Source organism: Arthrobacter sp. YAF17 (genome assembly GCF_052113365.1).
Classification (GTDB): domain Bacteria; phylum Actinomycetota; class Actinomycetes; order Actinomycetales; family Micrococcaceae; genus Arthrobacter.
In genome coordinates this window covers 1-112,078 of sequence record NZ_JBFRDB010000007.1, presented here as the reverse complement: position 1 = coordinate 112,078, position 112,078 = coordinate 1, and the positions used below count along the sequence as shown (strand labels likewise).

At 67.3% G+C, this 112,078-nt stretch carries 106 protein-coding genes and 1 pseudogene (1 of these 107 cut by a window edge); 66 read left to right on the top strand and 41 right to left on the bottom strand.

Annotated features, from left to right (window positions below):
* Nucleotides 1-677, top strand: partial view of a glycosyltransferase gene (locus tag AB4Y67_RS08005; RefSeq protein WP_441405248.1) — the final stretch only. Its footprint begins 1,216 nt before the window's first position; only the last 677 of its 1,893 coding nucleotides appear in the window; its start codon lies off the left edge, out of view; it ends in the stop codon at nucleotides 675-677.
* Nucleotides 678-713: 36 nt separating this feature from the next.
* Here AB4Y67_RS08005 and AB4Y67_RS08000 read toward each other — a convergent pair whose 3' ends face one another.
* Nucleotides 714-1,622 carry an ACT domain-containing protein gene (locus AB4Y67_RS08000; protein ID WP_441405247.1) on the bottom strand — a complete coding sequence of 303 codons (909 nt, stop codon included), beginning with the start codon at nucleotides 1,620-1,622 and terminating at the stop codon, nucleotides 714-716.
* Between the two features lie 63 nt (nucleotides 1,623-1,685).
* The gene (mscL, locus tag AB4Y67_RS07995; protein ID WP_441405246.1) at nucleotides 1,686-2,174 is read right to left on the bottom strand and encodes a large conductance mechanosensitive channel protein MscL; all 489 of its coding nucleotides are present in this window, start codon (nucleotides 2,172-2,174) and stop codon (nucleotides 1,686-1,688) included.
* A 218-nt stretch (nucleotides 2,175-2,392) separates the two neighbouring features.
* On the opposite strand from mscL, the gene AB4Y67_RS07990 reads away from it, so the two are divergent.
* Nucleotides 2,393-3,457, top strand: a complete 1,065-nt coding sequence (locus tag AB4Y67_RS07990; RefSeq protein WP_441405245.1) for an FUSC family protein — start codon at nucleotides 2,393-2,395, stop codon at nucleotides 3,455-3,457.
* Here AB4Y67_RS07990 and AB4Y67_RS07985 read toward each other — a convergent pair.
* From AB4Y67_RS07985 to AB4Y67_RS07975, 3 genes are all read right to left on the bottom strand, one after another.
* Nucleotides 3,454-5,226, bottom strand: a complete 1,773-nt coding sequence (locus AB4Y67_RS07985) for an ABC transporter permease (protein ID WP_441405283.1) — start codon at nucleotides 5,224-5,226, stop codon at nucleotides 3,454-3,456. The two genes, AB4Y67_RS07990 and AB4Y67_RS07985, sit on opposite strands and share 4 nt — an antisense overlap.
* A gap of 38 nt (nucleotides 5,227-5,264) precedes the next feature.
* Nucleotides 5,265-6,332, bottom strand: coding sequence for an ABC transporter ATP-binding protein (locus tag AB4Y67_RS07980; protein ID WP_441405244.1), 1,068 nt, complete (start codon nucleotides 6,330-6,332; stop codon nucleotides 5,265-5,267).
* A 93-nt stretch (nucleotides 6,333-6,425) separates the two neighbouring features.
* Nucleotides 6,426-7,508 (bottom strand): extracellular solute-binding protein, encoded by a 1,083-nt coding sequence (locus tag AB4Y67_RS07975; RefSeq protein ID WP_441405282.1) that lies wholly within the window; start codon nucleotides 7,506-7,508, stop codon nucleotides 6,426-6,428.
* Between the two features lie 276 nt (nucleotides 7,509-7,784).
* Here AB4Y67_RS07975 and AB4Y67_RS07970 point away from each other — a divergent pair, with 276 nt between their 5' ends.
* A complete protein-coding gene (locus AB4Y67_RS07970) occupies nucleotides 7,785-8,177 on the top strand; it encodes a nuclear transport factor 2 family protein (RefSeq protein ID WP_441405243.1) in 393 nt (130 codons plus the stop codon).
* A 55-nt stretch (nucleotides 8,178-8,232) separates the two neighbouring features.
* On the opposite strand, the gene AB4Y67_RS07965 is transcribed toward AB4Y67_RS07970, so the two are convergent.
* The 4 genes from AB4Y67_RS07965 to purB form a co-directional block, all read right to left on the bottom strand.
* On the bottom strand, nucleotides 8,233-8,667 hold the full coding sequence (locus tag AB4Y67_RS07965) for an acyl-CoA thioesterase (RefSeq protein ID WP_441405242.1): 435 nt from the start codon (nucleotides 8,665-8,667) through the stop codon (nucleotides 8,233-8,235).
* 116 nt (nucleotides 8,668-8,783) lie between these two features.
* Nucleotides 8,784-9,287 carry a GNAT family N-acetyltransferase gene (locus AB4Y67_RS07960; RefSeq protein WP_441405241.1) on the bottom strand — a complete coding sequence of 168 codons (504 nt, stop codon included), beginning with the start codon at nucleotides 9,285-9,287 and terminating at the stop codon, nucleotides 8,784-8,786.
* 94 nt (nucleotides 9,288-9,381) lie between these two features.
* On the bottom strand, nucleotides 9,382-10,062 hold the full coding sequence (locus AB4Y67_RS07955; protein ID WP_441405240.1) for a histidine phosphatase family protein: 681 nt from the start codon (nucleotides 10,060-10,062) through the stop codon (nucleotides 9,382-9,384).
* A complete protein-coding gene (gene purB, locus AB4Y67_RS07950; RefSeq protein ID WP_441405239.1) occupies nucleotides 10,059-11,501 on the bottom strand; it encodes an adenylosuccinate lyase in 1,443 nt (480 codons plus the stop codon). The genes AB4Y67_RS07955 and purB overlap by 4 nt, the downstream gene beginning before the upstream one ends.
* Nucleotides 11,502-11,663: 162 nt before the next feature.
* Here purB and AB4Y67_RS07945 point away from each other — a divergent pair, with 162 nt between their 5' ends.
* Nucleotides 11,664-12,047 (top strand): hypothetical protein, encoded by a 384-nt coding sequence (locus AB4Y67_RS07945; protein ID WP_441405238.1) that lies wholly within the window; start codon nucleotides 11,664-11,666, stop codon nucleotides 12,045-12,047.
* 62 nt (nucleotides 12,048-12,109) lie between these two features.
* Nucleotides 12,110-13,477 (top strand): hypothetical protein, encoded by a 1,368-nt coding sequence (locus AB4Y67_RS07940; RefSeq protein ID WP_441405281.1) that lies wholly within the window; start codon nucleotides 12,110-12,112, stop codon nucleotides 13,475-13,477.
* A 40-nt stretch (nucleotides 13,478-13,517) separates the two neighbouring features.
* Here AB4Y67_RS07940 and AB4Y67_RS07935 read toward each other — a convergent pair whose 3' ends face one another.
* Nucleotides 13,518-13,904, bottom strand: a complete 387-nt coding sequence (locus AB4Y67_RS07935) for a phage holin family protein (protein WP_441405237.1) — start codon at nucleotides 13,902-13,904, stop codon at nucleotides 13,518-13,520.
* 97 nt (nucleotides 13,905-14,001) lie between these two features.
* Between AB4Y67_RS07935 and AB4Y67_RS07930 the strand changes: the two genes are divergently transcribed.
* The 12 genes from AB4Y67_RS07930 to AB4Y67_RS07875 all read left to right on the top strand — a co-directional run bounded on the left by AB4Y67_RS07930 (nucleotide 14,002) and on the right by AB4Y67_RS07875 (nucleotide 27,599).
* Entirely contained in the window at nucleotides 14,002-15,120 is a 1,119-nt protein-coding gene (locus AB4Y67_RS07930) for a histidinol-phosphate transaminase (RefSeq protein WP_441405236.1), read from the top strand.
* A 147-nt stretch (nucleotides 15,121-15,267) separates the two neighbouring features.
* Nucleotides 15,268-16,515 carry a pyruvate dehydrogenase (acetyl-transferring) E1 component subunit alpha gene (gene pdhA, locus AB4Y67_RS07925; RefSeq protein WP_441405235.1) on the top strand — a complete coding sequence of 416 codons (1,248 nt, stop codon included), beginning with the start codon at nucleotides 15,268-15,270 and terminating at the stop codon, nucleotides 16,513-16,515.
* A complete protein-coding gene (locus AB4Y67_RS07920) occupies nucleotides 16,515-17,495 on the top strand; it encodes an alpha-ketoacid dehydrogenase subunit beta (protein ID WP_441405234.1) in 981 nt (326 codons plus the stop codon). Before pdhA ends, AB4Y67_RS07920 begins: the two co-directional genes overlap by 1 nt.
* 56 nt (nucleotides 17,496-17,551) lie before the next feature.
* The gene (locus tag AB4Y67_RS07915) at nucleotides 17,552-19,078 is read left to right on the top strand and encodes a dihydrolipoamide acetyltransferase family protein (RefSeq protein ID WP_441405233.1); all 1,527 of its coding nucleotides are present in this window, start codon (nucleotides 17,552-17,554) and stop codon (nucleotides 19,076-19,078) included.
* A gap of 280 nt (nucleotides 19,079-19,358) precedes the next feature.
* Entirely contained in the window at nucleotides 19,359-20,264 is a 906-nt protein-coding gene (locus AB4Y67_RS07910) for a LysR substrate-binding domain-containing protein (RefSeq protein WP_441405232.1), read from the top strand.
* Nucleotides 20,254-21,354: a mandelate racemase/muconate lactonizing enzyme family protein gene (locus AB4Y67_RS07905; protein WP_441405231.1), complete on the top strand. Its 1,101-nt coding sequence runs from the start codon at nucleotides 20,254-20,256 to the stop codon at nucleotides 21,352-21,354. Before AB4Y67_RS07910 ends, AB4Y67_RS07905 begins: the two co-directional genes overlap by 11 nt.
* Nucleotides 21,355-21,408: 54 nt before the next feature.
* A complete protein-coding gene (gene catC / locus AB4Y67_RS07900; protein WP_056429033.1) occupies nucleotides 21,409-21,687 on the top strand; it encodes a muconolactone Delta-isomerase in 279 nt (92 codons plus the stop codon).
* 173 nt (nucleotides 21,688-21,860) lie between these two features.
* On the top strand, nucleotides 21,861-22,709 hold the full coding sequence (gene catA / locus AB4Y67_RS07895; RefSeq protein ID WP_441405230.1) for a catechol 1,2-dioxygenase: 849 nt from the start codon (nucleotides 21,861-21,863) through the stop codon (nucleotides 22,707-22,709).
* Nucleotides 22,710-22,870: 161 nt separating this feature from the next.
* Nucleotides 22,871-24,235, top strand: a complete 1,365-nt coding sequence (locus tag AB4Y67_RS07890; RefSeq protein WP_441405229.1) for an MFS transporter — start codon at nucleotides 22,871-22,873, stop codon at nucleotides 24,233-24,235.
* 110 nt (nucleotides 24,236-24,345) lie between these two features.
* Nucleotides 24,346-25,119 carry a 1,6-dihydroxycyclohexa-2,4-diene-1-carboxylate dehydrogenase gene (locus AB4Y67_RS07885; RefSeq protein WP_441405228.1) on the top strand — a complete coding sequence of 258 codons (774 nt, stop codon included), beginning with the start codon at nucleotides 24,346-24,348 and terminating at the stop codon, nucleotides 25,117-25,119.
* Nucleotides 25,120-25,158: 39 nt separating this feature from the next.
* Nucleotides 25,159-25,743, top strand: a complete 585-nt coding sequence (locus tag AB4Y67_RS07880; protein WP_441405227.1) for a flavin reductase family protein — start codon at nucleotides 25,159-25,161, stop codon at nucleotides 25,741-25,743.
* Between the two features lie 257 nt (nucleotides 25,744-26,000).
* The gene (locus AB4Y67_RS07875) at nucleotides 26,001-27,599 is read left to right on the top strand and encodes an AMP-binding protein (protein WP_441405226.1); all 1,599 of its coding nucleotides are present in this window, start codon (nucleotides 26,001-26,003) and stop codon (nucleotides 27,597-27,599) included.
* Between the two features lie 42 nt (nucleotides 27,600-27,641).
* Here AB4Y67_RS07875 and AB4Y67_RS07870 read toward each other — a convergent pair whose 3' ends face one another.
* The 3 genes from AB4Y67_RS07870 to AB4Y67_RS07860 form a co-directional block, all read right to left on the bottom strand.
* The gene (locus AB4Y67_RS07870) at nucleotides 27,642-28,073 is read right to left on the bottom strand and encodes a universal stress protein (protein WP_441405225.1); all 432 of its coding nucleotides are present in this window, start codon (nucleotides 28,071-28,073) and stop codon (nucleotides 27,642-27,644) included.
* A 51-nt stretch (nucleotides 28,074-28,124) separates the two neighbouring features.
* Nucleotides 28,125-29,417: an aminotransferase-like domain-containing protein gene (locus tag AB4Y67_RS07865; RefSeq protein WP_441405224.1), complete on the bottom strand. Its 1,293-nt coding sequence runs from the start codon at nucleotides 29,415-29,417 to the stop codon at nucleotides 28,125-28,127.
* A 134-nt stretch (nucleotides 29,418-29,551) separates the two neighbouring features.
* On the bottom strand, nucleotides 29,552-30,115 hold the full coding sequence (locus AB4Y67_RS07860; protein WP_441405223.1) for an NAD(P)H-dependent oxidoreductase: 564 nt from the start codon (nucleotides 30,113-30,115) through the stop codon (nucleotides 29,552-29,554).
* 125 nt (nucleotides 30,116-30,240) lie between these two features.
* Between AB4Y67_RS07860 and AB4Y67_RS07855 the strand changes: the two genes are divergently transcribed.
* The 6 genes from AB4Y67_RS07855 (at nucleotide 30,241) to AB4Y67_RS07830 (ending at nucleotide 38,359) form a co-directional block, all read left to right on the top strand.
* On the top strand, nucleotides 30,241-30,837 hold the full coding sequence (locus tag AB4Y67_RS07855; protein ID WP_441405222.1) for a TetR/AcrR family transcriptional regulator: 597 nt from the start codon (nucleotides 30,241-30,243) through the stop codon (nucleotides 30,835-30,837).
* Nucleotides 30,838-31,198: 361 nt separating this feature from the next.
* The gene (locus AB4Y67_RS07850; RefSeq protein WP_441405221.1) at nucleotides 31,199-32,185 is read left to right on the top strand and encodes an ABC transporter permease; all 987 of its coding nucleotides are present in this window, start codon (nucleotides 31,199-31,201) and stop codon (nucleotides 32,183-32,185) included.
* Nucleotides 32,186-32,187: 2 nt separating this feature from the next.
* A complete protein-coding gene (locus tag AB4Y67_RS07845; RefSeq protein ID WP_441405220.1) occupies nucleotides 32,188-33,174 on the top strand; it encodes an ABC transporter permease in 987 nt (328 codons plus the stop codon).
* Nucleotides 33,171-35,423 (top strand): dipeptide ABC transporter ATP-binding protein, encoded by a 2,253-nt coding sequence (locus AB4Y67_RS07840; RefSeq protein WP_441405219.1) that lies wholly within the window; start codon nucleotides 33,171-33,173, stop codon nucleotides 35,421-35,423. Before AB4Y67_RS07845 ends, AB4Y67_RS07840 begins: the two co-directional genes overlap by 4 nt.
* Nucleotides 35,424-35,477: 54 nt before the next feature.
* The gene (locus AB4Y67_RS07835; protein ID WP_441405218.1) at nucleotides 35,478-37,190 is read left to right on the top strand and encodes an ABC transporter family substrate-binding protein; all 1,713 of its coding nucleotides are present in this window, start codon (nucleotides 35,478-35,480) and stop codon (nucleotides 37,188-37,190) included.
* A gap of 116 nt (nucleotides 37,191-37,306) precedes the next feature.
* A complete protein-coding gene (locus AB4Y67_RS07830) occupies nucleotides 37,307-38,359 on the top strand; it encodes a Gfo/Idh/MocA family protein (RefSeq protein WP_441405217.1) in 1,053 nt (350 codons plus the stop codon).
* A gap of 81 nt (nucleotides 38,360-38,440) precedes the next feature.
* Here AB4Y67_RS07830 and ald read toward each other — a convergent pair whose 3' ends face one another.
* Nucleotides 38,441-39,559, bottom strand: a complete 1,119-nt coding sequence (gene ald / locus AB4Y67_RS07825; RefSeq protein ID WP_441405216.1) for an alanine dehydrogenase — start codon at nucleotides 39,557-39,559, stop codon at nucleotides 38,441-38,443.
* 255 nt (nucleotides 39,560-39,814) lie between these two features.
* Here ald and AB4Y67_RS07820 point away from each other — a divergent pair, with 255 nt between their 5' ends.
* Nucleotides 39,815-41,035, top strand: coding sequence for a PucR family transcriptional regulator (locus AB4Y67_RS07820; protein ID WP_441405215.1), 1,221 nt, complete (start codon nucleotides 39,815-39,817; stop codon nucleotides 41,033-41,035).
* Between the two features lie 41 nt (nucleotides 41,036-41,076).
* Here AB4Y67_RS07820 and AB4Y67_RS07815 read toward each other — a convergent pair whose 3' ends face one another.
* From AB4Y67_RS07815 to ptsP, 3 genes are all read right to left on the bottom strand, one after another.
* On the bottom strand, nucleotides 41,077-41,367 hold the full coding sequence (locus AB4Y67_RS07815) for a hypothetical protein (protein WP_441405214.1): 291 nt from the start codon (nucleotides 41,365-41,367) through the stop codon (nucleotides 41,077-41,079).
* A gap of 134 nt (nucleotides 41,368-41,501) precedes the next feature.
* The gene (locus AB4Y67_RS07810; RefSeq protein ID WP_441405213.1) at nucleotides 41,502-41,864 is read right to left on the bottom strand and encodes a helix-turn-helix domain-containing protein; all 363 of its coding nucleotides are present in this window, start codon (nucleotides 41,862-41,864) and stop codon (nucleotides 41,502-41,504) included.
* A gap of 41 nt (nucleotides 41,865-41,905) precedes the next feature.
* Complete coding sequence (ptsP, locus tag AB4Y67_RS07805; protein WP_441405212.1) at nucleotides 41,906-43,591, bottom strand: phosphoenolpyruvate--protein phosphotransferase; 1,686 nt, start codon at nucleotides 43,589-43,591, stop codon at nucleotides 41,906-41,908.
* Between the two features lie 201 nt (nucleotides 43,592-43,792).
* Between ptsP and AB4Y67_RS07800 the strand changes: the two genes are divergently transcribed.
* The 5 genes from AB4Y67_RS07800 (at nucleotide 43,793) to AB4Y67_RS07780 (ending at nucleotide 49,659) form a co-directional block, all read left to right on the top strand.
* Entirely contained in the window at nucleotides 43,793-44,521 is a 729-nt protein-coding gene (locus tag AB4Y67_RS07800; protein WP_441405211.1) for a TetR/AcrR family transcriptional regulator, read from the top strand.
* A gap of 58 nt (nucleotides 44,522-44,579) precedes the next feature.
* Nucleotides 44,580-46,577 (top strand): PTS mannitol transporter subunit IICBA, encoded by a 1,998-nt coding sequence (locus AB4Y67_RS07795; protein WP_441405210.1) that lies wholly within the window; start codon nucleotides 44,580-44,582, stop codon nucleotides 46,575-46,577.
* Nucleotides 46,577-47,725, top strand: a complete 1,149-nt coding sequence (locus AB4Y67_RS07790) for a mannitol-1-phosphate 5-dehydrogenase (protein WP_441405209.1) — start codon at nucleotides 46,577-46,579, stop codon at nucleotides 47,723-47,725. The genes AB4Y67_RS07795 and AB4Y67_RS07790 overlap by 1 nt, the downstream gene beginning before the upstream one ends.
* A 183-nt stretch (nucleotides 47,726-47,908) precedes the next feature.
* On the top strand, nucleotides 47,909-48,394 hold the full coding sequence (locus AB4Y67_RS07785; RefSeq protein WP_441405208.1) for a MarR family winged helix-turn-helix transcriptional regulator: 486 nt from the start codon (nucleotides 47,909-47,911) through the stop codon (nucleotides 48,392-48,394).
* Between the two features lie 38 nt (nucleotides 48,395-48,432).
* Entirely contained in the window at nucleotides 48,433-49,659 is a 1,227-nt protein-coding gene (locus AB4Y67_RS07780) for an MFS transporter (RefSeq protein WP_441405207.1), read from the top strand.
* Nucleotides 49,660-49,773: 114 nt separating this feature from the next.
* Here the strand turns inward: AB4Y67_RS07780 and AB4Y67_RS07775 are convergent, their stop codons facing one another.
* Nucleotides 49,774-51,249 (bottom strand): sugar porter family MFS transporter, encoded by a 1,476-nt coding sequence (locus AB4Y67_RS07775; protein WP_441405206.1) that lies wholly within the window; start codon nucleotides 51,247-51,249, stop codon nucleotides 49,774-49,776.
* A 290-nt stretch (nucleotides 51,250-51,539) separates the two neighbouring features.
* Nucleotides 51,540-52,016 (bottom strand): ribonuclease E activity regulator RraA, encoded by a 477-nt coding sequence (gene rraA, locus AB4Y67_RS07770; protein ID WP_441405205.1) that lies wholly within the window; start codon nucleotides 52,014-52,016, stop codon nucleotides 51,540-51,542.
* Between the two features lie 112 nt (nucleotides 52,017-52,128).
* Between rraA and AB4Y67_RS07765 the strand changes: the two genes are divergently transcribed.
* From AB4Y67_RS07765 to AB4Y67_RS07740, 6 genes are all read left to right on the top strand, one after another.
* Nucleotides 52,129-53,445 (top strand): MFS transporter, encoded by a 1,317-nt coding sequence (locus AB4Y67_RS07765; protein WP_441405204.1) that lies wholly within the window; start codon nucleotides 52,129-52,131, stop codon nucleotides 53,443-53,445.
* Nucleotides 53,446-53,637: 192 nt separating this feature from the next.
* Nucleotides 53,638-54,273: a TetR/AcrR family transcriptional regulator gene (locus AB4Y67_RS07760; RefSeq protein WP_441405203.1), complete on the top strand. Its 636-nt coding sequence runs from the start codon at nucleotides 53,638-53,640 to the stop codon at nucleotides 54,271-54,273.
* A gap of 302 nt (nucleotides 54,274-54,575) precedes the next feature.
* Nucleotides 54,576-55,787, top strand: a complete 1,212-nt coding sequence (locus AB4Y67_RS07755) for an NAD(P)-dependent malic enzyme (protein WP_441405202.1) — start codon at nucleotides 54,576-54,578, stop codon at nucleotides 55,785-55,787.
* A gap of 129 nt (nucleotides 55,788-55,916) precedes the next feature.
* The gene (locus tag AB4Y67_RS07750) at nucleotides 55,917-56,417 is read left to right on the top strand and encodes a DUF456 domain-containing protein (RefSeq protein WP_441405201.1); all 501 of its coding nucleotides are present in this window, start codon (nucleotides 55,917-55,919) and stop codon (nucleotides 56,415-56,417) included.
* Nucleotides 56,418-56,455: 38 nt separating this feature from the next.
* A complete protein-coding gene (locus tag AB4Y67_RS07745; RefSeq protein WP_441405200.1) occupies nucleotides 56,456-57,433 on the top strand; it encodes a hypothetical protein in 978 nt (325 codons plus the stop codon).
* 74 nt (nucleotides 57,434-57,507) lie between these two features.
* Nucleotides 57,508-57,864 carry a nuclear transport factor 2 family protein gene (locus AB4Y67_RS07740; protein WP_441405199.1) on the top strand — a complete coding sequence of 119 codons (357 nt, stop codon included), beginning with the start codon at nucleotides 57,508-57,510 and terminating at the stop codon, nucleotides 57,862-57,864.
* A gap of 31 nt (nucleotides 57,865-57,895) precedes the next feature.
* Here the strand turns inward: AB4Y67_RS07740 and AB4Y67_RS07735 are convergent, their stop codons facing one another.
* Nucleotides 57,896-58,546 carry a LysE family translocator gene (locus AB4Y67_RS07735; protein ID WP_441405198.1) on the bottom strand — a complete coding sequence of 217 codons (651 nt, stop codon included), beginning with the start codon at nucleotides 58,544-58,546 and terminating at the stop codon, nucleotides 57,896-57,898.
* 104 nt (nucleotides 58,547-58,650) lie between these two features.
* Between AB4Y67_RS07735 and AB4Y67_RS07730 the strand changes: the two genes are divergently transcribed.
* Entirely contained in the window at nucleotides 58,651-59,106 is a 456-nt protein-coding gene (locus tag AB4Y67_RS07730; RefSeq protein WP_224047918.1) for an Lrp/AsnC family transcriptional regulator, read from the top strand.
* A 19-nt stretch (nucleotides 59,107-59,125) separates the two neighbouring features.
* Here the strand turns inward: AB4Y67_RS07730 and AB4Y67_RS07725 are convergent, their stop codons facing one another.
* Nucleotides 59,126-59,584: an Lrp/AsnC family transcriptional regulator gene (locus AB4Y67_RS07725; protein WP_441405197.1), complete on the bottom strand. Its 459-nt coding sequence runs from the start codon at nucleotides 59,582-59,584 to the stop codon at nucleotides 59,126-59,128.
* A gap of 404 nt (nucleotides 59,585-59,988) precedes the next feature.
* On the opposite strand from AB4Y67_RS07725, the gene gluQRS reads away from it, so the two are divergent.
* Complete coding sequence (gluQRS, locus tag AB4Y67_RS07720) at nucleotides 59,989-60,885, top strand: tRNA glutamyl-Q(34) synthetase GluQRS (RefSeq protein WP_441405196.1); 897 nt, start codon at nucleotides 59,989-59,991, stop codon at nucleotides 60,883-60,885.
* A 9-nt stretch (nucleotides 60,886-60,894) separates the two neighbouring features.
* On the top strand, nucleotides 60,895-61,545 hold the full coding sequence (locus AB4Y67_RS07715) for an HD domain-containing protein (RefSeq protein WP_441405195.1): 651 nt from the start codon (nucleotides 60,895-60,897) through the stop codon (nucleotides 61,543-61,545).
* Here the strand turns inward: AB4Y67_RS07715 and AB4Y67_RS07710 are convergent.
* The 4 genes from AB4Y67_RS07710 to AB4Y67_RS07695 form a co-directional block, all read right to left on the bottom strand.
* Nucleotides 61,523-62,782, bottom strand: a complete 1,260-nt coding sequence (locus AB4Y67_RS07710) for a low temperature requirement protein A (RefSeq protein WP_441405194.1) — start codon at nucleotides 62,780-62,782, stop codon at nucleotides 61,523-61,525. The two genes, AB4Y67_RS07715 and AB4Y67_RS07710, sit on opposite strands and share 23 nt — an antisense overlap.
* A gap of 52 nt (nucleotides 62,783-62,834) precedes the next feature.
* Nucleotides 62,835-64,151 (bottom strand): ATP-binding protein, encoded by a 1,317-nt coding sequence (locus tag AB4Y67_RS07705; RefSeq protein ID WP_441405193.1) that lies wholly within the window; start codon nucleotides 64,149-64,151, stop codon nucleotides 62,835-62,837.
* A 198-nt stretch (nucleotides 64,152-64,349) separates the two neighbouring features.
* Nucleotides 64,350-64,961: a DUF305 domain-containing protein gene (locus AB4Y67_RS07700; protein WP_441405192.1), complete on the bottom strand. Its 612-nt coding sequence runs from the start codon at nucleotides 64,959-64,961 to the stop codon at nucleotides 64,350-64,352.
* Nucleotides 64,962-65,082: 121 nt separating this feature from the next.
* Nucleotides 65,083-65,646, bottom strand: a complete 564-nt coding sequence (locus AB4Y67_RS07695; protein ID WP_441405191.1) for a hypothetical protein — start codon at nucleotides 65,644-65,646, stop codon at nucleotides 65,083-65,085.
* 155 nt (nucleotides 65,647-65,801) lie between these two features.
* On the opposite strand from AB4Y67_RS07695, the gene AB4Y67_RS07690 reads away from it, so the two are divergent.
* Together AB4Y67_RS07690 and AB4Y67_RS07685 are read left to right on the top strand one after the other, a co-directional pair.
* Complete coding sequence (locus AB4Y67_RS07690) at nucleotides 65,802-66,137, top strand: ArsR/SmtB family transcription factor (RefSeq protein ID WP_441405190.1); 336 nt, start codon at nucleotides 65,802-65,804, stop codon at nucleotides 66,135-66,137.
* Nucleotides 66,134-67,252, top strand: coding sequence for a cation diffusion facilitator family transporter (locus tag AB4Y67_RS07685; RefSeq protein ID WP_441405189.1), 1,119 nt, complete (start codon nucleotides 66,134-66,136; stop codon nucleotides 67,250-67,252). The genes AB4Y67_RS07690 and AB4Y67_RS07685 overlap by 4 nt, the downstream gene beginning before the upstream one ends.
* Here AB4Y67_RS07685 and AB4Y67_RS07680 read toward each other — a convergent pair.
* Together AB4Y67_RS07680 and AB4Y67_RS07675 are read right to left on the bottom strand one after the other, a co-directional pair.
* On the bottom strand, nucleotides 67,249-68,205 hold the full coding sequence (locus AB4Y67_RS07680) for an L-lactate dehydrogenase (protein ID WP_441405188.1): 957 nt from the start codon (nucleotides 68,203-68,205) through the stop codon (nucleotides 67,249-67,251). The genes AB4Y67_RS07685 and AB4Y67_RS07680 overlap by 4 nt on opposite strands.
* Before the next feature lie 194 nt (nucleotides 68,206-68,399).
* On the bottom strand, nucleotides 68,400-69,017 hold the full coding sequence (locus AB4Y67_RS07675; RefSeq protein WP_441405187.1) for a uracil-DNA glycosylase: 618 nt from the start codon (nucleotides 69,015-69,017) through the stop codon (nucleotides 68,400-68,402).
* A 207-nt stretch (nucleotides 69,018-69,224) separates the two neighbouring features.
* Between AB4Y67_RS07675 and AB4Y67_RS07670 the strand changes: the two genes are divergently transcribed.
* The 4 genes from AB4Y67_RS07670 to AB4Y67_RS07655 all read left to right on the top strand — a co-directional run bounded on the left by AB4Y67_RS07670 (nucleotide 69,225) and on the right by AB4Y67_RS07655 (nucleotide 73,783).
* Complete coding sequence (locus AB4Y67_RS07670; RefSeq protein ID WP_441405186.1) at nucleotides 69,225-69,614, top strand: GntR family transcriptional regulator; 390 nt, start codon at nucleotides 69,225-69,227, stop codon at nucleotides 69,612-69,614.
* Complete coding sequence (locus AB4Y67_RS07665) at nucleotides 69,611-70,561, top strand: ABC transporter ATP-binding protein (RefSeq protein WP_441405185.1); 951 nt, start codon at nucleotides 69,611-69,613, stop codon at nucleotides 70,559-70,561. The genes AB4Y67_RS07670 and AB4Y67_RS07665 overlap by 4 nt, the downstream gene beginning before the upstream one ends.
* Nucleotides 70,558-71,247 (top strand): hypothetical protein, encoded by a 690-nt coding sequence (locus AB4Y67_RS07660; protein WP_441405184.1) that lies wholly within the window; start codon nucleotides 70,558-70,560, stop codon nucleotides 71,245-71,247. Before AB4Y67_RS07665 ends, AB4Y67_RS07660 begins: the two co-directional genes overlap by 4 nt.
* Before the next feature lie 388 nt (nucleotides 71,248-71,635).
* Entirely contained in the window at nucleotides 71,636-73,783 is a 2,148-nt protein-coding gene (locus AB4Y67_RS07655) for a glycoside hydrolase family 3 C-terminal domain-containing protein (RefSeq protein WP_441405183.1), read from the top strand.
* A 34-nt stretch (nucleotides 73,784-73,817) separates the two neighbouring features.
* On the opposite strand, the gene AB4Y67_RS07650 is transcribed toward AB4Y67_RS07655, so the two are convergent.
* Entirely contained in the window at nucleotides 73,818-75,332 is a 1,515-nt protein-coding gene (locus AB4Y67_RS07650; RefSeq protein ID WP_441405182.1) for a DUF222 domain-containing protein, read from the bottom strand.
* A gap of 98 nt (nucleotides 75,333-75,430) precedes the next feature.
* On the opposite strand from AB4Y67_RS07650, the gene AB4Y67_RS07645 reads away from it, so the two are divergent.
* Nucleotides 75,431-75,940 carry a hypothetical protein gene (locus tag AB4Y67_RS07645; protein WP_441405181.1) on the top strand — a complete coding sequence of 170 codons (510 nt, stop codon included), beginning with the start codon at nucleotides 75,431-75,433 and terminating at the stop codon, nucleotides 75,938-75,940.
* Here the strand turns inward: AB4Y67_RS07645 and AB4Y67_RS07640 are convergent.
* The gene (locus tag AB4Y67_RS07640) at nucleotides 75,937-77,451 is read right to left on the bottom strand and encodes an amidohydrolase family protein (protein ID WP_441405180.1); all 1,515 of its coding nucleotides are present in this window, start codon (nucleotides 77,449-77,451) and stop codon (nucleotides 75,937-75,939) included. The genes AB4Y67_RS07645 and AB4Y67_RS07640 overlap by 4 nt on opposite strands.
* A 357-nt stretch (nucleotides 77,452-77,808) precedes the next feature.
* Here AB4Y67_RS07640 and AB4Y67_RS07635 point away from each other — a divergent pair, with 357 nt between their 5' ends.
* The 5 genes from AB4Y67_RS07635 to AB4Y67_RS07615 all read left to right on the top strand — a co-directional run bounded on the left by AB4Y67_RS07635 (nucleotide 77,809) and on the right by AB4Y67_RS07615 (nucleotide 82,445).
* Complete coding sequence (locus AB4Y67_RS07635; RefSeq protein ID WP_441405179.1) at nucleotides 77,809-78,180, top strand: hypothetical protein; 372 nt, start codon at nucleotides 77,809-77,811, stop codon at nucleotides 78,178-78,180.
* Nucleotides 78,177-79,232: a zinc-dependent alcohol dehydrogenase family protein gene (locus tag AB4Y67_RS07630; RefSeq protein WP_441405178.1), complete on the top strand. Its 1,056-nt coding sequence runs from the start codon at nucleotides 78,177-78,179 to the stop codon at nucleotides 79,230-79,232. Before AB4Y67_RS07635 ends, AB4Y67_RS07630 begins: the two co-directional genes overlap by 4 nt.
* The gene (locus AB4Y67_RS07625; protein WP_441405177.1) at nucleotides 79,229-79,675 is read left to right on the top strand and encodes a flavodoxin family protein; all 447 of its coding nucleotides are present in this window, start codon (nucleotides 79,229-79,231) and stop codon (nucleotides 79,673-79,675) included. Before AB4Y67_RS07630 ends, AB4Y67_RS07625 begins: the two co-directional genes overlap by 4 nt.
* Nucleotides 79,676-79,731: 56 nt before the next feature.
* Nucleotides 79,732-81,552: a DUF4389 domain-containing protein gene (locus tag AB4Y67_RS07620; protein ID WP_441405176.1), complete on the top strand. Its 1,821-nt coding sequence runs from the start codon at nucleotides 79,732-79,734 to the stop codon at nucleotides 81,550-81,552.
* A 113-nt stretch (nucleotides 81,553-81,665) separates the two neighbouring features.
* Complete coding sequence (locus AB4Y67_RS07615) at nucleotides 81,666-82,445, top strand: SDR family NAD(P)-dependent oxidoreductase (protein ID WP_441405175.1); 780 nt, start codon at nucleotides 81,666-81,668, stop codon at nucleotides 82,443-82,445.
* A gap of 26 nt (nucleotides 82,446-82,471) precedes the next feature.
* On the opposite strand, the gene AB4Y67_RS07610 is transcribed toward AB4Y67_RS07615, so the two are convergent.
* The 4 genes from AB4Y67_RS07610 to AB4Y67_RS07595 form a co-directional block, all read right to left on the bottom strand.
* On the bottom strand, nucleotides 82,472-83,590 hold the full coding sequence (locus AB4Y67_RS07610) for a sulfite oxidase (RefSeq protein WP_441405280.1): 1,119 nt from the start codon (nucleotides 83,588-83,590) through the stop codon (nucleotides 82,472-82,474).
* Nucleotides 83,591-83,729: 139 nt separating this feature from the next.
* Nucleotides 83,730-84,584 carry an SDR family oxidoreductase gene (locus tag AB4Y67_RS07605; protein WP_441405174.1) on the bottom strand — a complete coding sequence of 285 codons (855 nt, stop codon included), beginning with the start codon at nucleotides 84,582-84,584 and terminating at the stop codon, nucleotides 83,730-83,732.
* Nucleotides 84,585-85,589 (bottom strand): aldo/keto reductase family protein, encoded by a 1,005-nt coding sequence (locus AB4Y67_RS07600; protein WP_441405173.1) that lies wholly within the window; start codon nucleotides 85,587-85,589, stop codon nucleotides 84,585-84,587. It abuts the gene before it with no gap.
* A gap of 40 nt (nucleotides 85,590-85,629) precedes the next feature.
* Nucleotides 85,630-86,328 (bottom strand): hypothetical protein, encoded by a 699-nt coding sequence (locus AB4Y67_RS07595; RefSeq protein WP_441405172.1) that lies wholly within the window; start codon nucleotides 86,326-86,328, stop codon nucleotides 85,630-85,632.
* Between the two features lie 279 nt (nucleotides 86,329-86,607).
* Here AB4Y67_RS07595 and AB4Y67_RS07590 point away from each other — a divergent pair, with 279 nt between their 5' ends.
* Nucleotides 86,608-86,988: a YchJ family protein gene (locus AB4Y67_RS07590; RefSeq protein WP_441405279.1), complete on the top strand. Its 381-nt coding sequence runs from the start codon at nucleotides 86,608-86,610 to the stop codon at nucleotides 86,986-86,988.
* Here AB4Y67_RS07590 and AB4Y67_RS07585 read toward each other — a convergent pair.
* The 4 genes from AB4Y67_RS07585 to AB4Y67_RS07570 all read right to left on the bottom strand — a co-directional run bounded on the left by AB4Y67_RS07585 (nucleotide 86,985) and on the right by AB4Y67_RS07570 (nucleotide 91,048).
* Nucleotides 86,985-87,866, bottom strand: a complete 882-nt coding sequence (locus tag AB4Y67_RS07585) for a TIGR04086 family membrane protein (protein WP_441405171.1) — start codon at nucleotides 87,864-87,866, stop codon at nucleotides 86,985-86,987. The genes AB4Y67_RS07590 and AB4Y67_RS07585 overlap by 4 nt on opposite strands.
* Nucleotides 87,867-88,033: 167 nt before the next feature.
* Complete coding sequence (locus tag AB4Y67_RS07580) at nucleotides 88,034-90,046, bottom strand: acyl-CoA dehydrogenase family protein (protein WP_441405170.1); 2,013 nt, start codon at nucleotides 90,044-90,046, stop codon at nucleotides 88,034-88,036.
* Between the two features lie 64 nt (nucleotides 90,047-90,110).
* Nucleotides 90,111-90,449 (bottom strand): hypothetical protein, encoded by a 339-nt coding sequence (locus AB4Y67_RS07575; protein ID WP_441405169.1) that lies wholly within the window; start codon nucleotides 90,447-90,449, stop codon nucleotides 90,111-90,113.
* Between the two features lie 188 nt (nucleotides 90,450-90,637).
* Nucleotides 90,638-91,048 (bottom strand): PepSY domain-containing protein, encoded by a 411-nt coding sequence (locus AB4Y67_RS07570; protein WP_441405168.1) that lies wholly within the window; start codon nucleotides 91,046-91,048, stop codon nucleotides 90,638-90,640.
* A gap of 153 nt (nucleotides 91,049-91,201) precedes the next feature.
* On the opposite strand from AB4Y67_RS07570, the gene AB4Y67_RS07565 reads away from it, so the two are divergent.
* From AB4Y67_RS07565 to AB4Y67_RS07525, 9 genes and pseudogenes are all read left to right on the top strand, one after another.
* Nucleotides 91,202-92,650, top strand: coding sequence for a DUF3375 family protein (locus AB4Y67_RS07565; RefSeq protein WP_441405167.1), 1,449 nt, complete (start codon nucleotides 91,202-91,204; stop codon nucleotides 92,648-92,650).
* A 2-nt stretch (nucleotides 92,651-92,652) separates the two neighbouring features.
* A pseudogene (locus AB4Y67_RS07560) lies at nucleotides 92,653-93,483 on the top strand (DUF4194 domain-containing protein); the annotation flags it as partial.
* Nucleotides 93,484-93,713: 230 nt separating this feature from the next.
* Nucleotides 93,714-97,193 (top strand): ATP-binding protein, encoded by a 3,480-nt coding sequence (locus AB4Y67_RS07555; RefSeq protein ID WP_441405166.1) that lies wholly within the window; start codon nucleotides 93,714-93,716, stop codon nucleotides 97,191-97,193.
* A gap of 226 nt (nucleotides 97,194-97,419) precedes the next feature.
* Complete coding sequence (locus AB4Y67_RS07550; protein ID WP_441405165.1) at nucleotides 97,420-98,511, top strand: iron-siderophore ABC transporter substrate-binding protein; 1,092 nt, start codon at nucleotides 97,420-97,422, stop codon at nucleotides 98,509-98,511.
* Between the two features lie 10 nt (nucleotides 98,512-98,521).
* The gene (locus tag AB4Y67_RS07545) at nucleotides 98,522-99,595 is read left to right on the top strand and encodes a FecCD family ABC transporter permease (protein ID WP_441405164.1); all 1,074 of its coding nucleotides are present in this window, start codon (nucleotides 98,522-98,524) and stop codon (nucleotides 99,593-99,595) included.
* Entirely contained in the window at nucleotides 99,592-100,698 is a 1,107-nt protein-coding gene (locus tag AB4Y67_RS07540) for a FecCD family ABC transporter permease (RefSeq protein ID WP_441405163.1), read from the top strand. Before AB4Y67_RS07545 ends, AB4Y67_RS07540 begins: the two co-directional genes overlap by 4 nt.
* 1 nt (nucleotide 100,699) lies before the next feature.
* Complete coding sequence (locus AB4Y67_RS07535) at nucleotides 100,700-101,536, top strand: ABC transporter ATP-binding protein (protein ID WP_441405162.1); 837 nt, start codon at nucleotides 100,700-100,702, stop codon at nucleotides 101,534-101,536.
* On the top strand, nucleotides 101,533-102,612 hold the full coding sequence (locus tag AB4Y67_RS07530; RefSeq protein WP_441405161.1) for a siderophore-interacting protein: 1,080 nt from the start codon (nucleotides 101,533-101,535) through the stop codon (nucleotides 102,610-102,612). Before AB4Y67_RS07535 ends, AB4Y67_RS07530 begins: the two co-directional genes overlap by 4 nt.
* 402 nt (nucleotides 102,613-103,014) lie before the next feature.
* Nucleotides 103,015-103,851 (top strand): SGNH/GDSL hydrolase family protein, encoded by an 837-nt coding sequence (locus tag AB4Y67_RS07525; RefSeq protein WP_441405160.1) that lies wholly within the window; start codon nucleotides 103,015-103,017, stop codon nucleotides 103,849-103,851.
* Nucleotides 103,852-103,880: 29 nt separating this feature from the next.
* Here AB4Y67_RS07525 and AB4Y67_RS07520 read toward each other — a convergent pair whose 3' ends face one another.
* Entirely contained in the window at nucleotides 103,881-104,168 is a 288-nt protein-coding gene (locus AB4Y67_RS07520) for a YciI family protein (protein WP_441405159.1), read from the bottom strand.
* 102 nt (nucleotides 104,169-104,270) lie between these two features.
* Here AB4Y67_RS07520 and AB4Y67_RS07515 point away from each other — a divergent pair, with 102 nt between their 5' ends.
* From AB4Y67_RS07515 to AB4Y67_RS07505, 3 genes are read left to right on the top strand one after another with little or no spacing between them, the layout of a single operon-like run.
* Complete coding sequence (locus AB4Y67_RS07515) at nucleotides 104,271-104,759, top strand: MarR family winged helix-turn-helix transcriptional regulator (RefSeq protein ID WP_441405158.1); 489 nt, start codon at nucleotides 104,271-104,273, stop codon at nucleotides 104,757-104,759.
* A 49-nt stretch (nucleotides 104,760-104,808) separates the two neighbouring features.
* Nucleotides 104,809-106,626 (top strand): glutaminase A, encoded by a 1,818-nt coding sequence (gene glsA / locus AB4Y67_RS07510; RefSeq protein WP_441405157.1) that lies wholly within the window; start codon nucleotides 104,809-104,811, stop codon nucleotides 106,624-106,626.
* A gap of 53 nt (nucleotides 106,627-106,679) precedes the next feature.
* On the top strand, nucleotides 106,680-107,441 hold the full coding sequence (locus AB4Y67_RS07505; RefSeq protein WP_441405156.1) for an SGNH/GDSL hydrolase family protein: 762 nt from the start codon (nucleotides 106,680-106,682) through the stop codon (nucleotides 107,439-107,441).
* Here AB4Y67_RS07505 and AB4Y67_RS07500 read toward each other — a convergent pair.
* The 3 genes from AB4Y67_RS07500 to AB4Y67_RS07490 form a co-directional block, all read right to left on the bottom strand.
* Complete coding sequence (locus AB4Y67_RS07500) at nucleotides 107,438-108,196, bottom strand: FAD:protein FMN transferase (protein ID WP_441405278.1); 759 nt, start codon at nucleotides 108,194-108,196, stop codon at nucleotides 107,438-107,440. The two genes, AB4Y67_RS07505 and AB4Y67_RS07500, sit on opposite strands and share 4 nt — an antisense overlap.
* Nucleotides 108,197-108,269: 73 nt before the next feature.
* The gene (locus AB4Y67_RS07495; protein ID WP_441405155.1) at nucleotides 108,270-108,794 is read right to left on the bottom strand and encodes an FMN-binding protein; all 525 of its coding nucleotides are present in this window, start codon (nucleotides 108,792-108,794) and stop codon (nucleotides 108,270-108,272) included.
* Nucleotides 108,791-110,230, bottom strand: coding sequence for a ferredoxin reductase family protein (locus tag AB4Y67_RS07490; protein WP_441405154.1), 1,440 nt, complete (start codon nucleotides 110,228-110,230; stop codon nucleotides 108,791-108,793). The genes AB4Y67_RS07495 and AB4Y67_RS07490 overlap by 4 nt, the downstream gene beginning before the upstream one ends.
* A 480-nt stretch (nucleotides 110,231-110,710) precedes the next feature.
* Here AB4Y67_RS07490 and rpmB point away from each other — a divergent pair, with 480 nt between their 5' ends.
* From rpmB to rpsN, 3 genes are read left to right on the top strand one after another with little or no spacing between them, the layout of a single operon-like run.
* Entirely contained in the window at nucleotides 110,711-110,947 is a 237-nt protein-coding gene (gene rpmB / locus AB4Y67_RS07485; protein ID WP_011693744.1) for a 50S ribosomal protein L28, read from the top strand.
* The gene (rpmG, locus tag AB4Y67_RS07480) at nucleotides 110,947-111,114 is read left to right on the top strand and encodes a 50S ribosomal protein L33 (RefSeq protein WP_011693743.1); all 168 of its coding nucleotides are present in this window, start codon (nucleotides 110,947-110,949) and stop codon (nucleotides 111,112-111,114) included. The genes rpmB and rpmG overlap by 1 nt, the downstream gene beginning before the upstream one ends.
* A 4-nt stretch (nucleotides 111,115-111,118) precedes the next feature.
* On the top strand, nucleotides 111,119-111,424 hold the full coding sequence (rpsN, locus tag AB4Y67_RS07475) for a 30S ribosomal protein S14 (protein WP_026266887.1): 306 nt from the start codon (nucleotides 111,119-111,121) through the stop codon (nucleotides 111,422-111,424).
* Nucleotides 111,425-112,078 lie beyond the last annotated feature (654 nt).

The window sequence follows — 112,078 nt, the reverse complement described above, 5'->3', positions numbered from 1 at the left end:
CCGTGCTGGAACTGGAGCAGTCGTCCAAGGCTTCCGCCCTCAACGCGGGGGACGCCGCCGCCTCACAGTGGCCGCGGCTCTACCTCGACGCGGATGTGCAGATCAGTCCGGATGCGGTGCGCGCGGTCTTTGCCGCCCTCAGCTCCGGCCCGGTACTGGCCGCGCGACCTGCGGCCCGCTTCGACCTGCAGGACGCCCACCCGCTGATCCGCTCCTACTACCGGACCAAACTCCGCCTTCCGTCCGCCCGCGCCGGTCTCTGGGGCGCCGGCGTCTACGGCCTCTCCCGGGAGGGGCGGCAGCGCTTCCGGCAGTTCCCCGGCCTGACGGGGGATGACCTGTTCGTGGACCGGCTCTTCGAACCCGCGGAAAAGGCCGTACTGGACGTCGAACCTGTGGTCGTCCGCCCGCCCCGGACGCCCAAGGACCAGGTGGCCGTGCTGCGCCGCGTTTACCGCGGCAACGCCGAGCAGAACGGCGGGCACGGCGGAGGGCACAGCACGGCCGGCCACACACTGGCAGAGGTAGCCCGCTCAATCCGCAGTCCGCTGTCCGCTGCCCATGCCCTGGTGTACGTGGCATTTGCCGTTGCCGGCCGCCGGGGCAGCCGGCGCCCGGGGGAATGGGAACGCGACACCAGCACCCGGCAGCCGGCCGAGGGCGGCAATCAGCCCTGACCCCCGGACGCTGAAAGCCGTGGGACGGCGCCGCCGTCACCGCCCGGAAACGGGGCGGTGCGCGAGGATTTCGGCGAGCTCAGCCAGCCGGTGGGCCCGGGCAGATTCCGCCGGAGTAAATGGCTCGCCGGGGCGGCTGAAGGTGATCGGGCCGTGCCAGGCAGTCGGGATCCTCAGCACACTCCCGTCCGTTGGCAGCGCCGTGCCCGCCTTCCCCGCTCCGGTCCGCGGAGCCGCTTTGGCTACATGTGCCGTGTCCGTATCCGGCACAGTTTCGATCCGTGCGTGCAGCAGCTCAGCCACGGCAAGTGGCAGTTCCTCGGGGTTGGCCGCGATCCTGGCCGCGAGGCTCAGCGCCCCGGTCTGCCCGTCGGCCATGGCCAGCGCCGTGGTGGGCCAGACATGCGGGTCGCTTCCGCCGCCGTCGCGTAGCGCTTTGAGCAGTTCCGCCTCGCGCAGGCCGCCGGGCGCGGACAGCACGAACTCGTCCAGCACGCCGCCGTGGACCGGGTGGACGTGGATGCTCAGGATGTTGGTGTCCAGCCGCGCCAGCGCCTGAGTGAGCTTCTGCAGCGAACCGGGCCGGTCCTTCAGCACGGTGCGGGCCCGCCACAGGGCAGGTGCGTCGCCGAGCCGGCTGCGGTGCCGCAACGCGGGGGCGTGCAGCCAGGTCCGCAGCATTCGCGTCGCGGATGGTTCCGCCACCCAGATGACCAGGATGGTGGCGGTCAGCGTCAGGACGAGGACCTTGGCCACGTAGGGCAGATGCGTTCCCACCACCGCCGCGTGGACCAGGAGCTCGACGGGCAACATCACGGCGACGTTGGCCAGGGTGAGCCGGGTCTTGGTGGGTTCGGGCATCTGGCCGCAGACTTCGCAGCTCAGCTCGGAGGCGGCCGGGGCCGGTGTTTTGCCTTGTCTTCTGCCACGGGCTGAGGGCTTCATGGGTCCCATGATGTCCGCCCGCTGTTACGGACCTATTGCCGGGCCGTGAAGATTTCGTTCTGCCTAGCGGCTGCGCTCACCGGCGGCCTCGACAGCGCGGTCGCCCACCCGCTCCGGGGCGGTGTGGTCGCCCGTCCGGGCGTGCTCCGGGCCGGCGATCTGGGTCAGCAAGTCCCGGATCTCGGCCAGCAGGGCTGTGTCGGCCGGAAGCGGCTCCTCTTCCGGCTCCGCGGTGGCGAGGCGCTTCTTAACCATATGGTTGATCCGGTTCATCGGCGCCACGAAGATGAAGTAGACGACGCCGGCCGTGATCAGGAATGTGACGAACGCGGTAATGACCGCACCGAAGTTGACGAACGTCTTGTCATTGCCCGGCCAGATCCAAAAGCCCAGGCCCTTGGTCTCGACGCCGCCGGCCGCTGCGATGATGGGGTTCACGATGTTCGAGGTAAAAGCGCTGACCAGGGCGGTGAATGCGGTGCCGACCACGACGGCGATGGACAGTTCGATCACGTTGCCGCGCAGGATAAAGTCCTTGAATCCTTTGAGCATGGGGTCCTCCGTGTGCCTTGATGTAACTCTGTGTGCCGTGACCCCGGCGCCGGGATCAACCGCTAGACGCTATCACCTCTCGGGTCCGGTCTCCCGTCGGGTCCGATTCCAATGAATGGATGACCAGGCCCGCTCCGCGCCCTTCCGGGCGTAAAATCAGGCGTGGATGCCAGCGCCGCCGCCGTACTACCCGACCGCGAGAAAGGCGCCTCCCACCCGTGAAGATGCTCTCCGAGATGTTCACCATGGCTCCCGGCAACAAGGACCACCAGGTGGCCATCCGCTGCGCCGTCGGTGTCTTTGTCCCGCTGATCACGCTGGTGTTCCTGGACCGGCTGGACCTGGCCATCTACGCTTCTTTCGGCGCCTTCGCCGGCATCTACGGCCGCAACGAACCGCACGCCAAGCGGTTCCTCCTTCAGTTCCGCGCCGGGACGCTTATGCTGGTGGTCATTCTGCTGGCCGCCCTCACCGCCCGCGCCGGGGTGGCCCTGGGCCTGTCCGCCGCGGACACCGTGTGGCTCCAGGTCGCCGCCACCACCCTGGTGGCAGGAGGCTGCTCCCTGATCGTCGCGTGGTGGCGGCTCCGGCCCGCGGGATCGCTGTTCCACATCTTTGCCTTCGCCGCGATAGCCTCCATCCCCAACCAGCCCCCGCTCTGGCAGGCCATGCTGGTGGCGGTGCTGACCGTCGCCTTCTCCCTGCTGGTCGGCCTGTCCTCCCGCATGCTCCGGAGCCGCCGGACACCGTGGATCCTGCCTGCCACCGCACCACTCACAACGGGCGAAAAGCGGACGGCCCTGCTCGAAAGCATCGGCTACCTCGTGGCGGCCGGCCTCGCCGGAACCCTGGCGACGCTGCTGGGGAAACAGTTGGGCTTTGGCCATAACTACTGGGCGATGGTGGCCGCCGTCGTCCCTCTCGTCGGCCACAGCACCCGGCACCGGGTGAGCCGCGGGCTGCAAAGAATTGTGGGCACGGCGATCGGGCTGGTGCTGCTCGCGGGAATCCTGCTCCTGCAGCCCGCGCCCTGGCAGACCGTGCTGGTGATCGCCGCCTGCCAGTTCGGGGCAGAGATGTTCATCGCCCGCCAGTACGTCCTGGCCCAGATCTTCGTGACGCCGCTGGCACTGATTTCCACCCTGCTGGTGGTTCCGTCCGCGCCGGGCATCCTGCTGCGGGACCGGATCTTCGACACCGTCATCGGTGCCGCCGTCGGCATCGCCGTCGTGCTCGCTCCGGCGGTGTGGCGGCGGCTGCGCACCGCGGCCCGGGCGGGCTAGGGGACGCGCACGGACTCGGCCGGCGCGGCTTCGACCAGGGCCGGCGTCGTTCCTTCCTTCCCGTCCGCACCGGCCTTCGCCGCTCTGGCGGACTTCCGGCCCGCACGGCCGTAGACCAGGTACATCGTCACACCGGTGATGACCATCAGCAGCACTGTGTAGACGAACGTGTTCGAGACGCCGTCCACGCCCTCGGCGCCGTCCGTGTTGGCCTTGATCACCAGTCCCAGGGGCTGGAACAGCGGGTGGGCCAGGAAGATGGCGGTGTCGTAGTCATCCAGCATGCTGTTGAAGTTCAGTGCCGTGATCGCGGCCGCGGCCGGCAGGACAATCGGCAGCAGGATCCGGCGGAACACGTACAGCGTCTTGGCGCCCATGATGCTGGCAGCTTCCTCGAGCGAGGAGTTGACCGAGGCGAAGGAGGCCTTGAGCATCCGCAGCGTGAACGGGATCTTGACGGTCACGAAGGCGATCAGCAGGATCACCGTGGTCCCGGTCAGGACGGCGCCGCCCACCAGCGGGTTCGGATGGTCATAGCTGAGGATCAGGCCCAGGGCGAGGAGTGCGGACGGGAGGATCCACGGGATGTGGAGAAGGTACTCGAACACCGACGTCACCCAGTTCCGGTACTTCTGCAGGAGCCGGGCAACGAAGAGCAGGCCGCCGACGGCGATCAGTGCGGCCAGCGCGCTGTAGACGATGCTGATGATGAACGGCCGCAGGCCCGAGGGCTGGGTGAGAACCCGGATGTAGTTGTCGAAGGTCAGGCTCCCCGGCAACAGCTGGCCGGTCTGGATCGCGGCGCCGTCGGCGAAGGAATACAGCACAATCAGGACAACGGGCAGCGTGTAGACGGCGAACAGCAGGTACGCGAGGACATGGACGACGGCGTTGGCCGCCGGGTTGCGGATCTGCTGCTTCTGCAGTCCGGAGGAGACTTTTGAAACCGAGAAGTAGGTTCCGCCCTTTTCCATCCGGGTCATGAACGCCAGCATCAGCATGGTGGCCACGCCGAGGATCACGGCGAGCAGGGCGGCGAGGTCCCTCGACGTCGGGCTGTTGCTGAAGGTGAGGATCATGGGCGTGATGGTCTGGAAATCCCGGCCGCCGAGGACCTGTGGTGCACTGAGGGCTCCCAGACCGGTCAGGAACGAGAGGATGGTGACGGCGAAGAGCGTCGGCTTGAGCATCGGCAGGACGATCCGCCGGAGAATGGTCCACGTGGAGGCTCCCATATTCCGTGCCGCTTCGATGGTCTGGTAATCCACGCCCTTCAGCGCGTTGGTGACGAACAGCATGTGGTTCGTCGTGGTGGCGAACGTCATGACGGCCAGGACGGCAAAGAAACCGGAAAACCACCCGGGATCCATGCCGGGGAACAATCCCAGCAGGAAGCCGGTCACGATGCCCTTGTCCCCGTAGATGAATTTGTAGCCCGCCGCAAGCACAATGCCGCCGTAGATGAAGGTGGTGGCGTAGCCGAGGAACAGGATCCTCGAACCGCGGATCTTGAAGTACTGGGTGACCAGCACAATGAAGATCCCCACCACGTTCACAGTGATGGATAAGGCGACCGCCAGCAGGAAACTGTTGCCCAGTGATTTCATTGCCCGCTGGGAGGAGAAGAGCTTTTCGGCGGCGCGCCCGGAGAAGGTCCCGTCCGGGAAGAATGTCTGGATCAGCACATTCGCGTTGGGCCAGACGAGGAAAGCCGCGATGAACCAGGTCAGCACCACCCCGACGATCAGGACTGCGGGGGAGCGGAGCATGCTCCTGGCGCCGGGGCCGTTCGTGCCGCCCGCTGTGCTCACAGGCTGGTCACTTCCTGCAGCTGGCTCCGGAGGGCGGCCCCTGTGCCCGGGTGGTATTGGAGGACGTGGGCGGGCTGGACGTAAACCGCGGCGGTGCTGCCGGTGGCGGGGTGGGTCCCGCCGTCTTCCTTGACCAGCAGCCGGATATCGGCGCCGTGGCAACGAACGACGTACCGGCTGTGCAGGCCGTGGTAAGTCTTCGAGACCACGGTTCCCTGCACCGGGACAGCTGTGCCGTTGCCGACGGCGGGGTCGAGTGATGCCTTTTCCACGCGCAGGTAGGAGTTGGCCGCGGGATCGAGGGCGTGAGTTGATTGCCGGTTCAGCTCCGCGACGAACTCGGGGGTGAGCCGGGAGCTGTCCCCGATGAAATTGCAGACGAATTCGGTGGCCGATTCATCGTAGATGCTCTGTGGAGTGCCTATTTGCTCCACTACCCCCTTGTTGAAAACGGCCACCCGGTCGCTCATGGCAAGAGCCTCGTCCTGGTCATGGGTGACGTAGACCGTGGTGATGCCGAATTCGCTCTGGAGGTCCTTGAGCTGCTGCCGGAGCTGGTGGCGCAGTTTGGCGTCCAGATTGGAGAGCGGCTCGTCGAGCAACAGGATCTTGGGCTGCAGCACAAGCGCCCGGGCGACGGCGACGCGCTGCTGCTGCCCGCCGGACAGCTCGGCCACGTTCTTGCGCAGCTGTTCTTCGGACAGGTCGACCCGCCGGGCGATATCGCGGACGAGACGGTCGCTCTCGGCCGGCTTCTCCTTGCGGACGCGGAGACCGAACGCGATGTTCTCCCACACGCTCATGCTGGGGAACAGCGCATAGTTCTGGAACACCATGCCGACCTGGCGCTTGTCGCTCGGCAGCCGGGTGACCGCCTTCCCGTCGACGAATACCTCGCCGGCGGACGGCTCGATGAACCCCGCCAGCGTTCGCAGGGCGGTTGTCTTTCCGCAGCCTGAGGGTCCCAGCAGCGTGAAGAATTCCCCCGGCTCCACCTGGAGATCAAGGTTGGGAATGGCGGTGAAGTCGCCGAAGGTGACTTTGATGTTCTCGAAACGGATCATGGCAGCCTGTCTTGTGCTGAGCGGCGAAGCGGAGTTGTCAATGAAGAGAGGCGCGGGGGGCGGCCGGCTGGCCTGCCGCCCCCCCGCCCGAGGTCAGCTCATGTATTCCAGTTCGATCTTTTCAACCCACTTGCCCATGTTTTCCTGCACGAAGTTCCAGTCGATGTCCTGCTGCTTGAGCGTGTTGAAGAACTCGACGACCTCCGGCTTGGCCTGCGCGACCGCTGCCTTGTTGACCGGCATCGAGTTGAACTGCTGCGCAAATTCGCCCTGGGTCTTGGCGCTGCCGAACCAGTCGATGAACTTGAGGGCCTCGTCCTGCTTGTCCGTCCCCTTGACCAGGGCCACCTGCTCGATGGCCAGCGGTACGCCGACGGACGGCATGACGGTCTCGACGTTGACCTTGAACGTCTTTTCGCGTTCGGTGATGATCGATGACGGCATCTGGCCCATGTCCGTCTCTCCCGAGGAGATGCGGGCGAAGAGGTCGGTCTTGGCGACTGCCGGGGTGCCGTTCTTGAAGTAGCCTTCGATCTGCTTCCAGCCCTCGTCCGAGACGCCCAGATCGCCGCCGTCGTCCTTGTATCGGGTCAGAATGCTGGCGAAGACCAGCTGTGCGGTGGCGGTGCCCACGCCGGTGACGCGCTCGTAGCGGGACTTGAACTTGTCCTGGGCCCACAGGTCGGTCCAGTCCTTGGGGGCCTCGTCCTTGCTGAACTTTTCGGAGTTGTAGCCGAGGAGGATGGCCTGCTGCACCAGCGGCCAGTAAGCCTTGCTGTCCGACTTGTCGCCCTTGGCGGTGTCGACGTCCCCGGACCACGACGGCGTGTACGGCGCGATCGCGCCGGCGGCCTTGATCTGCTCGAAGTACATGTTGTTCAATCCGAAGGCTACGTCCGCGATCGGGTTGTTCTTCTCGGCAATCAGTTTGTTGGTGGCGTCCGCGCCGCCGGCGCCGACGACTTCGATCTTGAAGCCGGCTTCCGCCGCCTTCTTCGTCAGCCACTCGCCCCGGCCTTCACCGTTGGAGTTGGTGTAGACGATCAGCGTCTCGCCGGACGGCGGTCCCGAGGGGGCGACGGCGGCCGGCCCGGTAGGGGCTCCGGACGGGGCGGGGGCCGCGGCGCCCGCTCCACAACCGGAAAGAAGGGCGACGGCGACGGCGCCGGCAACCATGGTTTTCAATCTGCGCACGAGTGAGACTCATTTCTGAACGGGGCCAGATGGCATTTGTCCGGCCAGCCTATAGCGGACGCCACCCAAATCGAGGGGTTATGACTATCAAATCGATAAAATAGCTGTCCTTGCCTGTCGAGTCTGGTGTGTCCGGGTAAACGTTGTGCGCCCCGGGTCCAAACACGCTGTGAACATCCGGGCCATCGACAGGCCCACGAGCCGGGAATAGCCTTAAGCCGTCCAAAAAATCCGACGAGGAAGACGGAGGTGCCCGAAATGGGAACCGCAGAGAATGCAGAACTGGTCCGGCGGGGGTACGAGGCCTTTAACGCGGGGGATATGGCGACCCTCAGCGAGCTGTTCGCGGAGGACGCAGTGTGGCACGTGGCCGGAAGCGGCGTGCTGTCGGGGACGAAAACGGGCCGTGACGCCATCTTGGCGTACTTCGGCGAACTGGGAGCGCGCACCCAGGGCAACTTCCGGGCCAATGTCGAGGAAATCGTCGCCGGGGAAAACCACACGGTCGCGATCCAGCAGACCCAGGCCGAGAACAACGGCAAAACCCTCGACATGGGAACCGTCATCACGTTCGTGGTCCGCGACGGGAAGATCGCCGAGGGCCGGGAGTTCTTCGAAGACTCGGCGAAGGCTGACGATTTCTGGGTCTAATCCCGCGGGCCGCATTCAGGGCACCGGAGCGGTATCGGAGCGCCCGGCTTCCTGCCTAGTCCTCTTCGAGCGTCTCGGTGAGGTGGTGCGTCGGGATCCGGTCCCGGTCATAGGTGATCTCGGTGTACCCGTGCGGCGTGGGCTTGCCGTGCGGGTCGAGGTTCACAAAGACAATCTCCTCGATGGTGAGGATGCTTTGGCGCGTGATCATGTTCCGGACCTCGGCGCGCATGGTCAGTGACGTCCGCCCGAAGCGGGTGGCGGTCAGCCCCATCTCGATCAGATCGCCCTGGACTGCCGAGCTCACGAAGTTGATTTCGGAAATGTACTTTGTGACGGCCCGGCCGTTGCCGAGCTGCAGGATCGCGTAGATCGCGGCTTCCTCGTCGATCCACTTCAGGAGGCTTCCGCCGAACAGGGTGCCGTTCGCGTTGAGGTCTTCGGGCCGCACCCACTTGCGGGTGCGGAAGGTGATGTCGGCCGGTTCCATAGTGCGAGGTTAGCCGACGGCGGCCCGGCGGGCCCTGTGTGACGGGACCCTGCGGTACCTGGCGGCGGCTGTCCCACAGACTATGGGGCGCTGCCGCCGTCGAACGCTGACGCCGCTCAGGCCATGGCGGTGTGCGCTGCACTGTGCGAGTCGATGGCCTTCGCGTAGCAGTAGGAGTGCTCCACCCCGATGTACGGCCCGAAGTTTGGCACCGTGACAAAGCCCGAGTTCTCGTAGAACTGCCGCCCGTCGGTCTGCACCGAGCCGGCCTCCGCGGTGATGGACGTGATGCCGAGCGAGTGGGCGTGCGCCTCCAGGGCCGCGAGGATGGAGCTGGCCACGCCCGAGCCGCGGGTGTACGGGAGCACATAAAGCCGTTTGATCTCGGCCGTGTGCTTGTCCAAGATGCGCAGGCCGCCGCAGCCCACGGGCTGCCCGGACGCCTTGTCGTGGGCGACGAGGAACACTGCCGTGTCAGCCTCCGACGGCGGCGGGCCGGGTTCGTGGTCGTTCGTGCCAAAGCGGGCATCGAGTTCGGCCTGCTGGGCGGCGCGGAGGTCCGCGCCCACCGGGTTGGCCCAGGTGACCTGCCGGATGTTGAGCCGCGGATTCGTCTGCATGGCTGCCTCGCTTTGCCGAAGGGTTATGCAGATTAAGGCTAGGCAGCGCCGGTTTCGGCCGTGTTTCCTGCGCGTTAGGATTCGGAGAATTCGGCTACAGCGTGCGGCCGGTGGGGTCCTCCGCCGTCGGATCCACCAGCGCCAGGCCGCCCACCGGGCTGTCGTCCCAGTGGATGAGCCGCCAGCCGGCGTCGGGATCCCCTTCCAGCGCGACAATCCCGGTATTGGCGAGGACATGGCGGGCGGCGAAGCCCGCCTCCATGTCGCGGACCCGAAGGCCCGCCCAGACGCGGATCGCGGCGCCGTGGCTGACCACGGCCACCGTTCCGCCGGACGCCGCGCCTGTGCCGGGCGCTGCTGCGGCGGCGATCCGGGCGATCGAGGCATCGTAGCGTTCGAAGAACTCGTGCCCGCTGGGACCGCCGGGCATCCTGCGGTCCAGTTCCCCGTCCGCCCACCCGAACACCGTTCCCAGGTAGCGCAGGTGCGATGCCTTGTCGGTGAGCTTCTCCAGGGACCCGGCTTCGATTTCGTGCAGACCATCCAGCACCTCGATCTCCAGGCCCCGGACGCTCGAGAGCGGCGCGGCCGTGATCTGCGTGCGGATCAGCGTGGAGGCATAAAGGGAGTCGATCTGCTCATTCGCCAGCGACCGCGCCAGGGCGGCGGCCTGCCGCTCGCCGAGCTCGGTCAGCCCGGGCCCCGGGTGGGCGGTGTCCAGCTGGCCCAGGACGTTTCCGGGCGTCTGGCCGTGGCGGATGAGCAGGAGCCTCATGCGAGGTGGTCCACCAGCTTGTCCGCGATGCCGGTGTATTTGCCGGGGGTGAGCGCCAGCAGCCGGGCTTCGGCGTCCGCGGACAGGCCCAGGCTCTGGACAAACTCCTGCATCCTGGCGGCGTCAACGCGCTGCCCGCGGGTCAGGTCCTTGAGCCGCTCGTACGGGTTTTCCATGCCTTCGACGCCGGCGATGGCCTCCGCGCGCATGACCATCTGGATGGCCTCGCCCAGGACTTCCCAGTTGGTGTCGAGGTCCGCGGCCAGCACGTCCTCCGCGACCTTGAGCCGGTCCAGTCCCTTGGCGACGTTGGAGATGGCGAGCAGCGAGTGGCCGAACGCGACGCCGATGTTGCGCTGCGAGGAGGAGTCGGTGAGGTCGCGCTGCCAGCGGGAGGTGACCAGGGTGGAGCCCAGGACGTCCAGCAGGCCGGAGGAGATCTCCAGGTTGGCCTCGGCGTTTTCGAAGCGGATCGGGTTCACCTTGTGCGGCATGGTGGAGGAGCCGGTGGCGCCCGCGACCGGGATCTGCACGAAGTAGCCGATCGAGATGTAGCTCCAGATGTCGGTGCAGACGTTGTGCAGGATCCGGTTGAACCGCGCGACGTCGGCGTACAGTTCCGCCTGCCAGTCGTGGCTTTCGATCTGCGTGGTCAGCGGGTTCCAGCTCAGGCCCAGGCCTTCAACGAAGCCCTGGGCGACCTGCTCCCAGTCGGCGCCGGGGACGGAAGCCACATGCGCGGCGTAGGTGCCGGTGGCGCCGTTGATCTTGCCGAGGTATTCGGTGCGGGCGATGCGGTCCAGCTGGCGGGTCAGGCGGTGCGCGATGACGGCCAGTTCCTTGCCGAGCGTGGTGGGGGTGGCCGGCTGGCCGTGTGTGCGGGAGAGCATCGGCACGGCCCGGTTGGCTTCCGCCATCGCGCTGATCTGCGCGACGAGCTTGCGGGCGGCGGGGAGCCAGACATCCTCCACGGCGCCCTTGATGCCCAGGGCGTAGGAGAGGTTGTTGATGTCCTCGGATGTGCAGCCGAAGTGCACCAATGCGGTCAGGTGTTCGATGCCGATGCCGGGCAGGCGGCGGCCGATGTAGTACTCGACGGCTTTGACGTCGTGCACGGTGACGGCTTCGATGTCGGCCAGTTCGGCGACCGAGCCGGCGTCGAACTCGGTGACGATGGCGCGGAGTTTGTCCTGCTGCTCCGCGGTCAGCGGTCCGGCGCCGGGCAGCACATTGTTGCCGGTGAGGTGGATGAGCCATTCGACCTCGACGGCGACCCGGTCGCGGTTGAGGGCGGCCTCCGAGAGGTAGTCGACCAGCGGCGCGACGGCGGACTGGTACCGGCCGTCCAGCGGGCCGAGCGCGATCTGTTCTGCGGACGCGGCGAGGGCCAGGCGTCCGGACGGCGTACGGGTGTCAGCTGTGGCGGCAGTTTCAGGCATGTCCCGATTCTTTCACGAAGTCCCGCCGGGCCTTAAGTGCGCTGATCCATGTGACTTCGGGACGGGTTTGTACCCCGTTCCCCGAGCGGTGCCCTGCCGGGTTGTCCACATGGGGAAGCGGGGTACTTCAGCCTGCGCGGCAGGGGCCCTAGCGTCGGTGGTATGACCACCGGAGTAGCCAGTATCAGCGCCGCCGCAAGAAGCTCGACCGGCAGCACCGGCACGGGCAGTGGCGGAACGGCCGGTGGCGGAACGGCCGGGGCCGTATTGGCATCCGACGCCGCGGCGTGCGCATCGCGGAGCTACGAGGTCCAGCAGTTGGCTGCCCGGGTGGCCGCCTGTGCGGACAACGCCGACGCCGTGTTGGCCCGGCTGGCCAGCGTGGAAATGGGGAACTGGCAGTCCCCGGCGGGCCGGGCTTACCGGACTGCCCTGTCCCTGCAAGCCGCATCCCTGCGCCGCAGCCGGACGGCCCTGCAGGAGGCTGTCACCCTGGTCCTTCGGCATGCCCAGAACGTGGTGCAGTCCCCGGGCCGGCCGGGCTGATGGCGGAAGCCACGCCGGCGGGCTCCGGTGCTGCGCCCGTTCCAGTCCCGGCCGTGGACGGGATGTTGCGGATCCGGGGCGGAGTGGGCGGACTCAGTTTTCAGTTCGAGGAATTGCTCGCCGGGGCATCCGCACTGGACGGGATCGTGCGGGAGCTGGCGGCCGTGGACGAGGAGGCGGAAGCCGTGCGCCGCGCCCTGTTTGCGTACCAGTACGACTCGTACACCAGCGGCAGCACTGCGATTATCGCCGTCGGGGAGGCGGCCCGGGACGTCCGTCGCGTCCGGATGGAACTCGAGGGCCTGGTCAGCGCAGTCCGGGCGAGTCACCGGGAGTACGAGTTCGCGGAAGCGCGGAACGCGTTGGTTCTGCGGATCGGCCGGACCGGCCCGGCGTACGGGCCGCTGTGGGGGCTGTTCGGCCTGCCTCCGGTGACGCTGCGCGACACCGTCGAGGACGAGGTAGGGATGGCGCCGGCAAGGCTGGCGCTGTTGCTCGGGCTGCCTCCCGGCCAGACCGCGGCAGGAGGGCCCGACGGCGGCGTGAGGGGCGCGGTCCGCGGGCTGGCGGACGCTCCGGGCCTGGAGTTCCTGCGCCCGCGGCCGGTCCGGATCATCGGCAAGGAAACCTGGAGCGAGGAGGTCGACGTCTCAACGGCCGGGCTGCTGCTGCGCGCCGAAGCCGTCGGCCGGGACAGCGGGGATATCGAGGTCCTGGGGCTGGGGGAGCCCGGCAGCCGCGCCTGGGTGGTGGTTATCCCGGGAACGCAGTTGGACGGATTGCCGCAGGGCACCAACCCCTTCGACGCCGGCGGCATCGCAGAGGGCCTCGGCTACGACTCGGCCGAGACCGCCGCGGCCGTCCGCCGGGCGCTGGCGGAAGCCGGCGCCGAGGCGGGGGACCAGGTGGCCGCCGTCGGATACAGCCAGGGCGGCATCCATGCCATGAACCTGGGCCGGGACAAGGCGTTCCTGGCCGACTACAACCTGAAGTTCGTGCTGACCGCGGGGTCCCCGGTGGGCGGAATCGAGCCGGCGGGCGGCATCGGCAGCCTGCACCTGGAGCATGAAGCGGACTGGGTGCCCGGGGCGGACGGACTGCCCAACCCGGACACAAAGGACCGCGTGACTGTCACTTTGACCGGTCCGATCCCCGGACCGGAATGGCTGGGGCCGGGCCTGGGTCCCGGCCACGCCATGGGACGGTACGCAGACGGCGCCCGGGACGTCGTGGCAAGCCGGGATCCATCCCTGGCGGCGTCGACCGCCGCGCTAGCTGCCGTGGTCGGGGCTGGCGGCACGGCTACCGTGACGCGGTTTTCCCTGCGGCGTGAAGCGATGCCGCCGGGGCGGGGAGGGCCCGAAGCACCGGGCCCACGGCGGAGTCCGGGCGGGACACCCGCGGACCGCACGCAGAAGTCTGTGGGGTAGCCCGGGTGGGTATCGTCCCTGTGCCTGGCGTTCGACGGGCCTAGCGATCGACCGCGGGAAGAAAGCTCGCCACGAGAGACACGGCGCTGATAATGAGGGCCGCCAACACCGCGGTCCAGAAGAAACTGTCAATCGTGAAATGCACGGTGGTGTAGCTGCTGATCCAGGACGTCAGGTACAGCATGCCGGCGTTGATGACCACCGTGAAGAGGCCCAGGGTGAGGATGGTGATCGGCAGCGACAACAGGCTGACGATGGGTTTGACGAAGGCATTGACGAGGCCGAAGATCAGGCCGATGAACAAGTAGCCCAGGATGATGCTCATGGTGCCATTGCCCGCAGTGGTTATATCCAGGCCGGTGAGGATCCAGCACGCGATTGCCAGGGCCAGCCCGTTGATGATGACGCGAACGATGAATGAGCGCATGGGGCAATGCTGTCATATCCCCACCGGCAGCGGCAGGGACCATGTCCCCCTATTCCGGCCGACTACGGCGGGGCGGTCCCGAAGTAGGCTGGTTGGCATGACTTCATCAGAGAACACGGCCGGGGGCATCCGGCCCCGCCCGGTGGTAGACCTTCTTCCCCGCTACGCGGCCGGCAAGCCGCCCGTCCCCGTCGAGGGCCTGGCCAGCTACAAGCTTTCCTCCAACGAAAACCCGCTCCCCCCGATCCCTGCAGTGCAGCAGGCCATCGCGGCGCAGACCGACTTCAACCGCTACCCGGATCCGCTGAGCAGCAGGCTGCGCGGAAAGCTGGCCGAGTTCCTGGACGTCCCCGCCGAGGACATCGTCACCGGCGCCGGAAGCCTCGGGGCACTCAACCAGCTGTTGACCACCTTTGCCGGGCAGAACGACGACGGCAAGCCCGACGAGGTCATCTACGCGTGGCGCTCCTTCGAGGCATACCCGATCTGCGTCGGGCTGGCGGGCGCCGAGAGTGTCCGGATCCCGCTGACCGGCGACGGCCGCCACGACCTCGACGCCATGGCCGAAGCCGTGACCGCGCGCACCCGGATGATCCTGCTGTGCACCCCCAACAACCCCACCGGTCCGATCCTCACCACCGAGGAAACGGAGGGCTTCATCCAGCGGGTCCCCTCCGACGTCGTGGTGGTCATCGACGAGGCGTACCAGGAGTTCGTCCGCGACGAGCACGCCGTCGACGGCATCGAAATGTACCGGAAGTACCCCAACGTTGTTGTCCTGCGGACCTTCTCGAAGGCCCACGGCCTTGCCGGGCTGCGGGTCGGCTACAGCGTTTCCCAGCCCGACCTCACGCAGCACCTGCGCGTCGCAGCCACGCCCTTCGCCGTTTCCCAGATCGCCGAGACCGCGGCCGTGACGTCGCTGGAGCACTTCGGCGAGGTTGTAGAAAGGGTACAAAGCCTCGTGGACGAACGGGACCGTGTCACCGCCGGGCTGCGGGACCTGGGCTGGTTCGTGCCCGAGGCCCAGGGCAACTTCGTGTGGCTCAACCTCGGCGCCGACAGCGCGGAATTCGCCGCCCTTGCAGGGGAGCGGGCCCTGTCCGTGCGCGCCTTCGCCAACGAGGGGGTACGGGTCAGCATCGGCGAAACCGAAGCCAACACCCGCTTCCTGGAACTCTGTGCGATCTATACAAAAGCGCCGCGGCGTTCCTAGCGCTTAACATGACGGCCGCGGCCGCCTCGCTGCGGCTAAAGTAGGGACGAGTAAGCCAAAATATATGCCGGACCGGGAATGTATAACCGGTCCGGCATATATCCCAGCGATTGCGGCGCATTCGGATGCGGCAAGCAAGGAGACGGTATGGGCGCCACACATCTGCCCTCTACCGAGTTCGACGGAACCGACATAGAGGACCAGCGCGAGGCGGAAGCCGAAGCCCGCATGGGCGATCCCGCCGAGCCGATGGTGCAGCTCCTTGCTCCCGACGGCACGCTCGGCTCCGATCCCGTTTTCTCGGAATACGCCGAGCGGCTCGACCCGGCGAAACTGCGCGGTTTCTACGCCGACATGGCGAAAATCCGCCGCTTCGACGTGGAGGCAACCGCCCTGCAGCGGCAGGGCCAGCTGGCCTTGTGGGTCCCGCTCACCGGGCAGGAAGCCGCCCAGATCGGCTCCGGCCGTGCCAGCCAGCCGCAGGACTATATCTTTCCGACCTACCGCGAGCACGGCGTCGCGCTGACCCGCAACGTGGACCTGGCCGAGCTGCTGCGCCAGTTCCGCGGAGTCTCCAACGGCGGCTGGAACCCCAAGGACACCAACTTCCACCTCTACACCTTGGTCCTCGCCGCCCAGACCCCGCATGCCGTCGGGTACGCCATGGGCATCCAGCGCGACCAGAAGTTCGCCGCGTCCGCCGCAGTTGCCGACGGAACAGCCGGCCGGACGGCGGAGCCCAAGGCTGCCGTGATGGTCTACTTCGGCGACGGGGCCAGCTCCGAAGGCGACGTCCATGAGTCCATGGTGTTCGCCTCCTCCTACAAGGCCCCCGTGGTGTTCTTCTGCCAGAACAACCACTGGGCGATCTCCGTCCCCAGTTCCGTGCAGACGCGCATCCCGCTCGCCAACCGCGCCAAGGGATACGGTTTCCCCGGAATCCGGGTGGACGGCAACGACGTGATCGCCGTCCACGCCGTCACCGAGTGGGCGCTGGAACGTGCCCGCCAGGGCGAGGGACCCGTGCTGATCGAGGCCTTCACCTACCGCGTCGGCGCGCACACCACGGCCGACGATCCCACCAAGTACCGGGAATCCGCCGAGGAAGGCCGCTGGCGGGCCAAGGATCCGCTGGAGCGCCTCGAGAAGTACCTCCGCGCCGAAGGTCTCGCCGACGACGCCTTCTTCGAACAGGTCAGGGCCGACGGCGACGAACTCGCCGCCTATGTCCGCAAGACCACCCACGATCTGGAGACTCCGGACATCCGGACGGCCTTCGCCAACACCTACGTTGAGGCCCACCCGCTCGTTGCCGAGGAGCTGGCCTGGTTCGAGGAGTACAGCGCAGGATTCGCCGACGAGACGGAACCTGCCGACACGGAGGCGGCCAACTGATGACCACCATGACCATTGCCAAGGCCATCAACGAAGGCCTGCGCGCAACCCTGACCAACAACCCCCGTGCCCTGCTGATGGGCGAGGACATCGGACCCCTGGGCGGTGTCTACCGGGTCACCGACGGCCTCATCGCCGAGTTCGGCGCCGACCGCGTCGTCGATACCCCGCTGGCGGAGTCCGGCATCATCGGCACCGCGATCGGACTGTCCCTGCGCGGCTACCTCCCCGTCTGCGAGATCCAGTTCGACGGCTTCGTGTTCCCGGGCTTCAACCAGATCACCACCCAACTGGCCAAAATGCACTCCCGCAGCAACGGCAACCTGACCGTGCCGGTGGTCATCCGGATCCCGTACGGCGGCGGAATCGGCTCGATCGAACACCACTCGGAGTCCCCGGAAGCGCTGTTCGCGCACACCGCCGGCCTGCGCATCATCACCCCGTCCAACCCGCACGACGCCTACTGGATGATCCAGCAGGCCGTCGACTGCCAGGACCCCGTGATCGTCTTCGAGCCGAAGCGCCGCTACTGGCTGAAGGGCGAGGTGGACACGGAAGCCCCCGGACACTCCGCGGACCCGTTCAAGGCGCACGTGCTCCGCGAAGGCACCGACGCCACTGTGGTGGTCTACGGCCCGCTGGTACCGGTGGCCCTGGCCGCGGCCAACGCCGCTGCCGAGGACGGCCACAGCGTCGAGGTGATCGACCTGCGTTCCATCTCGCCGATCGACTTCGACACCGTCACCGAATCCGTCAAAAAGACCGGCCGGCTGATTGTGGCCCACGAGGCCCCGACCTTCGGAGGAATCGGCGGCGAAATCGCTGCCCGGATCAGCGAGCGTGCCTTCCACTCACTCGAGGCGCCCGTCATCCGCGTCGGCGGCTTCCACATGCCCTACCCGGTGGCGAAGGTGGAGGAAGACTACCTCCCGGACATCGACCGCCTCCTTGAGGCACTGGACCGTGCTTTTTCCTACTGACCGGCCCTTTCCTGCTGACGCCCCCGTACTGAGACGCCTCCCAAATCAAGGACACCATGACTCTCCATAAGTTCAACCTCCCCGACGTGGGCGAGGGGCTGACCGAGGCCGAAATCGTCTCCTGGAAGGTCAAGGCGGGCGACACTGTGGCCGTCAATGACGTCATCTGTGAGATCGAGACTGCCAAGTCCCTCGTCGAACTGCCGTCCCCGTTTGCCGGAACCGTCACGGAACTGCTGGTCAAGGAGGGCGTGACAGTCGACGTCGGAACCCCCATCATCAGCGTGAGCGACGCAGCGCCCTCCGGCGCCACCCCCGCCGCCCCCGCCGCCCCGGCTGCCGCCGTCGAGCCCGCTACTGCGCCGGTTGAGGCACCCATGTACGGGAAGCTGGAAGCGGACACGCCCGACGCCGGGGAATCCGCCGGGCGCCCGGCCGGCGGTCCGCTGGTCGGTTCGGGCCCCAAGGCCGACGCTGTCAAGCGCCGCCGTCGGGTCGCCGCCCCGGCGGCGAAGCCTGCGGCCGGGACCGGCCCGGTCGCCGCTCCCGTCCCGCCGGCCGAGCCGGTGGAGGCGCACGACATCCGGATCAGCCCGGAATCCGTCGCCCACGCGGAGCGCCCGGCAGCCGCGGAGAGCATCGACCTGCGCCCCACCCTCGGCGGCGCCATCAGCGGCCTCGTCAGCAGGGTCCTGGCCAAGCCGCCCGTGCGGAAGATCGCCCGCGACCTCGGCATCGACCTGTCGGACGTCATCCCCACCGGCGCCCGCGGCGAAGTGACCCGCGAGGACCTGGTCAGCTACCAGGCCCAGCGCGACGCGGAGGTGGACAAGGCGGACAGCTTCTGGGGCAAGACCGGACGGCCGCAGGAACAGCGGATCGAACGGATCCCGGTCAAGGGCGTCCGCAAAGCCACCGCGAGGGCCATGGTCGAGTCGGCCTTCGCCGCCCCGCACGTGAGCATCTTCGTCGACGTCGACGCCAGCCGGACCATGGAGTTCGTCAAGCGGCTCAAGGCCTCCCGCGATTTCGAAGGCATCAAGGTTTCGCCGCTGCTGATCCTCGCCAAGGCGGTGATTTGGGCCGCGGCCCGCAACCCCAGCGTCAACGCGACCTGGGTGGACGACCCGGACGGCGCCGACTCCGCCGAGATCCATGTCAAGCACTACATGAACCTCGGGATCGCTGCGGCAACGCCCCGCGGCCTGATGGTCCCGAACATCAAGAACGCCCAGGATCTCTCGCTCAAGGAGCTGGCGCTGGCCTTGAACGACCTCGCCACCACCGCCAGGGCAGGCAAGACCCAGCCCGCCCAGATGCAGGGCGGCACCCTGACCGTCACCAACATCGGCGCCCTCGGGATCGATACCGGCACGCCGATCATCAACCCGGGCGAGGTCGCCATCGTGGCCTTCGGCACCATCAAGCAGAAGCCCTGGGTCCTCGACGGCGAAGTGATTCCGCGCTGGATCACCACCCTCGGCGGCTCCTTCGACCACCGCGTGGTGGACGGCGACCTCTCGGCACGGTTCATGGCCGACGTCGCGTCGATCCTGGAAGAGCCAGCGCTGCTCCTGGACTGATCCGCGGGCCCGGGCTGGCTGCTCGGCCCTCGGCCCGTCGGCAACGCTCCTGCCCAGTTACCTCGGCCCTGCCCACCCGGCGCCCGCGCATTTCCGCGGCGCGCCGGGGCTGGAACGCTTACCCGCGGCCGGTAACCGGGCAGGAACGTCGCGAGGTCCGCTAATTTGATATGCAAAACGTCCCAATAGCTTCCAAATAGATATTTCCCCTTACTAATAGGTCCTCCTAAGCTGATCTGAGCACGGCATTTCGCCTGCTCCGAGCTGCCCGGGAGCTTCAATGGAGACGCGCCACCTCAAGTACTTCATTGCCGTGGCCGAGGAACGCCATTTCGGCCGCGCGGCCCAGCGGCTGCACATGGCCCAGCCGCCGCTGTCCCAGCAGATCAGGCAGCTCGAGGAACAGCTCGGCACGCCCCTGCTGCTGCGCACCACCCGCAAGGTTGACCTCACGCCTGCCGGGCAGGTCCTCCTGGACAGGGGGCGGCTGCTGCTCCAGGAACTCGAGTCTCTCGAGGAGGACGTCAAGCAGGTCGGCGCCGGCGCCACCGGCGTCATCCGCGTCGGCTTCACCGGGACCGCCACCTACCGGCTCATGCCCAGCATCGTCCAGGCCGCCCGCCGCGCCCTTCCTGGCCTCCGCATCACCGTTCAAGGCGAGATGCTGACACCACAAATGGAGTCCGCGCTGGAGGAGGGCCGGATCGACGTCGCTGTCCTCCGGCCGCCGGTCCGTTCCGGAGATGTCGCGCTCAAACTGCTGGAACAAGATCAGCTTGTTGCCGCCCTCCCGGCCGATTCACCGCTGGCTGACACTGGGATCCTCGAGCTGGCCGACCTCGCCGGCCAGGACTTCATCGGCTATCCAAGCTACTCCGCCGTCAGCAGCATCGTGGTGGACGCCTGCCGCAAGGCCGGGTTCCAGCCCCGGCTTGTCCAGGAAGCGAGGGAGACCTCGACCCTCCTCTCGCTCGTTGCCGCCGGGATGGGGATCGCCCTGGTGCCAATGACGTCCAGGATGTTCTCCTTCCAGGGCGTGGTGTTCCGCCCGCTGCGCAATCCGCCGCCGGTCGACCTCGCGGTCGCGTGGAACCGCAACACCGAAACGCCCCTCCTGCGCAGTTTCCTGCAACTTTTCGACTCCCTGCCCACAGCCGCGCCAAAGGAACCCAGCCGTGAAAATTGAACGTATTGAGGCCATCCCGTACTCGATTCCCTACGCGCGCCCGCTGAAGTTCGCCAGCGGTGAGGTGACCTCCGCGGACCACGTGCTGGTCCGGATCTACACGGATACCGGCATCTGTGGTGTCGCCGACACCCCGCCGCGGCCCTACACGTACGGCGAAACCCAGGACTCGATCGTCTCGGTGGTGACCAAGGTCTTTGCCCCGCAGCTCGTCGGGCTTGATCCACTGGACCGCTCAAAGGTCCAGCAGCTGCTCCGCCGCACGGTCAATAACCCCACGGCCAAGGGCGCCCTGGACATCGCGCTCTGGGATGTTATCGGAATCTCCTTGGGCACGCCGGTGCACAAACTGCTGGGCGGCTTCACGGACAGCATGCGGGTCTCCCACATGCTTGGCTTCAAGCCCGCCGCCGATCTCCTCGAAGAAGCGCTCCGCTTCCGCGAAACGTACGGCATCAACACGTTCAAGCTGAAGACCGGGCGGCGGCCGCTCTCCCTCGACGTGGAGGCCTGCCATGTCCTGCGGGAGGGGCTCGGAACGGACACAGAGATTTACCTCGATGCCAACCGCGGCTGGACGGCGAATGAGGCCGTGGAGGTCCTCCGCCGGACCGAGGGCCTTGGCCTGTCCATGCTGGAGGAACCGTGCGACGCCGGAGAGGCCCTGGGCCGCCGCCGGCTGGTGCAGAACTCGAGCATCCCGATTGTGGGCGACGAAAGTGTTCCCACCCTGGGCGACGTCTCCCGGGAGCTGCTTTCAGGTGGCAGCAACGCGATCTGCATCAAGACCGCGCGCAGCGGTTTCACCGAAGCCCAGCAGATCCTCGGCCTCTGTGAGGGGCTCGGTGTGGACGTCACCATGGGCAACCAGATCGACACCCAGGTCGGCAGCCTCGCCACGGTCACCTTTGGCGCGGCATTCGAGGCCACCTCCCGGCGTGCAGGGGAACTCTCCAACTACCTGGACATGACCGACGACCTCCTCGCCGAACCGCTGAAGATCGCCGACGGCGCCATCCGGGTCCGTGAGGTCCCCGGCGTCGGCGCGGCCATCGACGCCGACAAACTGCGAAAGTACCGCCAGGACTAAGCCGTTCTGCCCGTATCCTTTCCTCCGATTTTCCGACACCGCAAGGAGAACCACATGCTGTACCTGGTCCGCATGGACGTCAACATTCCGCTGGACATGCCCAAGGAGCGCGCAGACGCCATCAAGGCGGAGGAACGGGAGTACTCCCAGCAGCTTCAGCGCGACGGACGCTGGGCTCATTTGTGGCGGGTCGTGGGCGAGTACTCCAATTACTCGGTGTTCGACGTCGCGGACAACGACGAGTTGCACACCCTGCTCTCCGGACTGCCGCTCTTCCCGTTCATGGACATCAAGGTGACGCCGCTCGCCAAGCACCCGTCCGCCGTCGAATAGGCCCCGCCGGATTCATATCCAAAAGCTTTCAATGAGAGCGAAATAGGTATTTCCCCCCGATCAATTCCGGGCCTACCGTGGAATCAACACCGGATGTGATCCACCGCACGACGCGCAGTCCGTCGCCCATCGACAAGCGTTTTTACCATCGTTCTTTTGACAAGGGAGTCACCATGACCACGGAAACCGAAGCCACAGCAGCCTCCTCGGGCGCGGGGGCAACTGCCCGCTTCCGGGAGAACAAGAAGATCGCCGCCAGCGCCGGCCAGGAGCGGGTCAGCATCCTCGCCGGCCGGGTCATCAAGGCAATCAACGACACCGTCCTGGACGAGAAAGTCACCTACGACGAGTACAACGCCTTCAAAGCCTGGCTCATCCAGGTCGGCGAGGACGGCGAGTGGCCGCTGTTCCTGGACGTCTGGGTGGAACACTCCGTCGAGGAAGTAGCCAACTCCAGCCGCCACGGCTCCAAGGGCAGCATCGAAGGGCCCTACTACATCCCGGACGCCCCCTCGCTCAACACCCCGGCCACCCTGCCCATGCGCGACGACGAACCCGGCACTCCGCTGCTTTTCCAGGGCCAGGTCACGAACGTCGACGGCGAGCCGCTCGCCGGGGCCCTGATCGAGCTGTGGCACGCGGATGACCTCGGCTTCTACTCCCAGTTCGCCCCCGGACTGCCCGAATGGAACCTCCGCGGTTCCATCACCGCCGACGCCCAGGGCAACTTCCAGATCAACACCATGCAGCCCGCGCCGTACCAGATCCCCACCGACGGGGCGTGCGGGGCCCTCATCGCGGCCGCCGGCTGGCACGCATGGCGGCCCGCCCACCTGCACCTGAAGGTCTCCGCCCCCGAGCACCAGCTCATCACCACCCAGCTCTACTTCGAAGGCGACGAACACGTGGCCGACGATATCGCCTCGGCCGTGAAGCCTGAACTCGTCCTCGCGCCCACTGAGCGGGCGGACGGCAAGGGTCGCGAAGTCACTTACAACTTCGTTCTCGACCCCCAGGACTAAGCCCCTTTCCCGATCCCGGGGCCGGAATCTTCCTGCCCTGGGGTCGACCCAGATTCATTCCCAACACCCGCCGCGATGCCCCCTGCCCAAAATGCAGTTGCCGCAGCCGCACGGATCCCGGATCAGTCGGGCCAGAACATTTACACGAAAGTGAGTTACCGGTGACTAAACTCGCCTATAACGTCCAGGACGTTATCGACAACACGCCCATGGGATTCAAACGATGGTCCATCGTCGTCCTCTGTTTCGTGATCGCATTGCTGGACGGATTCGACACGCAGTCCATCGCATTCATCGGTCCGGCGATCGCCGAAGACTTTGGCTTGAAGGCCACTGACATGACCTGGGTGATCACCGCCAGCACTGTTGGCATGTGCGTGGGCGCCATGTCCCTTGGCACGTTCGGGGATCGAATCGGTCGCAAGAAAACCATCCTGCTCGCCCTTGCACTTTTTGGCGTGTTCTCCCTTGCTGGCGCCTTCGCTCAATCGCTGGAGCAGATTGTCATTCTGCGCTTCCTCATTGGCCTCGGCATGGGCGGCGCCACGCCTGCCCTGCTGGCTTTGACGGCAGAGTACAGCCCCAAATCGCGACGCGGCACGTTCATGACATTGGTGCTGCTGGGCCTGCCTGGCGGCGCGCTGCTCGGCGGGCTTGTGGCAGCGGCCTGGCTCCCCGTCTTGGGCTGGCGCGGAATATTCCTGGTCGGAGGCGTGCTGCCCCTGATCATGGTCCTGATCTGCATGAGGATGCTCTCCGAGTCGCCGGTCTTCCTGGCAGCCAAGGGCACGCCCGCAGCCGACGCAGAGGCGCGCCAGATCATGGCGGCGGTCTCCGGCGGCCCGGTCAGCCCGGACGCCGTACTGACGACAAATGACAAAGCCGAGGAGCGCAGTTCCGTTGCAGCACTCTTCTCAGCCAAGTACCGGATGGTTACCATCGCAGTCTTTGCCACCTACCTGCTCAACTGGATCGCGTGGTTCCTGCTGCTGCTTTGGATGCCCACCGCACTCAAGATGTTGGGGCTGGCAGGCTCCCAGGCCGCCATGGGGACCGTGACCGTCAACGGCGCGTTCATCCTCTTTGCTATCCCGCTGTCCATCATCCTGCCCAAGGTAAACCCCCGGAACCTGCTGCTGGTCATGTTTGGCGCGGGAATCCTCATCGCGATTGGACTTGGATTGGCCGGCTCCAACTTTGCGCTGGTGTTCGTGTTGATCGGGCTGGCCGGCTTCGGCATTGGCGGCCAGCAGTTGGCCCTGAATTACCTGATCGCCAACGCCTACCCCACTCAACTTCGTGCCACGGCTACCGGCTGGGGAATCGGCATTGGCCGTCTTGGTTCCATCGTGGGCTCAGCCCTCGGCGGGGTCATCCTTACGGGACTGGGCGTCTCCGGATACTTCATGGCTCTCGCTGTTCCGCTGGTCCTCGCCGGGCTGGCCACTCTCCTGGTGCGAAGCCAGGCTGTCCAGGCCGAGCCTGCACCGACGGCGACGCCACTGGAACGTGAAGCCGTCAGCTAGCGCGGGCAGGAGACCGACGGGAAGTGCCCGCCGCAGCGGTAGCGGGGTATGCGCGGCGGGCACCTGCCAGCCATGAATTGGCAGCAACTGACAAGCAAGGACACACAGCAATGCGTTTTACCAACAAGGTTGTAGTAGTTACAGGTGCCGCCCAAGGGATCGGCGCAGTCGTCGCCCGGAAGATTGCCGCCGAGGGCGGCAGTGTGGTGCTGGCGGACCGGTCTGAGCTGGTCACGGAGGTGTGTGCCGAGCTGATTGCCGGTGGTGCTCCCGCCCGGTATTTCCTTTGCAATCTGGAAACTTATGCGGGCGCCGCGGACCTGATGGCCTTTGCGCTGGCGGAGTTTGGACGGATCGACATCCTGATTAACAATGTTGGCGGCACGATCTGGGCCAAGCCCTTCGAGCACTATCAGGAAGACGAAATCGAGGCCGAAGTGCGGCGCTCCCTTTTCCCCACATTGTGGTGCTGCCGTGCCGTGCTGCCGCACATGGTCGAGCGGACGGCCGGGGTCATCGTGAACGTCTCCTCGATAGCCACGCGCAGCATCAACCGCGTGCCGTACGCGGCGGCAAAGGGCGGGGTTAACGCGCTGACCGCGTCACTGGCCTTCGAAGCCGCTTCGCACGGAATCCGCGTAGTGGCGACGGCGCCCGGCGGCACAGCGGCCCCGCCGCGCAAGGTGCCCCGCAATCCCAACGCGCAGTCGGACCGGGAAGCGATTTGGTATCGGCAGATCGTCGACCAGACCACCGAAAGCACCCTGTTCAAGCGGTACGGCACCCTTGACGAGCAAGCCGCCCCGATCTTGTTTATGGCCTCTGACGACGCCAGTTACATCACTGGTGTTGTCCTGCCGGTGGGCGGAGGGGACCTCGGATAACTCCGCCCGGTCCGAAGAAACAGCAGGAAGGAGATATCGATGACGCAGGACGTCATGGGAAGCATCGAAAAGCGGGAATTGCGCCAGGTATTCGGCACGTTCGCTACAGGTGTCACCGTAGTCACCACCCGGACGGACGACGGCGTTCCGCACGGCGCCACGGTCAACGCCTTCGCGGCGGTTTCCCTCGACCCGCCGCTTGCCCAGGTCACGCTGACCCGGGCCTCGCGCGCCGCAGGGTATCTGGAGGGTGCCCCGTTCGCCATCAACATCCTCTCCCTCGAACAAGTCGATGCGGCCCGGCACTTTGCCGGCAAAGTCGTCGACGCGGAACCGGAATGGACTCTGGACGGCAACGTACCGGTGCTGGCCGGGAATGCCGCCACGCTTGAGTGCCGGCCCTGGAACATCTACGACGGCGGCGACCACATCATCGTTGTCGGTGAGGTCATTGCCATGGAGATCACCCAGCGGGAACCGCTCGTGTTCTTCGGCGGTGAGCTCCGCACGATGGGACGCCCCGTCGGGGGAGCCCGGTGGCATCACACCGAAGATGACTCCGAATCGGGCTGGTTCGCGGGATCCAACTCCTTCACGCCGCTGCATGCCCCAAAGTCCCCCTAGCCTGCCGGGTCGTGCAGGGTTGTCATAGCCCGGCCGCGACGCTCGTGCCCGGTTACCTCGGCCCTGCCCGCTTGGCGCCCGCGCAATTCCGCGGTGCGACCAGGCTGACACGCCTGCCCGCGGCCACCGGGCGCGGAGACCCGCGTCAACGGCCGGTCCTGTCCACGGCGGCACTGTCCTGTCCACGCAGGCGCGGCGGCACTAGAGTGGCACCAGCCCCCGCCAGCCCGGCGGACGCGGATCAAAGGAGATGTTGCGTGTTTTCCAGCCCGTTCCCCGATGTGGAAATTCCCGATGTCAGCCTCTACGACTACCTCTTTGGCGGCCTGGAGGAGGCGGACCTGGACCGGATCGCCGTCGTCGACGGCACGAGTGGTGCGGAGACCAGCTACCGGACGCTGGTGGGGCAGATCGACGCCGTCGCCGGAGCCGTGGCGGCCCAGGGGCTGGGTGTCCACGGCGTCGCGGCGATGCTTTGCCCCAATATCCCGGCCTTTGCTGTGGTTTTCCACGGGCTCCTGCGCGCCGGCGCGACGGTCACCACCGTCAACTCCCTGTACACGGCGGACGAGATCGCCCTCCAGCTCGCCGACGCCGGCGCGGAGTGGTTGTTCACCGTCTCGGCCCTGCTCCCCGCAGCCCAGGAAGCCGCCGCCCGGGCCGGGATCCCGGCCGGCAGGCTCGTCGTCCTCGACGGCGCCGCCGGCCACCCGTCGCTGCGGGACCTGCTGACCTCCGGTGCGCCGGTACCGGACGTCAGCTTCGACCCCTCCACCCACGTGGCCGTGCTGCCGTACTCCTCCGGGACCACCGGCCGGCCCAAAGGCGTGATGCTCAGCCACCGGAACCTTGTGGCGAACGCGGAGCAGTCCCGCGGGCTGCTCAAAGTCACCCCGGAGGACCGCCTGCTGGCACTGCTGCCGTTCTTCCACATCTACGGGCTGACCGTGCTGCTGAACCTCGCCCTGCGCCAGCGTGCCTGCCTGGTCACGATGCCGAAGTTCGAGCTGGCCGAGTTCCTGCGGATCATCCAGGACCAGAAGTGCAGCTACCTGTTCATCGCACCGCCGGTGGCCGTGGCCCTGGCCAAGCACCCGATGGTGGCCGAGTACGACCTCAGCTCCGTGCACACCACGCTGTCCGGGGCGGCGCCGCTCGACGGCGAACTGGGCGGCAGGCTGGCCGAACGCCTGGGCTGCCGCGTCCTGCAGGGTTACGGCATGACGGAGATGAGCCCGGTGTCCCACCTGATTCCGGTGGACGCCGCGGACCTGCCCGTCAGCTCGGTCGGCTACACCGTTCCCAACATGGACTGCCGGCTGCTGGATCCCGCCACCGGGGACGAGATTGAGGTCCCGGCGGAGGGCACCAGCGCGCCCGGCCACCTGCTCTGCCGGGGACCCAACGTGATGCTCGGCTACCTCAACCGGCCCGGGGAAACGGCGGACACCCTCGACGCCGACGGCTTCCTGCACACCGGGGACATCGCCACCGTGAGCGCCGGCGGCGTGGTTACGATCGTCGACCGGCTCAAGGAACTGATCAAGTACAAGGGCTACCAGATCGCTCCGGCGGAGCTGGAGGCGCTGCTGCTGACACACCCCGGCATCGCGGATGCCGCGGTGATCGGAACGCCCGACGCCGACGGCCAGGAAGTGCCGATGGCGTTCGTGGTGCTCCAGCCCGCGGACGGCGGCGAGCCGCTCGACGAGGCCGCGGTGATGGACTACGTGGCTGCCAAGGTGGCGCCCTTCAAGAAGATCCGCCGGTTGGAGTTCATCGACGCCGTGCCGAAGTCCGCTTCCGGCAAGATCCTGCGCCGGATGCTAAAGACCGCAGGGGCGGCAGCCGGGTAGGCACGGAACCGCCCCTAGGCACCGCCGGGCCGCCGGCGCTGCCTAGCTGGACGAGTCGGTCTTGGCGATGTAAACGTCGCAGGGTGCGTTGTGGGCGACGGAGTTGGCAACGCTTCCCAGCACGCGGCCCAGTCCCTGCATCCGCCGGTTGCCGACCACGATCAGCTGGGCACCGGAGCGGGCGGCTTCGTCGATCAGGGCCTCGGCGGGTTTGCCGCGGGCGGCCGCGTACGTGACATGGAGCGCCGGGGTACGGAGGCTGTCGGCGACGCTTCGGGCGACCTTCTCCGCGTCACCGGCGTCGGAGACGATCCACTTGTCGCTGCCGCTGCCGTAGACCTCGGTCCGGTCGCTGTCGAAGGCGCTGACCACGTGAAGAGTGGCCCCCAGCGAAGCGGCCAGGTCACGGGCGGTGTGCGCGGCCTTCAGGGCAGTCTCGCTGCCATCAACACCGACAACAACAATTCCGGTCATGAATTACTCCTTGAGGTCAACGAACGGCTGGCCATACACCAATAACTCAGGCTACAGGGCGGCGATGGCTTCCCGCAGGACCGGTGCCAGCCGGCGGACTCCCTCGCGGATGGACTCCGGCGGGACGGCGCTGAACGCCAGCCGGATCTTGTTGGAGGGGTCGTCGGAATGCGTGAATGCCGCGCCCGGAATGAAGACCACCCCGGCGTCGATTGCCTTCGTCAGCAGCGGGTAGGTGTCCACGCCCTCGGGCAGGGTGACCCAGACGAAGAAGCCCCCTTTCGGCCGGGTCCAGCTCAGGCCCTCCGGCATGTACTCGTCGAGGGCGGCCAGCATCGCATCGCAGCGTTCCTTGTACAGCCCCCGGTACGTCTCGATCTGGCCGCGCCAGTCGTAGTCGCGGAGGTAGGCGGAGACCAGCATCTGGTTGAGGGTGGGCGGGCAGAGGGTGACCGCCTCCGAAGCCAGGTAGTAGCGGCGCTGGAGGTGTGCCGGGACGAGGGCCCAGCCGATCCGCAGGCCCGGCGCGAAGATCTTTGAGAAGGACCCCATGTAGATCACGTCGTCCGGATTGTCCGCCCGCAGCGGGGTGAGGGGCTTGCCGTCGAACCGGAGCAGTCCGTAGGGGTTGTCCTCCAGAACCAAGATATTCGCATTGCGGCATATATCCACGACCTGCTGCCGCCGCTCCGCCGACAGGGTGATGCCGGAGGGGTTGTTGAAGCTCGGGATCGTATACAGGAATTTGATGCTCCTGCCGGCCGTCTGCAGTGCGGCGATCTTGGCCTCGAGGAGGTCCGGGACAATGCCGTCCTCGTCCATCGGCACGGTGGCGACCTCCACCTGATAGGCCTCAAAGGTGTTGAGGGCACCGACGTACGTGGGATCCTCGACCAGCACCACGTCGCCGGGGTTACAGAAGACCTTGGTCGCAACATCCTGGGCGGACTGTGAACCCGCGGTGATCACCACGTTTTCCGGTTTGGCGTCCAGGATCCCTTCGGCGGCCATGACTTCGCAGATCTGGGTCCGGAGCTCCTCGGTGCCCTGCCCGCCGCCGTATTGCAGGGCGGTCATGCCCTGTTCGGCGACGATCTTCGCGGCGGTCTGGCCGAGCCGTTCCAGCGGCAGGGACTGGAGGTACGGGCTTCCGCCGGCCAGCGACACGAGGCCTGGGCGCATCGAGATGTCGAAGACATCGCGGACTGCCGACTGCTTGATGTTTGCTGCGCGCTCCGAGAACAGGTTCTCGTGGCGGTGGGCGGACGTAGCCGCACGTTCGATAGCGTCAATTGCCTCGGCCGGAAGTACTTCTACGGCGGCATCAAGTGTTTCGTGGGTCACATCTCCCAGAATACAACCCTTGTTGCTGCGGGGGAAACTTTTGTTTCCCAGCAGCTTTTTTCGCTGCGGAAACGGACAGCCGCTACGTGGAACCACGTAGCGGCTGTCTGAAATCGGCGCGAGATCGCCGGGAACTAGGCTGCGGAAGCCGTGCGGGATTCTTCCAGCGCGACGAAGACGCCCTTGATCTGCTCCACGACCTCGACGTCGTCCTTCGGGTGAACCTCGGCGAAGCGGACCATGGAACCGGGGACGGCCAGCTTGACGTCCTCAAGGACCTGGGCGCCGGCGATGCCGACGGCCTTGCGGGCCTCATCCTGGGCCCAAACGCCGCCGAACTGGCCGAAGGCGGTGCCAACGACGGCGGTCGGCTTGCCGTTGAGGGCGCCTGCGCCGAAGGGGCGTGACAGCCAGTCGATGGCGTTCTTTAGCGAGGCCGGGACCGTGCCGTTGTGCTCCGGCGTGACCAGGAGCAGGGTGTCGGCGTCGTTCGCGGCGGCGCGCAGGGCGGCTGCGGCGGCCGGGACCTGGCCCTCGACGTCGATGTCCTCGTTGTAGAACGGGATGTTGCCGAGGCTGTCGTGGATGAGCACCTCGACCTGCTCCGGCGCGTTCAGCTGGATGGCTTCGGCGAGCTTCTGGTTGGTGGAGCCGGCGCGCAGGCTGCCGACCAGGGTGAGTACGGTGTTCTTGGACATGTGAACTCCTGGGTGTCGCGCCGCGGATGGTCCTGCGGCTGGCTGGACATGGAGGCCATTGCCGGCCTTCACAGATCAAAACGGACTGCGGTCCGGTTCTATTCCCCGGGACTAGAATGTGCGGTGTGAGCCTCATCCCAATCCGACCGGGCCTGGAGCCTGAGCGCCGCGACGCCGCACGGAACCGCGAGCTGCTGCTGCTGGCTGCCCGCGAGCTCATCGAGGAATGCGGCGCGGACGGGCTGACCATGGGCACGCTGGCGCAGCGGGCCGGCGTGGGCAAGGGGACGGTGTTCCGGCGGTTCGGCAGCCGGGCGGGGCTCATGATGACCCTGTTGAGCGACGCCGAGGCCCAGTTCCAGGGACGTTTTATGTTCGGCCCGCCGCCGCTCGGCCCCGGCGCCCCGCCGCTGGAGAGGCTCATCGCGTTTGGCGAGGAGCGCATGGCCTGGGTGCTCGAATACGGCGAGCTGGCCAGGGCCGCGGACGTGTCGGCCTACAACCGGTTCGACGTGCCGGCGGCCGTGCTCTGGCACCGGCACCTGGAGATGCTGCTGCGGGAGGCTGGTGTCACAACGGACCCCTGGCTGATGGCCACCTCATTGAGTGCGGTCCTGGAGCCGGAGCGGATCCTGCATGCCGTCCGCGTCCACCACATCGACCCGCAGCGCCTCGTCGCGTCCTGGGGCGAGCTCGTCTCGCGCGTAGTGCGCGGCGCCTAGGCCGATCCGGCCGCCGGTGGCGCCCCACCTAATCCATTCCCCGGAATTATTCATAACGATCTGATACCTGACTCGCGGAATGCCGGGGAGTGCGGCATTCGGCGGCGGTGTCCATGTGATAGTTTCCTCTGGAATGTGACCTGCAACATAGTCCACAAGGACTCGCCGAAAGGCCTGCAGGCGGCCAGATACCCGCTGGCCCAGATCCCGGATCGGCGGCGGTAATCCCCTGCCGGATGGGGACTACGGAAGGATCAAGTAGTGAATCTTGTCAAGAATCCTGCGTGCGTCGAGGCTGCTTCAGCCGGTCCGGCCGCGGCAGGCACCGCACAGGCAACGGCGATCCAGAACTAGTCATCCCATGCTCCGATACCTCGCCAAGCGCGCCATCACGTACGTCTTCATGATCTTCCTGACCACCACAGCCGGGTACTTCCTGGCTGTGAACACGCTGCAGCCCGCGCTGCTGGAGCAGGAGCGGATCCCGCGGCCCACCCCCGAGCAGGTGGCCAACTCCTTCCGGCTCAAGGGCCTCGATCCCGAGCTCAGCCCGTGGGAACGCTACGTCGATTGGCTCACGGCAATCGTCACCCGCTGGGACTGGGGACGCAGCCCCAACGGCGCGTTCATCAACGCCGAATTCGGCGACCGGGTCTGGATCTCCACCCGGCTGTTCATTGCATCCATCATCCTGACCCTGATCATCGGCATCGCCCTGGGCGTCTACACGGCGGCGCGGCAGTACAAGGCCTCGGACCGGGTCATCACCTCCTACAGCTACCTCGTGTACATTGTGCCCGCACCGATCGCCTACTTCCTGGTGCAGCTCGGTGCCATCAACATCAACGAGACGGTCGGCGAACGTATCTTCTTTGTCACCGGGATCTCCACACCGGGGCTCGACGGCGACGGCTGGGCGCAATTCATCGACATGCTGGCGCACTACGCGGTGCCGACCTTCGCCATCACGATCGTGGGCTGGGGGGCCTACCAGATCGCCCAGCGCCAATACCTCCTGGACAACGTCAACGCCGACTTCGTCCGGACCGCGCGCGCCAAGGGGCTGACCCGCAACCAGGCCATCAGCCGCCACGCCCTGCGCGTTTCCTTCATCCCCGTGGCGCAGAGCATCGCCTTCACCATCCCGGCCATCTTTGCCGGCGGCTTCTTCGCCGAGAAGATCTTCGCCTGGCACGGTGTCGGGTCCTGGAGCATCGACGCGATCGCCCTGCAGGACGTCAACGCCGCGACGGCGACCCTCGCCTACGGCTCCGTGATCTTCGCGATCGGCGCGATCCTCGCTGACTTCGCCACCACCCTGGTCGACCCGAGAGTGCGGGTGCAGTAACCATGACAAACCTCAACACCATCGACCCGGCCGCCGTCGCCGGCGAGGCCAAGATCGAGAACAACGACGTCGTCATCGCGAAGTCCTCGATCATCCTCCGCCGCTTCCTGCGCAACAAGACAGCCGTCGTCGGCCTGGTCGTCTTCCTGGCGCTGACCCTGTTCTCCTTCGTGGGCGGCTTCTTCACCAGCTGGGACAAGGAGACGATCGACCCGTTCAACATCGGCATGCCGCCATCGGCCGAGCACCTGCTGGGCACCTCCCAGGCCGGAATCGACCTCTACGCCCTCACGGTCGAAGGCACCCGGATCTCGATCCTGATCGGCCTCGTCGTCGGCCTCGTCTCGGTCCTGATCGCCGCCGTCTACGGCTGCACCATGGCCTACTTCGGCGGGAAGGTGGACAAGGTCATGTTGTTCGTCCTCGAAGCCCTGATCATGATGCCGGCCCTGCTGGTGGTCGCCGTGGCCACGAGCGGCGGCGGCGACGGCCTGCAAAAGAGCCTGCCCAGCTGGCTGCTGCTGATCATCGTCCTGCTCGTCTTCAGCTGGATGGGCACCGCCCGCCTCATCCGCTCGCTCTCGATGTCCCTGATGTCGCGCGACTTCGTCAAGGCGGCCCAGTACATGGGCATCCCGCCGAGGCGCATCGTCTGGCGGCACCTCGTCCCGAACATCGGCTCGCTTCTGGTCCTCGACATCACCCGCGGCATCACCGGCGCGATCCTGGCCGAGGTGGCGTTCTCCTTCATCGGCATCGGCATCAAGGTCCCGGATGTCAGCCTGGGTGTGCTGATCGGCCAGGCCACCTCCCAGGTGTCCACCTTCCCGTGGATGTTCTGGGTCCCGCTGACCGTCATGTTCCTGCTGACCGGTTCGCTCGCCATGATGAACGACGGCCTGCGGGACGCATTCGACCCGAGCTCCAGCTCCGTCGGCAGCGCCAAGAAGAAGGGCCGGCCCGGCAAGACACAGAGGAGTGCCGCATGAGCCACGAAATGACCGCCAGCCCCGCACCTTCCGGGCTGTCCGCCGCCGATCTCTCCACCGCTGAGCGCCTGCACGTCGCCGGGCTCCACGCCCCCACCGACGCCGTGCTCTCCGTCCGGGACCTGAACGTCCGCTTCAACACGGAGAACGGCGTGGTGCACGCTGTCCGCGGCATCGACTTCGACCTCCGCGCCGGCAAGACGCTGGGCATCGTCGGGGAGTCTGGGTCCGGCAAATCCGTCACCTCCCTGGCCATCCTTGGCCTCCTCCCCCCGACGGCCGAGATCACCGGAGCGGTCCGGCTCCAGGGCAAGGAACTCCTGGGCCTCAGCGACAAGGCCATGTGCCAGCACCGCGGCAACGACATCGCCATGGTCTTCCAGGATCCGCTGTCCTCCCTGACCCCGGTCTACACGGTGGGCACCCAGATCATCGAGGCGCTCACCGTCCACAACCCCACGATGAGCAAGCAGGCCAAGGAGGCGCGCGCCGCCGAACTGCTCGGCATGGTGGGCATCCCCAGCCCGAAAGACCGGCTCAAGGCCTTCCCGCACGAGTTCTCCGGCGGCATGCGCCAGCGTGTCATGATCGCCATCGCGATCGCCAACAACCCGCGCGTGCTGATCGCCGATGAACCGACGACGGCGCTCGACGTCACCATCCAGGCGCAGGTCCTCGAGGTGCTGCACACCGCGCAGGAGGAGACCGGCGCCGCCGTCGTGGTGATCACCCACGACCTGGGCGTGGTGGCCGGCATGGCCGACGACATCATGGTGATGTACGCCGGCAAGCCGGTGGAGACCGGCAGCGTCGACGACATCTACTACAACCCGCGGATGCCCTACACGATGGGTCTGCTCGGTGCTGTGCCTCGGGTCGACGTGGCAGAGAAGTCCTCGCTGGTGCCGATCGAGGGCATCCCGCCGAACCTCATCCACACCCCCACGGGTTGCTCCTTCGCGCCGCGCTGCCCGCTGGTCAGCGACGCCTGCCTCCAGGGCGAACCGGAGCTGTGGCCCGTCGCCGGGGACAACCTCGACGGCGGCCTGCCGCACCGGGCCGCCTGCATCAAGACCGACTCCCTCGGCCTGGAAGTGGACGTCCGCGAAATCTTCAAGGCCCCGGCGGTGCCGGTGTCGCGCTTTGACGCGATCCCCCGCGCGGAACGCCGGACCGTGCTGGAGCTCCGGGACGTGAAGAAGCACTTCCCGCTGCTGAAGGGTGCCCTGATCAAGCGCCGGATCGGCACCGTCAAGGCGGTGGACGGGCTGAGCTTCGACATCCGCGAGGGCGAGTGCTTCTCGATCGTCGGCGAGTCAGGCTGCGGCAAGACCACCACCCTGCTGGAAATCATGGAGTTCCACAAGGACCAGGACGGCGAGGTGGTCATCGGCGGCCTTAGCAACAAGGAAGCCTCGGACGCCAGGACCAAGAGCGCCATGCGCAAGGAACTCCAGATGGTGTTCCAGGACCCCACCGGCGCCCTCGATCCGCGCTTCACCGTCTTTGAGGTGCTGTCCGAGCCGCTCGAGAACGCGGGCATGGCCAAGCCCCAGATCCGGAAGCGGATCATGGAACTGATGGAGCTCGTGGGCCTCCAGCCGGACCACGTGAACCGCTWCCCCMACSAGTTCTCSGGCGGCCAGCGCCAGCGCATCGGCATGGCCCGCGCCCTCGCCGTGAACCCCAAACTCGTGGTCCTCGACGAGCCTGTGTCCGCCCTGGACGTGTCCGTCCAGGCCGGCGTGATCAACCTCCTGGACCAGCTCCGCGCGGAACTCGGGCTGAGCTACCTGATGGTGGCCCACGACCTGTCCGTGGTGCGGCACATCTCCAACCGGGTGGCCGTGATGTACCTGGGCAAGATCGTGGAGATCGGGGACGTGGACAGCGTCTTCGACAACCCGCGCCACCCGTACACACGGGCCCTGCTCTCCGCGATTCCCGTCCCGGACCCTGTCCTGGAACGCACCCGCGAACGCATCATCCTGCAGGGCGACCTGCCCTCGCCGCTCGAGGCGCCCAAGGGCTGCAACTTCGCAACCCGCTGCCCCGTCTTCGCGGCCTTGCCGCCGGCCCGGCAGGAGAAATGCCTGACCCAGGAGCCGTTGCTGGAAACAGCGGCGTCCACCACACAGGCCCCCGGCCGCCGGGCCGCACCGGCGGCCCCCACAGACCAGCAATTCGCCTGTTTCTACCCGGACGGCGAACTGGACGCGGACATGCTCGTTGTCCACGAAACCACCTGACCTACCAGTCACACGCAGCACAACTCGCACCAAAAATGGAATGAAGGGGAACTCATGAAGAATCTGACCAAGATCGGCGGCGTTACCGCCGTCGTGGCAGCGCTTGCGCTCACCGCTTGTGGCGGTGGCGGCGGCGCCGCAACAGGTCCCGACGCCGGCAAGGGCCAGGACGCAGGAAGCGACCTGGCCAAGCTCGTCAGCATCAACGCCAAGGACGCCAAGGACCTGCAGCCGGGCGGCACCGTCACCCTGCCGCTGGGCAACATCGGTCCGGACTTCAACGGCTTCTCCAACAACGGCAACAGCGCGGACAACACCGCCCTGCACCGCCCGATCGACCAGGCCGGCACCTGGGGCTGCTGGAACTTCGATTTCGACGGCACCGCCACGCCGAACAAGGATTTCTGCGAAGACGTCAAGAGCGAGGTCAAGGACGGCAAGCAGACCATCACCATCAAGGTGAACGAGAAGGCCACCTACAACGACGGCACGCCGATCGACGTCAAGGCCTTCGAGAACACCTGGAACATGCTCAAGGGTGAAAACAAGGACATCGACATCGTCAGCTCCGGCGCGTACGAGTTCGTTGACTCCGTCAAGGCCGGTTCCAGCGCCAAGGAAGTCGTTGTCACCACCACCCAGCCGGTCTACCCGCTGGACGCCCTCTTCACCGGCCTGATCCACCCGGCCGTGAACACCCCGGCGATCTTCAACGAAGGCTTCACCGGGGACATGCACCCGGAATGGATGGCCGGCCCGTTCAAGCTGGACCAGTACGACAGCGCCGCCAAGACGGTCACGCTCGCCCAGAACGACAAGTGGTGGGGCAACAAGCCGGTCCTGGAAAAGGTGGTCTTCCGCCAGCTTGAGAGCAGCGCCGCAATCGCCGCTTTCAAGAACGGCGAAATCGATGGCGTTTCCGCAAACACCATCACCCCGTACAAGCAGCTCGACGGCACCAAGAACTCCGAAATCCGCCGCGGCCAGCGCCTCTTCGCAGGCGGCCTGAACCTCAACGCGCAGAAAGCGCCGATGACCGACGTCGCGATCCGCAAGGCGATCTTCACCGCCGTCGACCGCGAAGCGCTGCGCAAGGTCCGCTTCAACGGCCTGAACTGGGAAGAAACCAGCTCCGGATCGATGATGCTGCTGCCGTTCTCCGAGTACTACCAGGACAACTACCCGGTCAAGGAAACCGGCGCCGAGGCCGCCAAGAAGGTCCTCACCGACGCCGGCTACACGGCCAACGCCGCAGGCGTCATGGAGAAGGACGGCGTCCCCGCCGCCTTCAAGATCAGCAACTTCGGTGACGATCCCACCACCCTGGCCTTCGCGCAGACCCTGCAGAACCAGCTCAAGGCCGGCGGCATGGATGTCGGCATCGACCAGCGGGCTTCCGCCGACTTCGGCAAGGTCCTGGGCAGCCGCGACTTCTTCATGAGCGTCTCCGGCTACACCGTGGGCGCCGACGCGACCGACGCCGTCAAGCAGTTCTACGATTCCAAGACGAACGAGAACGAACTGGGCGACGCCGAACTGGACGCCGAAATCAAGAAGCTCTCCACCATTGCCGACAATGCCGAGCGCAACAAGGCAGCCATGGAAGTTGAAAAGAAGCACATGGAGAAGTACTTCTCCATGGGTGTCGTCATGAACGGTCCGCAGATCTCCTTCGTGCGCACCGGCCTGGCCAACTACGGCCCGTCCCTGTTCAAGAGCCTGTCCCAGGTTCCGGACTGGACCACCATCGGCTGGGAAAAGAAGTAACACCCAGAAGTAGGAACAGCTGAAAAAGCAAGGCCGGCACCCGTGGCTTCCAGGGGTGCCGGCCTTCGCCGCTTAACACGCCGCGTGACTAGGCGCGCGGGAGTAGCGTGGGAGCCATGACAAATGACTCCCGGCCCATCCGAGCTGCCGTGGCCGGCTTCGGCCTATCAGGCAGCGTCTTCCACGCGCCTCTCCTCGCGGCCAACCCCGCGTACTCGCTCGACGTGATCTCTACTTCCGACGCCGGCCGGCAGTCCGCCGCATCCGACCGGTATCCCGGCGCCCGGATCGTGGACACCCCTGCGGGCATCCTTGAGCTCGCCGGCGAACTGGACCTGCTGGTCCTGGGAACCCCGCCCGCCACGCACTACCCGCTCGCGAAGGCAGCGCTGGAAGCCGGACTCGACGTCGTCGTCGACAAGCCTTTTACGGTGCGCAGCGCGGAAGGCGAGGAACTCATCCGGCTCGCAGAGCAGCTGGGCCGCGTGCTCACGGTCTTCCAAAACCGGCGCTGGGACGGCGATTACCTGACCGTCCGCGGGCTGCTGGACAGCGGTGCACTCGGAACCGTCGCCCGGTTCGAATCCCGCTTCGAACGCTGGTCCCCGACGGTCGCCAAGGCCTGGAAAGCGGACGCGACGGCGGACGACGGCGGCGGTGTTCTGTTCGACCTCGGCACCCACCTGCTGGACCAGGCCGTACAGCTCTTCGGACCCGCCACGGTCACCCACGCGGAGCTGGCGGCGCGCCGGGCGGAGGAGAAGACCGACGACGACGTGTTCCTCGCCCTGCGGCACGAATCCGGCGTCACGAGCCACCTGTGGATGAACATGCTCTGCGCCCAGCAGGCGCCGCGCTTCCGGCTGCTGGGCAGCGACGGCGCCTTCACCAAGCACGGGATTGACCCGCAGGAACCCTTCATCGTGGCCGGCGGCAGCCCCCTGGACCCGGACTACGGGGTCGAAGACCGTGAGTGGGCCGGGCACCTCGGCCGGGACGGGCACCTGGACCGGCTGCCCACCGAGCGCGGCGCCTACCCGGAGTTCTACCGGATCCTGGCGGAGAAAATCATCGGCGGCGGGGCGGGATCGTCACTGCCCGTCCCCGTGGACCCGGCCGGGCCGGTGGAGGTCCTGCGGCTGATCGAACAGGCCCGGTCGCTGGCTTAAACAGCAATCGACTGGCCCATACCGCCCTTTTGGGGTCCAAAAGGGCGGTAACGGAACAGCCGATGCTGTTTTGGCGGCTGGTTACGCGGAAACGAGCTCGTGCCAGTCGGCAACCAGGGGCAGGTTGTGCGCCTCGGAGACCGAGCGGTGCGCCACCTTGCCGCCAGCGATGTTGAGCCCGGCGGCGAGGGCGGCGTCGCGTTCGAACGCGGCCTTGACGCCCAGGTTGGCCAGGGCGACGGCGTAGCGCAGGGTGACGTTGGTCAGCGCGTACGTGGAGGTGTTCGGGACGGCGCCCGGCATGTTGGCAACGCAGTAGAAGATCGTGTTGTGGACCTTGTACGTCGGTTCCTGGTGCGTGGTGGGGTGCGTGTCCTCGAAGCAACCGCCCTGGTCCACGGCGATGTCCACCAGCACGGAGCCGGGCTTCATGCGGGAGACGAGCTCGTTGGTGACCAGCTTCGGGGCCTTGGCGCCGGGGATCAGCACGGAACCGATCACGAGGTCGGCGTCGACAACGGACTTCTCGATCTCGTAGGCGTTGGACGCCACGGTCTTCAAGCGGCCCTGGTACTGGGCATCCAGTTCGCGCAGGCGGTTGATGTTGATGTCCAGGATGGTGACGTCGGCGCCGAGGCCCAGGGCCATGGCGGCGGCGTTGGTCCCGGCAACGCCGGCGCCGAGGACAACCACCTTGGCCGGGCGGACGCCCGGGACGCCGCCGAGCAGCACACCCTTGCCGCCGGCCGGGGCCATCAGCGAGGTGGCGCCGACCTGGACGGACAGGCGGCCCGCGACCTCCGACATCGGGGCGAGCAGCGGCAGGGCGCGGCCTTCCTGGACGGTCTCGTAGGCGATGGCGGTGACGCCGCTGTTGATGAGCGCCTGGGTCAGCTCGGGCTCGGCCGCGAGGTGCAGGTAGGTGAAGAGGACCAGGCCCTTGCGGAAGCGGTGGTATTCGGCCTTGACCGGCTCCTTGACCTTCAGGACCATGTCGGCGCGGGACCAGACGTCATCGGCTTCGACGACGATCTCGGCGCCGGCGATGGCGTACTCCTCATCCGTGATGCCCGAGCCCAGACCAGCGCCGCGCTCCACCAGGACCGAGTGGCCGTGGGTGCGGAATTCGTGGACGCCGGCAGCCGTGATGGCGACGCGGAATTCGTTGTTCTTGATCTCTTTGGGGACACCGATGATCATGTGGGGCTCCATTGCTGGCGGCCTTGTGGGCCTGGATGTGTGGGGGAAGTCGTACTTCCAGAATAAATCCCACTGTGAGGCAGGCTACAGGCCCGGCCGGACGGCAGCACCGGGGTCCCGCGGAATTCCGGGGTTTTCCAATTAGCGGGCTGGACAAATGTCGAAGCGCCAAACGTCAGGTGTCGCCTGCTGTCCGTTGTGGGGTGTTAGCCGCCGCATTCCCAGCCGGGGAGGAAACGGCAGTAATGTTGCAGGATGCAGCAGCAGGACGTCGAACAGCTCGTGGAGCAGGTCGCACTAAAACTGGGCCGCGGCCTCTCCCTCGAGGATCTCGACGGTCTGCTGCTCGCCTACAGCTCCAACCAATCGCACGCGGACCGCGTCCGGGTGAACTTCCTGCTCACCAAACGCGTCGCGTTGGACGTCAGCGCCTGGCAGCTCTCGCACGGGATCGCGACAGCGGTTCGGCCTGTGGTGGTGCCGGCGAACGAGGAGCTCGGGATGCTGGGCCGCGTCTGCGTTCCCCTGCTGCTGCGCGGCTTCCGGGTGGGCTACCTGTGGGTCCAGCTGGAGGCCGACGAGCCAAACGCGACGTCGGTCCTCGCCCAGCTGCCAGAGGTGGCACCGGAACTCGAACAGCTCTCAACCCTGCTGCTGGAATCCAACACCGCCGAATCCGAGTTCCGCCGCCGCCGCGAGCAGGAATTCCTGGCCGCCTGCCGGGGCGAGTCCAACGCCGTCGCGGCCGTGGGCGGTTGGAAGGAAGTCCAGGGGCGCGGTCCCTGGCAGCTCGTGACAGTACTCGACGCCGACGGCTGGGTGGAGGGATCGGACCCGATCGCCTCCACGCTGATCCACCGCTCCGCGGCGCTGCAGGCCACCATCGGTGTGGATGCCGCCCTGTTCAGCGCCGGCACGGAGACCCACTCCGTCGTCTTGTTCAAGGAGTCCACCGGCCGGGCGGACCACGCCCAGGTGCTGGTCCACTACCAGCTGGAGCTGGCCAAACGCTCCGGCCGGGCGGTGCATCGGATCATCCTCGGAACCTCCGAGGGCTTCGCCCGGCCGCGGGAACTAGCCGACGCCTACCGACAGTCCCGTCAGGCCGCCCAGGCCGCGGCGGTGGATCCCCAGCTGGGGGAACTCGTGGACTGCCGCGCCACCGGAATCTACCAGCTGCTGGCCTCGGCGGGCGGCGGAGCTGGGGCGTGGGCGGACGCTGGCTCGGTCTACTTCCGCCTTCTGGAGGACCACGACCGGAACCACGAACTGCTGCCCGTCCTGGAACTCTTCTACGACAACGACGGCTCAGTCCAGGAAGTGGCGGACAAGCTGCATCTGCACCGGAGCAGCGTCTACAACCGGCTGGGCCGGATCCGGCAGTTGCTCGGCGTCGATCCGCTCAAGGGAATGGTGCGGCTGGAACTCCACGCGGCCCTGAAGGCGCGGCGCTGGGCGGACCGGCCCCGGATCTAGCCCGATGGGCTTTGGGTCCGGCGGTTTTGGATCTGGCGGCTTCAGGTGCCGCGGCCCTCGCGGTTCGGAGGTTCGGCGCCGAACTGGCGGTCCTGCTCGGGGCGGACGTCGTCACGGCCGGCTGCCTCCGCCGTCTCACGCGCCAGTGCGCGCGCCCTTTGTCTCCTGCGGAGCGTGATCCGGCTGTCCGTCCACAGCGCGACAGCTACAAACGCCACACAGCTGGACATAAAGGCCGCCGTATTATTCAGCCCCATCGCGGTTCCGAGGATGCCGGTGAGCACCATGGCGGCAATGCCTGCCACGATGTGCCACCCTCTGAACTTACCCACAATCCAAGCGTAACCCCGGCCCTCCGCGCTCCTCCGCGCCGGGCCGGGATCGTTGTTTGATCCTTATCACGCCGTCACGAAGCATCGGCGGCACCGTCATCCCCGGGGCCCGGTGCATCGTCGGCGGAATTGTTCTATTTCTGCTTTTCCAGCCAGGCCATGATGTCGGCGAGCCGGATCCGCCGGTGCGTGCCCCGGTACTCCACTGGGATTTCGCCGCGGTCCGTCATGTTCCGCAGATAGGTGTGCGAGATGCCCGCCAGCTCCGCGGCCCGGGACGTGGTCAGCATTTCCTCCACGCTGCTGACCGTGACCGCCTCGCCCCGGCTGAAGCGCGCCAGCAGGTCGACGACGGCGTCCCGCGCCTGGGCTGGCAGCCGGTGCACGGTCCCGTCGACGAACACCGTGATGTCGTCGCTGCCGTTGAGGGCGTACTGGAGTTTCTGCGCGTCCTCGGCCGGAAGGGCGGCGGCCACCCGGGGAGCAATCAGTGTCATGGAGTGCATCCTAGCGCCCCGGGCGGGGGCCAGCGCTTCGGTTACAGGCCCAGTTCCTCAAGGACCGGCAGCTTGGCCCGGACCCAGGCGCGGGCCTCGGTGGCGCTCGGTGCGGAGAGGGCCAGCTTGGCCAGCTCCTGCGCCTCGGCCAGGGTGACGGTCTTCAGCACCGCAGCCACGGCGGCGAGCGACCGGGCCGTCATGGACAGCGTCGAGACGCCGAGCCCGGTCAGGACGACGGCGAGGGCCGGGTCCGCGGCGGCCTCACCGCACACGCCGACGGGCTTGCTGGAGCCTTCCGCGGCGGAACCCTCGACGGTCAGTCCAACCAGCCGCAGGACGGCCGGCTGCCACGGCGTGTTGAGGGCCGCGAGCGGGCCGAGCTGGCGGTCGGCGGCCATGGCGTACTGGGTGAGGTCGTTGGTGCCCAGGCTCGCGAACCCGACCTCCCGGAGGATGGCCTCGGCGGTGAGCGCCGCCGACGGTACTTCCACCATGACTCCGGGGGTCTTGATCCCGGCCTCGGCGCACAGTGTGGCGAACCGGGCGGCCTCCTCCGCGGTGGAAATCATCGGCGCCATCACCCAGACGTCCGCCTCGGATTCCTGTTCCGCCCGGGCGATGGCCTGCAGCTGGCGTTCCAGCACGCCCGGCGTCGTGAAATCAGTGCGGTAACCGCGCACGCCGAGGGCGGGGTTCGGTTCCGTGGCGTCGGTGAGGAAGGGCAGCGGCTTGTCCGCGCCCGCGTCGAGCGTCCGGAGCACCACCTTCTTGCCCGGAAAGGCGTCGAAGACGCCCTTGTACGCGGCGGCCTGTTCGTCCACGGTGGGTTCGGTGTCCCGCTCGAGGAAGCAGAATTCGGTCCGGAAAAGCCCCACACCCTGCGCGTTGAGCTTCGCGGCGGCCACTGCGTCCTTGGCCCCGCCGACGTTGGCGAGCAGCGGCACGAGGTGCCCGTCCGCCGTCGCGCCGGTGCCGTCAAAGTCGGCCAGCAGCGAGGCGGTGGCGGCCCAGTGTTCGGCGGCGGCCCGTTGGGAGTCATCCGGGTCCGCCGTGATCAGGCCGGCGGCACCGTCCACATACACTTCCGTGCCGTCCGGAAGCTGGTCCACTCCGGAGGCGGCCACGACGGCGGGGAGTCCCAGCGAGCGGGCAATGATGGCGGTGTGGGACTGCGGTCCGCCGCCGGCCGTGAGCAGCGCCAGGATCTTCTCCGGATCCAGGGTGGCCGTGTCCGCCGGAGCCAGGTCTTCGGCGATCAGGATAAACGGGGTGGGGGAGGAGGGAATGCCCGGGGCCGGGACGCCGCGGAGCTCGGCTACGATCCGGGCCCGGACGTCCAGGACGTCGGTGGCGCGCTCCGCCATGTAGCCGCCCAGGTTGTGCAGCATTTCCGAGACCGAGCCGCCGGCCTCCCAGATGGCCCGCTGGCCGGACGTGCCACGGCCGATCAGTTTGGCCGCGGATTTCAGGAGCATGGTGTCCGTGGCCATGAGTGCAGTGGCCTCCAGGACTGCCTTCCCGTCGCCGCTGACCGTCTCGGCGCGGGCCTTCAGCTCATCGTGGACGGCCTTCGCGGCGGCCTTAAGGGCCGCCGTCGCATCCTCGGCCGTGACGCCTGCGGGCAACTGTTCCCCGGCCGGCGGTTCGCTGACGGGTTTGGGCATCTGGCGGATCGTTCCGATGATGCGGCCGGGGCTGACGCCTACTCCTGGGAAGTTCTGCATTGAAGGTCCTCATTCTCTGCCGTGGGCCGGTAAGCCATTAAGTCRGGTGACGCCGGGGCCGTCCGAACCGGGGCGGAGGTTCCCTCCCGGATCGTCCGGCGGCGCCCGCCGACAGCTACGTCGGCAGGCGGATCCGGCACCTGAAAAAATTGTATGTGATGCACTTCATATAGCGTTGCTATAGGTGCTAGGGTAGCGGTTATGAGTTTCGATGGCCAGCTTCCGCCTAAGACGCGGCTGCTCCGTGCAGCCGCCGAGTTGTTGGCCAGCTCCGCCGGGGGTACCGTTTCCACCCGCCAGATCACGCAGCTGGCCGGCGTCACAGCGCCGACCCTCTACCACCACTTCGGTGACAAGGAGGGGCTGTTCGACGCAGTCGTCGCGGCAGGTTTTGAAGAGTATGTGGCGGGCGAACGCGACTTCGCGCCGTCCGGACAACCGCTGGAAGACATCCGGCGGATGTGGGACAACCACGTGCAGTTCGGGCTCAAGCAGCCGGAACTGTACCTGGTGATGTTTGGCAATATCCGCCCCGAGAGCCGCCCGGCCGTCGTCGCCGACGCCGAGGGCCTTATGGAGGAGATGCTGAACAAGGCCGCCGTCGCCGGCCAGCTCAACGTCCCCCCGCGCGAAGCTGCCAGGAGCATCCTGGCTGCCAACGTGGGCGTGACACTGATGCTGATCACGGAGAAGGCGCCCGAGCGCAACCTCGAACTGTCCACCATGACCCGGGACGCCATGATCTTTGCCGTGTCCTCGGACCAGGCCAAGAACAGCGGCCCGGAGGACTCCGGGAAATCCTCGGTGGTGGTGGCGGCCATCGCCCTGAACGCGGCGTTGCAGTCATCGCACTCGGACCAGCTCTCCAGCTCGGAACTCAAGCTTTTCCTCGAATGGCTCCACCGGATCTCCACCAGCTCCACCAGCTAGCTCGGCGAAATTATCGGACCATCCTGCAAAGCTGCGGGAACGACGGTTAGGAACTCACATGGCAACAGAGACAGTTGCGAAACCACGCACCAGCGCGCGGGTACACGTCCAGAAATTCGGGACCTTCCTGTCCGGCATGATCATGCCCAACATCGGGGCGTTCATCGCCTGGGGCATCATCACGTCGCTCTTCATCGAGAAAGGTTGGCTACCCGTCCCCGAGCTTGGCGGCTACGGCACCAACGCCGCGGGTGAGCCGAATCTGGGCCTCGTCGGTCCGATGATCACGTTCCTGCTGCCCCTCCTGATCGGCTACACCGGCGGCAAGATGGTCTACGGTCACCGCGGTGGCGTAGTCGGCGCGATCGGCACCACCGGCGTCATCGTCGGCGCCGGTATCCCAATGTTCATTGGCGCCATGATCATGGGTCCCCTCGGCGGCTGGAGCATGAAGAAGATCGACTCCATCTGGGAAGGGAAGATCCGCCCCGGCTTCGAGATGCTGGTGAACAATTTCTCCGCTGGTATCTGGGGCGCGCTGCTGGCGATGCTGGGCTTCTTCGGCATCTCACCATTGGTCTCGGCATTCAGCCAAGCCGCCGGGAACGTGGTCCAGTTCCTGGTCAACAACGGACTTCTGCCACTGACCAGCATCTTCATCGAACCCGCCAAGGTCCTTTTCCTGAATAACGCCATCAACCACGGCGTGCTGACCCCGCTGGGAATCCAGCAGGCGCTGGCACAGGGACAGTCCGTCCTCTTCCTGCTCGAGGCCAACCCCGGTCCGGGCTTGGGCATCCTGCTCGCCTACTCGATCTTTGGCAAGGGCCTGGCTAAGGCAACCGCGCCCGGCGCTGCCTTGATCCAGTTCGTCGGCGGCATCCACGAAATCTACTTCCCGTACGTACTGATGAAGCCGATCATGATCCTCGCCGCAATCGGCGGCGGTATGACCGGAATCTTCACACTGGTGGTCACCGGCGCCGGCCTCCGCTCCCCGGCTGCTCCGGGCAGCATCATCGCTGTCTGGGCCGCGACGCCGGCGAACAGCTACTTCGGCGTGACGCTCTCCGTGCTGTTGGCCTGCACGGTCTCCTTCCTGATCGCGTCGGTAATCCTGAAGGCCAGTAAGGCGCCCGCAGAGGAAGAGCTCGACGAGGCCACGCACCGGATGGAGGAAATGAAGGGCAAGAAGAGCTCGGTGTCCTCCATGCTCGCGGGCTCCGGTGCATCCGCGTCCGGCGTTGCGGTCCTCGCCGGACCGGTCAAGAACATCGTCTTTGCGTGCGACGCCGGCATGGGCTCGTCCGCGATGGGCGCCTCGGTGCTGCGGAACAAGATCAAGGCAGCCGGCTTCCCGGACGTCAAGGTCACCAATTCCGCGATCGCCAACCTCAGCGACACGTACGACGTCGTCATCACGCACCAGGACCTGACGGAGCGGGCGAAGCCGGTGACCGCCAGCGCCGTGCACGTCTCGGTGGACAACTTCATGAACAGCCCCCGGTACGACGAGATCGTGGAACTGGTCAGGTCAAGCAACACGGACGGGGAAGCCGACTCGGCCGCTGGCGCACCTGCTGCAGCCGCCGCGGCGCCCGAAGCTCCCGAGGAAACGGGTCCCGCCGGCATTTTGGTCGCCGAGAGCGTCGTGCTCAACGGCACTGCCACCACGCGTGACGCCGCGATCGACGAGGCCGGGCAGCTCCTGCTGGACCGCGGCGCCGTCGACTCCGGCTACGTGGACGCCATGCACGAACGCGAGGAATCCGTCTCCACCTACATGGGCAGCTTCCTCGCCATCCCGCACGGCACCAACGCCGCGAAGGACCACATCATGAAGTCCGCGGTATCGGTGATCCGCTACCCGAACGGCATCGACTGGAACGGCAAGGAAGTGAAGTTCGTGGTCGGCGTGGCCGGCGTCAACAACGAACACCTGCACATCCTGTCCTCGATCGCCAAGGTTTTCACCAACAAGGCCCAGGTGGCCCAGCTTGAGGCGGCCACCACGGTCGAGGAAGTCCTGGCCCTCTTCGGAAAGGTCAATTCATAGTGAAGGCTGTCCATTTCGGAGCCGGCAACATCGGGCGCGGTTTCGTGGGCCTGCTGCTGCACGAGGCGGGGTACGAGGTGGTTTTCGCGGACGTCGCGGAGGCCCTCATCAACCAGCTTGCCGCGGCGGACTCCTACCGGGTCCACGAGGTGGGGGACAACCCCGCCGTCCGCGCCGTGGAGAACTTCCGCGCGCTGAACTCCAGCACCCAGGAGGCGGACGTCATCGCGGAAATCGCGACGGCGGACATCGTCACCACCGCCGTGGGGCCGCACATCCTCAAGTTCGTGGCGCCCGTGATCGCCAAGGGGATCGCAGCCCGTGCCGCCGGACTGGCCCCCTTGCAGGTGATGGCGTGCGAAAACGCCATCAACGCGACCGACATCCTGAAATCCGAAGTGGCTGCCCAATGGGATCCGGCCGCCGGAGCCCTGGATGACGCCGCCGTGTTCGCCAACACGGCGGTGGACCGGATCGTGCCCAACCAGGAGGCCGGGCAGGGCCTGGACGTTACCGTGGAGACCTTCTACGAATGGGTCATCGACCGGACCCCGTTCGCGGGCAAGGAACCGGTGATTCCGGGAGCGACCTTCGTGGACGACCTGGAACCGTACATCGAGCGGAAACTGTTCACCGTGAACACCGGGCATGCCGCCGCGGCCTACTTCGGTTTCGAGGCAGGCCTCGGCAAGATTTCCGAGGCCATGGCCGATCAGGACGTCGCTGCCGACGTGCGCGCCGTCCTGGACGAAACCAAGGAGCTCCTGGTGGCCAAGCACGGGTTCAACCGTGAGGAGCAGGAGGCGTACGTCCAGAAGATCCTGGGCCGCTTCTCCAACCCACACCTGCCGGACACCGTGCTACGGGTCGGCCGGGCGCCGCTGCGCAAGCTCAGCAGGCATGAACGCTTCATCGGGCCCGCGGCGGAATTGGCCGAGCGCGGGATCGTCCCGGAGGCCCTGCTCGGCGCGATCGCCGCAGCCCTGCGCTTCAACGACCCGGCCGACGACGAGGCAGTGGAGCTCGGGAAGATCCTGGCCTCCACGGGCGCGGACGAGGCAGCGGCGAAGATCACGGGCCTGGCCCCGGACCACCCGCTGTTCCCGGCCGTCTCCACTCTCGTCGAGGAGGCCAAGGCCGCCGTCTAGTCTGTTCCCATCGCCGAAGCATGCCGCCGACGCCGGAGCTCCCCCGAGTTCCGGCGTCGGCGTTTTTAAGCCGTTGCGCTATCACTCTGGGTTGCCATCCGGCGGGTTTGGCCACTCAGAGTGATAGGGCAACCCCTGGGGTTCCTTGACCATTAGGTTGCCTAACTGTTAGGCTACCTAACTATGACCGCCAGTGAACCGGCTGACCCCGGCCTCCTCGCCCTCGCCCAGGACTTCCGCGAGGCCCTCCGCCACAGCATCTACCTCGTCCGCCGTCTCGACGCCGACGGCGAACTCAGCGCCGCCCAGCTCAGCATGCTCAAGATGCTGCTGGACGCCGCCCCCGGCCCAGGTGGCAGTGCTTCCTCCGCCGGCGGAGTGCGGGTGGGCGAAATCGCCCGGAACCTCGGCGTCAAAGTGCCCAGCGCCACCGAGCAGATCATCAAGCTCGAGCGTGCCGGCCTCGCCCGCCGGGAACCCGACCCCGACGACTCCCGCGCCGTCCGTGTGACCCTTACGGAAGCCGGCCTCGCCGCCGTCGCCTCCGCCAACGAGAGCCGCAACGCCGTCATGGCCGGCATCCTCTCGTCCCTCTCGGACGATGACCGCGCCGCCCTGGCCGCCGCCCTTCCGGTCATCGGCCGGATAAACGCGACGCTCCAGGCCTAATATCCAACCGAAGTTTCCATCATTTAGGAGTTCCGCCCATGGACGGCCACCCCGCCGACACCCTGCCGGCAGCCGAAGTCACGCTCGAGGCCGAGAAGACCTCGCTACTCAAACAGCCCAAGGCGGTGTGGGCGACGGCCCTCGCGGCGGTGTTCGCCTTTATGGGCATCGGGCTGGTGGACCCCATCCTGCCGGCGATCGCCAAGAACCTGGATGCCTCCCCGAGCCAGGTGTCACTGCTCTTTACGAGCTATTTCCTGGTGACCGCGGTCGCCATGCTGATCACCGGCTACGTCTCATCCCGGATCGGCGGGAAGCGGACGCTGTTGATCGGACTGGCAGTGATCGTTGTGTTCGCCTCGCTGTCCGGCACCTCAGGCAGTGTTGCTGAGCTGATCGGCTTCCGGGCCGGCTGGGGGCTGGGCAACGCCTTGTTCGTGGCCACGGCGCTGGCGGTGATTGTCGGCGTCGCGAGCGGCGGGGCCGGCACGGCGATCATCCTGTACGAGGCCGCCCTCGGCCTGGGGATTTCCCTCGGCCCGCTGCTGGGCGCCCTGCTGGGCGGCTGGCAGTGGCGTGCCCCGTTCTTCGGCACGGCCGTGCTGATGGCCGCTGCGTTCATCGCCCTCATTGCCCTGCTGCCCAAGACCCCGCTGCCCGAACGCAAAGTCCGGCTCCGTGATCCGCTGCTGGCCCTCGGGCACAGGGGGCTGCGGACGACGGCGGCCAGCGGCCTGTTCTACAACTACGGCTTCTTCACCGTCCTCGCCTTCACGCCCTTCATCCTGGGCATGGACGCCTACGGGATCGGCGGGGTGTTCTTCGGCTGGGGCGTCGCGGTCGCTGTCTTCTCGGTGTTCGCCGCCCCTGTGCTGCAGAACCGCATCGGAGCGGTCCGGGTCCTGACCGGCACCCTGGTCCTCCTGATGCTGGATTTGGTGGGGCTGGGCCTGGCCGCCGGGCACTCGGTTCCCGCCGTCGTCGTCCTCGTGGTCATTTCCGGGGCGCTGCTGGGCGTCAACAACACCATCTACACAGAGCTGGCCATGGGTGTTTCCGATTCGCCGCGGCCGGTGGCCTCCGCCGGCTACAACTTCGTGCGCTGGATGGGCGGCGCCTTGGCACCCTTTGCCGCCGCGCAGCTGGGCGAGCACTTCGGCCCGCAGGTGCCCTTCTTCGCCGGCGCCGTGGCCATGGTGGCCGCGATTGCTGTGGTCTTTGGCGGGAGGCGCTACCTCACGGCGCACGAGCCGCACGTGCTTTAGCAAGCCTGGCTTCATGCAGAAGCCGCAGCCATGACGAAGAACGCCCATGCTTCCAGGGAAGCATGGGCGTTCGTGTCGTGTCGCCGGGTGCAGGGCGACCTTACGCGGTCCGGCTCAGGCCTTCGCGGACTCCTTCGAGGAGTCTTTCGCCGAACCCTTCGCCGAACCCTTGGGCACAAACAGGGTCTCGGCCTGTTCCAGGGACATTCCGTTGGTCTCCGGCACCTTGAACTTCACGAAGAAGAACGACGCCGCCGCGAACATCGCGTACATGGCATACGTCAGGGGCAGCGAGGCCGCCGCCATGACCGGGAAGCTGAGGGTGATGGCGAAGTTGGCGATCCACTGCGCGGCTGCGGCGAGGCCCAGGGCGCGGGCGCGGATCCGGGACGGGAAGATCTCGCCCAGCAGCACCCAGACCAGCGGGCCCCAGGAGGCGCCGAAGCTGATGACAAAGACGTTGGCGGCCACCAGCGCCACCGGGCCCCACGCGCCGGGCAGCGAAATCGCGTCGCCGGTCCCGGTGGCGGATCCGAAGGCCACGGCCATGGTGCCGAGGGAGACGGCCATGCCGATGGAACCCGCGAGCATGATGGGCCGCCGGCCGATCCGGTCCACGAGGGCGATCGCCACGAGGGTCACCAGGATGTTCGTGACCGCAGTGGCCACGGAGATCGTCAGGGAGTCCTTCTCCTGGAAGCCGACAGCCTTCCACAGGGTGGTGGAGTAGTAGAAGATCACGTTGATGCCGACGAACTGCTGCAGCACCGACAGGATGATGCCGATCCACACCACGGGCTGCAGGCCGAAGGCCCTGCCGCGCAGGGAACCCTTCTGGCCCGCGACCTTGTCCTCCTCGATGGCCTTCTTGATGTCGCGCAGGTGGCGGTCCGTGTCCTCGTCCGGGGCGATGGACTGGAAGACCTTGAGGGCTTCCTCATCCTTGCCCTGGAACACCAGGAACCGCGGCGACTCGGGCAGCGTGTAGGCAATCCAGCCGTACACGACGGCGGGCACGGCGCCGGCGAGGAACATCCAGCGCCAGGCCTCGATGCCGAACCAGAGGACCTGGTCGGCGCCGCCGGCGAAGTTCGCGAACAGGGCGTCCGAAAGAAGCGCGGCAAAGATACCGGTGGTGATGGCGAGCTGCTGGAGCGACGCCAGGCGTCCGCGGACGTGGCGCGGGGAGATCTCGGAGATGTAGGCCGGGGCGATCACGGAGGCCAGGCCGATGCCCAGGCCTCCGACGAGACGCCAGAAGATGAGGTCCCACACGCTGAAGGCAAAGCCCGTCCCGATCGCGCTGACCAGGAACAGCAGCGCACCGATCTTCATGGCGGGGATGCGGCCGTAGCGGTCGGCGACCTTGCCGGCCAGATAGGCGCCCGCCGCGCAGCCGAGGAGGGCCACGGCCACAGCGAAGCCGGTCACGGCCTCGCTGAGCGCGAACTCGTCCTTGATGGCGTCGACGGCGCCGTTGACCACCGAAGAGTCGAAGCCGAAGAGGAAGCCGCCGACGGCGCCCGCCACGGCCAGCCAAATGACCCGCTTGGGGATCTTGGCTGCGGTCTGGTCTTGGGTGGTGGTCATCTGGCTCCCTCGGCATTTCGCGTTCCACGGCCTGCGCCGCAGCTACCCAGTCTTACACCAGAGCCGAAGCGACGCCTGTCACACGCCTCAAAAAGTGAGAGGAAACATACAGTTGCCCGGCGCGGCGCGCGGGCTCCGCCGTCGTCCGCTTCGAGGTGAGACGGGAACGTCACGCGGCGCACTCTTTAGGCCGCTCAACCCCGCACATTCCCTGGAATTCCGCGGATCCGCATCGGCAGGCACATCGAAAAGCTGCCTGCCGTGACGCCACGGGCCGCCGGGAGCAGACCTTACCGCTCGACCAGGATCCCGTCCGGATCGCACCACATCATCGCGCCGGGCCGGAGGACGACGCCGTCGATCTCCAGTTCGACGTCGGCCTCGCCGGCGCCGGTCTTGGCGCTCTTGCGCGGGTTGCTCCCCAGCGCCTTCACCCCGAGCGGCAGCCCGGCGATTGCCGTCCGGTCCCGGATGGCACCGTTAATGACGACGCCGGCCCAGCCGTTAGCCACGGCGCTCGCCGCGATCAGGTCCCCCATCAGTGCCGTGCGCAGCGATCCGCCGCCATCCACGACAAGGACCGCGCCGTCGCCGGGTGTGGCGAGGGTGGACTTCACCAGGGCGTTGTCCTCGAAGCAGCGGATGGTCCGCACCGGGCCGCTGAAGTGCGTGTGGCCGCCCAGCGACTGGAACTGCAGGGCCACGGATTCAAGCTCCTCGCCGCGTTCGTCGAAGAGGTCGGCGGTATTTACGGCGGATGCGGCCATCGGTTCTCCTGTGCGGTGGAAATAGGGGGGCGGATCGTGATCCCCACGATAGTCTGGCTCCACACTGATCTTCAGTCTGCGTCATCCGTTTCCGGGGGGGGAACCGAATTCCATGAGCCTGTCCGATACGCCCGGAGCAGCACCGGACCCTGCCCTTGCCGGTCTCGCCGCCGAAAGCACGACGGCGGTGGCGCTCGCCGAACCCGAACGGGCCGTCCGCCCGGTCTGGATTGCCGGCGTCGTCCTCGTCAACCTGGGCATCAACGCGGCATTCTTCGGCCCGATCCAGGTGCTCCTCGGCCAGCAGGCCGCAGCGTTCAGCGAAGGCGACAAGGAAGCGATCCTCGCCCTCGTGACGGGTGCCGGTGCGGCGGTGTCACTCGTGGCCAACCCCCTGTTCGGCGCTTTCAGCGACCGCACGACGTCCCGCCGGGGCCGCAGGGTCCCGTGGGTCCTCTTCGGGGCCGTCCTCGGCGCCGCGGCCCTGATTGCGCTGGCGGGTGCGCCGAACGTGGCCGTCATGACCCTGCTCTGGTGCCTCGTCCAGGCCGGCTGCAACGGGGCCTATGCCGCCATCACCGCCGCCATCCCGGACCGCGTTCCGGTGGCCCAGCGCGGCACGGTGGGTGGCCTGGCCGCCATGGGACAGACGGTCGGCATCCTTGCCGGCGCGGTGATCGCCGCGGCGGTGACAGGGAACTTCGCCGTCGGCTATCTGGTCTGCGCCGTGGCGCTGCTGGCCGGCGTCGTGCTGTATTTCTTCAGGAACGACGACGTCCCGCTCCCCGCGGGGGCGCGCCCGCCGTTCAGTCTGGCCGGCTTCGCCAGGGGCTTCTGGATTTCCCCGGTGCTCTACCCGGACTTCGCCTGGGCCTGGCTGACCCGGCTCCTGGTGAACATCGGCAACCACATGGTCACCCTCTACCTGCTGTTCTTCCTCAAGGACGCCGTCCACCTCGAAGAGACCCAAGGCATCGCGCCGGAGCTCGGCGTGCTGATCCTGACCGGGCTGTACGCGGTGATGGTGATCATCACCAGTGTGATCGGCGGCCGGCTGAGCGACCGGATGGGAAAGCGGAAGCCGCTCGTGATCATCTCCTCGGTGGTCATTGCGGTGGCCTCGTTGATCCTCGCATTCGCGCCGAACTGGACCGGCGCCCTGCTGGGCGCCTCGGTGCTGGGCATCGGTTTCGGCTGCTACCTCGCGGTGGACTTCGCCCTCATCACGCAGGTGCTCCCGGCGGCGCTGAACCGGGGCAAGGACCTGGGCGTCCTCAACATCGCCAATTCCCTGCCCCAGGTGCTCGCCCCGCTCATCGCCTTCCCCTTCGTGACGATGTGGGGCGGCTACGTTTCGCTGTATGTGGCGGCCGCGGTGATCGGGCTGCTGGGGGCCGTGTTCGTGGTCAAAATCAAGGGCGTTGAATAGGCCCGAACCTGCGGCCGGGGAGGCCCCGTCCGGGTACTTCCAGCGCTGCCAGTGACTGGATCGGCGCCCGAGAGCGTGGCGTATAGTTGACGGCAATTGCCGCGGCAGCGCTGTGGGGGATCCCTCACGTCTGCCGAGAAAACCGACCCCGGAACGCTGCTGATGCCTGAATTCCACTCAGAACTTCCTCCGATGGCCCCGCCGCCCACCCTGCCCCGGCAACGGCTCCGCTACACCAGGATCCTCGACGTCGCCGCCGGGTTCGCCCGCAAGGGCCTGGACTCCGTGGTCCTCTCCGAAGTCGCCGCCAAGGCCGACGTTCCCCTGGGCACCCTGTACCGCTACTTTCCCTCCGCCACCCAGCTGGTGCTGGCGCTCTACCGCAAGCAGCTCACTGAACTGCACGCAGCCAACTCCCCGGCCGCTCCAGCCGCGGGCACGTCCGCCGCGCCGGCGAAGAGGCCCGCGGGACGCTCAGCGAAACCGGCAGCGGGGAACGCCGCGGGCGACGTTCCGGCCCAGGCGACCGTCGGCGTCGTGATGGAAATCTTCCACATGCGCCTTATGCAGCCGGCGGTGGAGCAGTGCCTGAACAAGGCCGTCTACACCAAGGACACAGACACGACGAAGCTGCTCCGCGAGATCGACTCCACGGCCGAGAAGGCCGTCACTGCCGTGAGCGGCGACGCCGCCGTCTCCCGGGTCCTGCTGCTGACCGTCACTGGACTGGTCCAGTCCGTCCGCTGCCGCCGTCTTTCGCTCTTCGAAGCCGAGGAAGGCCTCAAAAAGGCCTGCGCGCTGCTGACATCCAGCCGTCCCGCCGCGTAACCGGTCTAGACCAATCTGATTTTATACTCGGCAGTAACGGCACTTTTCGGTGATCCGGCTCACCAAAAAGCCCGGATAAACGTTTCACCAGCGGCGGGAGTGTGTCGTGTGACACTTCGAGCCCGGGACGTTTTGTTTACCATTGCAGAACCGGAGCGGCCCAGCCGTCAGCAGTACCGGAGCTTCACCGCAGACCCACCAACCTCGGGTCCCTGCCGACGTTCCCCCAGACCATCTTGAGCACGCCTGTGCTTGAGCTTCCATGAGCCGTACGCCCACGGTGAGCCCCAGGAGACAACGACGTGTCCACTGAAACGATCATCCCCACCGACGCCACTTCCGCCGCAGAGCCCGTAGCGGTGCTCAGCGACGAGGAAATTTTCGCCGCCCACCAGGGCGGCAAGCTTTCCATCGCCAGCACCGTCCCGCTCGCCAGCAAGCGCGACCTTTCCATCGCCTACACGCCGGGTGTTGCCCAGGTCAGCCGCGCGATTGCCGCCAACCCGGAACTCGCCAAGACCCTCACCTGGGCCCAGCGACTGGTCGTTGTGGTCAGCGACGGCACCGCTGTCCTTGGCCTGGGTGACATTGGCGCCAGCGCCTCACTGCCCGTGATGGAGGGCAAGTCGGCCCTGTTCAAGGCCTTTGGCGAACTCGACTCCATCCCGCTGGTGCTCAACACCACCGACGTCGACGAGATTGTGGAGACCCTCGTCCGGCTGCGCCCGAGCTTCGGCGCCGTCAACCTCGAGGACGTCTCGGCGCCACGCTGCTTCGAACTCGAGGACAAGCTCATCGAGGCCCTCGACTGCCCCGTCATGCACGATGACCAGCACGGCACCGCCGTCGTGGTCCTCGCCGCCCTGACCGGCGCCGCGAAGGTGACCGGCCGTGACATCGAGACCCTGCGCGTGGTGGTCTCGGGCGCCGGCGCCGCCGGGATCGCCGTCGCGCAGATGCTGCTCGCCGCCGGGATCACAGACGTTGTGCTGCTGGACTCCCGCGGCGTTCTCAACACGGAGCGTGCGGACATCGCCGCCGACCCCGCCAGCAAGAAGGCCCAGCTGGCCGCGGAAGGCAACCCGCGCGGCGTCTCCGGCGGCCCCGCCGAGGCCCTGCTGGATGCGGACGTGTTCATCGGCGTGTCCTCGTCCAAGCTGGCGGAGGAGCACCTCAAGCTCATGAGCCAGGACTCGATCGTGTTCGCGCTGTCCAATCCGGACCCGGAGGTCCTGCCGGAGGTTGCACGCCAGTACGCTGCCGTTGTGGCCACGGGCCGCAGCGACTTCCCGAACCAGATCAACAACGTCCTCGCGTTCCCCGGGATCTTCCGCGGAGCCCTCGACGCCGGCGCCCGCCGGATCACGCCGGCCATGAAGCTGGCTGCTGCCCGCGCCATCGCCGAGCTGGCCGACGAGGACCTGTCCGCCGACTACATCGTCCCCAGCCCGCTGGACCCGCGGGTGGCACCGGCAGTTTCCGCCGCCGTCGCCGCGGCGGTCGAAGCCGAGTAACCACGCCTGAACAGACGACGACGGCGCCGCTTCCTTGGGGGAACGGCGCCGTCGTCGCATTCCGGCTTCCGGCTTCCGGCGCCCGTCGGGGCGCCGTCCCGTACCGCCCGGGAACCTTAGACTGGGGCGATGAACCCCGAGACTGTTGTGACGATCCTGTGCGGCCTCGCCATCCTGGTGGGCGTGGCCGGCACCGTCATCCCCGTACTGCCCGGCAGCATCCTGATCGGGCTGAGCCTGCTGTCGTGGGCCATCTGGGGAGGCGCCGGGACCACCGGCTGGGTGGTGTTCGCGATCGGCATGGTCTTCGTCCTGGCCGGAATGGCCGCCAGTGCGGTGCTGACCGGCCGGAAACTGAAACAGCACAACATTCCCAGCCGTTCCGTGGTGGCCGGGCTGGTCTTCGGCGTTGTGGGGATGTTTATCATCCCGGTGGTGGGTCTGTTCGTCGGTTTCGCCGCCGGCCTGCTGCTGAGTGAACTGCACCGCACCAGGGCTTTCGGCACCGCGGTGGCCTCCAGCGGGGCCGCGCTGAAAGCCACCGGCCTGGGCATGATCGTCGAGTTCGGACTCGCGTGCCTCGCCGGCAGCACGTGGGTGATCGGCGTGTGGATTTCGGCCGCGGCCTAGTCTGCCCGCGGCCCGGCCACGCCCATTAGCATGGATGCATGAGCTCCGAACCGGGAGAATCCGCTCCGCGCCCGGCCTTGTACCGCGACCCCCGCGACCTTACGCCTTTCCGCGCTCCGGTCATCCGGACGCCCGTCCGCGGATTGGCCGAGGGCGTGACCGGTGTCCTGGCGGGGCGGATCCGCGGCACCCTGCCCGTGGAGGGCGGCACGCCCCGGCTCGGCAAGGTGGGCGGCAGGTCGCCGTCCAAGTCGGCCAAGGCCGTGCACGCTGCCATCTTCGGCAGCTCCGACCCGGACCGGCTGATCGCCCTGGCGCACGCGCAGCCCGGGTGGGCCGGGCTGTGCTACCTGACGGCCGGGTTGCTGAGTTATGTCCAAGGCGGCCACCTGCGTGCCTCCGAACTGCTCCAGCGGGGCCTGCTCACCAGGAACGACGACGAGGCTAACCGGTACGCTTTCACCTACCTGACCCGTATCGTCACCCGGGTGACGGTCGCCGAACGGGTGGAGGTTCCGGTCCTGTTCAGTGAGGAGGCGGTGTTCCTGGCGTGGTCCCACGCGCTGCGTGAGACCGGGCAGCGGGAGGCCGCCCTCGCTGCACTGACCGGGCTGCCGCCGTCGTTGCCCCTGGCCCTGGCGCGCTGCTCGCTGGCCGCTTCGCTGGGGCGGGATGCGGACGTGGTGGAGGACACCGAAGGTCTGCTCAACGGGGATGACCTCTCCGCCGCGCTGCTCCTGGTCCGGGCACGCTCGTTGCGAAGGCTTGGTGCCAATGCGGCCGCCCGTGCCGCCCTGCAGGAGGTCCTCCGCCGCCGGAAGACCGACTTTACGCTCCGCGGTGACGCCCTGACGGACCGGGCCCTCCTGCTGCTGGACGATGGGCGGAGGGCGCTGAACCGGCGGGACTGGCAGCACCGCCCGCCGGCCGATCTGGAGACGGTCAAGGCCATCCGGAAGGACGCCGAACTGCATGAGCTCTGGGACCGCGAATACGGCCGGGACGACGGCGGGTGAATCCCTGGCGAACACGTTTCGTTCCGCGTCCATGACCCTTGCGGGCGCGCGGAAACAGGGAGTAGAAACGAGGGATGAGAGATGCGTCAGCGCGCTGGGTGCAGCACTACATCGCCGCCTGGACGTCGAACGATCCCGAGGACATCAGGGCTCTCTTCACAGAAGACGCGGTGTATGCCACGAGACCAGGTGATCCCGAGCCGTGGACCGGGCGGGAGCAGATCGTGGAGCACTGGATTGCCGCGGGTGATGCGCCGGGGAACTGGACCTTCGAGTGGAGCCTGCTGGGGGTCGACGGCGGGAGGGCCTTCGTGCAGGGCCGCACCGACTACCGCGGGGACAGCCGCAGCTACGATAACCTCTGGATCATCCAGCTCACGGGGGACGGGCGCGCCACGGCATTCACCGAGTGGTACATGCCGCGCAAGTGACGGGCTGGGTGCTGGCCGGGCAGTGCTGGCCTCAGCCGCGGGACAGGGTGTGGCCCAGGAGCGGCAGCAGCTGCTCTGACAGCAGCACGGCGCCGAGCGCGACCATGATGACGCCACTGGCGAGCGTCACTTTCCGCGCCGCCCCCGGCCGGGAGTGCAGCAGTTTGCGGGCCAGCAGCGCAACGCAGGTGTAGACCACGGCAACCAGCAGAACAAACGTCAGGCCAAGGAGTCCGGACTGCACCGGGACCGGGAGGGACGCCTCCGGGCTGACAAACTGCGGCACTAAGGCCACGTAGAACAGCAGACCTTTCGGGTTGATGCCGCTGGTTCCCATGCCCTGCAGGAAGGTCCGGAACTGGTTCGCCGGCGCCCGCACCTCTGCGGTGCCGAAACTCGCGCCGCGCCAGGACCGGATCGTGGTGAGGCCGAGCCACAGAAGGTAGGTCGCGCCGGCCACCGTGAGCCACCCCAGCACGCCGGGAATCCCCGTCAGCAGGGCCGCCAGGCCCGCGACCAGGAGTACCGTGTGCAGCACATAGCCGCCGCAGAGCCCGGCGACCGCGGGAACGAAACTGCGCTGCTTCAGGCCTGCGGTGATGGAATACGCCCAGTCCACCCCTGGGGTGCACGCAAGGGCGCCGGCGACCACCAGAAAGGCGATAAATAGCTGGGGGTTCACGGCGGTCTCCTGACATTTTGGGTACAGGAAAAGCCTAGAAAATTTTGCGCCGGAAGTGTTCCCTGTTTTCGCGGAGAAATGCCCTCAACGGGTAAGATTATTGCGTGGTTGACCATTTGGACAGAAGTATTTTGCGCTACCTCAAAGAGGACGGCCGCATGACGGCCACGGCACTCGCCGCCAAGGTGGGATTGACCGTGGCGCCCTGCCACCGGCGGCTCCGCGACCTGGAGGCATCCGGCGTCATCCGCGGCTACCGGGCGGACATCGATCCGGCGGCCGTCGGGCTCGGGTTCGAGGCGATCGTCTTTGTCACGCTGCGCCAGGTGGACCGGGCCACGATGGAGATCTTCGAGAACCGTGTGGCGGACAATCCGAACATCGTGGAGGCGCAGCGGCTGTTCGGTTCCCCCGACTACCTGCTGAAGGTCATTGCCGAGGACCTGCCCGCCTACCAGCGGTTCTACGACAGCGAACTGACCTCGCTGCCCGGCGTCGAGCGGCTCACGTCGACACTGGTGATGAAGAACCTGAAGACCAATATCGGCCCGCCCGTCTAGTCAGGTGCCCGGCGGGGCTTCAGGAACCCAGGAGCCCCGTGGTCCGGTAGGGGATGACCTCGCGCAGGAACATGCTGGTGGACGTCCGCACGATTCCCGGGCAGAGCCGGATTTCCTCCGAGACGCGGTACAGATCGTCCGGGCTCTTCGCCACGACGCGGATCAGCAGGTCCGTCTCGCCGGCGGGAGCATGGCATTCGAGGACCTCCGGGATGTTGCGCAGCGCGGCAATCGCCTCGTTCAGGTGGCTCTGATCCAGCTCGGCGCTGACCGACGCCGCCACGCCCCGGCCCAGCGCCGACGGCAGCACCCGGCTGCTGTTGGCACGCAGGGCGCCCGACGCCGTCATCCGCTCCAGGCGCGACTGCACGGTGCCGCGCGCCAGGCCGAGTTTCTGGGCCAGCACCATGATCGGCAGCCGGGGATCTTCGTCGAGGGCGAGGAGGATTCGCCGGTCCGTCGGGTCGAGTTCCTGCAATGTGACTACTCTCTGTACGTCGCTGCGGCCAGACTTGATCAGATTGACCAGTACAACCCAAGTCCGTTGCGCCTACTGTATGGCTTCTGTTCAAATAGTGACAACAAAGGGACAGGCCACCGCCGGATCCCGAACAGGCTACAAGCACCCCGGCACACCACCCGGACCTTGGATGAGGCTTCCCGCAAGGAGCCCGCCCGCTGATTGACTCTTGTTCACACCATCGTCATTCCGCACACCGCATTCGCAGTTCCACCAATTCGCATTTCTCCCAATTCGCAGTGCCATGGCCCGGAGCAACGCCCCGGGCCCGGCACGGCAAGAGCCCCTGAGCCACCGACGTCGGTTTTCCGAAGTCATCGGTAGCTGAGGGGCTCTTGTGTTGCTGCGCATAGGCTGGTGACATGACCTCTGCCGGCCGCTTCGCCCCCAGTCCCTCCGGCGAACTGCATGTCGGCAACCTCCGCACGGCGATCCTGGCGTGGCTCTTCGCCCGGTCCACCGGCCGGCGGTTCTTGATGCGCGTGGAGGACCTGGACCGGGCCCGGGCCGGCGCCGAGGCGGAGCAGCTCCGCGATCTCGCGGCCATCGGCGTGACGTGGGACGGGGGAGTGGTCCGCCAGACCGACCGCGGGCCCCTCTATGCGGAAGCGATTTCCCGGCTGTCAGCGGCAGGTCTCACGTACGAGTGCTTCTGCACCCGCCGCGAAATCCAGGAGGCACCCTCCGCGCCGCACGCCCCGCAGGGAGCCTACCCGGGCACATGCCGCGACCTCTCCGCGGCCGAACGGGAGGCGAAGCGTACCGTCCGGCCCGCGGCGGTCCGGCTCCGGTCGGCCGTCACGGAGGCGTCAGTGCAGGACGTGCTGCACGGCAGCTACACCGGTGTGGTGGATGACTTTGTGCTCCGCCGCAACGACGGCGTGACCGCCTACAACCTCGCCGTCGTGATCGATGACTCCGCCCAGGGCATCGACCAGGTGGTCCGCGGCGACGACCTGCTGCCGTCCACTCCCCGGCAGGCCTATCTCGCCTCGCTGCTGAATATGCCTGTTCCGGAATATGCGCATGTTCCGCTGGTATTGAACGCCGACGGCGCCCGGCTGGCCAAGCGCGACGGCGCCGTCACACTCGCCGACCTCGCCGCCGTCGGGCATTCCGCGATGGAGGTGAGGGACGCGCTGCTGGCATCCCTCGGTTTGCCCGGCGGGCCGCTGGAGCACGCCGTCGCCGTGTTTGACCCCGGCATGCTGCCTCGGGAGCCGTGGGCGTGGCCCGGGCTGGGCGGGCCGCACGCGTAGGCTGGAAGCATGTCAGAACCAGAGTTCATCGAAGCGCGCAGCACGCAGCCGAGTTTTACCGTCGAGACGGCGAAGGTCCTCGCCGAAGTGGCCCACAACCGGCAGAAGGACAAGCTTAAGCGGCCGTACCGGGAGCATGTGATTGCCGTCGGGGATGCCCTGGCGGACTTCGACGACGACATCCGGATTGCCGGTTACCTGCACGACATTGCCGAGGACACCCCGATGACCCGGCAGGCGCTCCTGGACATGGGCGTTTCCGAGCGCGCCGTGGACATAATCGAGCGCGTCACCAAGCGCCTGCAGGAGAACCCGGACGATTACCAGGCCGGCATCCGCCACATCGCCGAGGACCACGACGCCACCTTGGTGAAGATCGCCGACAACGCGCACAATTCCCTGCCCGAGCGGGTCAAGGCGCTGGCCGAGAAATGGCCGGACAAGCCGCCGGTCACCCGCTACAACGACGCCCGCCCGGTGCTCTACGCCGCCGTTCCGGTGGAGGAAATCCGGTTGATCCTGGCCCGGATCAACCCGTGGCTGCTGGCGGAACTCGACGATCGGCTCGACGAAGCGGACGACACCGACTACGAGAACCTCTCCTACGAAGACACCCCTAGCAACGCGGGGAATGACACTACGGCTGCCGACGAGCGGTAGACCCCGCCTCGAGCCTTTCCAGGGCGTGCTGGAGCCGCTCTGAGCCGCCTCTCTCATCAATGACGATGGAAACGCCCAGCGCCAACACAATCGCCAGCAGGCAGACCGCGACCGAGACCCCGGCTGCGGCCAGGCCAACTGAAGCGGCCAGTGCGGCGAGGACCCCGACGGCAACGGCGATGACAGTCCGGTCCAAACCAACCATCACGCTGTACAGCAAGGTCAGTGACCCCTTGAAAAGGGCCACGGGAACAGCGATCGTGGCGACGGCCGCGGCTGCGCTGATATGCGCCTCGTGGTCGATGTAGTAGGCCGCCACGTGCAGTCCGGCGCCCGTGGCGGCAATCGCCGCGAAGATCGGGATATGCCCGTAGCCGAAGCGGAACGACTGGTGCCGTCGCAGGTGGAGCGCGCGTCCGGCCGGCAGCAGGAAGTAGATCCACCACATGCCAAACGCCAGGGCTGTCCCGCCAAAACCGACCAGCGCCGCGTCCACGCTCCAGCCGTGGTTGCCCACGATGGCGCGCAGGGTTGCGATGGCCCCGATGAGGCATTCGCCCAGGGCGATGATGGCCAGGAGTCCGTACCGTTCGGCAATGTGGTGGGCATGCCACGGCGTTCTGGCCTTGCGCTCGGCAGCATACGGGGTGGCCATCTCCAACACGATCAGGGGCAGGATCATCACAAACGTGGTGAGAACGTCGGTCTCGACAACGAGTACCCCGATCCACCCGAGCTGCACCAGTGCGAGGTACTTGGCGTAGCGCAGGCAGGTGTCGCGGCGGGCGGGATCCTGCCGTGCCGCGCGGAGCCATTGGGTAACGAGCGCGAGCCGCATGACGACGTAGCCGCCAACAATCACGGCGTTGTCGACATGTTTTCCCTCCACCAGTGAATGGAACATGGGCTCAATACCCATGGTGAGTATCAGGACCCCGACGATCTGGATCATGGTGACCACGCGGAAGATCCAGTCGTCAGTGTCATAGGCGCTGGCGAACCACGTGAAGTTGATCCATGCCCAGATGACGGCGAACATCGCGAAGGAGAATCCCAGGAGCCCAGGGACGAAATGCGCTTCAGCGATTTCGTGCGCAAACTGGTTGCCCGCAACGCCGAACGCAATCACGAATGTCAGGTCGAAGAAGAGCTCAAGCGGTGTGGCGGCCCGGTGTTGCTCATGCGGATCGCGGCCGCCCATGCGTGCCATGGCATGGCGGAAGGGGTTGGAGGACATGAGTCACAGATTACCGTCCGGAGGGCCGGCTCCTATCAGGGGTTTCTCCCCTTTACACCCGGCCCAGGGCGTCGATGTCCTCGAGGAATTGCTGGTGGACCTCGTCGCTGACGGTCGTCCGGGTATCCGCGATCGCGTCGAGGTAGTCCTGCGTCGCGGGGCCCTTGCGGACCGCTTCGCGAATGGAGACGCTTCCGCTGGAAGCCAGCCCGCCGTCGTCGTACACCGCTTTCTCCAGGGCGCGCTGGGAAGCGCTCCGGGCCGCGAATTCGATGTCCGCGGGCGAGAATCCCTCGGTCCGGTCCACCAGCAGCTCCACGTCCACGTCGTCCACGACCGTGGCGGGTATAAACCGCTGCCACATGGCTTCGCGGGCCTGGCGGTCGGGCAGGCCGATGGGGATGACGTAGTCGAACCGGCCGTGGCGCAGGAACGCGGAGTCCAGCGCACGGATGAAGTTGGTGGCGCAGACCAGGAGGCGGCCGGGCTGTTCGCGGAACGCCGGGATGATTTTGAGCAGTTCATTGGTGACGCCCTGCAGGGGCGACGGCGGTTCGCCGGAGCGCTGGGAGGCGATCTCCTCCACCTCGTCGATAAAGACGACGGCGTGCTCCAGCTCGGCGATCTCCAGGAAAGTCTCGCGCAGCGCGCCCGCGAGGCCCTTGGGATCGGAGGCCAGTCGGGAGGGGAAGACCTCCACGAACGGCCACTCGAGGCGGGACGCGATCGCCTTGGCGAAGGTGGTCTTGCCGGTGCCGGGAGGACCGAAAAGGACGACGGCGCGCGGCGGCACCACACCGTACTCGTCGGCGAGGTCGGCCTCGGCCAAGGGCAGGACCAGGCGGCGCTCCAGGAGCTCCTTCTCGTTCCGCATGCCGGCGACGTTTTCCCAGAGGTCGCGGGCCAGGATCCGGCCGCCGAGCTGGCTGAGGGGCTCGAGCTCCTGGCGCTGCACAGGGATTCTCCGCTCGAAATAGCGCAGGTTCTTCTTGAGCACGAAGCCGCGGCCCAGGAACGCCTCCACCCGGGTCTCGGATTCCGGCATGAGCGCGGAAAGCTTGTTCAGGCCGTGCGGCGCCATCCGGTTCTCGACGGCGGCCAGCAGCGAGGTGCCGATCCCGCGGCCGCGGTATTCGGGGAGGGTGGCCAGGAAAACGATCCAGCCCTGGTCGTGGGCGGCACGTCCGACGGCCGCGCCCACCACCTGATCGCCTTGGACCGCAACGACGGCGTGGTCCTTCTCGCAGGAGGCCAACACCTCGGAAAGCGCGTAGACCGGCTCGACGTTGGTGGCCTTGAGGGTCTCCCAGAGGTGCAGGATGCCGTCAAGATCGGCGGAGTGGAAATCCCTGATTCGCCAGTTGGTCATGAGATGTCTCCCGGGTGGTTCGTCGCTGAGCCAGTGTGAGCCTGTCTGCTGAGCATATGCGAACCGTCACCGCGGGGAGTTGCGGGGACGTTGCGTTACGGGCGCGCCGGTGGACTGAAGCCCCGCCGAAGTGAGACGTCGCGCCCATGATGCTTCGGGACATCGGCGCGACGTCTCACCTCGCGGTGGACTGGCGGGCTACAGGGCGGCGAGCAGGTCCTTCATCTCCTGGATCTCGCCCGTCTGGGACGCTGCGATGTCTTTGCCCAGCTGGACGGCCTCGGCGTTCTTTCCGGAGCGGACCTCGGCGTTCGCCATCTCGACGGCGCCTTCGTGGTGCGCGATCATCTGGGTCAGGAAGAGCTTCGCGGCCTCGATGCCTTGGGCGGTGTCGAGCTTTGTGAGGTCGTCGCCGCTCATCATGCCCGTCATCGAGTGGCCGCCGGGAGCCTGGGTGGGCTCGCTCCAGTCCATGAGCCAGCCGGTCATTTTCTCGATCTCGGGTGCCTGGGCGGCCTTGATCTTCATTGCCAGCGCCGTGATCCTGGCATCGACGCCCTGTTTCTTCAGGATCAGATCGCTCATCTCCACAGCCTGGGCGTGGTGCGGAATCATGGCTTGGGCGAACATCGCGTCCGAGCCGTTGTGGTCCGCGGCGGCGGGTGCGGCACTCGAGCCCGTCGTGGCGTGGCCGGTGCTGTGGTCCATGCCAGGCATGCTGTTCCCGCCGGAACCGGAGCCGGTGGAGCAGCCGGCCAGCGCAATCATGGCGGCGAGGGCTGTGGCGGAAAGCGTGAGGGTTTTCTTCATGGCAAATCGTGTCCTTAGTGGGTCCGGCGGAGGAGCCGGGTGGCTGGCGCGCGGAAGCCAACGCTGGCAGTCCGGCGCGCTGGGGCTGGTGGTGCCGGCGTCTTCCGGCACATGCCCGGTCCTACGTGCGGCTGATGGACAGGTCGCGCGGCGTGGGTGTCCCGGGAAGATAGGCGTACCCTGCCGGACGGTCCGCCCGCGACGCGGTCCAGGTCCCGCTGTCAAGGAAGGTGCTGCCGGGCTGCGGAGCGCTCAAGGACGCGCCAGCCGGCGACGGCGTGCAGCCGGAGTGAACTGTCGGCTTCTCCGCGCAGCCGTCCTCGCAGACGCACGACGGCGGCACCTCGGTTCCGCCGATGGTCACCGAAGCGGGCGTCACCGAAACAGGCGGCACCGAAGGTTTGGCGTGTGCGGTGCCCGTGGCGTTGGGCACCCGAGTCGAAACGCGAACATTGGAGGTGTGGTTGCCGTGGGTTTCGTGCGCCGACGCGGTGTGCATCTGGCCATCGGAGTGCAAGCCGGTCGACAATGCCGTGCTGCCGGAAGAAGCCGCCTGGACATGCATTCCGTGGGAGCCGGCGAGGACATGCATGCCGAGCAGCCCGAGGACCACGGCGACGAGCCCGGCCAGCAGCAAGGCACCACGGAGCAAGGCGACGGGGCGGGCCGCGGTGGCAGCGGGCATCGCCGTTCTCCTTCCGTGCAGTCTGTGCAGTCGTGGCCCCGGGCAGTTTCACGAAGGCTTTAGGCTACCCGTTATCAACGCCTGCCGCCGGAATTGTGTTCCGTCGGTTGGGCGGGAAACAACTGCAGCGGTCCAAAGTGTGACATTATCTGCATATGAATGCAGATATGCAGGCAGAGGTCGACAGCCCGCACGTGGAACTGGCGGTGGAAGTCTTCTCGCTGCTGGCTGATGCCACCCGAGTCCGGCTGATCCTGGTGCTGGGGGACGGTGAGCTGCCGGTCAACGCGCTCGCCGAAAGAGTGGGGAAGCCCGCTGCCGCGGTGTCGCAGCATCTGGCCAAAATGCGGTTGGGCGGTATGGTCGCCACCCGGCAGGAGGGCACCAAGGTCTATTACCGGCTGAGGGACAGCCACGCCAACCAGCTCGTCATGGACGCCATCCACCAGGCGGAGCACGCGCTCGGCACGGCCCCACGGCACGGCGCATGAACCGGCCCGCGGAGTCCGTGGAACAGCACGATCACGGCGACGGCCAGGAACACGCCTACAACCATTACCACACGCACCCCCACAACAATTCGCATCCTCATGACCACGGTCCACACCCCCACAGCCACGGTCCGCAGGGACACCACCACCCGCACCCCCATGCCAAGGGGCTGAAAGGCTGGCTGCAGTCCGTCTTCGTCCCGCACTCGCACGACGCCGCGGATTCCATCGACGAAGCCCTCGAAGCCAGCACCCAGGGCATCCGGGCGGTCAAGCTCTCGCTGTTCGGGCTGGGTGCCACCGCACTGTTCCAGCTGGTGATTGTGCTGGTCAGCGGTTCCGTGGCGCTCCTGGCCGACACCGTGCACAACTTCTCGGACGCCTTGACGGCTGTGCCGCTCTGGATCGCGTTCCTGCTGGGCCGCCGCCGGGCCACCAGGACGTACACCTACGGCTACGGCCGGGCCGAGGACCTCGCGGGGCTGTTCATCGTGGCGATGATTGCACTCTCGGCGGTCGTGGCCGCCGTCGAATCCATCCGCCGCTTCTTCGAACCCCAGCCGGTGAACAATCTCGGCTGGGTGCTCACAGCCGGCCTGGTGGGCTTCGCTGGCAACGAACTCGTCGCGATTTATCGGATCCGGGTCGGCCGGCGGATCGGCTCCGCCGCCCTCGTGGCCGACGGGGTCCACGCCCGCACTGACGGCTTTACGTCACTCGCCGTCGTCGCCGGCGTCATTGGTATCTGGCTCGGATTCCCGCTGGCGGACCCAATCGTGGGCCTCCTGATTTCGGTCGCCATTGGCGTCCTGCTCTGGGGCACCGTGCGCGACGTCGGACGGCGGCTGATGGACGGCGTCGACCCGGAACTGACGCAGCGGGTCGAAGCCCTCATCGCGGAACACTCGCGGGCCGGCGGCACCGCTAGGCTGCGCTGGTCCGGCCACCGGCTGCACGTTGAAATCTCGGTACCGATCCCGACGGATGCGCACCTGGGTGAGCTCGCCTCGGTGGCGTCCAACCTCGAAAGCGGCATCCGGCGGGCCCTCCCGCACGTCGGCGCGGTGACGGTTGTGCCCGCCTTCGCCATGGCCGAGGCGCCGAGCACCGCCTAAATCCCGAGGGTCGCCAGGCTCTGCTGCAGCGTCTCGGCCGAGTGGTGCAGGGAGGCGAGCTCGCCGTCGTCCATGGGTGTATCCAGAACCGTGCGGACCCCGCCGTTCCCCACGATGCTCGGCAGTGACAGCGCCACCCCCGAGATCCCGTACTGGCCGTCCAGCACCGTGGAGACAGGCAGGACGGCGTTTTCCGAGCGCAGCAGCGCCTCCACGATCCGGGCTCCGGAGAGGCCGATGGCGTAATTCGTGGCGCCCTTGCCGGCGATCACCTTGTAGGCGGCCTGAGTGACCTCCCGGGCGGTATCGGCGAGGTACCCGGGTGTGAAGACACGTTCGCCGTCGACCGTCCACTGGCGGATCGGCACGGGGCCGATCGTGGCGCCGGACCAGATGGGGAACTCGGTGTCGCCGTGCTCGCCCACCATGCTGGCGTGGACGCTGGTGAGGGACACTCCGGCCTTGTGCGCCAGCAGCCAGCGCAGCCGGGACGTGTCCAGGACCGTGCCGGAGGAGAAGACACGTGCGGCGGGCAGCCCGGAGATCTTCTGCGCCGCGACGGTCAGCACGTCGCAGGGGTTGGTCACCAGCACGTAGACGGCGTCCGGGGCGTGCCTGAGCAGTTGCGGCATGAGCTGTTCGAGGATGCGGACGTTCGTGCCGGCCAGGTCCAGGCGCGTCTGGCCCGGCGCCTGCTTCGCCCCGGCCGTGATGACGACGACGTCGGCCCCTTCCGTCGCGGTGATGTCCCCGCCGCCGGTGACGGTCGCCGCTGCGGCGGAAAACTGGGTGCCGTGCGCGAGGTCGAGAACTTCGGCTTCGGCCTTGGCGGTGTTGACGTCAAAGAGGGCGACGCTGCCGGCGGAGCCGCGGATCAGGGCCGCGTAGGCCAGGGATGAGCCCACGCTGCCGGCGCCGACAATCGCCAGTTTGGAGCCTGGATTCTGGGCCATGGGCTTCTGTTTCCCGTCAGAGCGAGGTTGTCACAGARCCAGCCGCGACCGTGGCCGTCCGGACTCCGCTTCAAGCTCACCAAGGACCGGGGGGCTTGGGCAGGGCCGTTGGACCCTAAGCGGATCGCCCTAGAGCACACAGCGCGACGGCGGCGGGGCGGCCGCCGCCGTCGCGCTGTGTGTGCGGTGTCAGGTCAGAGGTGCTGGATCCCGGCCCGCTGCATGGCGTCCTGGTAGACCTCGACGTTCTTGGCCAGGAGCTCCTCCTGCTTGGCCGCCGAGACGGCGAACGCGCGGCCGCCAAGGGCGGTGGCCTTGTAGATCTTGACGCCGCGGTTCTTCAGGGAGGAGTGGTACGTCTTCTCAAACAGGGTCAGGAAGGCGTGGGCGTCGGCGCCGTGGGCGATGACTGCGGAGACGCGCCGGTTGATCTTCAGGAACTGGCGGAAGGGGCGCAGACCGTCGGTCTTCTCCTGGACGTTCAGCGCGGACGGGAGATCGGGGTCGCGGACCCAGGGGTAGGCGTTCCACGGCATGACGTAGCGGGGGTCAAGCTCGACGGCATCGTAGATGGAGGTGGCGCGGCGGGCGGCTTCGTCATCGTTGAAGTGGGAGACGAAGCCCGATTCGGTGCCCTTGCCCGGTGCGATGTGGAGGCTGACGATCCGGCATTCGTCCTCGTCATGGACGGGATCGATGTACGGGACGACCGACCCCGGCTTCTTTTCCATCAGTTCGTCGCAAAGCTGCGTTACGGCGGCGATGTTCGGTTCCTGCAGCAGGGTCTTCTTTTCGTCCCAGTCAATCGTCACGATTTCTCCCTCAGCGCTCGGCGTCCAGAATCAGGCGTCTTGTTCCACTCTACGCTTCTGGCCGGGACGGCGTTTTTCGGCGTCGGATTGCGGCGCCGTCGCGTGCCGGATAGCCTCTTGCGGTCGTCCGGCTTCTGTGGTTAGCTACTTGAGTAATGAACCAACAGGCCGAGTCTCTCCTGAGACTCCGTGAAAGGACGGTCGGCAGTGCTGGACGAAACGCGCCCGATCTTTCTCCAGATCGCCGAACTGATCGAGGGCGATATCGTGGCCGGCGCCCTCGCGGAAGAGGCACAGGCTCCGTCCACCAACGAATTTGCCGCGTTTTACCGGATCAATCCCGCCACCGCGGCCAAGGGGATCAACAAGCTCGTTGATGAGGGAATTCTTTACAAAAAGAGGGGGATTGGCATGTTTGTTGCCTCCGGAGCGCGGGCCCGGTTGCTGGAGCGGCGGCGGGAAGAGTTCTTCCAGGACTTCGTCCAGCCGCTCACCCGGGAGGCGCGCAAACTCGGCATCAGCGTGGATTCGCTGACCGACATGATCAATCGCAGCAATTCAGATCCCGTACTAACGGAAAGGAGCGCGGGACGGTGAATACGCCAACGCAGCCGCCGGTGATTGAACTGACGGACGTCACCAAACGCTACAAGGATACGAAGGCCGTGGACGGAGTGACCCTCCGCATCGACGGCGGCAAGATCTACGGCCTGCTGGGACGCAACGGCGCCGGCAAGACCACGCTGATGTCCATCCTCACCGCCCAGGACCCGGAGTCCTCCGGCGATGTCAGGGTCTTCGGCCAGCACCCCTACGAGAACGACGCCGTCCTCTCGCGGATGTGCTTCATCCGGGAATCCCAGAAGTACCCGGAAGACTTCACGCCCGCGCAGGCGTTCAAGGCGGCGGCGCTGTTCTTCCGGAACTGGGACCAGGACTTCGCCGACCGCCTGGCGGAGGAGTTCACCCTCCCGCTCAAGCGCCGCATCAAGAAACTCTCACGCGGCCAGCTGTCCGCCGTCGGCGTCATCATCGGACTCGCCGCCCGCGCCGAACTCACCTTCTTCGACGAGCCATATCTGGGGCTCGACGCCGTCGCCCGGCAGATCTTCTACGACCGCCTTGTCGAGGACTACTCCCGCCACCCGCGGACCATCGTCCTTTCCTCCCACCTCATCGACGAGGTCGCCAACCTGCTCGAACACGTTCTCCTGATCGACCACGGACGGATCATCCTGGACGACGACGCCGAAAACATCCGCGGTTCCGCCGCCACCGTCACCGGCGAGGGGACGAAGGTCGCCGAGTTCACCGCAGGGCGCAAGGTCCTGCACCGGGAACGGCTGGGATCCCTGGCCTCAGTGACGGTCGAAGCCCGGCTGGGCAGCGCTGACCGTGCCCGGGCCGCAGACCTCGGACTGGAACTCTCTCCGGTGTCACTGCAGCAGCTTGTGGTCCGGAAGACGATGGCCGCCCCGGCCGGGGGTGCCGGCGTCGAACCACGCACAGCAACGGATCCGTCGGAAATGGAGGTGGCGCCATGAACCGCGCCGTGAGTGTTGCCCGCATGCAGCTGATCAACAAGTGGACGTACCTGGGCATCCCGGCGCTGATCATCGCCGCGAGTTTTGCCCTGACCTATGCCATCTGGCTCATGATTCCGGACAATGTGGAAACCCGGTACTCAGGCGCTTCGCAGGCTGTGGTCTGGTACTTCCTGGCCCTGGGCATCCAGTCACTGACGTATACGTTCCCGTTCTCGCAGGCGATGAGCGTGAGCCGGCGGACCTTCTATGTCGGCACCACCGGGCTGTTCGCCGTCGTGGCCCTGGCCGTCAGCCTGCTGTACTTCGTGCTGGGCAGGGTGGAAGTGGCGACCAACGGCTGGGGCCTGAACGGGCAGCTGTACTTCCTGGGCTGGGCGGCTGACAGTCCGGCGGCCGTCCAGATCCTGTTCAATTTCCTTGTGATGCTGGCCCTCTACATGACCGGGTTCTGGTTTGCCACCGTGTACAAGAGGTGGCGGGCCACCGGGATGCTGGTGGTCTGGACCCTGATTGCGGTGGCGTTGGTCGGGCTGATCGGACTCGCCACCTGGCAGGGCTGGTGGCCGCAGGTTGGAACGTGGTTCGAGGTTCAGACGCCCCTGAGCGTGAGCGGCTGGACGGCGCTCTTCTGCGCAGTGCTCGGCGTGGGCTCCTACTTGACGCTGCGCCGGGCAACGCCCTAAACGCAACGATGCCGTGGAGGGCAGGGGTCCCGGAAGCTGCGGACCTCTGCCCTACCCATGTCCGCGGCCCGGGCGTACGCTTAAAGCGCCTGCAGGTAGCCATCTGATTACGCCGGGTCGTTCAGGACATGAAAATGTCCGAGCCATCTCATAGCGAGATCGCGAAGGTACCTGCAGGCCTTGTGTTTAACGCGGGGCGGCCTTGACGTGAACAGTGCCGCAGTCGCTGTCCTAACAGCCGCTGCACGTGGCTCCCGTTGCACCGCATCGAAACCACCGGAACCGCTGGCCCCGCCCCGCCGCCCCGGGCATGATGGAACCCATCCCCAGGTCCCCAACCCGGCGCGGCGGCCAACGCCCGCGGGCTGACCCCGAAGGCAGGCAAGGCGTGAACTCAGAAGCGATGGAACGGGCCCGCGAGGTTGAGGCGCAGCTGACCGATGAGGAGCGCTTCTCACTGCTCATCAGCGTCATGGGCACCAACGCGACGCTCACGGAGAAGGATCCCCGCATCCCGGACGGCGTCCCGATGAGCGCCGGCTACACGCCCGGAATCCCGCGGCTTGGAATCCCCGCCCTGCTCATGAGCGACGCGAGCCTGGGCGTCACCAACCCCGGCTACCGGGAGGGCGACACCGCCACGGCCCTCCCGGCGTCGATCGCCTTGGGCGCCACCTTCAACCCCGAACTCGCCCGCATGTCCGGGCAGATGGTGGGCAGGGAAGCCCGGAGCAAAGGACTCAACGTACAGCTCGCCGGCGGCCTCAACCTGCACCGCGACCCGCGCAACGGCCGGAACTTCGAGTACCTGTCCGAGGACCCCTGGCTCACCGGTGTGCTCGGCGCGGAGTCGGTCAGAGGCATCCAGGGCGAGCAGGTGATCTCCACAGTCAAGCACTTCTCCCTGAACTGCAACGAAACCAACCGGCACTGGCTGGACGCCGTCATCGACCCCGCCGCGCACCGGGAATCCGACCTTCTCGCGTTCGAGATCGCCATCGAGCGCGCCCAGCCCGGCTCGGTCATGACGGGCTACAACAAGGTCAACGGCACCTACGCTGGCGGCAACAAGACCCTGCTGCAGGGCATCCTGAAAGGCGCCTGGGGCTTCCCCGGCTGGGTGATGTCCGACTGGGGCGCGACGCCGAGCTGGGACTTCGCGCTGCAGGGCCAGGACCAGGAATCCGGCGTGCAGATCGACGTCATGATGTGGGGGAAGGAGCCCTTCACCGCCCCGCTGCGCGAGGCCTACGCGGCGGGTGAATTCCCCAAGGAACGCCTCTCCGAGATGGTGCAGCGCATCCTCTACGCCATCTTCGACGTCGGCATCGACTGCTGGGAGGGAACGCCCGACATCGACCTGACCGCCCACGCAGACATCGCCCTCGAGACGGCGCGGCAGGGGATTGTCCTGCTGAAGAACGAGGGCGTGCTCCCGCTGGCAGTGCCGTCCGCGGGTGGCGGGCCCCTCAAGATCGCGGTGATTGGGGGCCACGCCCAGCTCGGAGTGCCGATCGGAGCCGGGTCGAGTGCCGTGGTGCCGCCCGGCGGCTACGCCGAAAGCCACACTATCGGCGGCCCGGGCATCATGGGCAGCATGCGGAACCTGTACCTGCTGCCCTCCTCGCCGCTGGCGGAACTTCAGAAGCTGCTGCCCGACGCCGCGATCGAATACGACCCAGGGATGAGTCCGGCCGAGGCTGCGCTGCTGGCGCGACGCTCCGACGTCGCTATTGTCTTCGGCGTCCGGGTGGAGGGCGAGGGGTACGACAACGCTGACCTGTCCCTGCCGTGGGGCCAGGACGCCGTGATCGAAGCCGTCGCCGACGCCAACCCGAACACCGTCGTGGTTCTCGAAACCGGCAACCCCGTGGCGATGCCGTGGCTCGCGAAGGTCAGGGCCGTTCTGGCGGCCTGGTACCCCGGCCAGTGCGGCGGGCAGGCGATCGCCGAAATCCTCACCGGCGTCACCAACCCCTCCGGGAAACTCCCGCTGACCTTCCCGAACGGCCTGGACCAGACGCCGCGGCCGGAACTCCCGGGCCTCGGAACGCCATGGGGGACTCCAACGACGGTCAACTACAACGAGGGATCCGACGTCGGGTACCGCTGGTTCGCGAAAACGGGGCAGCAGCCCCTGTTCCGCTTCGGCCATGGGCTCAGCTACACCCGGTTCGAGTATGCGGACCTGACTGTGTCAGACGTCGCGGTGCAGGGCCGTGACGGCGTGCGGGCCGAGCTCACGGTCACCAACACGGGGCCGCGGAGGGGGGCCGACGTACCCCAGCTTTACGTCCTTGAAGGACCTGCGGGCCCCGGGATGCGGCTGCTCGGCTTCGAACGCGTGGACCTTGGACCCGGTGAATCACGGACTGTCTCGCTTGAAGTTGATCCGCGGCTGCTGGCGTCCTACGATACGGATCGCGGGCAGTGGCACACCGCCGGCGGCAGCTACCGGCTGGTGCTCGGCCACTCGGCGGGCGACTTCACCCTCGAGGCTGACGTGTCACTGACGGAGGCATGGTTCGGCCGCTAGCCAGATAACTGTCTCAGCAGGAATCGGGCCGGATTCAGGTAGCGGCCGATGCCGTGGACGACGGGTTTTCGGCCCTTGGTCTGCGGCGTCTGGTTTTGGCGTGGTGCCGGAGTCTGCGGCGGTGGAGGCTGGTGTCGGCGGCCGGCGGCGAGGTGCCCGGGAGTGGTGGTGCGGTGGATTGGTAGCTGTGGCCGGTGGGGGTGGTGACTTCGATGGTGTGTCTTGGTCCTGGACGTGGTCTGACGCGCCAACCAGGGGTTTCTTTGGTGTGGTTGCAGGCTTCGCAGAGTCCGGCGCCGTTGCTGTGCGTGGTGGGGCCGCCGTGGTGCCACGGGATGATGTGGTCCAGGTGCCGGATGGGGGCGTCGCAGTACGGGGTCCGGCAGGTGTTGTCCCGGACCTGGATGAAGCGGCGAAGTCCGGGCGGGAAAATCCGGGCGCGGGAGTCCATCGCGACAAGGTCCCCTGTGCCCGGGGCGGTGTAGAGCCGCCGGAGCCACACGTTCAGGTCACGGTCGTCGGCGGTGTCAGGGACCGTATCCGTTCCCTCAGTACGTGCTCGGCCGGAGTCTGTTCCTGCCACGCCGCTGCCGCATGCTCCGGTTCCGCCCTCTGGTTCCTGGCATGCGTCGCCCGATTTTCCTCCACGGTTGAGCAATTCGCGCGCCCAGCTGGCGGGGACGATGCCGTAGCCGGGGAGCCGGGCGGGTTCGCTGTCGCCCTGGAACAGGGTGCGGTCGGTCATGACGAGCTGGACCTCGACGCCGGTGATCCCGCCGGGGGTGCGAGTGGTTCGCTCGACAAGGGCGTCTGCCATCAGCTGCCCGCGGGTGCGGGGGTCCCCGGCAGAACGCAGGGAGTCGGCATGCCGGGCAAGGGCCGCGTGCATCGCGACGCCAGCCGAGACGGGGAGCAATGCGGTGAGGTAGCACATGGTGTCCGGGGCCGGGCGGATACTGACGTGCCGTTCGGTGGCGGAGCGGCTGGCACGCTGGGTGACCGAGCGGGGGTCCCGCCGGTAGGCGGCGGTGCGGGCCGCAGCGATAAGCGAACGGTCCCCGGCGCCGTCGAACGTCCCGGTGTCGGGGGCGAGTTCCTCATCGACGGCGGCCCGGTCCTCCGCCGAGAGGCAGGCGGTTTCCCCTACGAGGAGGGCGGCGCGCCATTCGTTGAGCTGCCCGGCCTCCAAAGCAGCCAAAGTGTGAGGCATCTCCTTAACCAAGGCCTTCGCCAACCCCAGGAGCCGGTTCCCCTTGGCCGGGGATTCCCGCCGGGCGAGTGCGATCTGCGCGGCCACCCCGGCCCCGAGCTCGGCCGCGGGCATCCCGGCGTCGGACTGTACACGGCGCTGGAGCAGATCGAAGGCGACGGTCAGGCGGGCCTGCGACGCGGCCGCGGCGGACTTCGCGTCCTCGAGGTCCCGGATCTGGTTGATCAGCCCAGCACTGTCACGGGCGGGCCGGACAGCGGCCAGCGCCCCGACCACCTCCGCGACCGTCTTGGCTGTTGCCGCTATTGGAGCCACGCCGGGCTCCTGCCTGCCGTTCATGAATCCAAGCTATCGGTCACCTCAGACAATTAAAGCGGCCGCAGAACCGGCGCTTCCGTAAGCTTTGAAGGAACGCCCCGCCCCGATCCAAGGAACCCATGCCGATCAACAGACAGTCACTGAAGCAGGACGGCTTCACCGGGTTCCGGGCGCTCGGGGACCTCGAGATCAACCGGATCCCGCAGAAACCCGGGATCTTCGCGGTGCTGCAGCCCGAGGGCTTCCGGCCGCAGTACCTGGCTAAAAGCACGGCCGGCGTCTTCAAGAAAAAGGACCCCACTCTAAAAACGGATGCGCTCGCCGCCGAATGGGTCGATGCCGCGGACGTCCTCTACGTAGGGAAGGCCGGATCGGGCAGCAAGGGCAACCGCGGGCTCCGCCGGCAGATCCAGGAATTCGTCGACTTCGGCAACGGCAAACCGCCCGGCCACTGGGACGGCCGGCTGATCTGGCAGCTCGGCGCGGCCACTAGGCTGATCATCGCCTGGAAGGAGCTGCCCGTTGAGCAGCTGAACGCGGCCGAAGCCGGCTACCACGCGGCGTTCGTGGAGGAGTTCGGCCGGCTGCCGTTCGCCAATCTGATCCAGTCGCGCGTCAAGGGCGGCTAAGCCGGCTTTAGGCCGTCCCGGAACGTAAACCGCCCGGCCACGAGTGTCGCGGCCACCGGCATCGCCGCGAAGACAGCGTCCGATACCGCCAGCGGATCGCCGTCGAGCACCACCAGATCAGCCGGGTCCCCGGCCCGGACCGTGCCCCGCCCGCGCGTTGACGCCGTTAGGGCCTCCTGCCGGGTGAGTGCCTGCTCCAGGTGCCAAGGTCCGCGCCCGTCCTGCCGCGCCCGGGTAGTCGCCGCCGACATTGCGCTCCACGGCTCCAGCGGCGCCACCGGAGCATCGGAGCCCAGCGCCAGCGTTGCCCCGGCGGCCAGCAGCGACCGCAGCGGAAACGCCCGGTCCGTGCGGCCGGCCCAGTTGGAGTCGGCCGCATCGCGGTCATCCAGGGCATGGGCGGGCTGGACACTCGCCGTCAGGCCCAGTTCGCCGAAGCGGGCGAAATCCTGGCCGCGGACAAACTGGGCATGCTCAATCCGACCGGCGATCCCGGCCGCCGCAAACGCATCCAGCGCCACCTCGTTGGCGGCGTCGCCGATCGCATGCACCGCCGGGACAAAACCCGACTCCCGGGCCCGGACCAGCAGTTCCAGCAGCTCCGCCTCGCTCACCGTGAGCAGTCCGCGGCCGCCGTGCGGATACGGGTCCACGCAGTACGCCGTGCGGGTGTTCAGCGAACCGTCGATCAGCACTTTGAGCGGACCCACCCGCAGCAGCCCCGCCCCGCCGGGCACCTCCAGCCCCGTCCGCAGCCCCGCCGCAATGGCCCTGTCCAGGTCCTGCGGGTAGACGCCGGCGTCCACCCGGAAGGAGCCGAACCCGCCGGCCAGGCGACGCAGCCACACGTCGCGGTTCCACGTCATTTCGAAGTCGACAATCCCCACGATCCCGCGTGCGGCCGCCGCCTGCGCCGACTCGCCTACCCACGCGTCCACCACGGCGTCCGGCAGCCTGCCCAGCTCACGGGTCAGGTCGAAGGCCGGCTCCTCGCGCAGCAGCCCCGTCGCATCCACCGCCACGCCGTAACGGGAAGCCGCCGCACTGTTGAGCCAGACGCAGTGCAGGTCATGGCTCAGCAGCGCGGCCGGCCGGCCCCGGGTGGCGCCGTCGAGCAGCTCCAGACTGGGAACATCCGCCCAGACGGCGTCCCGGAAACCGACGCCCACCACCGTCAGGCCGCCGCCGCCTTCCTCCGCAAAGCCGGGACCGGACAGATGGGAACGCACGACGTCGGCCGCCTCACCCGCCGAGGCGGCGCCGGAGAGATCAATCCGGTTGGCGGCGAGGGCCCACTGTGTCATGTGGACATGCTCATCCCACAGCCCCGGGATGACGTACCGGCCGTCCAGCTCAACCACCCGGGTTCCGGGGTTGCCCGGCGTCCCTGCGGGCGCGATCCGCGACACCACCCCGCCGGCCACGTGAACGTCGTACAGCGCCGTCCCGCCGGGAATCCGCGCCGAGGCGAGGACGAGGTCATTCACGGGGTCGGCAAGTGTCTCAGGCATAAGGAACAGGCTAGGTGCCTGAGTGCGCGGCGCCAATCCGGACCCGCCGCGGCACCGGTTCGGGCCGGGGAATGCCGCCGGGCTCCGGGGTGGCCGCAGGACAAGGGACTTTCGCCCCTTGCACCGGAAACATGCACCCTCCATGCTGGATTCTGGGCGGTTCCTGCACGGCCATTGGGGGATGAACCGCCTGTTACAACAGTTGTACGGTCTCGCTCGAACCTTGGGGAAGGAAAGGCATCCTGCGCTGGCCCGCGTCTGCGGAACAGGGCAGGAGACCGCAGCCAGCATGACTGTTAACAGCGATTTCTACACTATTCAGGCCGCTCGCGGGCAGCACGGGAGCTCTGATGCCCCGTGACCCACCGGCACCACGGAACCCGCAGCAGCGCCTATTACGCCCACCCCTCACACGGTGATCCCAAGATCAAAGTGCTCATCCGAATCGACGCCAGTGCGGAGTCGGCGCGGGTCGACGTGCGGGGCGTAGTCACGCCCGCGAACATCCGCGCCCTCTATGTGGTCTGCCGCCGCGTCGCAGCCAAACTTCCCGGGTACGAAATCGTGGTGGACCTGGCCCACGCCCGCGTGACAGCCGATGCCATCGAGGAACTCCACGAGCATGCCCGCCATTCGATCATGTCGTCCGGCATCGATGCCTCCGTGACGCCGTGCCGGCTGCGCATCGTGGATCCGCCGAGCCTGCTCAGGATCAAGGAGAATGCGTGAAAGCCCTCGTCTACGGCGGTCCCGGCGAAAAATCCTGGACGGACGTCCCCGACCCGGAGATCCGGAATCCCAGCGACGTGATCGTCAAGGTGGACACCACCACGATCTGCGGCACGGATCTCCATATCCTCAAGGGGGATGTTCCCGCTGTGACCAAGGGCCGGATCCTCGGCCACGAAGGCGTGGGCACCATCACCGAGGTCGGCTCCTCGGTCACCAGCCTGAAAGTCGGGGACCGCGTCATCATTTCCTGCATCAAGTCCTGCGGCCACTGCGCCAACTGCAAGACCGGGCTTTACTCACACTGCATGGGTGAGGAAGGGGCATCGGGCATCGGCTGGGTGTTCGGCCACCTGATCGACGGCACCCAGGCCGAGTACGTCCGCGTCCCCTACGCCGAGAGCTCCCTCCATCTGCTCCCTGAGGGCGTCACCGACGAACGGGCCGTGATGCTCTCCGACATCCTCCCCACCGGTTTCGAGATCGGTGTGCAGTACGGCCGCGTCAAGCCCGGCGACACGGTCGCCGTCGTCGGATCCGGCCCGGTGGGCCTCGCCGCGATCGCCACGGCCGGACTCTACGGCGCCGCCGCCATCATCGCCGTCGACCTTGACGCGAACCGGCTGGAGAAGTCCCGCGAGTTCGGCGCCACCGACGTCGTGCTCTCCAGCGACGCCGACTGGAAGGAACAGGTGCTCGCGCTGACCGACGGGCAGGGCGTGGATGTGGCCATCGAGGCGGTCGGCATTCCGGCGACCTTCAGCATGTGCACGGACATTGTGCGCCCCGGCGGCAACGTGGCCAACGTCGGCGTGCACGGCAAGTCCGTGGAGCTGCATGTGGAGAACCTCTGGATCCAGAACATCAACATCAGCATGGGACTGGTCAATGCCAACACCACGCCGATGCTGCTCAAGCTCGTGGCGCAGAACAAGGTGCCGGCGGAGAAATTCGCCACCCACCACTTCACCTTCGACCAGTTCCTGGAGGCCTACGACACCTTCGCCCGGGCCGCGGAAACGAAGGCCCTCAAGGTAGTGATCACGGCATGAAAGCCCTGGTTGTCTACGATTCGGCCTACGGCAACACCAGATCGGTCGCCGAGGCAATTGCCGGCTCACTCGACGGGCTGGAGGCGAGTTCCGTACCGGTCGGCGACTTCAAGCCAGAGGCGCTCGCCGCGGGGGACCTGCTGGTGGTGGGCAGCCCCATCAACGGATGGCGCCCGACGCCGAAAATCACCTCGCTGCTCTCGGCCCTGGGCAGCGGGTCCCTCAAGGGCGTGAACGCCGCGGCGTTCGACACCCGCGTCCGGATGTTCATCCACGGCGATGCCGCCAAGAAGATCACCCATGCCTTGAAAGCAGGCGGAGCCGACATCATCGCCGAACCCATGCCGTTCTACGTGAAAGGAAGTGAAGGGCCGCTGCGCGACGGCGAAATCGACAAAGCCGAGAGCTGGGCGCGCAGCCTGCTTACCTCGCTGGGGCGCTAAACCGGCGTCCATGCTGAACCGGGGTCTCACAAGGACCATGTGAAAGGACGGCGCTCATGCGACCAGGCCGGATTGTCATGCTCGTGCTGGGCACGCTCAGCGCACTCCTTGGCTTGGGGCTGCTGGCCGGCTCCGGCGCCGTCGGGTGGGCCAACTATCAACAGCGCGACAACGGGTACTTCACCACGCCCGTGGAACGCTTCGCCGCCAATTCCTTCGCCCTCACTTCACCGCGCCTCGACGTCATGACAGAAAGGAGCTTCCCTGAAACGGCTCCGTTCGTGCCGGGCAGCGTCCTGCTCCGTGGTTCGGCGGCCGATCCGACCAAGGCGATCTTCATCGGGATCGCCCCACAGGCCGACGTGACGGCCTATCTGGCCGATGTCAACCACTCCGAAATCGTCGACGTCAGATTCTCGCCGTTCCGGGCCCTGTACCGCGACGTGACCGGTCCCAAGGTGCCGGCATCGCCCGCGAACCAGGGTTTCTGGACTGCGGTGGCCACCGGGCAGGGAACCCAGGAGCTCAAGTGGGATCTGCGGCCGGGGTCCTGGTCGGTGGTAATCATGAATGCCGACGCCACGGCACCGGTTGCCGTGGATCTTCAAGCCGGCGCCCGCTCTGATCTCCTGTGGCCCGTCTTCATCGGGCTGCTGGTCGGCGGAATCCTGCTCCTCCTCATCGGACTGCCCCTGATCATTTTCGGCGCCGCCGGACTGGGCCGCGGCAAAGGCGGACCGCCGGCCGGACCCGGCCGGCAGGCCCAACCGTATGGCGGCCAGCCCGTCCCGGGACGGCCGGCCTACGCCGCCCAGCCCTCCACTGCGGGCGCCCTCCCGGGCACCCCGCCGGGGGTGGCGCCGGGCATCCCGCCGGGTTCCGGCGTCGTGTATCCGGCACGGCTCAGTGGCTATCTGGACCCGGACCTGTCCCGCTGGAAGTGGCTGGTCAAGTGGTTCCTGGCCATCCCGCACTTCATCGTGCTCTTCTTCCTCTGGTTTGCCTTCGGCGTGGTCACCATCGTGGCGTGGTTCGCGATCCTCTTCACCGGGCACTACCCGCGCTCGCTGTTCAACTTCAACGTCGGCGTGATCCGTTGGAGCTGGCGGGTGGCCTTCTACTGCTACGCGGCGCTCGGCACCGACCGCTACCCTCCCTTCACCTTGGAGCGCACCGATTACCCGGCCGACTTCGACGTCGACTATCCCGAGAAGCTCTCCCACGGGCTGGTGCTCGTGAAGTCCTGGCTCCTTGCCATCCCGCACCTGCTGATCATCGCGCTGCTCACCGGCACGGCCACGACCTGGGTGTATCGCGAAGACGAATGGTCGCAGGTGGGCGCGGGGATGTCCCTCTTCGGGTTGCTGGTCTTCATCGCCGGCGTCATCCTGCTGTTCACGGGGGTGTACTCCCGGGGGCTGTTCGAATTCCTGATGGGGCTGAACCGCTGGATCTACCGTGTCACCGCCTACGTCGCACTGATGCGGGACGAATACCCGCCGTTCCACCTGGATATGGGTCCCCGGGATCCCGGCGAAGCCTCTGCGGTTCCGCCCGCCATGACTCCTGCCGGCCCCGGGTATGCGCCGCTCCCGGGCGGACCCGGTGATACGTCCTATGCCGGTGCGCCGCCCTATTCCGGTCAGCCGGGCCCCGGCGGAACTGGTCCGGCCACACCCGCGCCGGGCGGGGGGCAGGCGGGCTTCTACGGTATCGGCGGCCCAGCAGCTGCAGGTCCGGACCAGCCGGAGGCGCCCGCGATGCCGCGGCGACCGGAGCCGCCCGCAGGCCCGGACAGCACAGCACGTCCGGACAACCCGCAGGGCACTGCACGTCCGGACAACCCTGATATCCCCTCCGCGCCGCCGCGCGTCTGACCCGATCCGCGAAAATTCCCCGCTTCCTGAACTCAGCTACCCCTCTTGCCAGCGACCCCCGGCGAGAACATAGTTGAGGGAATTTACCACTCCACCGCGGGAGGCAGGCGACCATGCTGAACAATGAGGTGCAGGGAAGCGGACTGCTGCAGGGCAAGACCGCGCTGATCTACGGTGCGGGTGGCTCCATCGGCGGGGCCGTGGCCCGGGCCTTCGCGGCGGAGGGCGCATTCGTCCACCTCGCCGGCCGCACCGGGTCGCGGCTGGAAAAAGTAGCCCGGGACATTCAGGAGGAGGGCGGCCGGGCGGAGACCGCCGTCGTCGATGCCCTGGACGAAGAGCAGGTCGACGCGTTTGTGGATCGGGTGGCCAAGAAGAACAAGAAGATCGACATCTCCTTCAACCTGATTTCGTTCGGCGACATCCAGCAGCCGCTGATGGACATCGACGTCAACGACTTCACCCAGCCCATTACCCTGGCCGCACGCACCCACTTCATCACCACCCGGGCCGCGGCGACGCACATGATCAGGCAGCGCTCCGGCGTGGTGCTGATGTTTGGAGGCTCCGGCCCCCAGACCATCCCCGGGCTCGGCGGCTTCAAGGTGGCACTGGACGCCATGGAGGGACTGCGCCGGCAATGGGCCTTGGAACTGGGAAAACACGGCATCCGCGTGGTCACGATGGTGTCCGGCGGCATCATCGAGACGATTCCGTGGCAGGCGGAGGGACGTGAGGACATCGTGGTGGAAATCGCCAGGACGGCCCACCTGAACCGCACCGCGACGCTGGCCGACGTCGGCAACGTCGCCTGTTTCGTAGCCTCGGACAAGGCCGGGGCCATCACCGACGCCACGGTCAATATCTCCGCCGGCGCCATCGTGGACTATTAGCGGCTACGCCACCAGGTTCGCTGCGGCTACCCGACCGTCACCTTGATCCGCTGCACCACGTTGTTGCCCATGCCCTGGTAGTTCCAGGCCTGCTCCAGCGGCTGCGTGGCGTCGGTGGCGTCCGTGGCGCGGCAGGCCAGCTCGTGTCCTCCGGGGTCAGCCACCCAGGGCAGCGACCACGCGCACCAGGCGAAGGGCGCGGCCGGGTGCTCCAGATGCGCCGGCGCCCACTTGCCGTCGATGCCCACGTCGACCCGCTGCACCGCACCCTCGCCGGACCACGCCCGGCCGGTCAGCATCACCAGCCCCGCCGGCAGGATCCTGCTCCTGGTGAAGAAGTCCGGCACGCCCGGCGGGACCATCAGCGAACGGACCTTGATCCACGTGACGGGCGTGCCGGCGTCGTCCGCGTCCTGTTGGTAGCGGTACGCGACCGTCTGCTGGAACCCGTCGAACGGTTTGGTCAGCACCTTGATCGAGGAGAGCCACTTCACGCTTGCCATGCCGTACCAGCCCGGGACCACCAGCCGCAACGGGTAGCCGTGCTGTGGCGGCAGGTCATTGCCGTTCATCCGGTAAGCGAGGACGATGTCCGGCCGCAGGGCCTCGGCGATTGGGAGGCTCCGGGCAAACTGCTGCCGGACGCCGCCCTGGATTCCGCTGTCGGCGCCGGTGAACGCCACCTCCACGGCCTCATCCTCCACCCCGGCCTGGGCCAGCAGGTAGGCGAGCGGAACCCCGGTCCACACGGCGGTGCCGACGGCCTCGAGCTGCCAGGGCTGGCTGAGCGGACGGGGCCGCAGCAGCGAACGGCCGTTGCCTGCGCACTCCAGGGTCACGGGGATGCTGATCCGCGGCGCCCGGCGCAGCGCCTTGAGGTTCAGTTCCTGGGCCCGCTGCACGGCGCCGCCGATCCGCAGATGCCAATGCTCGGCGTCGATGAAGGGAATGTCGAAGTGGTTCAGCAGGTAATGCAGCCCGGGCGGGGTGGTGTCGCTCTGCAGGGCCTCCAACGGCATGGAGTGGTTCCGCACCGCGAGCTGGAGTTCCTCCGCCGTCAGCGGACCGTGGCTCGGTTCGCCCGGGTGCGGCGCGGGCTTCCGTCCGTGTTGCGGCGTCTTCAGGATGGACGAGTGTCGGGACATCTGCTTTGGCATGGCGCTGCGATTCTGCTCCGGACCAGCCCGGTTTTGGACCGGTGTCACCCGTATTCAGGTCTACGCCGCAGCCCGGAACCCGTCAATACTGGGCCCGATCGGGCTCACCGCGACCCTGCGCGGACGCCTAGAGCGTGTGCGACTCGGCCAGGAACTGCCCCAGGCCCAGCGGTTCACGGCCCGTGAGTTCGTGCACGGCCGACGTCGGACCGGACAGTTCGCCCGCCGCGATGGCGGTGTAGGTGCTCACCCACGCGTCCACCTGCCACGGCGGAGCGCCATAGGAAGCCCGGGAGGCGTAGGCCTCCTCGACGGTTTCATTCTGGAAAGTGATGGTCCGGCCGGTCCCGGCGGTGAGGAGGCTGGCGGCCGTGGCCAGGGAGATGTCCTCGGGTCCGGTGAGGTCGTAGGTCCGGCCGACATGCAGCGCCGGGTCGCGGAGCACGGTCACGGCGGAGCGGGCGATGTCCGCCCGGGCGACGGCTGCCACGACACCGTCCCCGGCGGGTCCGCGGATAACGCCGTCCTCGCCGGCCAGCAGGGGCATGAAGTCGAGGTAGAAGTTGTCCCGGAGGAAGGTGTAGTCCATTCCGGAGGCCTTGATCCATTCCTCCGTGGCGTAGTGGTCGCGGCCCAGGGTAAAGGTGGAATCGGGTGCGGCTCCGAAAAACGAGGTGTATACGATGTGCTGCACGCCGGCGGCCATGGCCGCGTCCACAAAAGCGTAGTGCTGCTGCAGCCGGTCTTCGGCCTCGGCGGCGGAGACCATAAACAGCGTCGTTACCCCGTCCAGCGCACCCTTGGCCAGCACCGAGTCCATGTAGGTGCAGACGACGGGGACGGCACCTTCCAGTTCCGGGGCGCGGGCGGCGTCGCGCACCAGCAGCCGCTGCGGGCTGCCCGCCTCGGCCAGCAGCCTGGCCACCAGGCCGCCCAGGTTCCCGGTGGCACCGGTGACGGCGAGCGTGGGCAGGCTAGTCATCTATGCCTCCCGGGAGGCGGGCGACTTGGTTTGCGCCGGGTCCCGTTCGGCGAGCGAGCCGATCGCGGCGTCGATCTTCTCCATGATTCCGGCGTCGAGCTTCACACCTGCGGCCGCCACGTTCTTCTCGATCTGTTCCGGGCGGGATGCGCCCATGATGGCGGAGGCCACGTTCGGGTTCTGCAGCACCCAGGCGATACTCAGCTGGGCCATGGTCAGCCCGGCCTCGTCGGCTATGGGTTTGAGCTGCTGCACACCGGTGAGGACCTCATCGGACATCCAGCGCTCGATCATTCTCGAGCCGCCCTTGGCATCCGTGGCACGGCTGCCTTCGGGGGCCGGTTTGCCGGGGTGGTATTTGCCGCTCAGCACGCCCTGGGCAATCGGCGACCACACAATCTGGGAGAGGCCCAGCTCCTCGGACGTCGGAACCACCTCGGCCTCGATGACGCGCCACAGCATGGAGTACTGCGGCTGGTTGGAGATCAGCTGGAAGCCCAGGTCCTTGGCGAGGGCGTGGCCGTCGCGGATCTGGGCGGCCGTCCATTCGCTGACGCCGATGTAGAGGGCCTTGCCCTGGCGCACGACGTCGGCGAAGGCCTGCATGGTCTCTTCCAGCGGGGTTTCGTAGTCGTAGCGGTGCGCCTGGTAGAGGTCCACGTAGTCCGTCTGCAGCCGGGTCAGCGAGCCGTTGATGGCCTCCATGATGTGTTTGCGGGAGAGGCCGAGGTCGTTGTGGCCCTTCGGCCCGGTGGGGCCGAAGACCTTCGTAAAGATCTCCAGCGACTCGCGCCGCTCACCCCGGAGGGCTTTGCCGAGCACGGTTTCCGCGGCCGTGTTGGCGTAGACGTCAGCCGTGTCGAAGGTGCTGATGCCGGCGTCGAGCGCGGCCCGGACGCACTGGGTGGCAACGTCGTTCTCCACCTGCGAGCCGTGCGTGAGCCAGTTGCCGAAGGTGATTTCCGAGATCTTGAAGCCGCTGTTTCCCAAGTATCTGAATTCCATGAGTTTCACCGTAGCCGACTTGCCTGCCGGGGGTAAGGCCTCAGCCGGCTTTGCGCTCCTGGGCCTGCGGCGTGGGCCGCTGGCGGTTCTGGGGCGTCCACTGGGGCTTCCGGGGCACTGGCAGCCGGCCGGGTAGAGAGACCAGCGAGCCGGTGTCCAGCATGGACTTCGCGGCGGGCATCGGGGCTTTCCGGAAGGCCGGCGGGACTGTGCCGAGCTGGCCGTTCCGGTCCGTGGCCGACTCGACGAGCGGTGCCACGGCCAACACGTCCCGTGCGGGAGCCGCGGGGCTGGGCAGTTCGCGGACCGAGACCTTGACGGCCGGGGCAGCCTCCGCCCTGGCACGGGCGGCGGCGCGGGCATCAGCCTGCGCGACGGCGGCAGCCCAGTCCGGTGACAGGGCGGGTTCCTTCTTGGCGGGCTTTTCAGGCTTCACCGGTTTGGCAGCCTTTGCGGCTTTCACCGGTTTCGCGGCTTTCTGCGGCCGGGCGTGTTGGGTGCTTCCGACGGCCCGGACCGGGCGGTCCCGCTGGACGTGGCCGGCGGCAAGGGCGGCTTTTCCTGTGGACGGCCAAAGCCCGCGTCCCAGGGCCATGATGGTCACGGCAGCCAGCCGGCCGAGGCCGGCGATCACCAGCGTGGCCACAAAAACGAGGAAGAGGCCGAAGAACATGACGGCCGCCACACCGAGGGTCCCGAGGAAGGTCAGGTTGAGGGCGATGGTTGTCGGATCTTCCATTTCACCTCTCCTTGCCGGCCTTGCCGCGACGTTGCCCGCCAAGAGCGGCGGGCAACAGCACCCCTTAACCATACGGACTTTTTTCCGTGGACACGCAGGCATCCGGAGTCTTGGCCGAGTCGTGTCAGAGCTGTTATGGGTCCGTAACCCCTCCGCCGCCGGAACTGTGCGTCTATAGTCTGAAGGTGCCCGGCCGGCGTGGCCCGGCCCCCTGAAAGGACAACTGTGACGCCCCCAGCCACCGCCAATTCCGCGTCCAATGCCCAGCCGGAACGGCCCCTGTTCCGCGGTCATTGCCCCTGCCTCTCCGGGGAGCAGTACGCGGACTGCTGCGGTCGCTTCCACGCCGGCGAAGCGGAAGCCCCGACGGCGGAGCAGCTGATGCGCTCCCGGTACAGCGCCTTCGTGGTGCTGGACGCCGGCTACCTGCTGCGCACCTGGCACCCTGACACCCGGCCGGCCTCACTGGAACTGGACCCGGACCAGCAGTGGCGGCGCCTGGACATCATTTCAACCGGGCGGGGCGGCCCGCTGGACACCGAGGGGACCGTGGAGTTCAAGGCCCACTTCCGGCACGACGGCGAACGCGGGGTCCACCACGAGACGAGCCGCTTCCTGCGGGTCGACCGCCGCTGGTACTACCTTGACGAAACCGCCTAGCGCTCCTCGACGGTGTCCGCCGGGGTGAAGCCGGCACGGTCCACCTTGCGGTGGAAGTGCATGCCGGCGGTTCCGCCGAGAACGGCGCCAACCAGGGCCACTGCGGCCACCACCACTGCGGCGATGATGCTGGTGGTGGTCAGTTCGCCCTCGTTGACCGGGATGCGCGGGAAGCTGTTGAGCTGGGCCAGGATGTTGTACTGCTGGCCGGCCACCAGGCCGAGGATGGCGACGATGACCGCGGCGATGAGTGCCCAGACCCACACCATAAAGCCCTGCTTGGCGCCATTGAAGCGCGCCATCCGGCCGGCGACGTACCCGCCGGAATAGTAGGACACGAACAGGATGACAAGCAGCACGATGATGCCGACCATTCCCACCGTTTGATTGGCGGAGTTCACAGCCGCGTTGACGTCCGTGTTGGTGGCGAGGCCGACGGCGGTGCCGGCGGCGGCGACCAGTGCGGTCAGCAGGACCGCCATGCCGGTGGCGGCGAGCCAGCCGAAGAAGGCCGAGCCGATCTTGATGCCGCCGAACTGCTCCTTTTCACGGGCCACCACGGTTTCCCGGGTGGGGACCTCGTCGGCGACGGTGTCATGGCCGGCGACGGCGGCATGGTTACGGCCGGTCCCGTCGTGGCGCTCGGCGGTCACGGCCTGGGCGCGGGTCGGTTCCGGGCGCACGGCGTCGTGGCTCCGGGTGGTGACGGCGTCGGGAGCGGTGCCGGTCGGAATGACGCGCGTGTCGTTGGCGCGTGAAGCGTCCTGACGGGCAGCATCCTCCCGGGCGTCGTGGATCCGGGCCTCGTGGTTTACGGCCGGTTCCCCGTCACCGGAGCGTCGGGGCGTGCGGTCTTCGGGGCCTGCTGGGCTGCTCATGAGGAATGCTCACTTTCACTGATTGACCCGGGCTCAATGTTTGAGTCGGGCACCGCAAGGCGGAGACCCGCGCGCAGGTCTCAAGTCCACCTAACCACGGGCAGCGGGAGGTAGCAAGGATGCTTACTATTCGTTTGCGGCGTGCATAACGGGGGAAGGCCCTCGTGTCAGCGATACCTCCGGTGCAGGTTCTCCTTGACCGAAGCGCGGGGGCTTGCGTCGGCAATCCAGGGGCCGGTGCCTTCGGACTGGTCCAGGACTCCGGTCTCGAGCCACTCGTAGTCGCCGGCCAGGACATTGCGGGTGAGCACGTGGTCGCCGTCGTCGGTGTTCCGCCAGAGCTGGTCGAAGTACTCGTCCACCCGCACCCGGGCCTGCTCGCAGTAGGCCTCGGCCAGTTCGTAGGCGGAAGCCCCCTTCTCCGGCTCGGTCCGCAACAGCATTTCCGCCCGGGAACAGCAGGCGGCCATGGCAAACAGTTCGGCCCCGATGTCGACAATCCGGCCCAGGAACGCCTGCTTGTGCTCGAGCTTCGCCTGCCAGCGCCCCATCCCGTAGAACGTCTGCCGGGCCAGCCGTCGGGAGGAGCGCTCGACGAAGCGAAGCTGCCTGGCGAGCCGGCCGAAGTCGCTGTAGGAACGCGGGTCCATGCCGGCCCCGGCGACGAGCTTCGGCAGCCACTTGGCATAGAAGCCGGAAGCGCCGACAGCGGCCTTGGCCTTGTCGGACAGGCTGGCGTCCTCGGAGGCGAGATCTCCGGCGGCCGCGAGGTGCGCGTCCACGGCCTCGCGGGCGATCAGAAGCTTCATGATCTCCGAGGACCCCTCGAAGATCCGGTTGATCCGCAGGTCGCGGAGCTGCTGTTCGGCCGGCACGGCACGCTCGCCGCGGGCCTCGAGCGAGTCCGCGGTTTCGAAGCCGCGCCCGCCGCGGATCTGGACCAGCTCGTCGGCGATCCGGCAGCTGATCTCGGTGCACCACAGCTTCGCCAGGGCCGCTTCGATCCGCACGTCCTTCTGCCCGGCGTCGGCCATTTCGGCGCACAACTCAAACACAGCGTCCAGGGCGAAGGCGCTGGCCGCGATGAAGGCAATCTTTTTGCCCACGGCCTCATGCCTGCCCACCGGCCGGCCCCACTGGATGCGGGCGTTGGACCATTCGCGCGCGATCTTCAGGCTCCACCTGCCGGCGCCGACGCAGAGCCCGGGAATGGAGAGTCGTCCGGTGTTCAGCGTGGTGAGGGCGATCTTCAGGCCCTGCCCTTCCCGGCCCAGCCGGTTCGCCGCAGGCACCCTGACCTGGTGGAAACGGGTGACGCCGTTCTCGATGCCGCGCAGGCCCATAAATGCATTGCGGTTTTCCACCGTGATGCCGGGGGAGTCCATCTCCACGACGAAGGCGCTGATGCCGCCTTTGTGAACCGTGCCGTCCGCGTTGGTGCGGGACGGGACCACCGCCATGATCACCACAAGTTCGGCGATGACCCCGTTGGTGGTCCAGAGCTTCACGCCGTCAATCACGTAGGACTCGCCGTCTTCGGAGGGGACAGCGGTCGCCCCCATCCGGGCGGGGTCGCTGCCGACGTCGGGCTCGGTCAGCAGGAACGCGGTGATGGCGCCCGCGGCGCAGCGTGGCAGGTATTCCCGCTTCTGCGCGGGGGTGCCGAAGACCTTGACCGGCTCGGGGACGCCGATGGACTGGTGCGCGGAGAGCAGGGCGCCGAGGCTGGGGTGCACGGAGCCCAGCAGCGCCAGCGCCCGTCCGTAGTACACCAGCGAGAGGCCCAGTCCGCCGTAATCGCGGGGGATCTTCATGCCGAAGACCCCCAGCTCGGCCAGCCCCCGGAGGTATTCATCCGGAATCCGGGCATCGCGCTCAATGGTGCGCCCGGACATGGTGCGGCAGTAGTCGGTCAGGCGGGCCATGAACGCATCCCCGCGTTCGACGTCGTCCGCCGGGGCTTCCGGCCAGGGGTGGATCAGGCTGAGGTCGAAGCTGCCGAGGTACAGGCCCTTGGCGAAGCTGGGCCGGTCCCAACTGGTCTCGCGGGCGGCTTCGGCGACGGCCCGCGCGTCGGCTGCGGTGGCATCGTGGCCCAGCGTCCCGGCCGGGACCGGGACCTCGGCGGCGGGGCTGTCGGCCGGATTGTCAGTGGCTGGGTTCTCAACGGCGGAGCTCATCGGGCATCTCCTCTAACCGGGGTTACCGGCTCGAGCCCTGGATCCGCCGTGGGTGGAGGACCCTTCAGCTGTCCCGCAATACTACCCGCGGGTAGGTGCCGGTACTAGGGGCCGGTTGGCCCATAATTTCGGCCGCGATTTCCCCGACGAAGTCTCCGCCGAAGTCGCCCGGAAGCTCCACTGTGGAGGCGTGGTGGACCAGCCGGTCCCAGGCGTGGTTAATGCCGTGGACGAGCCCCAGCAGGATGTTTGCCGCAACGATCCAGGCGAGCCGGCCGACGCCCACCAGCACCAGGGCAGCGAACGACGCCGTCATCACGAACACTGTCAGTACCAGGGCAAATACCAGCGTTCCGATGAACACCAGCGTTGCTGTTTCCACTGCGCTTAGGTCGAACTGCATTCTTCCTCCTGCACCGTTGCTTCGGCTGAATCAGTAGCCCGAGCGTAGGGTGGGGGAAGAGCGCTAGCCAGAGTCGAGAGCCCGCGCCGTGGCTCTTGATACGGGATCGAAATGCTACCGGGGCGTAGGTCACGGACCGGTCGCGGAAACCTCACGGTCCGCCCGTTGCAACCGGCCCAACAGGTGAATCAGTCGTCGTCGCGTTCGGGTGCGCCCTGGCTCAGGACCTGGAAGTCGGCACCGAGCTGGACTTCAACCTGGGTGCCGTCGTTCAGCCGCACCTCCACTTCGTAGGCGGAGCCGCCTTCGTTCTCGCGTTCCACCTCGGTTACGGTGCCCTGGCCGACTTTGGCGAGGGCGGCGCTGCCGGCCTTGTCCGCATCCTGGGTGCTCAGCGCGGGCAGGTTGGAATCGTCGTCCTGCCCGGGTGCTTCGGCTGTGTCCGCCCGGAGTGATCGGTCGAGGTTTGCGGCGGCAACGCCGGCGTCCGGAAGCCGGAGCGCGGCGGTCTGGGTGCTGGCAGCAACCGCCACTGTTGCGCCGCCCAGGATGACGGCCGCCGCCGCTATCCCCGTGATCAGTACTGCTTTTTTGCTCATCGCTGGCTCCTCTCACGTGCTGTTCATAGTCTGCTCCCGAAGCGGACGGCGCACAACGATGAATGCAAACCGGGGCCTGCGTTAACCTTGTAGCTGGCAGTTTTTCCGAATCCGCTGCCCCATCCAGACCCCACGGCAGCTGAAGGAGAGTGCGTGTCCCGTTCCGCCCTGTCCTCTGCCGACGCCATCAGCGCCCGGCTCCGGGACCTCGAACTCCTCACCAAGGGTCCCGCCTGGGCGTTGACCCGCTCGGCGCCATGGGTGATCGCCGTGCTGCAGGCCTCGTTTACGAGAACCCGGCCGCAGCTTCCGCTGGAACAGTTCCATGCCGACGTCGACGCCTTCCTGGAGCAGCTCCGGCGCCAGGACCCCGGGCTGGGCGGCTCGGCCAACGGGAAGACGTTCGGTGACGAGTGGACCCGGAAGAATTTCCTGACCCGTCGGAACCAGTCCGGCCAGATCGTGTACGAAGTCACCGAACCCGCGGCCCGCGTCCTCGCGTTCCTCGACAGCCTCTCCAGCGAACGTTCCACCCTGAACGGCTCGCGGCTCGGCACGCTGCTGGGCGACGTCGAGAAGCTCGCCAACGAGACCAACCCGGACCAGAGCGCCCGGCTGGAGTCCCTTGAAGAGGAAATCGGCGAACGGCGCCAGCTGATCGAGGACATCAGCTCGGGTGACTTTGACGGGCTGCTCGACGACGATGAGGCCGTGGAGGCCGCCGGGAACATCCTGGACCTCGCCGCCAGCCTGCCCGCGGACTACAAGAAGATGCGGGACCGGATCGAAGAGCTGGTGGGCGAGCTCCGCAACCAGATCATCGAGGAGTCCCTCAGCAAGGGCGCCACCATGGCCCAGGTGCTGGAAGCGGACAAGCGGCTCCGGCAAAGTCCCGAGGGAAGGACCTTCCGGTCCTTCACGGCGTTCCTCGAGGACCCGCAGCAGCAGCTGCGCTTCCGGTCGGCGATCGGCGAGGTGCTCAGCCGGCAGTTCGCGGACGACCTCAGCCATGACGAACGCGAGACGCTGAAGAACCTGGTGGCGGAACTCCGGACCCAGCACAGCCAGATCCAGCGGATCTACGGCAAGCTCAGCGAAAGCCTCAACACCTACGTCCAGAGCGACGACTTCCGCCAGTCCGTCCGGCTCCGCAAGGTCCTGCGGGAGGCCGAGCAGGCCATCCGGTCCCTGCCGTACGAACGGGAGCGCCCGGGGCTGGTCCGCGGTCCGGTGCTGTTCAACGCCGGCTTCGAGTCGCTGGCCATGGTCAAGCTATTCGACCCCGACGAGTTTGCGGCCCCGCCCAAGCTGGCCGACCCTATTGCCTTCAGCGACTCGGACCGGGTGCGCTCGCCGCGGACCGGCAAAGCCAGCCCCGAGGCCATCCGGACCGCGTTCGCCGGCGCCACCACCCTGGCCGAGGCCTGGGCGCAGCTCCCGGACGGGGAACGCCACATCAACTCGATCCGCGCCCTGCTCTCCCACGCCCTGCACGCGGGCGCCGGCTTTGACCGCGAGGCCTGGGACACTCTCGACTTCGAACAGATCGACGGCTCCACACGCACCGCGTACCTTCCGTTGGTCACGCTCAAGAAGGACTGAAGATGACTGAAACTTCTCACGACACGCAGGCTGCTGAGCCGGAGCACGCCGACGCCCACGCGGAGCCTGAGGCCGGCCACGCCGAACACGTCCACGCCGCCCCCTTCACTGTCACGCCGAGGGACACGTTTGTCGACGGCGCGGCCCTGTTCCCGGGCGACACCGGCGTGCTTCCGATGAAGGTCCGGCAGGCCCTCGTGAAGCTCCTCAAGGGCCCGTACATCGACGGCGGCCGGGACGAAAAGCTCTGGACCACCCTGCTGGACAACCAGCTGATCCTGCGCAGCCGGCTCTCCGAACTCTTCCTGACCCTCCAACTGGACCACGAACGCAAGGTGGCAGTGCTGCGCCCGGTGGACCCCGAGGCGATCGGCGGCAGCACCCGTTCCAGCATCCTGCGTCAGCAGCGGGCACTCAGCCGCGTCGAAACCATCGTGCTGCTCCGCCTCCGCCTGCTCCTGGACCGCCACGTCACAGCCCAGACGGACCCCACCATCACGCGCGAGGAAATCGCCGAACTCGTTGCCCACTACCAGCCCTCAGGCCAACAGGACGCCCTCCGCGACTCCGACGTCGTCAACCGCGCCATCACCAAACTCCTGGCCCGCCAACTCCTCCTCACCACCGGCCTGGACGAGGTCTACACGATCTCCAACGCCCTCCCCCTGGCCCTCCCGTTCGAAAATATCGGCGACATCCCCGCCCAGATCGAAGCCCTGGTAGCCGCCTCCACCGACCAGTCCGGCACCGAACCCCTGCTGGAACTCGATGGCGACGCGGCAACTCCGGCGGAAGATGACACCGAGGGCGACCCGGACGACGACGGCTCCGCCGCTGAAGATGAACCGAACGGTGACGACTACAACGACGCCGGTGCCGATTCGGTCGCCCAAGGTGACCCGACAAACGAAGACGGTGACGGCGATGCCGCCCCGGGAGTGGCATCGGGCCTGTCGGAGCCGGCAGCATCGTCCGCAGGACGAATGCTGTCCGGCGAAGGGGCGGGGGCGGCATCGCCGTCRCCGTCGGACGCAACCACGACTGAAGAAGCCGAGGACACCAAGTGAGCATCGCGACAATGCTCCCGATGGGCGAGCTCACCAACCCCGGCCAAATGCGCCTGACCCTGGTCCAGGTGGTCAACTGGGGCACCTTCCACGGCGCCCACACGATGCACGTGGACCGCAACGGCACTCTGCTCACGGGCAACTCCGGCGTCGGCAAGTCCACGCTGTTCGACGCGATGCTCCGGGTCTTCGATGCCCGGCCGCGCTCGAACGAGGCGGCGGCCCAGCGCGCGGGCGGCGCGGTCGAGGACAAGCGGACCACGTTTACGTACATGCGCGGCAAGGTGGGGGACAAGGCCGTCGGCGAGGGCTCGGCCAGCGCGTTCCAGCGCCCGGGTGCCACGTGGTCCGCCGTCGCCCTGACGTTCGACAACGCCGCGGGCACCCGGGTGACGGTTTCGGCGCTGTTCGACCTGCCCAAGAACGGCACGGAGTCCAGCGTCGGGCGGTACTACCTGATCGACAACAAGCCGCTGGATCTCGCGGCGATCGAGGGCATCGCGGAGAAGCGCTTCACCAAGTCCGCGCTGGACACGATCTTCCCGGACGCCCAGATCTTCGACGTGCACAAGGCCTTCGCGGAGCGTTTCCGGCGCCTGCTCGGCATCAACTCGGACCAGGCCCTGCCGCTGCTGCGCGTCATCCAGGCCGGCAAGGGCCTCGGCGGCAGCGTCAACAACTTCTTCCGCGACCAGGTCCTGGACGCGCCCGCCACGCTGGCCGCGGCGGACGACGTCGTCGAGGAATTCAGCAACCTGATGTCCATCCGGCAGCGGCTGGAGGACGTCCGGCAGCAGCGCGACCAACTGGCCCCCGTGCCCGGACTGAACAAGGACTATGCCCAGTCCCTCCTCGACGCGAACCGGCTCCGGGAGCTCGCCGGCGAGGAGTTCGAGGCGTACAGGCAGCAGCTGGCCGTCACCGTCCACGAGAAAACGCTGGCCCGGTTCAAGGACCTGGCCCAGGCGAAGGCCAAGGAGCTCGGCGCCGAGCGCGGCATCCGGGACAGCCTGGCCAAGGACCTGCGCGAGCTCGAGGCGGACTACAACAACCAGGGCGGCAACGCGATCTCCGCGATCGAACAATCGCTCGAGAACGCCCGGGTGGGGCTCAAACTCCGCCAGCAGGTGGAGGAATCGGCGCGCAAGGCACTAACCGACGCCGGCCTGGAACTGCAGTGGACCGCGGCGGGCTGGGAGCAGGCGCACGAGCACGCGGCCGCCCGCTCGGCCGAACTGAAGGACGACTCGGAGGCGCTCAAGGAGCTGCGCTTCGAGGCGTTCGACGGCCACGCGACCAGGAAGCGGGAGCTTGCGGCTGCCCAGCAGGAGCTGGTCTCGCTCAAGACGCGCAAGTCCCTGCTGCCGCCGTCGAGCATTGAGAACCGCAGCGCCATCGCGGCGGCCACGGGCGTCGCCGAGGAGCAGATGCCGTTTGGCGGCGAGCTGATCGACCTCTCCGAGGGCCAGGAGCAGTGGCGGCCGGCTGCCGAGCGGGCGCTGCGCAGCCTCGCCACGACGCTGCTGGTCCCCGGCGAGCACTTCGCCGCCGTCACCCGGTACCTCAACGACCATTCCGTCCGCGGTGCGCTGCGCGCGGTGGACATCTCCAAGCCGCTTGCCGGCGGGGCGCTGGCCGTGGAGGACGTGGCCGACGGCGATCTGCTCACCAAGCTGGACATCCTCACCATGGGACCCGGCGCGGAGGCCGGGGAGTGGATCCGGGAACGGATCGCCCTCGATTTCGCCTACCCGTGTGTGGAGGACCCGGACGAGCTGGCCCGGCTGGACAAGGGCCTGAGCCTGGGCGGTGTGGTCAAGCGAAACCGCCACACCGTGGAAAAGGACGACCGTTTCACCGGCCGGCAGGACTATGTCCTGGGCTTCGACAACGCCTCCAAGCTGGAGCTCGTGGCGGCACAGGTCGAGGACCTGCAGCAGGAACTGGCCAAGGCCGCTGAACTCGCGCAAAGCCGGGAAGAATCGCACCAGGGGATGACCCGGCAGCTGGAGGCACTGCGCCGCGTGGCCGAGGACCACCGGCCCTGGGAACAGGTGTCGGCCGCGGTGGCCGCGGACGAACTCGCCCGGATCGAGCAGCGGCTCAAGGACGCCCTCGCTGCGCAGGCCGACCTTGAACCGCTGCGCGCCAACATCGAAGCGGCGCGGCACAAGCACCAGTCCAGCACCGAGGCCGCGGCCGTGCTGCAGAGCGAGTACAAGGCTGTCGACTCGCAGCTGACCACCGCCGATTCGCTGCTGGACGCCGCGCGGGCGCGCCTGGAGCAGTCGCCGCCGTCGGACGAAACGGTCACGGCGCTGGAGCCGTATCTGGCCGCCTTCGGTGGCGTCAGCGACATCCTGGAAATGCACGAACTGGACAACCTCGCCAACCAGGTCCGGACCCGGCTCCTCGCCGAGCTGCATGCGGCCGAATCCCGCGGGCAGGCCACCTCGGAGCGGCTTACCCGCATTTTCGAAGGCTTTGTGCGCGAGTGGGGAACGGCGATTTCCGCGGACCACGGCACCTCGATCGGCGCCGCGGGGGAGTTCGAGGCCCGATATCACGCCATCGTCAGCGACGGGCTGCCGGCGCAGGAGGCCGAATTCCGGCAGTTCTTCAACCAGCGCACGCACGAATCCTTTTCCACCCTGCTGCACCTGCTGGACGAGGAACGGCGCTCCATCACCAGCCGCATCCTGCCGCTGAACGGGATCCTGTCAGAGGTGAACTTCCACGAGGGCAGCTTCCTGGAGCTCGATATCAAACAGACCCTGCCCGCCACGGCGAAGCAGTTCAAGGACGCCATCCAGAACGCGCTCAAGGTCCGGCACGCCCGCCCGGGGAAGACGGTGACTGCGGCGTCCGCCGCGGCCGCCGGCCCGGACACGGACGACGACGCCGAGCTCACCACCCGCTACAAGTCGCTCGAGACGCTCGTGAAGCGGCTGGGCTCGCAGACGCCCGAGGACCGGCGCTGGCGTGCCGAGGTGCTGGACGTCCGCGGACATCTGTTCATCCAGTGCAAGGAGCACCGCGAGGTGCAGGGCCCGAAAAAGGGCTCAAAGAAGACCGAAGTCTTTATGCACGCGGACACCGGTTCCATGTCCGGCGGCGAGCGGCAGCGCTTCACCGCCTTCATCATGGCCGCCGCGCTGAGCTACCAGCTGGGCATCGCCGAGCAAGGCTTCACCACCTACGGCACGGTGATGATGGACGAGGCCTTTGTCCTTGCCTCGGAGGAGTTCGCCGGCGCCGGCATCAAGGCCCTGCATGAGTTTGGGTTCCAGCTGCTCCTGGCCGCGCCGGAAAACGTGATCGACCTGTCCCGGCACCTCGGCTCCGTCACTGAGATTCTGCGTGACAAGCGCACCAACCGCTCCGGGGTGCTCACGGCCCCCGTGATCGGCTCGCGGCCCGGATCCGAGGGAACCTGGCGCTCGGAGGCGAACCCGGTGGACATCGTCCTCCGCTGACCGGACGGCGGGCTGCTCTTCCGGCCCGCCCGCTGTTTGGCCTTCCGCAACGCGGGGTCACTTGCAGCCCAAATTCCCCGACGGGATGGGCCGCAGGTGACCCCGCGTTGCTGTTTATGCGGGGCGGTAAGTGCCGTTTTGGCAATTACGTTACGAAAGGTTTGCTTAATTAGTCCAAGGATAGGCTAGCCTTACTTAGGTTCGCATCATTGACCTAAGGAATCCCATGCCTCTCCCTACCCCGAGCACCGCCCTGCCCAGACGCCGCTTCCTCCGCGCCACGGGCCAGGCAACTGCTGTCCTGGCTGCCGTCGCCCTTTCCCTGACCGCGTGCTCCACCGGTCCGGCAAGCTCGACCGCGGCGGATGCCCCCAGCCAGTCGGCGAGTTCCGCTTTCCCGGTGACCATCAAGCACGCGTTTGGCGAGACGATCGTTAAGGAACAGCCGAAGCGCGTGGTGACCGTTTCCTGGGTCAACGACGATGTCGCGATTGCCCTCGGCGTGGTTCCGGTAGGCGTCCCGAAGAACGAATGGGGCGGCAACGACAAGGGTTCCACCCCGTGGAAGGACTCCGCCCTTGAAAAGCTCGGCGCCGGTTTCGGTTCTGACAAGGCCCCGGCCCAGTTCTCCGAGGCCGACGGCGTCAACTTCACCGAAATCGCCAAGCTCAACCCCGACGTCATCCTCGGCGCCTACTCCGGCCTGAGCGAAGAGGACTACAAGAAGCTCAGCGAGATCGCCCCCGTCGTGGCCCACCCCGACGTGGCCTACGGGACCTCATGGCAGGATTCCACCACGATCATCGGCAAGGCCCTCGGCAAGGAAGCCGAAGCCACCAAGCTGGTCGCGGACACCGAGGCCACCATCAAGGACAAGGCCGCGAAGTACCCGCAGCTGGCCGGCAAGACCTTCATCTATGGCAACCTGGACCCCGCGGCCACCGAGAAGATCGGCCTCTACACCGCCAATGACAACCGCCCCCGGTTCCTCAGCTCCATCGGCATGACGCAGGCTTCCGTCGTGGACGAAAACTCCAAGGGATCCAAGGAGTTCTACATCCCGTGGTCCGCCGAGAAGGCCAACGAACTCGACTCGGACATCTTCGTGACCTGGGTCGCCGACGCCGCCGCAGCCGACGCCGTCCGGGCCGATCCGCTGATGGCGCAGATCCCTGCGGTCAAGACCGGCGCGCTCGTCGCGGACACGGACAACACCCTGACGCTGTCCATCTCCGCCTCCTCGCCGCTGAGCCTGCCGTGGTCCCTGGACACCTTCCTGCCGCAGCTGGCAGGGGCCGCGGACAAGGCAGCGAAGTAGCCACCGGACCATGAGCCCACTTACGACGACGGCGGCCTCCGCAGCCGCCCGGCCCGCATCGGAGACGCCCGCGGCTCCGGTCGCCCCCGCCCGGGGCCCCCGCGCCTTCTGGCTGCTGGCCGCCGTCGTCGTCCTTGCGCTCGTGACCGCGGCGTCGCTCGCGATCGGCGCCCGGGGCCTGTCCCTGGAAACCGTCTGGCAGGCGCTGACCCAGTTCGATCCGGCCAACGGCGACCACGCCGTGGTCCACGCCCGGATTCCGCGCACCGTCCTGGGCCTGCTCGCGGGCGGCGCCCTCGGGCTCGCCGGCGCCGCGATGCAGGGTGTCACCCGCAACCCCCTCGCGGACCCGGGCATCATCGGCATCAACGCCGGGGCCGCGCTTGCCGTCGTCACCGGAATCTACGTGTTTGGTGTGTCCTCGCTGACGGGCTATATCTGGTTCGCGTTTGCCGGCGCCGCGGGCGCCGCGGTGCTGGTCTACCTGGTCGCGTCGCTCGGCAGGGACGGCGCGACGCCGGTGAAGCTCGCCCTCGCCGGCGCCGCCCTGAGCGCGGGGCTCTTTTCACTGATGAACGTCATCCTGGTGTCCAGCCGGGACACCCTGGACCGCTTTCGGTTCTGGCAAGTGGGCGGAATCGCCGGCCGCGACTGGTCCGTGATCCTCCCGGCCCTGCCGTTCCTGCTGCTGGGAGCCGCGACAGTGCTCGCCACCGGCCGGATCCTCAACAACCTCGCCCTCGGCGACGACATCGCCCGAGGCCTGGGCCAGCGTGTGGGGCTGGCACGCGGCGTCACCGCCCTGGGCATCGTCCTGCTCTGCGGATCTGCCACGGCGCTGGCGGGGCCGATCGGTTTCGTGGGCCTCGTCATTCCGCACGCCGTACGCTTCCTCACGGGCCCCGACTACCGCTGGATTCTGCCGTTCTCGCTGATCCTGGCCCCGGCCCTGCTGCTGGCCGCCGACGTGATCGGCCGCGTCATCCTGCTCCCGGGTGAAGTCCCCGCCGGGATCGTGACCGCGCTCATCGGTGCCCCGGTGTTCGTCTGGCTGGTCCGGCGCGGCAAGGGGGCCGGGCTATGACACTCGCCGAAACCAAAACCCCCGTTGACCTATCACTTACTGTCGCCAAAACCGCGGCTGAGCGACCAAAACTGATAGGGCAACACTGGAGGACCGCTTTCCTGGCCCTCGCCGTCGTCGCGCTCTTCGCCGCGAGCGTGCTCCTGGGCAGCTACACCGTCACCATCCCCGACTTCTTCCGGATCCTGGGCGCGCACCTTACCGGTGGGGAGAAGATCCCCGGCGCCAGCTTCATCGTGATGGAGCACAAGCTGCCGCGCGCCGTCGTCGGAACGCTGATCGGCGCCGCGTTCGGGCTGTCCGGTGCGCTGTTCCAGACCATGCTCCGCAACCCGCTGGCCAGCCCGGACGTGATCGGCATCAGCTACGGCGCCAGCGCCGCGGCGGTGACGGCGATCGTCGTCTTCGGAGCCACCGGCGCCATGGTTTCGGGGGCCGCCTTCGCCGGCGCGCTGGCCGTGGCCACCCTCATCTACGCCATCTCCCGCAGCGGATCGTTCGGTTCCGGCGGGCAGCGGGGCGACGCCGCCGGCAGCCGGCTGATCCTGGCCGGGGTGGGCATCGCCGCGGCCCTCCACGCCGTGGTGAGCTTCCTGCTGACCAGGACGGATATCCGCACCGCCGCCGACGTCCTGGTCTGGCTCAACGGTTCGCTCAACTCCGCCACCTGGGACCGGGCCGGAGTCCTCGGCATCGCACTGCTGGTGCTGGTTCCCGCCGTCGCGCTCCTGGCCGGCCCGCTGCGCATCCTCGAACTCGGTGACGACACCGCCGCGGGCCTCGGCGTCCGGGTGGGCGCGGCCCGGCTGGCCATCGTGATCACCGCCGTCGGACTCGCCGCGGCGGCGACGGCGGCTGCCGGGCCCGTGGCGTTCGTCGCGTTCCTCGCCGGGCCGATCGCGCGCCGGTTCGTCCGCAAAGCCAGCCTGCCGGCGTCGGCCCTGACCGGAGTCCTGATCGTCCTGAGCGCCGACTACGTCGCTGCCAATATCGCACCGCTGCTGCTGGACGGAACGGTCCTGCCGGTCGGTGTCATCACCGGTGCACTCGGCGCCCCGTTCCTGCTCTGGCTGCTCGTCACTTCCAACCGAAAGGACGCCTGAGATGGCAACCCTTCAGACCTCCGGCCTGACGCTGAAATACGATCAGCGGACCGTGATCGAGGGACTCAGCGCCGACATCCCCGAGGGCAAGGTGACCATGATTGTCGGCGCCAACGCCTGCGGCAAATCCACCCTGCTCCGGGGCCTCGCCCGGCTGCTTAAGCCCGCGGCCGGCACCGTCACCCTGGACGGCCGGGACATCCACAGCCGTCCGGCCCGTGAAGTGGCCCGCACCCTGGGCCTGCTCCCGCAGCACCCCACGGCACCGGACGGCATCACCGTCCGGGACCTCGTGGGACGCGGCCGCTACCCGCACCAGGGTTTCTTCCGGGCGCGGCCTGCAGGCGGCTCGGCGGAGGACGAACGCGCCGTGCAGCAGGCGATGGCCGCGACCCAAACGCTGGAACTCGCCGGACGGAACGTCGACGAGCTCTCCGGCGGGCAGCGGCAGCGGGTGTGGATCGCGATGGCCCTGGCCCAGGAAACCGAAGTGCTGCTCCTGGACGAGCCCACCACCTACCTGGACCTCACCCACCAGGTGGAGGTCCTGGACCTCATCACGGACCTCAACCGGCAGCGAGGCACCACCGTGGCGATTGTGCTGCACGACCTCAACCTCGCCGCGCGGTACGCGGACCACATCATCGCCATGAAGGGCGGACGGATCGTGGCCGAAGGAGCCGCCCGGACTGTGGTCACCGAGGAACTGGTCCGCAACGTGTTCGGCCTCGAGTCCCGGGTGCTCCCCGACCCGGTATCCGGCGCTCCGCTGATCATCCCGCTGGGCCGCCACTTCTCTGATTCCCCTCAAACCACAACCCTGGAGCTGGTCCCATGACTGCCAAGAACCACGCAACGGAACCCACCCCGGCGGCCCTCAAGAGCCCGCCAGCCACGGAACCCATGACCCTGGCCTTCGAGGTCCAGGTCACGGCGGTCCAGCAGCTCGGCCCCAACTTCCGGCGCGTCACCTTCGGCGGCTATTCGCTGCGGGACTTCGGTGTCAGCGGCAGCACCCTGGACCTGCGCATCAAACTCATGATCCCCTCGCTGGCCGCCGATGGCACCACGCTGCCGCTGCCGGAGTTCCGGATGGAGCAGACCGGCTGGTACCGCGAGTGGCTGGCCATGGATCCTGCGACCCGCGGCTCCATGCGCACCTACACCGTGCGGCAGGAACGCCTCGACGCCGTCTACCCGGAACTCGACGTCGACTTCGTGCTGCACTTTGACGACGCCGGCCACGGCGGACCGGCAGCCAACTGGGCCCTCAATGCCAAACCGGGCGACACCCTGACCCTGATCGGACCCAACAACCGGGCCGCGCACTGCGCCACGGCCGAAACCTACTCCGGGATCGAATGGCGTCCGGGCCTGGCCCAGCGGATCCTGCTGGCCGGAGACGAGACGGCCGTCCCCGCCATCAGCGCCATCCTTGAGAGCCTGCCGCCGTACGTCAGCGGCCACGCCATCCTGGAGGTCCCGGAAGCCGGCGACTTCCAGGGCATCACAACAGCCGCCGACGTCGAGATCACCTGGCTTGCGCGCGGTGCGGCGATCGGCCGGTCGCGTCCCCACGGCGAACTGCTGCAGGAGGCGGTCCGGGCCGCCGTCACGCTCCCGGGCTGGGTGGGGCTCCGCGCCACCCCGGAGCCGGCCGCCGGGCCTGAGCCCGAGGACGTCAACGTGGACCGCGACATCCTGTGGGAGACCCCGGCCCGGATGGACGCCGCTGCGATAAGCGCCAGCCGGAATCCGGACAAGCCCGCCGGGGCCATGCCGTTCTACGCCTGGATCGCCGGTGAAGCTGGGGTGGTCAAGGAGATGCGCCGGTACTTGGTGCGGGACGTGGGGATTGACCGGAAACAGGTCGCGTTTATGGGGTACTGGCGGCAGGGGAAGGCCGAGCTGTAGGCGACGCTCCCGCAGTTGTTGCTCCAACTGTTCCCGCAGGTCCTGCCGGGCTTTCGGCCGCAACCGCTGCTTTGCCGTCGCTTAGACACCTCCTGCGGCCGCGGGCGGCCTTAGTCGGCGATGCGCTCCTTTGCAAAGCACCGGCAGCGGCCTTGTGGTCGGGTCACCTTCTTGATTCGTCCGGCGCCGGACGTGTGGTCAGGTCACCGTTGCGCTCCGCCTCCGTCAACTGCAACGCGGGGTCACTTACCGCCCATAATCCCCGCCGGGATGGGCCGTAGGTGACTCCGCGTTGTTTCGTTGAGGGCCTCCTGCGGGAGTCGTGCGGTCTGCACGGCATTGTGTTCCTGCCGTTTACCCTGCTGTCCCCTGCTGGCCGGGTGGGCTGGATAGCGTGGGGCCATGGCTGAAAACCTTCTTGCCCCGGGCGCCCATGGGCGGCGGGTCTATGTTGCCCTGGGGGATTCCTTCACCGAGGGGGTGGGGGACTACAGTGCCCGGCTGCCCAACGGGGTTCGCGGCTGGGCGGACCGGGTGGCGGAGCGGTTGGCCAGGGCGGATCCGGGGTGGGAGTATGCGAACCTCGCCATCCGCAGCAAGCGGTTGCGGCACATCATCGCGGAACAGCTGGAACCGGCGCTGGCCATGGAACCGACGCTGGTCACCCTTTACGCCGGCGGGAACGACATCCTGGACATCGGCACCGACATCCACGCGCTGATGAAGGACTACGAGTTCCTCGTCGCCAGGCTGGCCGCCACCGGGGCCACGGTGGTGCTCTTCACCGGCTTCGACGTCAGGGTCTCGGCGCTGCTGGAACCCCTCAAGAGACGGAACGCCGTCTACAACCAGCGGGTCCGCGAAGTGGCGGCGCGGTACGAGGCCGTGCTGGTGGACTACTGGTGTCTCGAAGCGTTCTACGATCCGCGGATGTGGGATTCAGACCGGCTGCATATGTCCACGGCGGGCCACAAGTATCTCGCCGGCCAGGTCCTGGACCAGCTCGGGGTTCCGCACAAGGTCAAGCCCAAGGACTGGGAACCGCCGGCGAAACTTGGCCTCCGGGGCTGGGAACGCCGGCAGCGCCGCTGGGTCCATGACTGGGTCCTGCCGCTTTTCGGCCGCAAGCTCCGGGGCGTCACGCTGGGGGACCAGCTCACCCCGCGCTGGCCGGAGCCTGTCAGGGTCCCGCCAAAGGCCGGATTGAAGAAGCTGACCGCCAAGATCCCCGCTGCCTGAACTGCGTTCTTCAGCGCGGGGCTGCCGGCTCAGCTGTCCAGCAGGTTTTCGTAGCCCGCGGCCACCCGGCTCGCGTGGAACTCCTCGACGTCGAATTCGGCCACACCGTTGACATAGAACGGATCCTTGGCCAGCGAGGCATCCAGGGCGCCGCGGTCCGCGTTGGACAGTAATAACGCCCCTGTGCGCGGTATCTTCCGGCCCGCGACCAAGAAGATGCCCTGGTCGAAGGCATCCTGCAGCCACGTGACGTGGGCCGGGAGATGGAAGTCAACGATCTCTTCGGGGACCTTGTAGGTCAAGGACACAACATACATACGGTCAGCCTACCGCCTGCCCTCCGCGCACAGACGGGAAAATTCCGTCACGGAATCCTGCGAAGTTGAACCGTCAATCTTCAAGTCTCCTAGACTGTATCCATGACTGACACGCGCTGGCTGAATGCCGACGAACGCCGGGCCTGGCTGGCCCAGGTGAGCATCAACACCCTGCTTCCGGCAGCCTTGGACACGCAGCTGCACCACGCGCGCAAGCTCTCCCTCTTCGACTACAACGTCCTGGCGATGCTCTCCGAGGCTGACGGCCGCTTTTTGCCCATGAGTGAACTGGCCGCGCGCACCAGCGCCTCCCTGTCGCGGCTCTCCCATGTGGTCACCAAGCTGCAGGCCCGCGGCTGGGTGGAGCGCCGTCCGCACCCGGGGGACGCCCGGGTCACGACGGCGCACCTCACCGACGCGGGGATGGAGACCATCGTGGAGCTCGCCCCGGGCCACGTCGAGGCGGTCCGCTCGCTGTTCCTCGACGCCCTGAGCGAGGACGACGTCGCCGACCTCGCCCGGATTGGCGAGAAGATCGTGGGCCGCCTGGACAAGGACCACTGGATCCTGCGGGAAAGCAAGCAGGCCTAGCGGCCGGCCCACCGCCCCGCCCCACACGGCGTCGCCTAGTGTTGGCACTATGGAATCGCCGATCGACAGCTACCTGCGCCGGATCCACGCCGAGATCGCTGAGCTCAAGGACGGCAAGCCCTACAGCACCATCCCGGCCATGGCCAATGTCGACCCGGAAAACTTCGGCATCGCCCTCGCCACCGTCGACGGCATGGTCTACGAGATCGGGGACACCCGCGAGGAATTCACCATCCAGTCCATCTCCAAGCCCTTCACGTACGGGCTGGCCCTCGAGGACCTCGGCAACGAGGCAGTCGACGCCAAAGTGGACGTGGAACCGTCCGGGGATTCCTTCAACGAAATCTCCCTGGCCGAAGGAACGGGCCGGCCCGCCAACGCGATGATCAACGCCGGCGCCCTCACGGCCACCTCACTGATCAGGGGATCCGGCGGCCAGTCCGGTTTCAAACGGATCCTCAGCACGTATTCCGCCTTCGCGGGCCGTCAGCTCTCGGTCAGCGAGAGCGTCTTCGAATCCGAACTCAAGCACGGGCACCGCAACACGGCGCTCGCGTACCTGCTGCGCTCGTTCAACATCATTGAAGAGGACCCGACGCCGGTCCTTGAGGACTATTTCCGCCAGTGCTCCGTCCTGGTGAACTGCTTCGACCTCTCCATCATGGCAGCGACCCTCGCCAACGGCGGCCGGAATCCGCGCAGCGGCAAACAGGTGCTGGGGATCGGCCCGGTGGAACGCGTCCTGTCCGTCATGATGACCTCCGGCATGTACGACGACGCCGGTGCGTGGATCAGCAGCGTGGGCATGCCGGGAAAGAGCGGTGTGGCCGGCGGAATCATCGCCGTGCTGCCCGGCCAGGTAGGCCTGGCCGTCTATTCGCCCCCATTGGATGAGCACGGCAGCAGCGTCCGCGGCCTCGCCACCGCCCAGCGCCTCTCCCGCGACATGGAACTGCACTTCGTCCGCGCTGCCCGGACCGGCCGCTCCGCGATCCGCGCCGCCTACGACGTGACCGAGACGCCGTCGGGCATCCGACGCAACGACGAGGCCGCCGACGTCCTCCGCGGCCACGGCCACCGTGCCCGTGTGATCGAGCTCAACGGCGACCTGCTCTTCGCCGGAACCGAATCCATGGTCCGGGAGCTCAGCAGCCTTGAGGACGACGTCGAATTGGTGGTCCTGGACCTGCGCCGCACCGACCAGGTCAGCGACGTCGCCCTGCGCATGCTGGAAATGTCGCGGGAAGGGCTGTCCGGCGCCGGACGGGAACTCGTGCTGATCGAGGCCGACGGGTCGGTGGCCGAAAACCTGGGTCCGTCCGCAAAACACCCGGTGGCGTCCTTCGCGAGCCGTAACGCCGCCGTCGAATACTGCGAAAACCGCCTGCTCGAGCGCTACGGGAACCGGCTGCTGCTGCCGGACCACGTGCCGGTCACCGCGTCGCCTGCCCTGTCGCCGCTGGACGCGGCCGACGCCGCCGCGCTGGAAGCCCTCATGAGCCCAAAATCATTCGACGACGGCGACGTCATCCGCCGCGTCGGGCTGCGGTTCGGCGGGGTCTATTTCATCACCAGGGGCAAGGTCAGCAGCACCTCCCCGGGACCCAGCGCCGCGCGGGTCAAACTCAACACCCTGAGCGCCGGCATGACGTTTGGCGAACTGGCGCTGGGAAGCGGCAGCCGGCAGGAAACCACGGTCCGGGCCATGGGACCCGTGGAGCTGATGGTGCTCAGCGCGGAGGCAATTTCCGAGCTGGAAAGCACCGACCCGCGCCTGGCCATCGCCCTCTGGAAGGCCCTGACCCGGGACGCCTACACCCGTGTCGAGCAGTACCTGCGTGAATCGGCGGTCCGGATCCGCGAGTAGCGGCCGGCCGCCCGGCTTTGTTTGCTTGGGGCAACTGCTGGCAGACTGGAACCATGGATTTCACGTCCCGGTATGTAGCCCTTGGAGATTCCTTCACGGAAGGCGTCGGCGACGACGACGCCACCCGCCCCAACGGTGTCCGGGGCTGGGCGGACAGGGTGGCCGAGCAGCTCGGCGCCGCCGACCCGGGCTTCGGGTATGCGAACCTTGCCATCCGCGGCCGGAAGATCCGCCAGATCATGGCCGAGCAGATCGATGCCGCCGTCGCCCTGAAACCCACCGTCGTCAGCATCTACGCCGGCGCGAACGACATCCTCCGGCCCAAGGTCGACATCGACGACCTCCTGGTGGACTACGACGCCGGAATCCGGAAGCTCAAGGCCACCGGCGCAACCATCGTGATGTTCACCGGTTTCGATTCCCGCGGTTCGAAAATCTTCGGCACGACGCGCGGCCGCACCGCCATCTACAACGAACTGGTCCGCGGCATCGCCGGCGACCACGGCGCCCTCCTGGTGGACTACTGGCGCTTCAGCGAGTACTACGACTGGGGAATGTGGGCGACCGACCGGATGCACATGTCTCCCGCCGGCCATGCCAACATGGCCAAGCGTGTCCTCACCGTCCTGGAGCACGACCACTCGATCGATGTCCCGCCCATGACCCCGGTACCGGAACTGGGCCGGGCAGAGGCACTCCGCGCCAACGCCCGTTGGGTCCGCGAGTTCGCCGGCCCATGGGTGGTCCGCCGGGTCACGGGCAAGTCGTCCGGGGACGGCCTCACGCCGCGTTACCCCCGGCTCACGCACCTCTAGGCCCGGAATCCCGGCGTCGCGAGCAGTTCCCCGCTGCCGAGCACGGCGAGCACTTCGATTTCCCAACTGTCCGTGGCCCAGTTCAGCATCGGCCTCCCGCCGGCGACGATGGCCGTCGCCAGCACGTCCGCGGTGACAATGTCCAAGGCCGCCACCGACGCCTGGCGGAACTCGGAGCGGCGGAATTCCGTGCGTCCTACTCCGGCCCGCCAAATGTGGTCTCCACGCTCCGCGGTCCCGGACGTCGCCAGGGCGGCGAAGCGGCCCGTCCCGCCCAGGGGGAGGGCCGAGAGCAGCGCCCCGCGATCCAGCGGGTCCACGACGCCGGCCAGCCACGGTGACCCGGTTCCCGGCGCCGGCGAACCGTTCACCAGGACATCGCCCCCGGCGTTCAGGCACCAGTCCTCGACGCCGATGTCCTGCAGTGCCGTCGCTGCCTGGTCGATCGCGTAACCCTTGATGATTCCGGAGAGGTCAAGCACGCCGTCGGGCCGTTCGGGGGTGAAGAACCCCTCCGTCAGCAGCCCCCACCCAGTGGCTTCCGCAAAGCGGGCACGGAAAGGCGCCGACGCCTCCCGGAGCGTGACCTCGCCCCTGGCCAGCCGGCTCGCTTCGGAATCGGGGCGGTAGAGGCTGAACATTTCGTCCAGGCCGGCAAACACACGTTCGACGGCGGCCGTGGCGCCTTCCAGGACCTGGCCCTCGTCAGCCTGCGCTTCGCCGACCGGCACGGCGAGACTGATGACCGTCCCCATGCACTGGAAGGTCCTGCTCCTCAGGGCCGGGACGTCGGGGGCACTGCGTGCCGGGTGCCCGGCGGGCGAAGGCTTAAAGGTTGGCTGCATCGAGGGCTCCCTGAAGCGAGGTTAGATAGGCGGCACTGGTGACGGTGGCGCCACTGATCGTCTGGACCTGGGCGGACTGGGCCTTGATGACGGCGGCACGCAGCAGCGGCGCGGCCCGGTTGCTGATTTGCACGGACTTGCGGTCGTTGTCGGTCAACTGCAGCGCCGTCACGTCCGTGATCGCACCGGCCTTCACGGTGATCTGCACCTGAACGGTGCCGAAACGGGTCTGGACCGCACTGCCGGCGAACGTTCCGGCGGCCTGCGCCGCGGCCCCGGCGCTTCCGGCCGTCCCCGAGGAACTAGAGGATCCGCTGGACCCGGACGATCCGCTGGTACTGCTCCCTCCCGGACCAGACGACGTCCCGGACGCTGCCCCGGACGAGGTGGCGGCCGACGTGGCCGCCGCCGTGCTCCCCGTCTCTGCGACGTGCGCGCCGGACTGCCAGCCCGCCAGAAGGATCCCGGCGGAGGCCAATGCTGCGGAAGCCGCTGCTCGTATTCTCACCAGTCGAACCTTTCGTAGTGGAGTTGTTCTTCGCGGGCACCTGCCGCGCGGGCTGCACTGATCACGCTGCGTGCCCAGGCGTCCGGGCCGCAGATATAGACGTCGGCGTCGGCAATGTCCGGGGCGTAACTGGCCAGGCGGTGTCCTGAATGGACTGCCGGTTCCGGCAGCCAGCTGTGTTCGCCCGCGCTCCGGGGGCCGGTGAGATGGAACAGGGTCGCGCCGCGGCGGCGGCAAAGTTCCAGGACTTCGTCCCCCAGATAGAGTTCCGCCTCGCTGTGGCCGCGGAGAAGCACCGTAGCGTTGCCCGGTTCGAAGGGAGTGCCCTCCAGCAGGGCCCGGATCGGGGTGATTCCGATCCCCGCTCCGATCATCACGACGCGGTCCCGGCTGCGGGCCGCCGTGCTGAAGAGCCCATAGGGTCCCTCAATAGCCACCGAGGTCCCGGGCTTCAGCCGTGTCAGCTGCGCCGAGCCGTGGCCGAGATTGCGCACCGTGATCCGCAGCCTGCCCCGGCCCGAGGAATCGAACAGCACGGGCTCCGTGGAGAGGCTGAACGGGTGCGGATGCCACCACATCCCCGGGGCGAGGAACCTCCAGATGAAGAACCGTCCGCCGCTGCCCGCCAGTTCGTCGAGGTGGCGTCCTGTCAGTTCAATGCTGACGACGCCGGGAGCCTCCGGGACCACGCGGCTCACCCGTAGCTGGTGCCGGGCCGTGGCCACCAGCGGCTCCAGCACGCGGTAGTGGGCGAGGGCGGCGCCGGTGGCGATACAGATCGCGAGCCAGTACCAGCGCTGCCAGGTGCCCTCGGCAAAGAGGCCGCCGACGCTGAACTGGTGCGGTATCGCGGTCAGCACCGCCGCATACGTCAACAGGTGGACGACGTACCAGAACTCATACGGCAGCCGGCGTCGGACCGTCACCACAGACGTGACCACGACGGCGATGAACAATCCGATGGACACGATGGCGAGCCACATGTCGGGGACCAGGAGCCAGAGCGCCACGAGCTCGCCGACCGGATCGAGTCCTTCCGCTATGCCGTAACCGATCGCGACCAGGGCTCCGTGCGCGAGGAGCAGGTAGAGCGATGGTTTGCCGAGTTTTCGGTGGAATTCAAGGGCGCGGTCATGCCCCACCGCGCCGTCGATCAGCGGTGTGCGGGCCACCAGCAGCAACATCAGCAGGACCAGGTCCATGCCGATCAGGCCGGCGACGATCCCCAAAGCGGTGAAGGAGCCGGCGGGCGTCGAGAAGCCGGCGGCGCCGCCGTCGGCCAGCCACAGCGCCACGGCAAAGGACACCGAAGCCCACGCAATCACGGTCAGCAGGTCCGCCCGGAGCAGGCGGCTCCGGGCCTGGCGGCGGAACGGCGGCCCCACGGGAGCCCGGTTCCGCGTCGCGGGCACAGCCAGCTGGAGAGAGGAGTTCATGGCTCCACGGTCCGCCCGGCGCCTATCAATTGGCTGTGAAACCGCTAGGGTGCCGTTGTGACTTCGGTCCGGACCGGCGGGTGCCCCTTATACACCGCCGGAAACCGGATTGGCCTTTAATTCGTCAAGCTCGTAGACTTGGTAGGCGCTAGGTGGCGCGGAGCGTGTGCAATTGCTCCGGTTGGCGGGATCTGTCTGCAATATTGGCAGTCCTGAAGGCCGGTAGTTAGGGGCTCAAGTTGCGTGCACTCCTGTATTCGCCCAGCATCCCGGTACTTCGCAGTGGCTTTCCGAAAGGTTCCGCCGCCCGTGACCGTGGCCCACAAATCTTCGCCGCAGTGTTGAAGGCAGCCGGTTTACGCCGTCTGCAGCGCACTGCGGGACTATCGGAAACCTGTGGGTGCTGGATGTGAACGCCGCCTGTCGCACGGTTAAGCGGGAACTCCGCAACCGTTTCGTTTATTTTTGAGGAGAGTCGTCATGGCAGCACACTGCCAGGTGACCGGAGCCGAGCCGGGCTTTGGACACAGCATTTCGCACTCGCACCGACGCAACAAGCGTCGGTTCGACCCGAACATCCAGAAGAAGCGCTACTGGGTTCCGTCCCTGCGCCGTAATGTCACCCTGCAGGTCTCTGCACGTGGCATCAAGACCATCGACGTGCGTGGCATCGACGTAGTCGTAGCCGCCATCCTGGCACGAGGAGTGAAGCTCTAATGGCTAAGGACAAGGACGTACGTCCGATCATCAAGCTCAAGTCGACCGCGGGCACGGGTTACACCTACGTGACGCGCAAGAACCGTCGTAACGACCCGGACCGTATGGTTCTGAAGAAGTACGACCCCCGCATCCGCAAGCACGTCGAATTCCGAGAGGAGCGCTAAACACATGGCTAAGAAGTCAATGATCGCTAAGAACGAACAGCGTAAAGTCATCGTCGAGCGTTACGCTGCAAAGCGCCTCGAACTGAAGAAGGCTCTGGTTGACCCCAACTCGACCGACGAAGTTCGCGAAGCCGCTCGCCTCGGCCTGCAGAAGCTGCCCCGCAACGCCTCACCGGTACGTCTGCGTAACCGCGACATCATCGATGGCCGCCCGCGCGGTACCTTCCAGAAGTTCGGCATCTCCCGTGTTCGCTTCCGCGACATGGCTCACCGCGGTGAGCTCCCGGGCATCACGAAGTCTTCCTGGTAATTCAGCACTCCTGAAGCCAGTGGCTTGAAGAAGGGCCGGCAACCGTTTGGTTGCCGGCCCTTTTTGCCTTTAAGGCCCGACGGCGGGCGGCTGGCTTGTTGCGGGGCGGCAGTCTGGGCGCGGGCCTGTTGCGGGTGACGCACGGCACAAAAGCCGGGTGGTGTGGTTTCGGCCAGCGGGGGCTTCTTTGGGTGACTGGTTTCGGTGTGGGGGCGGGGTTTTTGGGGGTGTGGGTGGGGTGGTGGGGGTGGATTTGTGCCGGGTGCTGGGGGCGTGTATTGTTGTTCGAGTCGCCGCCGCTGATGCGGAAAGATAGCGACCGACCCCCTTCTGAACAGCCTGGAAAATGGCGCGGTTAGTTACGCGCTGATTTCGGGTGGGGATCCTGCTTGTGGAGTTGTGAGTCGCGGTAACGCTGATTTGCTTAGGCTTCCGGGTTCGGGTAAGTTAGATAAGTTGCTCCGGAGCGATCTACGGCTGAKGTTGTGGTGGTGCCGGGTGTGTCTGTTGTTTGAGAACTCAATAGTGTGCCAAGTTTGTTGATACCAATTTATTGTATTGAATTGGTTGAATTGACCAGGTTGCGCCACCCCGTGGTGTGGTCTGGTTTTTACAGCTGGTTTCAAATTTTTTTTACAGCTGGTTTCAAATTTT

Coding starts and splice junctions, on each gene's coding strand:
- AB4Y67_RS07505 (WP_441405156.1), top strand. CDS start 106,680: ATGGATTTCACGTCCCGGTATGTAGCCCTTGGAGATTCCTTCACGGAA.
- AB4Y67_RS07885 (WP_441405228.1), top strand. CDS start 24,346: ATGCGTTTTACCAACAAGGTTGTAGTAGTTACAGGTGCCGCCCAAGGG.
- AB4Y67_RS07910 (WP_441405232.1), top strand. CDS start 19,359: ATGGAGACGCGCCACCTCAAGTACTTCATTGCCGTGGCCGAGGAACGC.
- AB4Y67_RS07640 (WP_441405180.1), bottom strand. CDS start 77,451: ATGCCTGAGACACTTGCCGACCCCGTGAATGACCTCGTCCTCGCCTCG.
- AB4Y67_RS07795 (WP_441405210.1), top strand. CDS start 44,580: ATGGCAACAGAGACAGTTGCGAAACCACGCACCAGCGCGCGGGTACAC.
- AB4Y67_RS07930 (WP_441405236.1), top strand. CDS start 14,002: ATGACTTCATCAGAGAACACGGCCGGGGGCATCCGGCCCCGCCCGGTG.
- AB4Y67_RS07715 (WP_441405195.1), top strand. CDS start 60,895: ATGTCAGAACCAGAGTTCATCGAAGCGCGCAGCACGCAGCCGAGTTTT.
- AB4Y67_RS07975 (WP_441405282.1), bottom strand. CDS start 7,508: ATGGTTGCCGGCGCCGTCGCCGTCGCCCTTCTTTCCGGTTGTGGAGCG.
- AB4Y67_RS07850 (WP_441405221.1), top strand. CDS start 31,199: ATGCTCCGATACCTCGCCAAGCGCGCCATCACGTACGTCTTCATGATC.
- AB4Y67_RS07785 (WP_441405208.1), top strand. CDS start 47,909: ATGACCGCCAGTGAACCGGCTGACCCCGGCCTCCTCGCCCTCGCCCAG.
- AB4Y67_RS07915 (WP_441405233.1), top strand. CDS start 17,552: ATGACTCTCCATAAGTTCAACCTCCCCGACGTGGGCGAGGGGCTGACC.
- AB4Y67_RS07960 (WP_441405241.1), bottom strand. CDS start 9,287: ATGCAGACGAATCCGCGGCTCAACATCCGGCAGGTCACCTGGGCCAAC.
- AB4Y67_RS07530 (WP_441405161.1), top strand. CDS start 101,533: ATGACTGCCAAGAACCACGCAACGGAACCCACCCCGGCGGCCCTCAAG.
- AB4Y67_RS07935 (WP_441405237.1), bottom strand. CDS start 13,904: ATGCGCTCATTCATCGTTCGCGTCATCATCAACGGGCTGGCCCTGGCA.
- AB4Y67_RS07880 (WP_441405227.1), top strand. CDS start 25,159: ATGACGCAGGACGTCATGGGAAGCATCGAAAAGCGGGAATTGCGCCAG.
- AB4Y67_RS07980 (WP_441405244.1), bottom strand. CDS start 6,332: ATGATCCGTTTCGAGAACATCAAAGTCACCTTCGGCGACTTCACCGCC.
- pdhA (WP_441405235.1), top strand. CDS start 15,268: ATGGGCGCCACACATCTGCCCTCTACCGAGTTCGACGGAACCGACATA.
- rpmG (WP_011693743.1), top strand. CDS start 110,947: ATGGCTAAGGACAAGGACGTACGTCCGATCATCAAGCTCAAGTCGACC.
- AB4Y67_RS07595 (WP_441405172.1), bottom strand. CDS start 86,328: ATGGAAGATCCGACAACCATCGCCCTCAACCTGACCTTCCTCGGGACC.
- AB4Y67_RS07945 (WP_441405238.1), top strand. CDS start 11,664: ATGACCACCGGAGTAGCCAGTATCAGCGCCGCCGCAAGAAGCTCGACC.
- AB4Y67_RS07520 (WP_441405159.1), bottom strand. CDS start 104,168: ATGTATGTTGTGTCCTTGACCTACAAGGTCCCCGAAGAGATCGTTGAC.
- AB4Y67_RS08000 (WP_441405247.1), bottom strand. CDS start 1,622: ATGAAGCCCTCAGCCCGTGGCAGAAGACAAGGCAAAACACCGGCCCCG.
- AB4Y67_RS07710 (WP_441405194.1), bottom strand. CDS start 62,782: ATGTCCTCCAACCCCTTCCGCCATGCCATGGCACGCATGGGCGGCCGC.
- catC (WP_056429033.1), top strand. CDS start 21,409: ATGCTGTACCTGGTCCGCATGGACGTCAACATTCCGCTGGACATGCCC.
- rpmB (WP_011693744.1), top strand. CDS start 110,711: ATGGCAGCACACTGCCAGGTGACCGGAGCCGAGCCGGGCTTTGGACAC.
- AB4Y67_RS07800 (WP_441405211.1), top strand. CDS start 43,793: ATGAGTTTCGATGGCCAGCTTCCGCCTAAGACGCGGCTGCTCCGTGCA.
- AB4Y67_RS07695 (WP_441405191.1), bottom strand. CDS start 65,646: ATGCCCGCTGCCACCGCGGCCCGCCCCGTCGCCTTGCTCCGTGGTGCC.
- AB4Y67_RS07535 (WP_441405162.1), top strand. CDS start 100,700: ATGGCAACCCTTCAGACCTCCGGCCTGACGCTGAAATACGATCAGCGG.
- AB4Y67_RS07810 (WP_441405213.1), bottom strand. CDS start 41,864: ATGACACTGATTGCTCCCCGGGTGGCCGCCGCCCTTCCGGCCGAGGAC.
- AB4Y67_RS07525 (WP_441405160.1), top strand. CDS start 103,015: ATGGCTGAAAACCTTCTTGCCCCGGGCGCCCATGGGCGGCGGGTCTAT.
- AB4Y67_RS07540 (WP_441405163.1), top strand. CDS start 99,592: ATGACACTCGCCGAAACCAAAACCCCCGTTGACCTATCACTTACTGTC.
- AB4Y67_RS07545 (WP_441405164.1), top strand. CDS start 98,522: ATGAGCCCACTTACGACGACGGCGGCCTCCGCAGCCGCCCGGCCCGCA.
- AB4Y67_RS07830 (WP_441405217.1), top strand. CDS start 37,307: ATGACAAATGACTCCCGGCCCATCCGAGCTGCCGTGGCCGGCTTCGGC.
- rraA (WP_441405205.1), bottom strand. CDS start 52,016: ATGGCCGCATCCGCCGTAAATACCGCCGACCTCTTCGACGAACGCGGC.
- glsA (WP_441405157.1), top strand. CDS start 104,809: ATGGAATCGCCGATCGACAGCTACCTGCGCCGGATCCACGCCGAGATC.
- AB4Y67_RS07620 (WP_441405176.1), top strand. CDS start 79,732: ATGCGACCAGGCCGGATTGTCATGCTCGTGCTGGGCACGCTCAGCGCA.
- ald (WP_441405216.1), bottom strand. CDS start 39,559: ATGATCATCGGTGTCCCCAAAGAGATCAAGAACAACGAATTCCGCGTC.
- AB4Y67_RS07600 (WP_441405173.1), bottom strand. CDS start 85,589: ATGGAATTCAGATACTTGGGAAACAGCGGCTTCAAGATCTCGGAAATC.
- AB4Y67_RS07500 (WP_441405278.1), bottom strand. CDS start 108,196: ATGGGGACGGTCATCAGTCTCGCCGTGCCGGTCGGCGAAGCGCAGGCT.
- AB4Y67_RS07660 (WP_441405184.1), top strand. CDS start 70,558: ATGAACCGCGCCGTGAGTGTTGCCCGCATGCAGCTGATCAACAAGTGG.
- purB (WP_441405239.1), bottom strand. CDS start 11,501: ATGCCTGAAACTGCCGCCACAGCTGACACCCGTACGCCGTCCGGACGC.
- AB4Y67_RS07965 (WP_441405242.1), bottom strand. CDS start 8,667: ATGGAACCGGCCGACATCACCTTCCGCACCCGCAAGTGGGTGCGGCCC.
- AB4Y67_RS07765 (WP_441405204.1), top strand. CDS start 52,129: ATGAGCCTGTCCGATACGCCCGGAGCAGCACCGGACCCTGCCCTTGCC.
- ptsP (WP_441405212.1), bottom strand. CDS start 43,591: ATGCAGAACTTCCCAGGAGTAGGCGTCAGCCCCGGCCGCATCATCGGA.
- AB4Y67_RS07615 (WP_441405175.1), top strand. CDS start 81,666: ATGCTGAACAATGAGGTGCAGGGAAGCGGACTGCTGCAGGGCAAGACC.
- gluQRS (WP_441405196.1), top strand. CDS start 59,989: ATGACCTCTGCCGGCCGCTTCGCCCCCAGTCCCTCCGGCGAACTGCAT.
- AB4Y67_RS07970 (WP_441405243.1), top strand. CDS start 7,785: ATGGGAACCGCAGAGAATGCAGAACTGGTCCGGCGGGGGTACGAGGCC.
- AB4Y67_RS07650 (WP_441405182.1), bottom strand. CDS start 75,332: ATGAACGGCAGGCAGGAGCCCGGCGTGGCTCCAATAGCGGCAACAGCC.
- AB4Y67_RS07575 (WP_441405169.1), bottom strand. CDS start 90,449: ATGCAGTTCGACCTAAGCGCAGTGGAAACAGCAACGCTGGTGTTCATC.
- AB4Y67_RS07845 (WP_441405220.1), top strand. CDS start 32,188: ATGACAAACCTCAACACCATCGACCCGGCCGCCGTCGCCGGCGAGGCC.
- AB4Y67_RS07760 (WP_441405203.1), top strand. CDS start 53,638: ATGGCCCCGCCGCCCACCCTGCCCCGGCAACGGCTCCGCTACACCAGG.
- AB4Y67_RS07585 (WP_441405171.1), bottom strand. CDS start 87,866: ATGAGCAGCCCAGCAGGCCCCGAAGACCGCACGCCCCGACGCTCCGGT.
- AB4Y67_RS07685 (WP_441405189.1), top strand. CDS start 66,134: ATGAACCGGCCCGCGGAGTCCGTGGAACAGCACGATCACGGCGACGGC.
- AB4Y67_RS07740 (WP_441405199.1), top strand. CDS start 57,508: ATGAGAGATGCGTCAGCGCGCTGGGTGCAGCACTACATCGCCGCCTGG.
- AB4Y67_RS07940 (WP_441405281.1), top strand. CDS start 12,110: ATGTTGCGGATCCGGGGCGGAGTGGGCGGACTCAGTTTTCAGTTCGAG.
- AB4Y67_RS07705 (WP_441405193.1), bottom strand. CDS start 64,151: ATGACCAACTGGCGAATCAGGGATTTCCACTCCGCCGATCTTGACGGC.
- mscL (WP_441405246.1), bottom strand. CDS start 2,174: ATGCTCAAAGGATTCAAGGACTTTATCCTGCGCGGCAACGTGATCGAA.
- AB4Y67_RS07625 (WP_441405177.1), top strand. CDS start 79,229: ATGAAAGCCCTGGTTGTCTACGATTCGGCCTACGGCAACACCAGATCG.
- AB4Y67_RS07955 (WP_441405240.1), bottom strand. CDS start 10,062: ATGAGGCTCCTGCTCATCCGCCACGGCCAGACGCCCGGAAACGTCCTG.
- AB4Y67_RS07985 (WP_441405283.1), bottom strand. CDS start 5,226: ATGCTCCGCTCCCCCGCAGTCCTGATCGTCGGGGTGGTGCTGACCTGG.
- AB4Y67_RS07835 (WP_441405218.1), top strand. CDS start 35,478: ATGAAGAATCTGACCAAGATCGGCGGCGTTACCGCCGTCGTGGCAGCG.
- AB4Y67_RS07775 (WP_441405206.1), bottom strand. CDS start 51,249: ATGACCACCACCCAAGACCAGACCGCAGCCAAGATCCCCAAGCGGGTC.
- AB4Y67_RS07550 (WP_441405165.1), top strand. CDS start 97,420: ATGCCTCTCCCTACCCCGAGCACCGCCCTGCCCAGACGCCGCTTCCTC.
- rpsN (WP_026266887.1), top strand. CDS start 111,119: ATGGCTAAGAAGTCAATGATCGCTAAGAACGAACAGCGTAAAGTCATC.
- AB4Y67_RS07580 (WP_441405170.1), bottom strand. CDS start 90,046: ATGAGCTCCGCCGTTGAGAACCCAGCCACTGACAATCCGGCCGACAGC.
- catA (WP_441405230.1), top strand. CDS start 21,861: ATGACCACGGAAACCGAAGCCACAGCAGCCTCCTCGGGCGCGGGGGCA.
- AB4Y67_RS07490 (WP_441405154.1), bottom strand. CDS start 110,230: ATGAACTCCTCTCTCCAGCTGGCTGTGCCCGCGACGCGGAACCGGGCT.
- AB4Y67_RS07570 (WP_441405168.1), bottom strand. CDS start 91,048: ATGAGCAAAAAAGCAGTACTGATCACGGGGATAGCGGCGGCGGCCGTC.
- AB4Y67_RS07920 (WP_441405234.1), top strand. CDS start 16,515: ATGACCACCATGACCATTGCCAAGGCCATCAACGAAGGCCTGCGCGCA.
- AB4Y67_RS07870 (WP_441405225.1), bottom strand. CDS start 28,073: ATGACCGGAATTGTTGTTGTCGGTGTTGATGGCAGCGAGACTGCCCTG.
- AB4Y67_RS07780 (WP_441405207.1), top strand. CDS start 48,433: ATGGACGGCCACCCCGCCGACACCCTGCCGGCAGCCGAAGTCACGCTC.
- AB4Y67_RS07605 (WP_441405174.1), bottom strand. CDS start 84,584: ATGACTAGCCTGCCCACGCTCGCCGTCACCGGTGCCACCGGGAACCTG.
- AB4Y67_RS07700 (WP_441405192.1), bottom strand. CDS start 64,961: ATGAAGAAAACCCTCACGCTTTCCGCCACAGCCCTCGCCGCCATGATT.
- AB4Y67_RS07680 (WP_441405188.1), bottom strand. CDS start 68,205: ATGGCCCAGAATCCAGGCTCCAAACTGGCGATTGTCGGCGCCGGCAGC.
- AB4Y67_RS07860 (WP_441405223.1), bottom strand. CDS start 30,115: ATGTCCAAGAACACCGTACTCACCCTGGTCGGCAGCCTGCGCGCCGGC.
- AB4Y67_RS07690 (WP_441405190.1), top strand. CDS start 65,802: ATGAATGCAGATATGCAGGCAGAGGTCGACAGCCCGCACGTGGAACTG.
- AB4Y67_RS07750 (WP_441405201.1), top strand. CDS start 55,917: ATGAACCCCGAGACTGTTGTGACGATCCTGTGCGGCCTCGCCATCCTG.
- AB4Y67_RS07820 (WP_441405215.1), top strand. CDS start 39,815: ATGCAGCAGCAGGACGTCGAACAGCTCGTGGAGCAGGTCGCACTAAAA.
- AB4Y67_RS07645 (WP_441405181.1), top strand. CDS start 75,431: ATGCCGATCAACAGACAGTCACTGAAGCAGGACGGCTTCACCGGGTTC.
- AB4Y67_RS07745 (WP_441405200.1), top strand. CDS start 56,456: ATGAGCTCCGAACCGGGAGAATCCGCTCCGCGCCCGGCCTTGTACCGC.
- AB4Y67_RS07610 (WP_441405280.1), bottom strand. CDS start 83,590: ATGTCCCGACACTCGTCCATCCTGAAGACGCCGCAACACGGACGGAAG.
- AB4Y67_RS07515 (WP_441405158.1), top strand. CDS start 104,271: ATGACTGACACGCGCTGGCTGAATGCCGACGAACGCCGGGCCTGGCTG.